The organism is Sphingomonas sp. PAMC 26605 (assembly GCF_000241485.1).
GTDB lineage: Bacteria > Pseudomonadota > Alphaproteobacteria > Sphingomonadales > Sphingomonadaceae > Sphingomonas.
Map to the genome: position 1 here is coordinate 1039435 of NZ_JH584241.1, position 111716 is coordinate 1151150.

The window sequence follows — 111716 nt, forward strand, 5'->3', positions numbered from 1 at the left end:
CCCCACCCCAACCCCTCCCCTGAAGGGGAGGGGCTTTCGGCTCCGCTCGTTACTCGGCGTGCGCCTTCAAAATCTTCCCCGGGGTACGCGGCGGCTCGCCCTTCGGCAGCGCGTCGACATGCTCCATGCCCGACGTGACCTGACCCCAGACGGTGTACTGGTTGTCGAGGAAGCGCGCATCGTCGAAGCAGATGAAGAACTGGCTGTTCGCCGAGTTCGGATCCTGCGCCCGTGCCATCGACGCGGTGCCGCGGACGTGCGGCTCCTTCGAGAATTCGGCGGGCAGGTTCGCATGGTTCTTCGAGCCGTGCATGCCGGTGCCCGTGGGATCGCCGCCCTGCGCCATGAAGCCCGGGATCACGCGGTGGAACACGACGCCGTCATAGAAGCCGGCATTGGCGAGCTCGGCAATCCGCGCGACGTGCTGCGGCGCGAGATCGCCGCGCAGCTTGATGACGACGTCGCCGCCCCCACCATTGCCGGTGTCGAGCGTCAGCGTGAGGGTTTCGGGAAGATCGGCCATCGGGACACTCCTGGATTGGGGGACGCGCCGCCCTAACGAGGTGGCGCACGGCTGGCAAATCGCCCGCCGCCGCCAAGCCCAACGAAGCGGCGTTGGCTTTGTTGCCGCACGCCGCTAGACCGCCCCCGATAACAGGCCAAGGAGGTCCATGGTGAGCGAGACCGACCTGACCGAGCCCGAGCTCGAGACCACCCAGCTCGATGAAGACGATCGCCTGAAGCCCGAATTCGTCCGCGCGGTGCTCGACGCGGTCGAGGCGGGCGACGCCGCCGCGGCGCGCGCTTTGGTCGAGCCGCTCCACCCCGCCGACATCGCCGATCTGTTCGAGCTGACGCCGCACGAGGACCGCGCCGCGCTCGCCACCGCGATCACCGACCTGCTCGACGGCGACGTCTTCGCCGAGATGAACGATTATGTCCGCGAGGATCTGATCGACGCGCTCTCGGCGACGCAGGTCGCGGACATCGCCTCCGAGCTCGATACCGACGATGCGGTCGCGATCATCGAGGACATGGAGCCCGCCGATCAGCGCGAAGTGCTCCGCGCGCTCGACCCCGACGATCGTGCCGCGATCGAAGAGGCGCTGAGCTATGACGAGGAGACCGCCGGTCGCCTGATGCAGCGCGAGCTGATCGCGGTGCCCGAGCATTGGTCGGTCGGCGACGTGCTCGACTATCTGCGCCAGCATGACGAGCTGACCACCGATTTCTGGGAGATCTTCGTCGTCGATCCCGCGCACAAGCCGGTCGGGACGGTCGCTTTGTCGTGGATTCTGCGCACGCCCCGCGGCATCGCGATCAGCGACGTGATGCAGCGCGAGCAGACGCTGATCCCGGTCGACATGGACCAGGAAGAGGTCGCTTTGCGCTTCCAGAAATACGCGCTGATCTCGGCCGCGGTGGTCGATCCGGTCGGGCGGCTGGTCGGGATGATCACCGTCGACGACGTGGTCCATATCATCTCCGAAGAGGCGGGCGAGGATATTCTCCGCCTGTCGGGCGCCGGCGACGGCGACATCAATGAGCCGATTCACCTCACTGTACGGACGCGAATCACCTGGCTCGTCGTCAATCTCGGCACCGCGATGCTCGCCGCTTCGGTCGTCGGGCTGTTCCAGGGCGAGATCGGGCGCTTCGCCCTGCTCGCGGTGCTGATGCCGATCGTTTCCGGCATGGGCGGCAACGCCGGCACGCAGACGCTCGCGGTGATGGTGCGCGCGCTCGCCACTAACCAGCTGACCAGCTCGAACACCGGCCGCATGATCTACCGCGAGTTCCGCATCGCCGCCGCCAACGGCGCGATGCTCGGTGTGTTGATCGGGCTCGGCACCTTCCTGATCTTCGGCAACGCGCACCTCGCGATCGTGATCGCGATGGCGATGGTGATCAACAATCTCATCGCCGGCCTTTCGGGGGTGCTGATCCCGGTGACGCTCGACCGGTTCGATATCGATCCCGCCGTGTCGTCGGCAGTGTTCGTGACGATGATGACCGATGTGATGGGCTTCTTCTCGTTCCTCGGCCTCGCGACGCTGTTCGGGCTCGGCAGCTAGGCCCATGTGGAATCACCTGCCGGTATCGATCGGGGTTCAGCTCGTCTGCTGGGCGCTGGGGCGCTGGCTCGCGGTGCCGACGCGCGGCGCGATCTGGCTCGGCTGCTTCGCGGGGTCGGCGGTGTGCATCATGCGCGAGATCACGCAGAATGAATATCAGTGGATCGAGCAGTTCGGCGCGGGGCGGCGGGCCAACATGCCGGGCTATGCCGGGCTCGAAGTATGGGCGTGGAACGCGCATTCGCTGTCCGAGACCGCGGTCGCCATCATCGGGTCGGTCCTTGTCGCGCTCGTCGTGAGCCATTACGCCGCCGATCGCGACGCTTGAGCCTTTCGGGGGTTGGCGGAGCGCGCGCGCTGCCCCATCTGGCGGGGGTGCCGCTTCATCTCACCAAGGTCGCGTTCGGCGCGACCAGCCTCGATCATCTCGCCGAACGCCTGCGCGACCGCGCCGCCGACGGCCCGGTCTTCCTGACGACGCGCTATCTGCCCAAGCGGCACGAGGAGATCGTCGGCGAGGCCAGCGGTGCGGGCGGCGGCTCACTCTACTGGATCATCAAGCACACGCTCGTCGCGCGCTCGCCGATCCTCGGCTTCGGCGAGGCCGAGGGCGGGCGCGTCGCGATCCATATCGACCCCGCGCTGGTACTGACCGAAGGCCGCCCGAAGCGCGCGCATCAGGGCTGGCGCTATCTCGAAGCCGCCGACGCGCCGGCCGATCTCGGCGCGGGGATGATCGCGGGCGATGCCATGCCGACCGCGCTTATCGCCAAACTGTCGGCGCTGGGGCTGATCTAGCGCGCCTCGGGCGCGGGGCTGCCGCACGTCACCGGCGCGCCGGCGGGCGCCTTGACCTTGCATTTCGGGCTGCCCGAGATCGTCACCGCGCCGAGCCCGGTGGTCACGACATCGGCGCTGTAGCGCGCATCGGCCTGCGTCGCGCCCGCGCCGTCGAGCCGCAGCAGCGCCTCGTCGGCGTGAAGCGCGCTCGCGTCGATCGAGCCCGCCCCGCTGCTGAGCAGCCGCAGCCGCGCGGTGCGGCCGCCGAGCGTCATCGCCCCCGCGCCGACGAGCGTCACCGAGACCTGGTCGGCGGCGAGTTCGGGGGCGACGATCGATCCGCTCCCCGTGACCTGCAGGTCGACGCGCGGCCCGCGCAACGGTCCACTGACGGTCAGCTTGCCGCCGCCGACCACCGCGGCGGCGTGCAGATCGATCGTCCGCACGAAGATCGTCGCGGGTTCGCTCGCGCGCGGCGCCGCCGAGTCGCGCGCGGCGGCGCGGACCGTAAGCACGCCCGCATCGACGTGCAGGTCGAGCCCGTCGGTCGCGCCGGTCACCCGCGCCGCCGGCGTACCGCGGGTCGCGAGGCGGACGTCGAACGGCCCCTCGATGCGGATGCGATCGAAATCGCCGATGAAATAGCTCCGCTCGGCCGCCTGCGCGGAGGCGAGCGTGACGAGCAAGGCGAGGGTCAGGAAACGCAGCATCGCCGCGACCATCCGCGCAACCGCGCGCCCGCGCAAGCCCGATCACCCGCCCCGTATCACCCGCCGCAGCGCACCTCGCCCGAGCCGACCTTGCTCGTCGTGCAATGCGCCGCCTTGCCGAGATCGACAGTGCCCGAGCCAACGAGCGACACGTCCGCCGCACCGTTTACATCGGCGACGACATCGCCCGACCCGACAAGCGAGACCGTCGCACCGCGCGCCCTGAGCCCGCGCGCGGCGACATTCCCCGATGCGGCGGATTCGATCGTCAGCCGCTCGACCGAGCCGGCAGCGGCGATATTGCCCGACCCGGCGATCGCCAGCTTGGCCTGCGGGACGACAAGCGCAGCGATCGACAGATTGCCCGAGCCCGCCGCGGTGCCGTCGAAACGACTCCCGTCGGTCCGGTCGATCGCCATGTTGCCCGAACCGACGATCTGCGCCGCGACGATCCGCGGCATCGTCACGAACACCTTGACGGGGTCATGTTTCCCGCTCCAGCCGTAGCCGGGGGTCTGCTTGCGGTCGATGCGCAGCGTGTTGCCCTCGCGCACGATGTCGAGCCGGTCGAGTTCGGCACGCGGCCCGGTGGCACGCACCGAAAAGCCGGTTCCGATGCGCACATCGACATCGTCCGAACCGCGCAGCGCGACAGTGGTGAAATCGGTGATCGCGAAGCTGCGCGTGGTGCTCGGACCCGATTCCTTGCCGCTCGGCGGCGACGCGTCGCTTTGAAACGAGCAGGCGGCGAGCGGAAGGACGACGAGAAGCGAAAGGGTGCGCATGACGGGGCTCCTGTGTGTTGCTCTATCAATACACCCAGGCGCAGCTCGCGCAACAAAAAAGGGGCGACCGTTGCCGGCCGCCCCCTGTTTGCACGGTTGTCGCGATCAGGATCAGACCGTAGCCTTGTCCTTGTTGTGGATCGCGGCGGCCTTGCGCAGGATTTCGAGGATCTTTTCCTGTGCGGTCGGCTCGTCGACCTGCTCCATCGCGGCGAGTTCGCGCGCGAGGCGGCTGGTCGCGCCTTCGAAGATCTGCCGCTCCGAATAGCTCTGCTCGGGCTGGTCGTCGGCGCGGAACAGGTCGCGGACCACTTCGGCGATCGACACGAGGTCGCCCGAATTGATCTTGGCTTCATATTCCTGCGCGCGGCGCGACCACATGGTGCGCTTGACGCGCGGCTTGCCGGTCAGCGTTTCGAGCGCTTCGCGCAGCGTCTTGTCGCTGGAAAGCTTGCGCATCCCGACGCTTTCCGCCTTGTTGGTGGGAACGCGCAGCGTCATGCGCTCTTTTTCGAACCGCAGGACATAGAGTTCGAGCTGCATCCCGGCGATTTCCTGCCGTTGAAGCTCGATCACACGGCCGACACCGTGCTTGGGATAAACGACATAATCGCCGACGTCGAAGGACAGCGCCTTGGCAGCCATTCCGTAAGACCTTTCTGTGGACCGGGTATCCGGTGCAACGCATCCGCGGCAGAAAAGCTGCAGAGCACGTGCGGATGTGGGTGTTGTTGTACGTCTCCGTGCCGAAAGCGCGCGCGGTGGCGCTTGCGTCCCTGTCCATTTAACAGAGTCGTAATAAAATTACCAGCTAAACGTCGTACTCGCGACGCAATTGCGGATTGCTTTCGTTCGCAATCGCGAATCGAGACGCAGTTCCGCCCCGATTCGCGACACTTCAGTCGCCGGCGCCGGGCTCGGGCGAGAAGAACTCCATCTTGCCGGGCTTGCCCTTCCACGCATCGGCGTCGGCCGGCGTCTGGTTGGCGTTGCGCGTCACGTTGGGCCACTGGCCCGAGAAGGTCGTGTTGAGCTCGAGCCACTGCTCGAGGCCCGATTCGGTATCGGGCAGGATCGCTTCCGCCGGGCATTCGGGCTCGCACACGCCGCAGTCGATGCACTCGCTGGGATTGATCACCAGCATGTTCTCGCCTTCGTAGAAGCAGTCGACCGGGCACACCTCGACGCAGTCCATGTACTTGCACTTGATGCAGGCATCGGTGACGACGTAGGTCATTAAAACACTCCCGGAGTACGAACGCTTGTGCTGCTATGCCCGAGCGCCACCGCCGTCAACGCTTGCGCGCTCCGATCGGCCATTTTCGAGCAGCTCGTCATAACAGGCGCGCCCTTCCTCGGGCGGGCCGCGCCGCTGCGGCAGCAGCGTGACGCGCAGCGCGCGGACATGCCCCGCGGGCGTGGCGAAGGCGACGACGCTGCCGACGCGGACAGAGGCGGCAGGCTTGTCGACCGCGCGACCGTCGATCCGGACGCGCCCGCTCGCCGCCATGTCGTGCGCGATGCCGCGCGTCTTGACGATCCGCGCGAACCACAGGAAGCGGTCGAGCCGCATCGTCTGCTCGGAGCCGCCCAAGCGCTACCCCGCTTGCCCCGCCAGCGCGGCGAACGCGCCCGCCATCGCGGTATCGCGCGGCGGCGGTGCAGTCCGCACCGGCGGGCGGCCGCGCCAGCTCCAGCGCAGCGCGTCGTCCGCGCTCGGCGCGGGGCGGAAACCGAAGCCGCCCATCAATTGCTCGAGCGTCGCGCGCGTCAGCCCCATCGACAAAGCGAGCGCGGGATCGAGCACGAACGGTTTGCGCCCCTGGCTGCCGCGCGCGTCGTGCGCCGCGCGCGCGATCCGTTCGATCAGGTCGATCCGCACCGCCTGCGCGCCGACCGGGCGATAGCCATGCGCGAGCGTCGCGCCGGACGCGGCGCGGTCGAGCACCGTTGCCCCTTCGCGCGGCCCCGCACTCACCGGCTGCGTATTGCGCGCCGCGAGCAGCACCCGCCGCCAGCGCGCCGCGCCGGGCTTGAGCAGGCGGGGATCGAACAGGTCGAGCGCACCGATCGTGAACCCCGCCCCGCGAAACGCCTTCCGCGCAACGGAATCGAGCCCGTCGACCGCCACTGCGATGTCGGCGCGCGCGACGATCCCGCCATGCGCGACGAGCGCCGCCGCGACGGCGCGCGACGCCGGGCTCGCCGCCGGATCACGCTGCACGCCGTCGAGCACGACCAGCCCCGGCACGCTGCGCTTGAGCTGTCCGCCGAGCCACAGCCGCAGTCGCGCGTCGATCTTGCCGCGCGCCTCGACCGACAGGCAGTCGAGCGCGCGATCGAGCAGCACCCGCGGGCGCAGCAGCGTCGGCCCGGGCGCGAGCGTCGCCACCGCGAGCTCGCCCCACAGCAAGGTCGGCACCGCGCCGACCTCGGCGGACAGCGCGAGCGCGTCATCCTCCGCTTCCGCCAGCGCAACACCACGCCGCGCCCGCTCATCGCCGAGGCGGCGCTCGGCGGCGGCGAGCAGCAGGCGCTTGTCGGTCGCGCGCGCATCGGGTGCGACGACGAAGCGGAAGCCGTCGAGCCGGCCGATCGGATGGTCCTCGACCATCACCTCGCCCTGCTCGCCGATCGTGACCGGAAGCGCGCGCGGATCGGCACCGATCTGCCGCATCAGCAGCGTCGTCCGCTTATCGACGAAGCGCTGCGTCAAGCTCAGGTGGAGCGCATCGGACAGCCGTTCCTCGACCGCCCCCGCCCGCGCGGACCAATGCGCCGGATCGGCGAGCCAGTCGGCGCGGTTGGCGATGTACGACCAGCTCCGCGCCGCCGCGATCCGCCCGGCGAGCGTCTCGACATCGCCCGCGACATTGTCGAGCCGCGCGATCTCGGCCGCGAACCAGTCGTGCGGAATGGTGCCGTTGCCCTCGCTCAGATAGCCGAACAGTCTTGCCACGAAGCGCGTATGCGGATCGACCCCGAGCTTGCGGAAATCGGGCACCCCGCACGCCGCCCACAACCGCGCGACCATCGCCGGCGAGCGACAGCGCCCGCGCACGCCGGGCTCGTCGGCCATCCGCTTCAACACCGCGAGATCGGTCGATTGCGGCGCCGCCCACAGCACGCGGTGCTCGGGCCGCTGCTCGAGGCTTTCGATCAGCGCGTCGACGCTCGAATAATCGGGCTCGCCCTGCCGCCAATAGAGCTGCTCGAGCGGCGGGAAGCGATGCTCCTCGATCGCGAACACTTCCTCGGGGGTGAACGCCCCCGGACCTTCCTCGACCAGCGCGCCGAAGGTCCCGTCGCGCTGATGCCGCCCGGCGCGCCCGGCGATCTGCGCCATTTCGGCGACGCGCAGCCGCCGCTGGCGATGGCCGTCGAACTTGTTGAGGCTGGCAAAGGCGACGTGCGCGACGTCCATGTTGAGCCCCATCCCGATCGCGTCGGTCGCGACGAGATAATCGACCTCGCCCGCCTGGAACATCGCGACCTGCGCGTTGCGCGTGCGCGGCGACAAAGCGCCCATCACCACCGCTGCGCCACCGCGCAAGCGCCGCAGCATCTCGGCGACCGCGTACACTTCCTCGGCGCTGAACGCGACGATCGCCGAGCGCTTGGGCAGCCGGCTGATCTTCTTCGCACCGGCATAGCTGAGCGTCGAGAAGCGCGGCCGGTTGATGATCTCGATTCCGGGCACGAGCGCCTTGAGCATCGGCCGCAGCGACTCCGAGCCGAGCAGCATCGTCTCCTCACGCCCGCGTGCACGCAGAATGCGGTCGGTGAAGACATGGCCGCGCTCGGGATCGGCACCCAGTTGCGCCTCGTCGAGCGCGACGAAGGCGAGGTCCTTGTCGAGCGGCATCGACTCTGCGGTGCACAGGAACCAGCGCGCGTCCTTGGGGACGATCTTCTCCTCGCCGGTGATCAGCGCGACGCGGCTCTCGCCCTTGAGCTTGACGACGCGGTCATAGACCTCGCGCGCGAGCAGCCGCAGCGGGAAGCCGATCATGCCGCTCGAATGCCCGCACATCCGCTCGACCGCGAGATGCGTCTTGCCGGTATTGGTCGGCCCCAGGACCGCCGTGACGGCGTGTTCTGCGTTACGCTGCATGACGGATGCAACATCGCGTGCCGTGGAGCGGAGTGCAACCACTAGGGAAAAATACGATCTGCAATGCGCGGATTAACCACGCTAAAGCAGGCCGCAAGAAACCGTTCCACCACCCCGTCGCAGCAGGGCAACAGTCTGGCGTAACCTCCATGTCAGGCGTGCGGGGTTAATTTGACTTTAGGCTTTTGCCACCACAGTGATTCGGCTCCATGCTGCGGGGCGGAACGAGCAGCGTGTATCCATATTTCGGGGGCGCCGATCCTTGTTCTTGCGTAACGACCTTGGGCTCGACCAGGCTGGCGGCACCACCGCAGTCTCGTTCGGTCGCGCGATCGTCCCCAACCCCGAACTCTCCCGCTTCGAGAAACTGCGCGCCGCCGCGCTGAAGGTCGATTGGGTTCCCGATCTCGGCTCGCGGATCGGCACGCTCGACTGGTGGCGTGGCGCCGCGACCTGCGCCGGCTTGTGCGCATCCGCGATCGCGATCGCCCCGCCGATCACCCGCCCGATCCCCGGCGCGGTCCCCGCCCCGCTCGACGGCGCCGAGCGCGACGAAGCGCGCGCGCAGGCGATCCTGCCGCTCGCGCTTGGCGCGAACAGCGGACGCCACATGGCGTCGAACGATCTCGTCGTCCCGCTCGCCGAAGCCCCCGAACGCCCGATCGAGGAGCGCACGGCGACCGTCGGCCAGGGCGACAGCTTCGGCGACATGCTCCAGCGCGCCGGCGTGTCCGAACGCGATGCGCAGAACGCGGTCGCCTTGATCGCCGGCGCGGTGCCGCTCGGCGAGCTCAAGCCCGGCACGCAAGTCCCGATGACGCTCGGCCGCCGCCCCGACCGCAGCGTCGCGCGCCCGCTCGAGGCGCTCGCGCTGCGCGCGCGCTTCGACGAGGAGCTCACCCTCAAGCGCGTCGGCGACCAGCTGACGCTCGTCAAACAGGCGATCGCGATCGACAATACCCCCTTGCGCATCCAGGGCCCGGTCGGCGGCAGCCTCTACCGCTCGGCGCGCGCCGCGGGCGTTCCGGTCAAGCTGGTCGAGACCTATATCAAGGCGATCGCCAGCAAATATGCGATCGGCCAGGTCGGCCGCGACGATTCGTACGATCTGGTGATCGAGCGCAAGCGCGCCGCGACCGGCGAGACGCAGCTCGGCAACCTCCTCTTCGCCGGGCTCGACCACGGCGCGACCAAGACCCAGCTCGTGCAATGGACCGACGGCACCTGGTACGAAGCGAGCGGCCAGGCCGAACGGCAGGGCATGTTCACCATGCCGGTGTCGATGGCGCGGGTGACCTCGTCGTTCGGGATGCGCTTCCACCCGCTGCTCGGCTTCACGCGGATGCACAAGGGGATCGACATCGGCACGCCGTGGGGCACCCCGGTGCACGCGCCGGCCGACGGGACGATCGTCTATGCCGGCCGCGCCGGCGGCTATGGCAATCTCATCAAGATGGCGCATGGCGGCAATATCGTCACCTGCTACGGCCATCTCAGCCGCTTCGCGACGCGCGCCGGCCAGCATGTGTCGCGCGGCGAAGTGATCGGCTATTCGGGCAATAGCGGCATGTCGACCGGCCCGCATCTCCACTGGGAGGTGATCCGCGGCGGCGTCGCGGTCAATCCGCGCGGCTTCTCCTTCTCGAGCATCGCCACGCTGTCGGGCGAGCAGTTGCGCGCCTTCAAGGCGAAGGTGGCGAGCCTGCTCGCGGTGCGCCCGGGGGCGTAAGCGCCTCCCTTTTCCCTGCGCGTTGATGCAGCGCTAGCGACCCTGCGCGCGCCAGCGCTTCAACGTGCGCGCGATGATCTCGCCCTCGCCGCCGGTCTCGCGCCACAATTGCGAGAAGAGCGGATCGGCCGACGCCGGGCGCTTCTCCTCGGCGAGCGAATCGAACGAGACGCGGATCGGGATCGCCACGCCCTCCCCGCAGATGATGCACTCGCGGTTGCGCAAGGCAGGGATCGAATCGAGGAAGCCGCGCGCGCCCTCGGGCATCGCCGCGCGGACGAACGCCTGGTCGCGATCGTTGTTGAGCCGCATCGCGATGATCGTGCCGCATTGCGACAGCACGCCCTCGGCGAGATCCGACGGCCGCTGCGTGATCAGCCCGAGCGAGACGCCGTATTTGCGGCCCTCCTTGGCGATTCGCGAGAGGATTCTCCCGACGCTCGAGCCCTGGTCGTCGCCCGCCGGAATGTAGCGATGCGCCTCCTCGCAGACGAGCAGGATCGGCCGCTGCGGCTCGCCGCGCGACCAGATCGCGAAATCGAACACCATCCGGCTGAGCACCGCGACCACCACCGACGTGATCTCGGACGGCACGCCCGACACGTCGATGATCGAGATCGGCTTGCCGTCGCCGGGCAGGCGGAAGATCCGCTCGATGAAGCCCGCCATCGTATCGGCGACGAGCATCCCTGAGAACATGAAGCCGTAGCGCGGATCGGCCTTGACCTCGTCGATCTTGGTGCGCAGCCGCAGATACGGCGCGGTGTCGCCGGCGCGGTCCATCTTGCCCATTTCGAGGCTGATCAGATTGGTCAGGTCGCTCAGCAGATACGGCACCGGCGCATCGACGGTGAGCTTGCCGATCTCCTGCCCGAGCCGGCCCTTGGCGCGCGCCATCAGCAGGCATTTGGCGAGGATGTCGGCGTCGATCTGCTGTTCCGACCCCGACGAGGTGACGAACACCTCGCAATGTTCCTCGAAGTTCATCAGCCAATACGGCATCTGCAGGTTCGATACGTCGTAGATCGCGCCATTGCCCTTGAACGCCGCGGCATATTCGCCGTGCGGATCGACCATCACGATATGCCCCTGCGGGCTGAGCTCGCAGATCCGGTGGAGGATCAAGGCGGCGCTGGTCGACTTGCCCGTGCCGGTGCTGCCGAGCAAAGCGAAATGCTTGCCGAGCATCGCATCGACATACAGCGCGGCGCGGATGTCCTTGGTCGGATAGACCGTGCCGATCTCGATATGCGCGCGGTCGTCGGCGGAATAGATCTGCCGCAGGTCGCCGGTCGAGACCGGATACACCAGGCAGCCCGGCGTCGGATAGCGCGTCACGCCGCGGCGGAACTTGTAGAGCTTGCCGGTCAGTTTCTCCTCGTCGCCCTCGCCGAGAAAATCGATCACCGCGGCGATGCGGTCCTCATGCCCGTCGACGAGCTTGAGCGAGCGCACATTGGCGATCAGCCAGCTGCCGCCGACGCGCATCTTGATCTGGCTGCCGACCGAGCCCGCGGTCGCGACGACCGGATCTGGGTCTCCCATCGTCGCGTCGAGCGCGAAGGGATCGAGCATCACCAGGCTGCTCGATCCGGCGATTTCGAATACCATGCCGATACTCTTGATCGCCGCCAGCGGGGCGGTGGGCGCAAAGACGTGTGCGCTCGACATTTCGGTCATGGTGCGGCGGGTCCCCGGTGTCAGACGACCGCCATGCATGGAAATCCGTAAATATGTTATGAGGATGCCGATCGATACGGGGCGCCCGGCGGCACTTTGCGCTTGCCGACGGGCAGCTTCGGGCAGAGGATCGCCCGACATCGGGGGGCGCGATGCAACACCGAAACATGGCGGCATGGACCGCGGGGATCCTTGCCGCGAGCGCGGCGCTCGCGCAGGACCATGTCGCGCCCAACGCCTGGGGCTATGATTTCCCGGCGCGCTACGACGCCGAGATCGCCGCGCCCGCAGTCCACCGCATCCGCTATGCCGACGATCACATCCTGCTGATGGAAGTCGCCAACCCGCCGGGTTACGCGATGCAGCTCCACGGCCATCGCTATCCCTCGATCTTCGCGCGCGTGTCGGGGACGACGCACCTCGGCGGAGGCGGGCCGGGCGACCAATATCTCGAACCGGACGGCGGCCGCAACGGCGAGCATTGGCACAGCGCGCCCCCGCCCGCGCACACGCCCGAGCTCGAATGCACCGCCGCCGATCCGCAGGCGCCGCACCGCCCGGTCAATCGCGGCGCCGTGCCGCAACATTTCTATCGAATCGAATTCCGCCGCTTCGACGAATCACCTCCACGCGACACGGGTTCGCGCGAAACGCTGCGCTACGCCGACGCCGTCGTGCGGCTCGTCGAGGTCCGCATCGCGCCCGGCCGGTCGAGCCGCCCGACCGTCACGCGCCATCCCGCGATCCTCGCGATCGATACGCAGCGCGCGTTCGACGCGCTCGACGCGGTCGCCGGGCCCGCCGCCGGGCGATCGCTGCCGCCGAGCGGGCTGACGATGCCGCGCTGCATCACCCTCGACGCCGGCGCGCGCTCGCGCTCGACAATCCGGGGAGCGCCGCGATTCATTACTATCGGCTCGAGTTCAAGCGAATCGAAGGCGCCGCGCTGAAAGACCATTGGCGCGACTGGTACCCCGCCATGACCAGGATCCGCTGATCCTCACCCCGCCGGCACCGCGCTCACCGCCGGCACGCTGTGCACCGCCGGCGCGAGGAACGGCAGCGTCACCGCATAGCCGCCCAGCGCGAGCAGCAACGCGAAGGTCACCCGCGTCCCCGCCGCGCGGCCGAATCGCACCCCGTCCATCCCGACCGCGTGGGCGATGCGCGCGAGCACGAATAGCACGCTCGCCCCCCACAGCCAGAGACTCGAGCCCGTGGTGATTTCGATCAGCGCGATCAGGATCACGATGAAGGGCGCCGCTTCGATGAAATTGGCGTGCGCGCGCATCCGGCGAATCAGCGCTTCGTTGCCGCCGTCGCCGATGCCAATCCCGGTCTGACGGCGGATCGCGCTGGTGCGCAGCGCCAGCCACACATTGAGAATCGCGGCGGCCCCGGCGCTCACCAGCGCGATCGGCAGCAAAATCGGTCCCATCGATACCCCCAAAATGTCAGCCCAGCGACCCTGGCAGGCGATGCGCAAGCTTGCAACGCCGCGCAGAATCGCTATAGGCCGCCATCTTCGCGATTTGTCTGGCATCGGTGCCGCTTGCGCGGCCAACCTCAGGCGTTGGTTGCGTAGGAGCCCCGACCGGGCGTATCGCACCTGTCAGACACGAATAAGGTTTCGCCAAAATGGCCGTCCCCAAAAGAAAAACCACGCCGTCGAAGCGCGGCATGCGTCGCAGCCACGATTCGCTGACGGTCGCCTCGTTCCAGGAATGCCCGAACTGCGGCGAACTCAAGCGCCCGCACAATCTGTGCCCGTCGTGCGGTCACTATAACGGCCGCGAGATCCTCTCGGTCGAAGGCTGATTCGACGCATCGCCCGGCCAGGTGAACCCGGCCCGTTGAACAGGGAGCGACCAGCGTGACGAACAGCTCCCGGATCGCGATCGATGCGATGGGCGGCGATGAAGGCCTGGCTGTGATGCTCGCCGGCGTTGCGCGTGCGCGCCGCCGGTTCGAGGACATGCGCTTCATCCTCGTCGGGGATGAGGCCGCGATCGCGGCTGGGCTCAAGACTCATCCCAATCTCAGCGCGCATTCCGAAATCGTCCATGCCGCCGACGTGATCGGCTCGGCCGAAAAGCCGAGCCAGGCGCTGCGCCGTGCCAAGACGACGTCGATGGGAATCGCGATCGACATGGTCAAGCAGGGCCGCGCCGCCGCGTGCGTCTCGTCGGGCAATACCGGTGCGCTGATGGCGATGTCGAAGCTGTCGCTCCGCATGATCCCCGGAATCGACCGCCCCGCGCTCGCCGGGCTGATGCCCTCGCTCGGCGACAACGACACCGTCGTGCTCGATCTCGGCGCCAATACCGAGTGCGATTCGCGCAACCTCATCCAGTTCGCGGTGATGGGCGCGGCGTACGCGCGCACCACGCTCGACCTCGCACGCCCGCGCGTCGCGCTGCTCAACATCGGCAGCGAGGACCAGAAGGGCACCGAGACGATTCGCGACGCCGCGACGGCGCTGCGCGCCGCGACGCACCTGCCGCTCGATTTCACCGGCTTCATCGAGGGCGACAAGCTCTCGCGCGGCGATGTCGACGTGATCGTCTGCGACGGCTTCTCGGGCAACATCGCGCTGAAGACCGCCGAGGGCACCGCGCGCTTCGTCGCCGATCTGCTCAAGCGCGCGTTCCGCTCCTCGACGCGCTCGAAGATCGGTTTCCTGATCTCGCGTCCGGCGACCGAATTGCTGCGCCATCATCTCGACCCGAACAACCATAATGGTGCCGTCTTTCTCGGGCTCAACGGGCTGGTGGTCAAAAGCCATGGCGGCGCCAACGAGGTCGGCGTGTGCACCGCGATCGCCGCCGCGGCGAAGATGGTACGCGACGACCTGACTCGGCGGATCGCCGAGGATTTGGGCGATTTCGAGAAAAAGGCAGCGTAATGCCCCCTATGTCAGTTCGTAGCGTCATCATCGGCACCGGCTCCGCATTGCCCGCGCGCCGCGTCTCCAATGCCGAGCTGGCCGAGACCGTCGATACCTCGGACGAATGGATCGTCGAGCGGACCGGCATCCGTTTCCGCCACATCGCCGGCCCCGACGAGACGACCGCGACGCTCGCCGCCGACGCGTGCCGTGCAGCGCTCGGCGCGGCGGGCATCTCGGCGCACGAGATCGACCTGATCGTGCTCGCCACCGCGACGCCCGACCAGACCTTCCCGTCGAGCGCGACCAAGGTGCAGGCAATGCTCGGCATCGACGATTGCGTCGCGTTCGATGTCGCGGCGGTGTGCTCGGGCTTCCTCTACGCGCTCCAGGTCGCCGACAGCATGCTGCGCAGCGGGGCTGCCAAGCGGGCGCTGGTGATCGGTGCGGAAACCTTCAGCCGGATCCTCGACTGGGAGGATCGCGCGACCTGCGTGCTGTTCGGCGATGGCGCCGGCGCGGTCGTGCTCGAGGCGCAGGACACGCACGATACCGGCAATGTCGGGCGCGGCATCCTCGCGATGCGGCTCCATGCCGATGGCCGTCACAACGACATGCTCTATGTCGATGGCGGTCCCTCGACCACGGGGACGGTCGGCAAGGTCCGCATGAAGGGCCGCGAGGTGTTCCGCCACGCCGTCGTCAATCTCGCCGCGGTGATGACCGAGACGCTCGAACGCGCCGAGCTCACCGCCGCCGACGTCGATTGGGTCGTGCCGCACCAGGCCAATGCACGCATCCTCGACGCGACCGCGCGCAAGCTCCACCTCGCCCCCGAGCGTGTTATCGTTACCGTCGATCAGCATGCCAATACTTCGGCTGCGTCGGTTCCACTCGCGCTCGATACCGCGGTCAAGGACGGCCGGATCAAGCGCGGCGACCTGATCGTGCTCGAGGCAATGGGCGGCGGCTTTACCTGGGGCGCCGCGGTCGTCCGGTTCTAATTATTGTTAAACGCCCGGACCAAAGAGCTTTTCGCACCTGCTTTGTTATGGTAGCGTAAGGTTTCCAAAAATGTTGCGGGAGCGTATCGATGGAAAGTGCGGGAACATTGACGCGTGCCGATCTGGCCGAAGCGTTGCACCATAATGTCGGTCTGTCGCGTACCGACTCGTCGAAAATGGTCGAGCGAATCCTCCACCACATGTGCAGCGCGCTCGCCAACGGCGACAACGTCAAGATTTCCGGCTTTGGCACCTTCGTCCTGCGCGACAAGGGCGAACGCGTCGGCCGCAACCCCAAGACCGGCATCGAAGTGCCGATCGCGCCGCGCCGCGTGCTGACCTTCCGCGCCAGCCAGATGATGCGCGACCGCATCGTCGAAGCGGACTGATCTAGCGGATGGCCGTGCCGCCCGCGCGCGCCGGCGACACGGCGATGGACAGGCCGACCGATCAGGCCTCCGACAAGGCCACGAACAAGGCAACCGGGGCCTATCGCACGATCGGCGAGCTCGCGCGCGACACGGGCTTGCCGCCGCATATCCTGCGCTATTGGGAAACGCGCTTCCCGCAGTTGCGCCCGCTCCAGCGTGCCGGCAACCGGCGCTACTATCGGCCCGAGGACGTCGCGCTGGTCGAGCGGATCGCCAGGATGCTCAACCAGGACGGCTATACGATCCGCGGCGTGCAACAGGCGCTCGCCGCCGGGGGGCCATCGACCGACGCGCCGCCGCGCGCGATGACGGCCGCCGTGCGCACCGTACGCGACGCGCTGGCCGCGGCGCTCGACGCCGATCGCGCGGGGTAGAGCGCGCCTACCGCTCGCGCGTCGCGGCGAAGCTGACCTTGGGATAGCGATCGGCGACATAGCTGACGTCCCACGCGGTCTTCGCGAGATAGACCGGATTGTTGTCGCGATCCTTCGCCATCGACGTGCGGTTGAGGTCCATGAACGCCTTGAGGTCGGCCGGATCCGCTGCAGACACCCAGCGCGCGGTGTCGTACGGCGCCATTTCGAGCCCCGCATCGACCTTATATTCCGCCTCGAGCCGGCTCAGCAGCACTTCGAGCTGGAGCTGACCGACCACGCCGATGATCCAGTTCGAGCCGATCTCGGGATAGAAGACCTGCGTCACGCCCTCCTCGGCCATGTCGTCGAGCGCTTTGCGCAACTGCTTGGTCTTGGTCGGATCCTTGAGCGCGACGCGCCGCAGGATTTCGGGCGCGAAGTTCGGCAGCCCGGTGAAGCGCACGTCGGCACGCTCTGACAGCGTATCCCCCACCCGCAGCGTGCCGTGGTTGGGGATGCCGATGATGTCGCCCGGAAACGCCTCGTCCGCCAGCTCGCGTTCGCGCGCGAAGAACAGGATCGGCGAGTGGATCGCGATCGGCTTGCCATGCCCCGTCGGCGTCAGCTTCATGCCGCGCTTGAAGGTGCCCGAGCACAGCCGCATGAACGCGATGCGATCGCGGTGGTTGGGGTCCATGTTCGCCTGGACCTTGAACACGAAGCCGGTGACGTCGGCGCGGTCGGGCAGCACTTCGGCGGGCTCGGCCGGCTGCGGCCGCGGGCCCGGCGCATGGCGGCCGAGCGCGTCGATCAGCTCGGCGACGCCGAATTCCTTGAGCGCGGAGCCGAAATAGACCGGCGTCTGGTCGCCGCCGCGATACGCCTCGACATCGAACGCCCCATAGCCGCCGAGCGCGAGTTCGGATTCGTCCTGGAGCAGCTTCAGGCCCGCCGGGCTGAGCGTCTCGGCGAGTTTGGGATCGTCGAGCCCGGTGAAGCTCAACGCCTTGCCCATGAACTCGCGGCTCGGCCCTTCGGGCTGGCTCAGGCTGTTGGCGTGGAGATCGTACACCCCCTCGAAATCGCTGCCCATGCCGACCGGCCAGCTCATCGGCGTGACGTCGAGCTGGAGCATCTCGGCGATCTCGTCGAGCAGGTCGAACGGCGGGCGGCCCTCGCGATCGACCTTGTTGACGAAGGTGATGATCGGCACCGAGCGCAACCGGCACACCTCGAACAGTTTGCGCGTCTGCGCCTCGATGCCGCGCGCGGCGTCGATCACCATCACCGCCGAATCGACCGCGGTCAGCGTGCGATAGGTGTCCTCCGAAAAGTCCTCGTGGCCCGGCGTGTCGAGCAGGTTGAAGGTGAGACCGCCCCGCTCGAAGGTCATCACCGACGAGGTGACCGAGATGCCGCGCTGCTGCTCGATCTTCATCCAGTCCGAGCGCGCACGGCGATTCTGGCCGCGCGCCTTCACTTCCCCCGCCAGATGGATCGCGCCGCCGAACAGCAGCAGCTTTTCGGTCAGCGTGGTCTTGCCGGCGTCGGGGTGGGAGATGATCGCGAAGGTGCGGCGGTCGGACGTGTGATTCATGCGGGGGCGATAGCGGTTTAACGCTCCAGCGTCACCTGGATCGCGCAGGTCTTCGATTCGCCGGGCGCGACCTCGAATACGCCGGGCTTGGCGGTGAAGACGCCGGTGAAGCCCTCGGGGTCGGCGATGCCGTGCCACGGCTCGATGCAGACGTACGCCGCGCCGGGCTTGGTCCAGATGCCGAGCATCGGCGTATCGGCGAAATCGACGCGCAGCTGCGGACCGGTCTCGGCGCCGTAGCGCACGCTCTGCGACCGGACGGCGTCCCAGATCAGCGCGTCCTGCTCGAACAAAGCGTCGCGCAGACGCAGCGTGCGACCGTCCTCGAGCGGCGACGGCCGCTCCTGCGCGACGATCAGCCCGCCAGGGGTGAGTTCGCGCAACGGCTCGGGCTCGTCGACGGCGAAGACGATGCGATGCTCGGCGCGGGGCTTGCCATAGGGCAGCGGCCAGGCGAACGCCGGGTGGAAGCCGAAGCTCGCCGGCAGCGTGCGATCGCTCTCGCGATTCTCGATCTCGGCGTTGATCGCCAGCGTCGCGCCCTCGATCGAATAAGTCAGCCGCAGCGCGAACTTGCGTGGGTACACGGCAAGCGTCTCAGCGCTGTCTTCCAGCAGGAACACCGCGCGTGCGGCGCTATGCTCAACCACCGCAAAGCTGCTGCGACGCGCGAAGCCGTGCTTGCCCATCGTATAGTGCGCGCCATCCAGGCGCAGCGTGTCGCCATTGAGCCCGCCGACGATCGGGAACAGGATCGGCGCATGCCCCGTCCAGAACGCCGGGTCGGCATTCGTCATCAGCTCGCGCCCCTCGGCATCGCGGAGATGCGTGAGCTCGGCGCCGTAGGGGTTGATCGCGGCCGTCAGCTCGGGCGAGCCGATTTCGATCAGGGCAGCTTCCGTCATCACATATCCTCAATCAAGCACGCACCACATCCCCCACGCCGTCACCCCGGCCTTGTGCCGGGGCCCACCGCGCCGCGAACGAAGCAGGGCGTTCGCACGACGGTGGGCCCCGGCACAAGGCCGGGGTGACGGTTGGGGTCAGCCGCGCAGGCTCGCCCCAAGCTTGGCAGCCGCGGCAACCACCTTGTCGGCGATCGCCTTCAGATCAGCTTCGGCAAAGCTCTTTTCGCCCGGCTGGAGCGTCACTTCGACACCGAGGCTCTTATGCCCCAGCTCGACCCCCGCGCCGGTAAAGACGTCGAACAGGCGCGCCGCGACGATGTTCGCCTTGTCGGCGCCCTTGACCGCACGCACCAGTGTTTCGGCGGCGAGCGCCTCGGGCACCAGAAACGCGAAGTCGCGCCGCACCGCCTGCAACGCCGGCGGCGCATACGCCGCGCGCGCGAAGCCGGTCGAGCGCTTGGCGGGGAGCGCATCAAGATACAGCTCGACCGCCGCGACCGGGCCATCGAGATCGAACGCGCGCAGCGTCAGCGGATGGACCATGCCGAAGGTGGCGAGCACCGTCTTCGGCCCGAGCCGCAGCGTGCCCGACTGCCCCGGATGCCACGCCTCGCCGGCATCCCCCATCACCTGCAAATTCTCGACCGGCGCGCCGATCGCGGCGAGCAGGGCGAGCGCCTCGGCCTTGGCGTCGAACGCATCGAACGGCTTCGCCTTGCCCTCCTGCCAGCCGCGCGCGCGGTTCTCGCCGGCGAGCACGACGCCGAGCGTCGGATGCTCGCCACCGCTGAGGTAGCGGCGCCCGATCTCGAACAGCCGCACGCCCGCCGCGCCGCGCTTCATGTTGCGCTCGGCCGCCGAGAACAGGCCGGGCAGCAGCGACGGCCGCATGACCTTCAGCTCCTCGCTGATCGGGTTGGCGAGCGTCCACGCGCCGCCACCGATCGCCGCCGCCTGCGCGTCCGACAGGAAGCTCCAGGTCAGCGTCTCGTTGAGCCCACGCGCGGCGGCGGCGCGGCGCGCGCGGCTTTCGAGGCGCTGCTCGGGGGTAGCGGTCGGCTTGGCGACGCCCGCCGCGCGCGGGAGCGGGACGGGGGCGACCGAATCGATGCCCTCGATGCGGATGATTTCCTCGACCAGATCGGCCGGGCCGTCGACGTCGCGGCGCGCCGGCGGCGGCAACACGGTCCAGTCGCTCTCGACGGTGAAGCCGAGCGCGGTCAGGATCGCACGCTGGCGATCTTCCGCCACCGCTAGACCACCGAGCGTCTCCGCGAGCGCCGGATCATAGGCGATCCGCTTGCGCTCGAGCGGCGGCGTGCCCGAATAGGTCGGCGCGCTGGCGCTGCCGCCGCACAGGTCGAGTACCAACCGCGTCGCGATCGCCAGCCCCTCCTCGAGGAACGCCGGATCGACGCCGCGCTCGAAGCGCGAGCGTGCGTCCGAGGTCAGCATCAGCGCCTGGCCGGTGCGCGCGATGCTTTCCGGGTCGAAATAGGCGCATTCGATGATGACGTCGGTGGTCTCGGGCGAAACGCCCGAATCCTCGCCGCCCATGATGCCGCCGATGTCGTGGACGTGCGCCGCGTCGGCGATCACTGTCATCGTCTCGGCAAGCGTATAGGTCTTGCCGTTGAGCGCGACGACCTGTTCGCCCGCGGTCGCCCTGCGCGCGACGAGGCCGCCCGAAAGCTTGGCGCGATCATAGACGTGCAAGGGCCGCCCGAGATCGAACATCACGTAATTGGTGATGTCGACCAGCGTCGAGATCGGACGCTGGCCGATCGCGGTGAGGCGGCGGCGCATCCATTCGGGCGCCTCGCCGTTGGTCAGGCCGCTCACCCCCTGCGCGAAGAAGGCCGGGCAGCCCGCCGCATCGTCGGTGCGCACGTCGGGGCCCTCGCCTGCGCCCTCGACCGGCGCAAAGGCGAGCGGCTTGGCGGTGCCGAGCCCTGCGACGACCAGATCGAGCGCGATCCCGCGCACGCTCATGCAGTCGGGCCGGTTGGGGAGCACGTTGATGTCGATCACCGGATCGTTCAGCCCGGCATAATCGGGATAGGCCATGCCGATCGGCGCATCGGCGGGCAGCTCGATGATGCCGTCATGGTCCTCGCCGAGCTCGAGCTCGCGCGTCGAGCACATCATGCCGTTCGATTCCACCCCGCGGATCGCCGCGACCTTGAGCACCATCCCGTTCGACGGCACCGTCGCGCCGGGCGCGCCGAACACGCCGACGAGCCCCGCGCGCGCATTGGGCGCGCCGCAGACGACCTGGAGCGGGCCGTCGCCGGCATCGACCGAGAGCACCTGCAATTTGTCCGCCTGCGGATGCGGCGCGGCGCTGAGCACCTTCGCCACCCTGAACGCGGCGAGGCTGGCGCCGGGGTTCTCGACGCCTTCGACCTCGAGGCCGATGCGGGTCAGCGTCTCAACGATCTCGTCGAGCGAGGCGTCGGTGTCGATATGCTGCTTGAGCCAGTCGAGCGTGGTCTTCATTTCACACCGTCCGTCACCCCAGCGAAAGCTGGGGTCTTTGTGGGGCTGGGCGCGCGCGCGCCAATCTGGAGACCCCAGCTTGCGCTGGGGTGACGATGGTGGGTGGGGCGGCGCGATACGAGGATCATGCCCCCACTCCCTGGCTGAGCGTCGGCACGTCGAGTGCCGAGAAGCCGTAATGCTTCAACCAGCGCGCATCGCCTTCGAAGAATGGCCGCAGATCGTCCATTCCGTACTTGAGCATCGCGAGCCGATCGACCCCGACCCCGAAGGCGAAGCCCTGCCATTCCTTGGGGTCGAGCCCGCACGCCTCGATCACCTTGGGATGGACCATCCCGCTGCCGAGCAGCTCCATCCACCCTTCCGACCCACCGAGCGTGCGGCGGCCCTTGACCGTGGTGTAGCCGACATCGACCTCCGCCGACGGTTCGGTGAAGGGGAAGTAGCTCGGGCGCAGGCGGAGCACGATGTCGTCGCGCTCGAAGAACGCCTTGAGGAAGGTCTCGAGCGTCCATTTGAGATGACCGAGCGTGATGCCCTTGTCGATCACCAGCCCCTCGATCTGGTGGAACATCGGCGTGTGCGTCGCGTCCCAGTCCGAGCGATAGACGCGGCCCGGCGCGATGATGCGGATCGGCGGCTCCTGCGCCATCATCGTGCGGATCTGGACGGGCGAGGTATGCGTGCGCAAAACAAACATCTCCCTCTCCCCTTCAGGGGAGAGGGAGAAGAAGGCGACACGTAGAAGGTGTCGTGCATCGCACGCGCGGGATGGCTCTCGGGCATGTTGAGCGCGGTGAAATTGTGCCACTGATCCTCGATCTCGGGACCGGTCGCGACCGCGAAGCCGAGGTCGGCGAAGATCTCGGCGAGTTCGTCCATCACCTGGCTGACCGGATGCACCGATCCTTGCGGCGCGGCCTCGGCGGGGAGCGTCATGTCGAGCGTCTCGCTGGCGAGCCGCGCGTCGAGCTCGGCGCGGTCGAGCGCGGCCTTGCGCGTCGCGATCGCGGTAGTGACCGCCTCGCGTAAGCCCTGGATCCGCGGCCCCTGCACCTGCCGCTCGTCGGGCGACATGCCACCCAGGGTCTTGAGCAGCGCGGTCACGCTCCCCGCCTTGCCGAGCAGGGCGACGCGCTGCGTCTCCAGGCTATCGAGCGTTTCCGCTGCGGTGATCGCGCCGAGCGCATCTTCGCGCAGCTGGTCAAGGTCCGTGGTCATCGTCTTCCCGTCCAATTCGCCGTAGCCGATAACGAAAAGGGCGCGGGTGGCCTAGACCACCCGCGCCCCAAATCGCGTTTGCCTGCAGGTCGCCTTAGGCGGCCTGGGGCAGAGCCGCCTTTGCCTGCGCGATGATGACGCTAAACGCGGCAGCCTCGTGCATCGCCAGATCGGCGAGGACTTTGCGGTCGAGTTCGACGCCGGCGAGCTTCAGGCCGTGCATGAACACGCCGTAAGTGAGGCCCTCGACGCGGACAGCTGCGTTGATGCGCTGGATCCAGAGCGCGCGGAAGTTGCGCTTCTTAACCTTGCGATCGCGGTAAGCGTACTGGCCGGCCTTCTCGACGGCCTGACGGGCGATACGGATCGTGTTCTTGCGACGGCCATAATAGCCCTTCGCCAGATTGAGGATCCGCTTGTGCTTTGCGTGGGTGGTTACACCCCGTTTTACGCGTGCCATTCTCTAATTCCTTCCGCTCAGCCGAGACCGTAAGGCGCCCACGCCTTGACGGTTGCCGTATCGGCCTTGGACAGCAGCTTGGTGCCGCGGTTCTGACGGATGTACTTGCTGTTGTGGCTCATCAGTCGGTGACGCTTGCCGGCGACGCCATGCTTGAGCAGGCCGGTTGCGGTGAGCTTGAAGCGCTTCTTGACGCCGCTCTTCGTCTTGAGTTTGGGCATTTTCGTCCTTTCCAAATATGCGACGATCTATGAACGGCCACGGCAGCCCATACCGGCCGGGCAGTTCTTCTTACGCGCAGGAGGAGGGGCGCTTAAGCGAGAGTCGCGCGAAACGCAAGGCGGCAATGCGCGGGCGCTGTCCTACATGCGGCGAATCTGCTAGGGTGGCATCCGCTCTTTGAAATGGTCGAGAACCGAAGTGCCGCGCGGCCTGCCGGGCGCAGACGTCTGCCCAACACCCGTCACCCCAGCGAAAGCTGGCGTCTCACGCCGCGAGCGCGCTGCCCGCGGCGCGAGATCCCAGCTTGCACTGGGAGGACGAAGGGCCGCCGTTCGCGCATTGGCACACAATCAGAAACGATCGCGCAGGTCGAATTCCGTCCGGGGGTCAATCGAGTCAACCACCGCACGGTTCGTCGCAACCTCAATGCCCGCGGCAGGCGAGCGACTCGAGAATCTCCTCGATCCGCGCCGGATCGCCCGCCGCGACGACCTCGCCGACCGAATCGGCGGTGAGCGGGTCGCCCTGCCAGTCGCACATCCGCCCGCCCGCGCCCTCGACCACGGGCACCAAGGCGGCAAAATCGTGGAGCTTCAACTGCGCCTCGACCACCACGTCGAGCCAGCCACTCGCGACGCAGCCGTAATTATAGCAATCGCCGCCGAGCACGGTGCTCATCACCGCACCGTCGAGATGCTCGAACGCGTGGAGCTGCGAATCGTCGAAATGCGCCGGCGAGGTCGTCGCGAGCAACGCCTTGCCGAGATCGGCACAGCGCCGCGTCGCCGCGGGCTTGCCGTTGAACAAGGTCGGCTTGCCCATCACGCCCGTCCAGCGCTCGCGCAGGATCGGCTGGTCGATCACCCCCATCATCGGCCAGCCCTCGATCACCAAGGCGATCAGCGTCCCGAAGATCGGCCGCCCGGAGATGAACGCGCGCGTCCCGTCGATCGGATCGAGCACCCAGGCGCGCCCGCTCGTGCCTTCCTTGACGCCATATTCCTCGCCGATGATCGCGTCCGCCGGGTAGGCGCGCTCGATCAGGCTGCGCATCGCGGCTTCCGCAGCGCGATCGGCCAGCGTCACGGGCGAAGCGTCGTCCTTCGCCTCGAGCCCGTGCTCGGCACGGTAATAGGGTCGGATCGCGGCGCCCGCGGCATCGGCGAGGGCGGCGGCTAGGGCGAGGTCGGTGTCGGTAACGCGCATTGCCTCTGCCTAGAGCGACTGGCATGCTTTCGCCAGCCCGACCCGCGGGGGAACGCGCCGGGTTTGGGTTCGCCGTTGGTTTGGGGGAAATCCTGATGTCTCGTCCTTTGCTGCTGGTAGCAGGCGCAGCGGTCGCGTGCGCCAGCCCGGCGGCGGCACAAGTGCGACCGCTGGTCGACCCGCCGGCCTCGGCCGACGCAGCGCGCGCCGGCGTCGTCGTGTTCCTGCTCAACGAAGGGGCAAGCGCAACGCCGGCACAGGGTCCCGCCGAAATCGAAACGGTCGCGCGCGACGGGACCAGGCTGCGGCTGGTCGCGCTTCCTGCCGCCGCGTCGAGCGTCGCTGCCGGCGGCTTCGCCCGCGTCCGCTACCGGCTCGCCGACGCTGCGCCCGTCGCGCTCGCGGCGACGCCGCCCGACGCGGCACCGCCCCGAGCGCCGGCCGCGGCGATCGGCGAGAGCGTGGTCACCACCTCGCGCGGCGGATCGGGCGCGTTCCTCGACCGGCTGCACCCGTATGCGCCGATCTACGGCGTGTTCGGCGCCGGCGACTCGGGCGCAAAACTCCAGGTCAGCTTCGATTTCCGCGTGCTCGGCCGCGACGACGGGCCGCGGCTCGACGTCGCGTACACGCATACGATGTTCTGGGCGGTCGACCGGGCCTCGACCCCGGTCCGCGCGCAAGGCTACAGCCCCGAGGTGTTCGTCGATGTGCCGGTTTCGCCCTCGCTGCTGATCGGCGGTGGGTTTCGCGAAGATTCGAACGGCGGTGGCGTTACCAACTCGATCGACGTCAATCGTCTGTATCTGCGCGCGCACAAGACGTTCGATCTGGGCGACCGCTGGCGGCTGGCGCTGGCTCCGATGGTATGGGGCTATTTCGGCGATCAGGGGCTCGCGCCCGATCTCGACCGCTATTGGGGCTATACCTCGCTCGGCATGACGCTTGGCCAGCGCGACGGGTGGAAGCTCGCGGTCACCGGGCGCGGCAATCCCGGCACCGGCAAAGGGAGCGCCGAAGCTTTCCTCTCCTATCCGCTGGTGCGGATCGACGATCGCCTGCCGCGTCTCTATCTCTTCAGCCAATTCTTCACCGGCTATGGCGAGACGCTGGTCGAGTATAACCGCAACGTTAGCCATGCGCGCTTCGGCATCGCGCTGACCCGGTGAGCGCCTCGCGGGGTCGCCGACCCGGTCACCCAATTTTAGCAGTTCGCGGGTAAGCGGACGAAACGGCCGGCTCATCCGGCACACGATGCTGGGGGGATTCGACGGCGATGGGTCTAGCGAGGAGCACACGGCTCGTGACCGCCGATGACCGGGCCGGGCAGATCTTCGATTGCGTCCGCGCCTTTCTGACGCTGCACCGGCTGAGCGCGGATCCGATCCATTACGCCTTCGCGTACGAGGTGGTGTGCAATCCGACCGGGGGTCTCGCGCAATCGGTTGCGACGATGACCGAGGGCGGCATCCGCCTGTCGGCGCGCGATATCGTGACGCTCGGCGGGGGCACGCCAGGGGCACCGGCAGACCAGGCCCAATCCGACGGGCTGGTTGCGCAGACGCAGATGCAGGTCGAGGGCTTCACCGACATGGTCCGCTCGATCCGCGCCGAGACCGCCGATTTCGGCCGCGATCTGGCGGCGAGCGCGACCGCGATGCGCGCCGGCACGGGCGGCGGCGAAGTGGCACGGTTGACCGCGGTGATGCTCGATCGCGTTCGCTCGGCCGAGGCGCGCCTCCACGCCGCGACCTCGGAGGCCGACCAGCTGCGCGCCAAGCTCGAGGAGGCTCGCGGTGATGCGCGCCGCGACCCGCTGACCGGCCTGCCCAATCGCCGCGCGTTCGAAGAGGCGTTCGCCGAGCAGAGCGCCCGCGGAACGCGGCTGTGTCTCGCCGTGTGCGACGTCGATCGCTTCAAGCGCGTCAACGACCAGTTCGGCCATTCGGTCGGCGACCGGGTACTCAAGGCGATCGCCGAGGCGTTGAGCGCGGCGTGCGACGGGCATTTCGTCGCGCGCTACGGCGGCGAGGAATTCGTCATTCTGTTCTCGAACGTCGATCTGTCGCACGCGCATCTGACGCTCGAATCGGCGCGATGCACGGTCGATGCCAAACGCTATCGGCTGCGCGAGACCGACATGCCGCTCGGCGCGGTGACCTTCTCCGCGGGCCTCGCGTCGGCCGAGCCGGGCGAGACGCTGGGCGCTACGTTCGGCCGCGCCGACAAATTGCTGTACGCGGCGAAAGATAGCGGACGGAACCAGGTCCGGTGTCCGTAGCAATTTGCACTGATCCTTGGCGAAAATTCCCATTCTGCGCCATGTCCTCAACCGGGCAATCACTATTTTACGCCGTAAAACAACTGCTTAATCAAATGGCACGACGCATGCAACGCTCCTGGCATAGACGCTTCGGATGGTCCGGAGCGCTAGATGACACAGGGAATGCATCATGACCGTCCGTTTCGAATCGCTTCAGCGCGTCGCCGTTTCGCTCGTCGCTGCGCTCATGCTTACCGTCGTTCTGGCTTCGACCGCCGTTTCGCTCGCCCCGATCGCCTGATCGGGAGCGGGCGGCTCGCCCCAACAACCGGAAGATCCTGACTGAAAAGGTCCGACACGGCGGCGGGGCGAGCGGATCGCCCGGCGCCTGGTCGCTTCGAACCCGACATTGACACCGACGCCCCCCCAACAGCGGAGTGCTCGCTGCGCGAACCGCAGAAGTGGGCGGCGGTGCAGCTTCGCAAATGGTATCCCTTCACCGCCACCCTACCCCCCCCGCTCGAACCGACGCCTCATACGACAGCGGGACGCGCGCGGGCTTCGGCTCGCCTACGATCGGGGCGACCCCGCGCCGCGCGTTGAGCGCCACAAGCCTCGAGGGTATCGGCGCTCGCCGCGGGGATCGACCGCAGCACCTCGCGACCGACACGAAGACGGCGGGTCTACAGACGCTCGATCCAATCATCGCGACGCGAGCGGTCTCGGCGAGCGATCCGCTCGGCATCAACACCGCCGGCACCGCGGTTGTTGCGGATCACCGATACGGCCTGGCTGCGGCTGAGGACGCCCGACCGTCCCGACCGGGCTCATCACGAGGCTCCGCGGTCGTATTGATCGACTTGTAGGGGGTGCCGGGCGCGAAGGGGGGCACGCCCGGCACAGACTGAACGGACCGCCGCTACAATGGTTGCCTCGGTCTAAAGTTTGGGGGTGCGCGCGCGAGATCCGGCCGCGCCTGCGAATTGATGCGGCTCCCGCCGCGCTTTGGCGCTAGGATGAAGCGGGGCCTTTCGCCCCGGTCAGGAACCGTGATGGCGAAGAGCCAGAAGAAATCGAACAAGGAAGTGCGCAAGCCCAAGGCCGAGAAGGCGCCCAAGGCCAATGCCTCGAACCCGACCAGCAAGGGTCAGCCGGTCCCGATGGTCACGATCAAGAGCTGAGCATGAGCGACACCGACAGTTATGTCTATGACGAGGCCAGCGGCGAATGGGTCGCCGCCGCCGACGCCCCGGCCGCCGCGGCCGACGCTGCCGTCGTCGTGCGCGACTCGGTCGGCAACGTGCTCGCCGATGGCGACCAGGTCACGCTGATCAAGGACCTGACGGTCAAGGGCGCGGGGCAGACGCTCAAGCGCGGGACGCTGATCAAGGCGATCCGGCTGACCGGCGACGCGCAGGAAATCGATTGCCGGTACGACGGCATCAAGGGTCTCGTGCTGCGCGCCGAGTTCGTCCGCAAGCGCTGACGGTTCGAGGCATGCAGCCGTTGCCATCGCCATGGCGCGACGCCTTGGCGGATGAGGTCGCGCAGCCGTATATGCAGGCGCTCGATGCGTTTCTCGCTGCCGAACACGTGGCCGGAACGACGATCTTCCCCCCGCGCGCGGACTGGTTTCGCGCGCTCGAGCTGACGCCGCCCGACGCGGTGCGCGTCGTCATCCTCGGGCAGGACCCCTATCACGGTCCGGGCCAAGCGCATGGATTGAGCTTCTCGGTGCAGGACGGCGTGCGGATCCCGCCGAGCTTGCGCAACGTCTACAAGGAGCTCGAGACCGATCTCGGCATCGCACCGGCGCGGCACGGCCTGCTCGAACATTGGGCGAAGCAAGGCGTGCTGCTGCTCAACGCGGTGTTGACGGTGCGGATGGGGGCAGCCGCGTCGCACCAGAAGCGCGGGTGGGAACGCTTCACCGACGCCGTGATCCGAGTCGTGGCCGAATCGCCCGAACCGACCGTCTTCCTGCTGTGGGGGGCGCACGCGCAGAAGAAGGCGGCGTTCGTCGAGGACGTGACGCAAGGCGGCCGGCATCTCGTGCTGAAGGCGGCGCATCCCTCGCCGCTGTCGGCCTATAACGGGTTCTTCGGCAGCCGCCCCTTCTCCGCCGCAAATGCTTTCCTCGTGGCGCATGGCCGCGGCGCGATCGACTGGGCCTTGCCGCCGCGCGCCTAGCCGCGCTGCCGCGCCGCCATCCGCGCAACGCCGAGCATCGCCGCATCCGACAGCACGGTGCCGGCATTGGACGGCGCCATCGTCGCGCGCTCGGCGCGGCGGACGCGGTCGACCGCGTCGCTGATCTTGGCCGCCGACCAGATTCGCAGCGCGGCCGCGGTCGTCGCGCGTTCGCGGAAGAAGACGCGCTCGATCACGCTGTTGATGTTCGCGCCATTGTCGATCTCGGCGCGCAGTTCGGCAAGGCTCATCAGACGGCGGACGAGCTGGCGCAGCAACGGGATCGGCGAGACCCCCGCAACCGCAAGGCGCGCGAGCTCGTCGCCGAGCACGACCGGGCCACCGCCGATCGCCGCATCGATCGCGCGCGACATTTCCGAATCGCCGAGATCCGCCCCGATCGCATCGAGCGCGGCATCGTCGAGCTCGCGCGGCCGCTCGGGCGCGGCGTCGAGATAGAGCGCGATCTTCTCGAGCTCGCGCGTCATCACCGCGCGGTCACCCGCCGCGGCGAGCGCGATCCGCGCGGCGGTGCCGCCCATCGTGCGCAGGCCCTGCTCGCGTGCGATGCTCGTCGCGATCTTGTCGGCCTCGCCGCCTTCGGGAACGTAGAACACGCACGACATCGCGCGCGGATCGCTCGTCGCGAGCTTGACCAGCGCCGAGGTCGCCTTGGCATTGGGCGCGAGCAGCACCACCGGATTGCCGGCGCGCTCGGCCGACAGCAGCAAGGTCGCCGCCGCAACGCTTTCCTCGCCCGCACCCGCGACGCGGATATGGCGCGCGGTGCCGAACAGCGACATCGACGCCGCCTCGTCGGCGAGTCGCCCGGGATTGGCCTTGAGCAATGCCGGCTCGAGGTCGACGCGCTCGGCATCGGGCCCGAGCGCGCGTGCGACACGCGCGGCTATGTCGCGTGCGCCCGCCTCATCGGGGCCGTAGAGCACGTAAAGCCGGATGTCGGGATTGCCGCTCTCGATCGCGCGCGTCAGCTGGTTGAGATTGGCTTTCACGACGCCCGCCCGCGGGGCATGTCAGCGCGGCTCGGGCGCGGTACGCTGGACATAGGTGGCGACGCGCGCGACGATCTGGTCGGCGACGATCTGCGACAGCCGCTCGAGCGCGGTGTCCTCGGCGGCAATCGTCGCATATTCCGAATTGACCGCGTCGATGCCCGCGTCCGACCCGGCGGTGGCGTCGAGCAGCACCGACCCGTTCGACAGGTCGACCAGCTGATAGCGCGCGCGCAACGTCCGGCGCTCGCGCGAGATGGAGTTGTCGCGATTGACGCCGAGCCCGGTGATCTGGTCGTCGAGCTTGATCTCGAGCCGGTAGCGCGGCGTCGCCTGCGCGTGGAGCCGGTCGCGCAGCGCGTTGCCCATCATCCAGCCCGATTTGCCTTCGATCGGCCCGACTTCGATCTGCGTCAGCCCGCTGGCGACGGTGCCCGAACCGCCGCCCGAATAGAGCGGATGCAGGCCGCAGCCCGCCAGCGCGAGCGCGGAGAACGGCACGAGCAAGGCAAGCCGCCGCATCATGCGACGATGTTCACGAGACGATCGGGCACGACGATGACCTTCCGGGGGGCTTTGCCTTCGAGGATGCGGACGATCTTGTCCGAGGCGAGCGCTGCGGCCTCGACCGCATCGCTCGGATGGCCCTTGGGCATGGTGAGCGTGTCGCGCAGCTTGCCGTTGACCTGCACCGCGATGGTGACCTCGTCCTCGACCAGCAGCGCGGCATCGACCGCGGGCCAGGGCGCGTCGGCGATCAGGCCTTCGTTCCCCGCCGCGGCCCAGGCCTCTTCGGCAAGGTGCGGCGCCATCGGCGCGACGAGCCGCATCAGCGTGGCGATCGCGGTGTCGCGCGAGGCCGAGGGCTCGGCGCGTTCGATCGCGGCGGTCAGCTCGTACAATTTGGCGACCGCCTTGTTGAAGCTCAAAGCCTCGATATCGAGCGCGATGCCGGCGATGCTCTGGTGGAGCTTGCGGTCGAGCGCGGCGTTCTTCGCACCGCCTTCGCCTGCACGCTCGCCGTCGAACAGCCGCCACAGCCGCTGGATGAAGCGCCACGAGCCTTCGATCCCGCTCTCGCTCCACGGCAGATCGCGCTCGGGCGGCGAATCAGACAGCATGAACCAGCGCGTCGCGTCGGCGCCGTACTGATCGACGATGCCGGTCGGGTCGACTGTGTTCTTCTTCGACTTCGACATCTTCTCGACGCGGCCGACGGTGACCGCTTCGCCGGTCGCCTTCTCGGTCCAGCCGTCGCCGCTGCGGACGATATCGTCGAGCGAGAGCCAGAGCGGCTTGGTGATGCTGTCGACGCCGTCGCTGCCGAGCTCGGTGACCTGGCGGCTATAGGTCTCGTGCGTGACCATGCCTTGCGTGAACAGGCCGGCGAAGGGCTCGGCCACGTCGAGCAGCCCGATATGCTTCAGCGCACGCGTCCAGAAGCGCGCGTAGAGCAGGTGCAGGATCGCATGCTCGACGCCGCCGATATATTGCGCCACCGGCAGCCACTTTTCCGCGACGGCGCGGTCGAACGGCTTGTCCTTCGGCTGGCTGGCGAAGCGGATGAAATACCACGACGAATCGACGAAGGTGTCGAGCGTATCGGTCTCGCGCCGTGCCTGCCCGCCACACGACGGGCACGCGACATGCTTCCACGTCGGATGCCGATCGAGCGGGTTGCCGGGGATGTCGAACGACACGTCCTCGGGCAGCACGACGGGGAGCTGGTCCTTGGGCACCGGCACCGCGCCGCACGCGTCGCAATGGATGATCGGGATCGGCGTGCCCCAATAGCGCTGGCGGCTGACGCCCCAATCGCGCAGGCGGAACACGGTCGAGCCCGTGCCCCAGCCCTCGCCTTCGGCACGCTGGATGACCGCGCGCTTGGCGTCCTCGACGTCCATGCCGTCGAGGAAGTGCGAGTTGACGAGCGTGCCGGGGCCGGTCGCGGCCTCAGTGCCTTCGAACACGGGGTCCGTCACGTCACCGTCAGAGACGACGCGGCGCACCGGCAGATCGTATTTCCGCGCGAAATCGAGATCGCGCTGGTCGTGCGCGGGAACGCCGAACACCGCGCCAGTGCCGTATTCCATCAGCACGAAGTTCGCGATGTAGACCGGCAGCTGCCAGTTCGGATCGAACGGATGCGACGCGGTGATGCCGGTGTCGAAGCCGAGCTTCTCCTGCGTATCGAGCTCGGCCGCGGTGGTGCCGCCGCGCTTGCACAGCGCTATGAACTCGGCCGCGGCGGGGTTCGTGGCGGCGAGTGCCTGCGCGATCGGGTGATCGGCGGCGACAGCCACGAAGCTGGCACCGAAGATCGTGTCGGGGCGGGTGGTGAACACCTCGACCGACGCAATCCCCCTCCCGCTTGCGGGAGGGGTTAGGGGTGGGCTCGCGCTATCCGCGTCAGCTTCCGTTGAAAGCGCGCGCCCACCCCCGGCCCAGTTCGGGGTCGGATGTGCCCCCGGCACATCCTCGACAGCGCGGGGCGCTGTCGACCCCGAACTCGCGAGCGGGAGGGGAGCAGAAGAAGAAGACAGCGAGAACCGGAACGTCAGCCCGCGGCTGCGCCCGATCCAATTCTCCTGCATCAATTTGACCTTGTCGGGCCAATGCTCGAGCCCATCCAGGCCCTCGAGCAATTCATCGGCAAAGTCGGTGATCTTGAGGAACCATTGCGACAGCTTGCGCCGCTCGACCAGCGCGCCCGAGCGCCAGCCGCGCCCGTCGATGACCTGCTCGTTGGCGAGCACGGTCATGTCGACCGGATCCCAATTGACCGAGCTTTCCTTGCGATAGACCAGGCCCGCCGCGAACAAATCGAGGAACAGCGCCTGCTCGTGCCCGTAATAGTCGGGCTCGCAGGTCGCGAGCTCGCGGCTCCAGTCGAGCGCGAAGCCCAGCCGCTTGAGCTGCGCCTTCATCGTCGCGATATTGTCGCGCGTCCAGCCGCCGGGGTGGACATGCTTTTCCATCGCGGCATTCTCGGCGGGCATGCCGAAGGCGTCCCACCCCATCGGGTGGAGCACTTCCATCCCCGTCATCCGCCGATAGCGCGCGAGCACGTCGCCCATCGTGTAATTGCGGACATGGCCCATATGGATCTTCCCCGACGGATAGGGGAACATCTCGAGCACATAAGAGCGCGGCTTGGTCGAGTGATCGTCAGCGGCAAAGGTGGCGCGGTCGTCCCAAACCTTCTGCCAAGCCGCGTCCGCCTTCAGCGCATTGAAGCGTGACGCCATAAGAGTGCTGCCTCAGCCCGCGACGGCGGCGCGACGCAGATCACGCGCCTTGGTCAGGATGATGTCCTCGAGCTTCTGGACGGTCGCCGCCTGGACCGGCGCCGCGACCCATTGCCCGCCCTGGTTGACCTGGCGAAGCGCCGCGACGCGCAGGCCGTCGGCGCGCAGATCCTGGTCGAGGATCGTCACCGTCACCTTGACGCGTTCCGAAGGCGCTGCCGGGTTGATGTACCAGTCGGTGACGATCACGCCGCCGTTCGAATCGGTCTGCAGCAGCGGCATGAAGCTCAGCGTGTCGAGGCTCGCGCGCCACAGATAGGCGTTGACGCCGATCGTGGTGACCTTCGATGCAGCGAGATCGGGATTGGCGATACGCGCGCCCTTGTGCGCGCAGGCGCCGAGCGACAGCGTTGCGGCAAGCGCACAGGAGAGCACGACAAGGGTGCGGGGCGCGGTGCCTGGGCGGCGGATCATCGGCGGTTCCTGAGCAAACGGGGACTTGAGAGTGGCGGTATCTATAGAATGTTGCACGTTCGCCGCAAGCAACACCTCGGGCCTCCCGTCGGCAGGGATCCAAGCCGCCTCAGCGCCGTTTAGCCTCGCCTGTCGCCAAGGTGTGTCCTTCGTGACACTCTTCGAGGAAATTGCGCCGTTACAGTGGCACGACGGAATTGAATCGTGATAGGCGCGTTGTCAGATAAGGGGTGCCGAAGCGGCACGCAGAGGGGTTGCACGTGTTGTCTGCTCGTTGGTTGTCCGGGATTGCTGTGGGGTCGCTTGTCGCCCTCGGCTTCGCCGTGGCCCCGGCACTTGGCGCGAGCGATACGCCGACGGCACGCTTCGCCGCCAAGCGCCCCGTATTCGTGCGGGGCATCGGCTCGTTCACCCCGGCATCGGCCGACCCTCGGCTCGCTGCGATCTTCGCGCGCGGCGGTCTCGATACCAGCGGCTTCCGCTTCACGCCGTCCGACGCGCGCGGCGACGCTGCGCATCCGGTGACGGTGGCGATTCGCGCCCGCTCGGCGCGCGGCATCGCCGTGGTCGATCGCACCGCGCCGCTTCCGGCCTCGACCACCAGCCTGACGCCGATCGCCTACAATCTCGGTGTTGCGGTCGGCTGGAAGCGCTTCGCCGTATCGGGCGACGTCTCGAAGGTCGATCTCGCCGGCCTGCCCGGCGGTCGCGAGGCGGCCGATCTCGGCGTCAGCTATACCGGCAACCGCTTCACCGGCCGCGTGAAAGCCGCGACCGACCGTCCGCTCGCGGGTGCGCCCAAGCTGATCGAGGATGCACCGGCCTATTCGATCGACGTCGGCGGCTCGTACGCGCTGACGCGGCGGATCGATGTCACCGCGGGCGTGCGCTACAAGGCCGAGCGCGAACGGCTGATCGAACAGCCCGCCGCCGATGCGACGCGCCGCGACAGCCAGGCCGTCTATGTCGGGACCGCGTTCCGCTTCTGATGCGGTTCAGGGCGTAAGCCCATCGATCGCTGCCCAGCCGACAAAGCCCAGCGCCTTGATTCGCATGAACCGCCTCCGCGTCATCCCGCCGAGCGCGATCGCAGGAAGCCGCGCCGCGCGCGCGATCGCAGCAGCGCGCAGCGGGCCAAGCGCGCGCGCGCCGATATGCGTCCGCGTCGGATAGACCGGCGAGACCAGAACCAGCGCCGCCCCGGCACGACGCGCGGCGATCGCCTCGCGAATCGTATGCGCCGGGTGCAGGAGGCGGCGTTGCGCGGCGCCTCCGCCCTCGATCAAGACCAGCCCGCGCGATCGCGCCATCCGAGCGATGCGCGCGTACAGCGCCGCGCGCTCGGGTGGCGGGGTTCCGAAATGCCGGAATACGACCCCGCTACCGCGGGGAAGACCTGCCAGTGCGGGCCATAAGGCGGCACCCATGCGTTCGTCGGTCATCAGCCACAGCGTCGGGACCGGGAACCTACGGCTATTGGGGTGACGCGGGGGCATAGTCCCGCCTATAGCGCCGCCAATGTCCAGCGACGACCCTCTCCCACCCGCCGCCGCGCTCGCCGCGGTCCAAGCCAAGATCGCCCACGCCGCCGCGCTCGCCGACCGCAAGGCCGGGTCGGTGACGCTGATCGCGGTTTCGAAGACCAAGCCCGCCGAGGCGATCGCGCCGCTGCTCGCTGCCGGCCAGCGCGCGTTCGGCGAGAATCGCGTCCAGGAAGCGCAAGGCAAATGGCCAGCGCTGCGCGAGACCTACCCCGATGTGGCGCTGCATCTCGTCGGTCAGCTGCAATCGAACAAGGCCGACGATGCGGTCACGCTGTTCGACGTGATCCATTCGGTCGACCGCCTTTCGCTCGTCACCGCGCTCGGCCGCGCGATAGACAAGCACGGCCGGCGGCCCGACTGCTTCCTTCAGGTCGATATCGGCGACGAGCCACAAAAGGGCGGTTGCCCGATCGCCGACTTGCCCGCGCTGCTCGCCGGGGCACGCGCGGCAGCGCTGCCGGTTATCGGGCTGATGGCCGTCCCCCCGGTCGAGACCGAGGCCGCCCCCTATTTCGCGCTGCTCGCCAAGCTCGCCCGCGACAACGGGCTCGACGCGCTCAGCATGGGCATGTCGAGCGATTACGAAACCGCCGTGATGCTCGGCGCGACGCATATCCGCGTCGGCACCGCTCTGTTTGGAAGCCGTTCATGACCTTCGACGCGATCATCTTCGATTTCGACGGCGTACTGATCGAGAGCGAGGCCGTCGGCAATCGCCAGATCGCCGCTTATCTGACGAGCATCGGCCATCCCACCACACCGGCCGATTCGTTCGCCAACTTCATGGGCCTGTCAGGCGCGTCGTTCATCGGCGCGGTCGAGGATTGGATCGGGCGCCCGCTGCCCGACGATTTCCATACCGCGCGTCGCACCGAGGATGACCGCGTCATGCGCGAGGGCATCGATGCGGTCGAAGGCGCGGTCGCGTTCGTACTCGACCTGCCCGTCGGCCTGCCCAAGGCGATCGCCTCGTCGAGCTCGACCGCGTGGATCGCGCGGCATCTCGAGCATATCGGCCTGCGCGAGGCATTCGGCGACCGCTTGTTCTCGGGCAAGGAGCATGTCGTCAACGGCAAGCCAGCACCCGATATCTATCTCCATGCCGCCGCCGCGCTCGGGGTCGATATCGCGCGCTGCGTGATCGTCGAGGATTCGCCCGTCGGCGCGACCGGTGCGGTGGCATCGGGCGCGCACGTCATCGGCTTCGTCGGCGCGACGCATTGCGGGCCCGACCATGCCGACAAGCTGCGCGCGATCGGTGTGCACGACGTCGCCGAAGACTTCGCGACCGTCCGGCGCCTGCTCGGCTAGAATTGATGCCCGGTGCGGTCGCGCTTGGTCGCGAGATAGCGCTCGTTGTGCGGGTTGGCGGGGAGGATGTGCGGCACGCGCTCGACCACGCCGATCCCGGCCGCCTCGAGCTGCGCGACCTTCTGCGGATTGTTGGTGAGCAACCGGACCGAGGTCTGGCCGAGCAGCTCGAGCATCCGCGCGGCAACCGCGAAATTGCGTGAATCGACGGCGAAGCCGAGCCGCGTGTTGGCGTCGACCGTGTCGAACCCCTTGTCCTGCAGCGCATAGGCGCGCAGCTTGTTGATCAGCCCGATCCCGCGCCCTTCCTGACGCAGGTAGAGCACGATCCCCCACCCGCTCACCGCAATCGCGTCGATTGCGGCATGGAGCTGCGGGCCGCAGTCGCATTTGAGGCTGCCGAGCATGTCGCCGGTCAGGCATTCGCTGTGCAGCCGCACCAGCGGCGGTCCGCCGTCGGGGGTACCGATCAGCAGCGCGATATGCTCGCCCGGCATCTCGGGGGTGCGGAACGCAACGATCTCGGCATTCTCGGCGCCGACCACCGGGAGATGCGCCCGCGTCGCGATCGTCAGCCGCGCGGCATCTTCATGCGCGTCGATATCGCCCGGCGTCAGCACAAGCGCGGCGTCGCCGTCGGCTATCGCGAAGAAAGCGGGAAGCACACCACCGATCCGTGCCAGACGCAGCGCTGCCGCGCCCGCGTCGCACGCGTCGAGGTGGATCGCACGGAACGGCCCCTTGAGCGGCGTGTCGAGATCGAATTGCGGATCGGCCAGCGCGGTCGCCATCGCAAAGTCGATCCACGGCACGCGCTCGACCAGAACCGGCGCATCGGGCGCCGCCGCTTCGAGCTGGTTGGTGAGCTTGAGCGTCGCCGATCGCCCTGCCGAGAGCAGCAGCGGCGCGCGGGCCTCCGGATCGAACGCAGCGAGCCGCGCCAGGTCGGCGGTCTCGATCGGCAACAGCGCGAGCGTGCCGTCGGCTCCGGCGATCGCGACTGGCCAGCCGCGGCGCAGCGCGTCGATCGCGAGCGCGGTCTTGTGTGCATCGCCACAGATCGGGTGGCTCATATCGCGAATTCAGTCATGATCGGCACATGGTCGGAGGGTTTGAGCCAGCTGCGGCATTCCTCATAGACATGGTGCCGCGTCGCCTTGGCCGCAACGTCGGCGGTCGCCCACATATGGTCGAGCCGCCGGCCGCGATCGTTGACCGTCCAATCGACCGACCGATAGCTCCACCAGGTGTGCAACCGCGCCGGCGCCGGGAAGAAATGCCGCCCGAGATCGACCCAGCTGTTCGACGCCTTGAGCCGGTCCATCGCCGCGACCTCGATCGGTGTATGGCTGACGGTCTTGAGCAGCTGCTTGTGGCTCCACACGTCCGATTCGAGCGGGGCGATGTTGAGGTCGCCGACGAGCAGCGTCGGCACATTCAGCCCCTGCGACCACTGCGTCATGCGCTCGAGGAAATCGAGCTTCTGGCCGAACTTCGGATTCGCCTCGCGGTCGGGCACGTCGCCACCCGCCGGCACATAGACATTCTCGATCCGCATCCCCGATTCGAGCCGCACGCCGACATGGCGCGCCTCCTGATTGGCCTGCCAGTCGAAGCGGTCATCCGCGACCAGCGGGACTTTCGACAGGATCGCGACGCCGTGGTGCATCTTCTGCCCGTGCAGCACGATGTGGCGATACCCGAGCGCGCGGAATGCCGCGGTCGGGAAGTCGTGATCGACGACCTTGGTTTCCTGCAGACAGAGGATGTCGGGTGCCATCTCGCGCAAGAATTTCTCGACGATGTCGAGGCGGAAGCGGACCGAATTGATGTTCCACGATACGATCTTGAGCGGTGTCGTCATGCGAGCGCTGTAACCATCGCGGCCGTCCCACGCCACCCGTCGCTACCGGACCCCGGTACCGGACATGGAAAGGCCCTCGCTCCGGGGGCATGGAGCGAGGGCCGACCTAGCGTTCGTCACGCAGGCGGGAAGCAAGGGTCCGGGCAACAGGGGGAAAAATCCCGGTAGCACCTCACATCCGCGATTTGAGTGTTAGGCCTGCAAACCTGTCGCCAATATGAACCGATCCTAGCCCAGGTTATTTTCTGCCCGATGCGGGCGTCGGATCGCGCCATTGGAACGCCGAGTTGCTGACGGGCGCGTTGAACCGCTGGTTCGACAGGCGAATCGTGGTGCGATTGTTCTGCGAATCGAGCGCGACCCAGCCTTGCAACATCAACCCGCCCGGTGCGGTCGCATTGCGCACGAACACCAGGCTGATCCGGCCGTATTCGGGATGCTTGGGGTCGGCGGCGTCGACCGCGACGGTCTCGGGGTTGCCCGTCGGCACGACGCTGGCGATCCCGCGCATGTCGCGCGACGGGTCGAGCAGAATCCCGAGCGGCGAGCCGCCGATCGGCCAGCGCTGCTTCTGCCCAACCGAGTAATCGAGGAACCACAGCGACTTGCCATCGCCGACGATGAGGATCGGCACGCCCTTTTCATATTGGAAGCGGATCTTGCCGGGCTTCTTGAGCGTCAGCACGCCGGTCAGCACTTTTCCCGCGCGATCGGTCTGGGTGAACGACGCGGTCATGCTCTCGACCGATTGCAGGTGCTTCTGCACCAGCGACAGGTCGGCGACGGGCGCGGCCGACACCAGGGCCGGCGCGGCGAGCGCGGCAAGAAGCGATGGGTAACGAAGGGACACGAATAATCTCCTGACGCGGCCGCTTAAGCCCGCAGCGGCTTGAACCCGCTCTGAACCAAAGGCCTTACACCGGGTTCCCGTCGCGGTCGCGCAACACTTCGCGGCGCCCGACATGATCGGGGCGGCCGACGATACCGTCCTTCTCCATCCGCTCGATCAGCCGCGCCGCGCTGTTATAGCCGACACGCAGCTGGCGCTGGAGCCACGAGGTCGAGGCTTTCTGGCTTTCGACGACGAGCTGGATGGCGGTGCGATATTGCTGGTCTTCGGCGGTATCCTCGCCGGTCGGCGCGCCGTCCATCGCGAAGCCGTCCTCGGGCTCCTCGGTGATCGCCTGGTTGTAATCGGGCTGCCCCTGTGCGCGCCAGTGATCGGTGACGGCGCGGACCTCGTCGTCCGACACGAACGGACCGTGGACGCGGACGATGCCCTTGCCGCCGGGCATGTAGAGCATGTCGCCCTTGCCGAGCAGCTGCTCGGCGCCCTGCTCGCCCAGAATCGTGCGCGAATCGATCTTCGACGTGACGTGGAAGCTGATTCGCGTCGGCAGGTTCGCCTTGATCACGCCGGTGATGACGTCGACCGACGGGCGCTGCGTCGCCATGATCAGATGGATGCCCGCCGCGCGTGCCTTCTGCGCCAAACGCTGGATGAGGAATTCGACTTCCTTGCCAGCGGTCATCATCAGATCGGCGAGCTCGTCGATGATCACGACGATCTGCGGCAGCACCTGATAGTCGAGCGTCTCTTCCTCATAGATCGGCGCGCCAGTACCGGGCTCGTACCCCGTCTGCACCTTGCGCCCGAGCGGCTGGCCCTTGGCCTTGGCCGCGCGCACCTTGTCGTTGAAGCTCGCCAGCGAGCGCACGCCGAGCGAGGACATCTGGCGATAGCGATCCTCCATCTGCTCGACGGTCCATTTCAGCGCGCGTACCGCCTTCGACGGATCGGTCACCACCGGCGCGTAGAGATGCGGGATGTCCTCGTACATGCTCAGTTCGAGCATCTTGGGATCGATCATGATCATCCGGCACTCTTCGGGCTTGAGCCGGTAGAGCAAAGACAGGATCATGCAGTTGAGCCCGACCGACTTGCCCGACCCGGTCGTCCCCGCGACGAGCAGATGCGGCATCGGCGCGAGATCGGCGATCACCGGGTCCCCCGCGATATTCTTGCCGAGCACCAGCGACAGCGAACCCGGCTGGTCGTCGAGCGAATCGATCAGTTCGCGCAAGCCCACCGTCTCGCGCTTGGCGTTGGGCAGCTCGATGCCGATCACGGTGCGCCCCGGGATCGTCGCAACGCGCGCCGACACGGCCGACATGTTGCGCGCGATATCGTCGGCGAGCTGGATCACGCGGCTTGCCTTGATGCCGGGAGCCGGCTCGAGTTCGTACATCGTCACGACCGGGCCGGGCCGCACGTTGATGATCGATCCCTTGACGTGGAAGTCGCTCAGCACCGTCTCGAGGAGGCGCGCATTGCGGTCGAGCGCGACCTTGTCGACCGGGCCGCCGACTGCCGGGGGCGCGGGGTTGAGCAGGTCGAGCGAGGGCAGGTTCGAGGCATCGCCGAAATCCATCGAGGTCTGTTTCGCGCGCGGTTTGGCGATCGTCACCGGGGTCATCGCGCGATCGGCGATCACCGGGCCGGGGCGGACGTCGGGGCTGGCGAGCGCGCGCGGCATCGAAAGCTTGCGCGGGCTCGGCTCGGGCGGAAGCACGTCATCCTCCATGTCGACGATATCGCGGTCGCGGCGCTGGTCGCTCAGCCGCTTGGGTTCGCGCGCGATGCGCGGCGCGCGGTCGCTGACGTCGATCGTGAAGCTATAGCCCCAGGCCGCGAGGCCAGCGAGCCCGAGGCCGGCGGCGATTCCGCGCGTCGTCCACAATTGTGCGTTCGCGTCTGGAAGCAAGCCGATCAGTGCGCGCACCGCGTCGCCAAGGCCGAGCCCGAGCGCACCGCCATAGCCCGCCGCCAGCGAAGGCACCGCCGCGCTCCAGATCAACGCGAACGCCGTCCCGATCAGCGCGATGCCGCCGAGCGACGCCCCGAGCATCAGCCGCCAGCGGCCGACCGGCACCGCACGCCACAGCCGCAGCGCAATCAGCGACACCGTCGGCAGGAGCGCCACGACCCCCGGCCCGAGCAGCCAGAACGCCGCATCGGCGACGAGCGCGCCGGGCCGACCGAGCCAGTTGCGCGCCGCAGCGCCCGAAGCGGTGTTGAGCGACGGGTCGCTGGCATGATAGCTCGCGACCGCGACGACGAACAATGCGACCAGCACGACAAGCGCGATCGCGGTGATCAGCGCGCCGCTGCGCACCGCGCCGGCCTTGACGGTCTCACGCCATAAGGGTGGCTGCGCGCGGCTCGCCATGATCTGTGTCCCGATGTTCGCTGTCTGTGCCGAGATTCATCGCGCGCGGCGGGTTCGACGTCAAGGCTTTGCGCATAGGCCTTCGAGGCTATGCGGGCTGGCGAGCGGCCGGACGAGGCGCTACAGCAGACGGCATGGACACAGCAGACGTCATCATCCTCGGCGGCGGACTCGTCGGCAGCGCGCTCGCCGTGGCGCTCGACACGCATGGGCTCAGCGCGATCGTCATCGACATTGCCGATCCGGCGGTGATTCTTGCCGCAGGCTTCGACGGCCGCGCCTCGGCGATCGCCGGCGCGCCGTGGCGGATGCTGCAGGCGATCGGCGTCGCCGACCGGCTGACCGAATTCGCCTGCCCGATCCAGGGGATCCGCGTCAGCGACGGGCTGGAGCCCGGCGCGCTCGATTTCGAGCCCGAGCCGGGCGACGGTGCGCTCGGCCATATGGTCGAGAATCGCAAGCTGCGCGCGGCGCTGTTCGAGGCGGCGTCGGCCGCGCGCAATGTCGACGTGCGGATGCAAACGCGCGCGGTGTCAGTCGAGCGCGGCGCGGCCGGTGTCACGCTCACGCTCGATTCGGGTGCGGTGATCAAGGCGCCGCTGCTGATCGCTGCCGAGGGCCGAAACTCGCCGACGCGCGAGGCGGCGGGGCTGCGCGTCGCGCGCTGGAGCTATGACAATGCCGCGATCGTTACGTCGCTGCACCACGAATACAGCCACGAGAACATCGCGTTCGAGATCTTCTACCCCGACGGCCCGTTCGCGATCCTGCCGCTCAACGACGACGAACAGGGGCATCGCTCGTGCATCGTCTGGTCGGTGACGCACGACCAGGCGCCCGGGATGATGAAACTGTCCGATCGCGGCTGGCTCGCCGAGGCCGACAAGCGCATCGGCGGCTTCCTTGGCAAGCTCGGGCCGCTCGGCGCGCGGATGAGCTATCCGCTCGGCTTCCACCATGCCGCCAGGATCGTGTCGGACCGGCTCGCGTTGGTCGGCGACGCGGCGCACGGCATCCATCCGATCGCGGGCCAGGGCGTCAATGTCGGCTTCCGCGACGTGGCGACGCTGGTCGAGGTGCTGGTCGACGGCAAGCGCACCGGGCTCGACCTCGGCGACCCGCAACTGCTCGCGCGCTACGACCGCTGGCGCAGCCTCGACACCTTCATGGTGGCGGCGGCGACCGACGGCCTGACGCGGCTGTTCGGCATTCCCGGCAAGACCGCCAATGCGGTGCGGCGGATGGGGCTGTCGACGGTGCAGCGCGTGCCGCCGCTCAAACGCCGCTTTATCGCCGAGGCGCGCGGCGAGAGCGGGGATGTGCCGAAACTGTTGCAGGGGATAACGGTTTAGGCTCGCGACGGCAGCGCTCGCGTCAGCGTCGATTGGGTTCGCGCAGAGGCGCGGAGGACGCAGAGGCGAGTGTTGCGAGGTACGCGCCCGACTCGCATAGCGCTTCCCCGGCGACGGCCGGGGCCCAGTCGAGATGGCCGCGCGGATCGAACGCACCGGGAGACCAGGAAGTGTTGCGCTCCTGGGCCCTGGGCCCCGGCCTTCGCCGGGGAAGCGCTTCCAAAAGTGCGATAGGGGTGTTGCCCAAGAGGCTAGGCGCAACCGCTCTGCGTCCTCCGCGCCTCTGCGCGAACCGATCTACCGCAGAACCGCCTGGCGCGCCCGATCAGTCGCGCACCTGCCGCGGATCTGCGGGAGGCGCACTCGCCGCCGCCGCGATCCGCTCGGCCTCGCTGCCGATTCGCCGCTGCGTATCGATCTGCACCACCGCCGCCGCCTTTTTCGGGTCGAACAGCGTCGCAAAGAACATCCCGATCATCATCGCGGCACCGCCGACGCGCCCCTTGCGCTTCGCTTTGTCCGCGCGCGGCGTCATTGCAGCGTGACCGAATCCTCGCCGTCGTGGCGACCGAAGAATTGCATCAGCTGGATGATCAGCTCGGCGCGATCCTCGATTCGCGGCGCTTCGAGCAGCGCCTGCTTCGCCGCGACGTCGAACGGCGCGATCTGCGCGATGCCGTTGACCAAGGCCTCGTCGTCGAGCCGGGTCACCGCGTCCCAATCGACCGCATAGCCTTGCGCATCGGCAAAGGCGCGCGATTCGCTCTCGAGCGCAGACCGCCGCGACAGTGACAGGATCTCGGGCTCGCTCGGTCCGGGAATCAGTTCCGCCTCGACCTGACGGAAGGCAGTGGTGACATCGAGCTCGCGCACGATCCGGAACAGCGAAAGCCCCTCGAGGATCAGATTGTAGCGCCCGTCCTCGCTCGCCTCGAACTCCGAAATCTTGCCGACACAGCCGACCTCGAACAACGGCGGCCGCTCGGGCCGCACCGGCACGTTGGGCCGCGGCTGGACCATGCCGATTCGGCGATCGCGCGCCATCGCGTCCGAGATCATCGCCCGATAGCGCGGCTCGAAGATATGCAGCGGCAGATGCATGCCCGGGAACAGCAACGCCCCCGGCAAGGGGAAGATCGAGAGCCGCGTGACCGTCATCCGAACAGGATCGCCGAGAGCTTGCGCCGTTGCGCCGAAACCCACGGATCCTCGAGCCCGACCACCTCGAAGATCTTGAGCAATTGCGCGCGCGCCGCGCCGTCGTTCCACGTGCGATCGGCGGCGATCATCGCGAGCAGCGTGTCGGCCGCGGCATCGCGGTCGCCCGCCGCCATCTGCCCGCCGGCGAGTTCGAAGCGTTTCTCGTGATTCTCGGGGTTCGCAGCGACTTCGGCGGCAAGTCCGGCCAGATCGTCGACCGGCTGGACTTCGCGCGCGAGCGCCAGCGCGGTCCGCGCGCGTTCGATCTCGGGGAGCTTGGCGATCTCTTCGGGAAGCGCGGCAATCGCCGCCTCGGCCTCGTCGGTCTGCCCGGCGGCGACCAAAGCGCGCACCATGCCCGAGAGCACCGCAGGATGCTCGGGCGCCATTTCACTCAATTGCGCGAACACGCTCACCGCACGTTCGGCATCGCCCTCGACGAGGACCTGCTCGCCCATCGCGATCAGCGGCTCGAGCTCGGCCTCGAATCCGGCGGCTTCGCTCTCGATCGGCAATTGCTTGAGCAACTGGTCGAGCATCGTGCGCAATTGCGTCTCGGTGCGTGCGGGGGTCAGGTCGGCGACGAGCTGGCCCTGGAACATCGCATAGACCGTCGGGATCGACTTGATCTGGAACTGCGCGGCGATGAACTGATTCTTGTCGGTGTCGATCTTGGCGAGCAGCACGCCCTTGTCGGCATAGGCTGCCGCGACCCTTTCGAGCAGCGGCGTCAGCGCCTTGCACGGACCGCACCATTCGGCCCAGAAATCGATCACGACGAGCTTGGTCATCGACGGCTCGACGACGTCGCGGCGGAAGCTCTCGACGGCCTCGCGTTCGGCGGCGCTCATTCCCAGGGTGGCCAAGTGGTGCTCCAATCTTCTGTGCTGTGCGTCTTATGTGGGCGCTCAGCCTGCGAAGCCAACCCTTTTCTGAACGATCTGCACGCGACCCGCGATAAGGGGTTGCCGAGGGCGAAGGTCGCTGTTAGAGCCCGCCACCTTACCCGCCCAGTCAGCCACTGACCGGGCCGTAAACGCCAGAGCGGGCGTAGCTCAGGGGTAGAGCACAACCTTGCCAAGGTTGGGGTCGAGGGTTCGAATCCCTTCGCCCGCTCCAGTTTTCCTAAGGGAAAACAGTGCGTAGGCCATGGTGCCGAGCGCCGATTGATTCGATGATTTCACGGTGATGCCGGGGCGCGATCGCGACGATCGGCGTCGCTCATTCCAGCGGAACGAAACGGAGCGGCAGCCCGTCCTTCGGCCGCGGGATCGGCCAGGCTTGCCACGTCTCACCCGCCCCCGCATCGAGCTCGATACGATAGCGGCTGAGCAGATGCGCGATCAGGATCCGCACCTGCATCGTCGCGAAATGCAGCCCCAGGCACATATGCGCGCCCCCGCCGAACGGCACCCAGGCATATTTATGCCGCGCGCGCACCGCATCGGGGGTAAAGCGAAACGGATCGAAGCGCTGCGGATCGGGCCACAATTCGGGCATGGTGTGGGTGTAGGCAACGCTGACGCTCACCGTCGTCCCCGCCGGAATGTGAAAACCGCCGAAATCGAACGGCTTGATCGCGCGACGCGGCAGCGATGGCACCGGCGGGATCAGCCGCAGCGCTTCCTTGAACGCCATGTCGGTCAGCACCAGCCGGTCGAGCTGCCCGGGCGGCAGCCCACCCGTGTCGTTGCGCCCGAGATCGGCGATCTCAGCGCGCAACTTCTCCTGCCATTCGGGATTGCGGCCGAGCAGCATGACGAGGCTCGTCGCCGACGAGGTGATCGTGTCGTGCGCGGCCATCATCAGGAAGTTCATGTGATCGGCGATCGCATCGGCGGCGAGCGGTTTTCCATCGTCGTCGGTCGCGCGGCAGAATTGCGAGAAGAAGTCCTGGCCGCCAGCCGCGCGCCGCGCCGGAATCTCGCGCTCGAACAGATCAATTAGATAGGCGCGCGCGCGGACCCCTTTGCGCATCTGCGAGCCTGGTAGCGGCACACGGATCGGCGTGATTGAAGCCTGCACCTCATCGACAAACGCCTGGTTGATCCGCGTCGCCTCGGGCCCGAGCGGCATGCCAAGAAAGCTCTCGGCAGCGAGATCGAGCGTCAGTTGCTTGATCGCGTCGTAGAAGCGTATCGGCCGGTTGCCCCAGCCCGCGACGGCGCGCGCGATACCGGCGTCGAGCGTCTCGGCATAATGCCGCATCGGCTCGGGCTTGAACGCGACCGCCATCACGCGGCGGTCGGCGCGGTGCTTGTCGAAATCCATCAGCATCAATCCGCGCGGAAACAGCAGGTTGAGCAACGGCCCCCAGCCCTGCTCGGACGAGAAGATCCGGTCGCGATCGAACAGCACGAGCTCGTTGGCCTCGGGGCCGATCAAGCTGACCGTCGGACCGCCAAACGCATTGTTGCGGAACACCGGGCCATAGCTGTCGATCATGTGGCGCCCGAAGCGCACCGGATCCTTGAGCATGCGGAAGGTGTTGCCGACGAAGGGCAATCCGTCCTCCCCCGGAATGGCGCGGATGGCGCTTTGCTTCTGACGCGGCAGCCAATGCGGATTGGCCTTGAAGGTGTGGGCGTACGCCATCGTCGCGCTCCTGCTTACTGACATCGGTATAAGTAAGGAGTCGAGCGCTGGGAAGAGCTTAGCGCGGCGTCTCCTGGCCGAGCGAGTCGAGCCAGCTTGTGACCATGCTGGTGCGGCTGCTCGAGACCGCGCCGGCCAGTACCACTGCGACGACGCAGATCGGCATCAGCATGTCTAAATCGATCAGCGCCACCAGCAGCAGCACGAGCGTCACGCCGATGCTCAGCAGACCGAGCGCGGCGATGCGGCGTTCGCCCGGGGGCAACAGCGCGATGACGCGCGGACCTTTGCGGTCCCAATTCGGCGACGTCGTCAGCAACCGGCGCCCGTCCGCGTCGCGCACGCGGAACAAGGCGGCGACCAGCGGCGCGCCGAGGGCGTCGCCCGGGGCGATCGGGTCGGCGCGCCGTTGAAGCGGCGCGGCCGGCGGCTGTTCGGCCCATGTGTCGATCGTGTGGAGCCGCCCGCCGCGTTCGACGATCTTGTAGCGCGGCGGCGGAGGCTTGCTCATCCGCCGCGCCGCGCCCGCCACTGCTGGGCACTCTGCCCCTGCGCATAGCGCTTGCCGGCAAAGGCCGCCGCGACGCCCCAGCCGACCTCGGTGCCGGGCCAGCCTTCGGGCTGCCACGGGCCGATCCGCCCGACCCACGCACCTGTCTTTCGCTCGATCACCGAGAACATCGAGAAGCCGCGCGTCATTCACGCACCGGCGCGCACCGAAGAGTCGCGCCAGGCGACCGCACGCGGCATCGCGCCACCGAGGTGCGCCATCGTCTCGCGATCCGCGGCGAAGGCGGCATAGGCTTCGAAATCCGCCGGCTCGGGGAGCCTTAGGATCAACCGCTCGGTGAACAGGATCGGCCCGCTCACCATCAGCGTCAGCCGAAGCGCGCTTTCAGCACCATCATCGCGAGTGCCGCCTTGGCCGCCTCGCCGCCCTTGTCCTTTTCCGACTTGCGCGCGCGCGTCAGCGCTTGAGCCTCGTCCTCGGTCGTGAGGATGCCGTTGCCGATCGCCAGGCCGTCCATCGACAGCGCCATCAGCCCGCGTGCGCTCTCGCCCGCGACGATCTCGAAATGATAGGTCTCGCCGCGGATCACCACGCCGAGCGCGACGAAACCGTCATACAGGCCACTTTCCGCCGCGAGCGCGACCGCACCGGGAATCTCGAGCGCACCCGGAACGGTGATCGTCTCATGCTTATGGCCCGCGGCCTCAATCGCGGCGCGCGCGCCTTCTAGCAGCAGGTCGTTGAGATGGTCGTAAAAACGCGCTTCGACGATGAGCAATTTGGCCATTATTCGCCCCCGGTACCGGAAATGGGTCGCTCGTCGACGATCGACAGGCCATAGCCCTCGAGCCCGACCAAAGCGTGATGCGTATTGGTGAGCAGAATCATTTCCTCGACGCCGAGCTCGGCGAGGATCTGCGCGCCGACGCCGTAATCGCGCAATTCCTCGACCTCGGGCGCGCCCGCGCCCTTGCCCTCGCCGCGCAGCTTGATGAAGCGCGTCACCGAATCCTTCATCGGGCGGTTTATCACCACGATGACGCCGGCGCCTTCGGCAGCGATCGCTTCCATCGCGCCCGACAGCAGGCCGGAACGCTCGGATTGCTCGCCGAACATGTCGACGAAATAGGAGGCTGTGTGCATCCGGACCAGGGTCGGCTTGGTCGGGTCGATCCGCCCCTTGACCAGCGCGATCGTCTCGTCGCCGGTCGCCTTGTTGTGAAAGGTCATCGCCTTCCATTGGCCGCCCCATTTCGAGTCGAACGGCATCTCGGCCCGCTTCTCGACGAGATGGTCGTGGCGGCGGCGATACGCGATCAGGTCGCGGATCGTGCCGATCTTGAGATTGTGGAGCTGCGCGAACGAGACGAGATCGTCGAGCCGGCTCATAGTGCCGTCCTCGTTCATGATCTCGCAGATCACGCCCGACGGGTTGAGTCCGGCGAGCCGCGAGACGTCGACCGCAGCCTCGGTATGGCCAGCGCGGACCAGCACGCCGCCATCGCGCGCGACGAGCGGGAAGACATGGCCAGGCGTGACGATCTCTTCCTTGCCCTTCGACGAATCGATCGCGACCGCGATGGTGCGCGCCCGGTCGGCGGCGGAAATCCCGGTGGTGACGCCGTCGCGCGCCTCGATCGAGGTGGTGAAGGCCGTTTCGTGCCGTGTGCCGTTGTGGCGGCTCATCAGCCCGAGCCCGAGCTCCTCGACCCGCTTCTTGGTCATCGCGAGGCAGATCAGCCCGCGGCCGTGCTTGGCCATGAAGTTGATCTTCTCCGGCGTCGCCATCTGCGCGGGGATGACCAGATCGCCCTCATTCTCGCGATCCTCGTCATCGACCAGGATGAACATCCGGCCGTTCTTGGCCTCGTCGATCAACTCCTCGGGCGAGGACAGGAACCCATGGCGCAGCCGCGCGACTTCAGGCTTTGGCACGATAATGCTCCATGCGTTGCAGATAGCGGGCGAGGACGTCGATCTCGATATTGACGCTGCTGCCCATGCGCAGGTCACCGAGCGTCGTCATCGCCCGGGTGTGGGGAATGACGTTAACCGCGAAACGGGTGGTGCCGTCATCATGGTCGTCGATCGCGTTGACGGTCAGGGATACACCGTCGACGGTGATCGAGCCCTTGGACGCGACGAACGGTGCGAGCGCGGCGGGTAATTCGATCGTGATTTTGTGCGAATCGCCCTCGGGCTCGATCGAAGCGACGGTGGCGACGCCATCGACATGCCCCGTGACGATATGGCCGCCCAGCTCCTCGCCGAGTTTCAGCGCGCGTTCGAGATTGAGCCGGCGACCGGCGGTCCATTGCTCGGCGGGCGTGCGCGAAACGGTCTCGCCCGAAACATCGGCAGCGAACCAGCCTGACGCCTTGTCGATGACGGTGAGGCACACGCCCGAACAAGCGATCGACGCGCCGAGATCGACGCTCACCATGTCATATCCGGTGGTCACGAAGATGCGCCGGTCGCCACGCCCCTCGATCCGGTCGATCGTGCCGATGTCGGTAATGATGCCGGTGAACATGGCGCTACTCCCTGACGCGCTCGTAAACCTCGAGCCGGTCGCTGCCAAGGGTGCGCGCATCGGTCATCGCCCAGCGGCCGTGCGCGTCGGTAAGATCAGCGAGGCCGATGTCGGGCAAGGTGCGGCCGTCACCGACGAGAATCGGCGCGCGATAGAGCAATAGACGATCGACCAGATCGGTGGCGAGGAAGGCCGCCGCGGTGGTCGGGCCGCCTTCGACCAGCAGATGATTGACCGCCTCGAGCCCGGCAATGTCTTCGGGCGACGCGATATTTTCCCAATCCCCGGCGGCGGCACCCGCGGGATGCACAAAGTCGGGCGTGCGCGACAAGATCACGCGGCGCGGCGAGCGTTGTCCGAGCCCGGGCAAGCGCACGTCCAGCGTCGGATCGTCGCAGTCGATGGTCGCACGGCCGACCAGGATCGCTTCGTGGCGGCTGCGCTCGAGATGCGCGTGCGCCCGCGCCGCGGGGCCGGTGATCCACTGGCTCGCCCCCGATCCCAACGCGGTCGCACCATCGAGCGACATCGCCAGCTTGAGCGTCACCGCCGGGCGTCCCCGGCGCTGTCGGAGGAGGAACCCGGCCATTGCCGAGCGCGCGGCATCAGCACCGGTGCCAAGCTCGACCTCGATCCCCGCCGCCCGCAGCCGAGCGACGCCTGCCCCATTGGTGCGCAGATCGGGATCCCCAAGCGCGATCACGACCCGCGCGACACCTGCCAGCTCGAGCAGGTCGCTGCACGCGGGGCCCCGCGTCGATATGTGCGCGCACGGCTCGAGCGTGACATAGACGGTCGCGCCGCGCGCTTTTTCTCCCGCTTGGGCGAGCGCCATCGCCTCGGCATGGGGGCGCCCGCCGGGCTGGGTCCAGCCCCGGCCGACCACCGCGCCATCGGCGACGATCACGCAGCCGACATTGGGGTTGGGCGCGGTCCGCCCGCGTCCGCGCTCGCCGAGCGCGAGCGCCGCGCCCATCCAGCGCGAATCGTCCGACATCCTGGCCATGCCTAGATTCCGTAGGCCTTGAGCCCGTCATTGACCTTCTTAAACTGCGCGCGCCGCTCGGCCTCGAGTCGCTTGAGTTCGTTGGCCTGGCGGGTCTGTTCGACCCCGTCGATCTTCTGCTGCGCGACGATCTCGGCATCGGTGCGGTCGGCGCGCCATTGCTGCACATAGATGATGTCGCGGTGATACGGCTTGGGCGGGATCTTCGATTCGTAGATCACGCCCATGATCATCACATAGGTCAGCGCGAGCGCGACGCCCATGAAGCCCAATTGGTGCGGCCGCCGGGTCACGATGTAAGTGCGCATATCGCGCCAGGCGCGCAGCGGGGATATGTAGCGCAGAAAATTCATGAGACCGAGATAGGCGCGACAGGGAAGCGATGCCAGCCCTGCCGCGCCTGCCCTCGCCCGCTATTCTTCGTCGAGCACGAAGCGGACCGCCATCGTCTGCCACGCCTCGATCGCCACGCCGTCGCGCGTGCCGGGCACGAAGCGCCATTTCTCAAGTGCGCGCTTGCGCGTCGCCTCGAAGAAGGCGGGGCTCGACGCGCTGACCTGCTCGACCTGCTTCACGCGCCCGTCGGTGCCGATCAGCACGCGCACCACGACGCGTCCCGCGCGCCCGGCGAGGCGCTCGTCGCTCGGATAGGTCGGCTGGAACGCGCCGAGATAGCGCGAGTCGAGCTTTGGAATGGTGATGACCGGCGCGGGCGGTTTGACGATCATGCCCACATCACCCGTGCCGCCGGCGAACGGTTGAACCGGCGGCGGATCAACGTGTGTGGCGATCGGGCCGCTCGGGATGCCCGGCAATACGGGTTTGGTCAGGTCGAGCGACTCGGGCGGCGGCTTCACCGGCTGCGCGGCGTGCTGGATCTGCGGGACGGGCTTTGGTTCGGGCTTGGGCGGGGGTGGCGGATCGAGCGGGATGTTGGTCGCGGTGATCGTCGGCACGATATCGCGAACGAAATGCGGCGCGGTCAGCGAAAGCCCGAACAGCAACACGCCGCACGCACCGAGCGCAAAGGCGACTCCGCCGGGGTTAAAACCCTGGCGGCTGGCATAACGATCTGCATGCATCGTCCCGTCTCCATCTTTGCCGTCCGATTCTGCGCCGGACATGGAGAGGATGTTACATCATACCATTATGTTGGCAAGAGACATTGTATCCTGCCGCTTCAAGCCGGAGAAAGGCGGGCGATCGTGCGCTCGCGCCCGATGAGCGGGAGGAGCGCCTTCATGTCGGGACCATGGTCGCGCCCGGTCAGCGCACGGCGCAAGGGCAAGAACAGCGCCTTGCCGCTGCGTCCGGTCTCGGCCTTCAGCGCGCCGGCCAGCGCGTGCCACGGGTCCGCTGCCCAGTCGAGCGACTCCGCAGTCCGCGCGGCGGCAGCGAGGAAGTCGGCATCGGCGGGGTCGCGATCGGCGACGATCGGGCCCTCGATCACGCCCCACCAGTCGGCCGCTTCGGCGATCGTCTGGAGATTGGGCCGCACCGCCGCCCATTCCGCCGCGCCCATCCCGGCGGGAAGCCGGCCGGCGACGTGCGCGAAATCGAGCTGGTGGACGATCTTGGCGTTCAATCCCGCAAGCTCGGCCTCGTCGAAACGCGCCGGCGCGCGACCGAATTTGGCGAAATCGAAGCTCTCGATCAGCGTCGCGGTCTCGACCAGCGGTTCGACCGGCAAACTCGTCCCGATCCGTGCGAGCAAGGCGCGCACCGCCTCGGGTTCGATCCCGACCTCGCGGAAATGCGCGACACCGAGCGAGCCGAGCCGCTTCGACAATTTGCCTTCCGAGCCGACCAGCAGCGCTTCATGTGCGAACGCGGGCGGCGCGACGCCCATCGCGTCGAACATCTGCAACTGCAGCGCGGTGTTCGAGACATGGTCCTCGCCACGCACGACATGCGTGATGCCCATCTCCATATCGTCGATCGCCGAGGGCAGCATGTAGAGCCACGATCCGTCGGCGCGGCGGATCACCGGGTCGCTCATCGTCGCGGCATCGAATCTCTGCGGACCGCGGATCAGATCGTCCCACACGATCGGCGCGGCATGATCGAGCTTGAAGCGCCAGTGCGGCTTGACGCCGGCCGCCTCGAAGCTCGCCCGCTCGGCGTCGCTCAGCGCGAGCGCAGCACGATCATAGACCGGCGGGAGCCCACGCCCGGCGGCAATCTTGCGCTTGAGATCGAGCTCCTGCGCGGTCTCATACGCCGGGTAGACACGGCCGGCTTCGCGCAACGCCGCAAAACGCGCATCATAGAGCGCGAAGCGCGCCGACTGCCGTTCCTCACCCGCAATCGTCAGCCCGAGCCAGGCGAGGTCGGCACGGATCGCCTCGACGAAGCGCTCATCGCTGCGCTCGGCATCGGTATCGTCGATCCGCAGCCAGAATTCGCCACCTTGCGCTTCCGCCCACAGCCAATTGTGGAGTGCGGTGCGGATGTTGCCGACGTGCAGCATGCCGGTCGGCGAAGGGGCGAAGCGAGTGCGGATCGTCATGCGACGAGCGGTAGAGGACGCCGCGCCCTTTCGACAAGCCCGCGCATACTCCCGCGCTTTGCGGCACGCCCCGCGGCGTCGCACGGCACGCGGTCCCTTTCCCCCGGCGGAGGACGCTCCTAAGGAGGCTGCAAATCGGCAAGCACAAGGGGCGGCCCATATGAAACTTCTCACCGGCAATTCGAACCTGCCGCTCGCGCGCGATGTCGCCGCCTATCTTCAGCTGCCGCTGACCGACGCGCAGGTCCGCCGCTTCGCCGACGAGGAGATCTTCGTCGAGATCCAGGAGAATGTCCGCGGCGAGGACGTCTTCGTGCTGCAGTCGACCGGCTATCCGGCGAACGACAATCTGATGGAGCTGCTGATCTGCATCGACGCGCTGAAACGCGCTTCGGCGCGGCGGATCACCGCCGTGATCCCCTATTTCGGCTATGCCCGGCAAGACCGCAAGCCGGGGCCGCGGACGCCGATCTCGGCCAAGCTCGTCGCCAATCTGATCACCGTCGCCGGCGCCGACCGCGTCCTCTCGGTCGATCTCCACGCCGGGCAGATCCAGGGCTTCTTCGACATTCCAACCGACAATCTGTTCGCCGCGCCGGTGATGTCGGCCGACATTCTTACGCGCTACGGCAACCGCAATCTGATGGTCGTCTCGCCCGACGTCGGCGGCGTGGTGCGCGCGCGCGCGCTCGCCAAGCGGCTCAATAACGCGCCGCTCGCGATCGTCGACAAGCGCCGCGAGCGCGCGGGCGAGTCGGAGGTGATGAACATCATCGGCGAGGTCGAAGGGCGCTTCTGCATCCTGATCGACGACATCGTCGATTCGGGCGGCACGCTGTGCAACGCTGCCGCCGCGCTCCGGCAGGCGGGCGCCGCAGGCGTTGCGGCATACATCACGCACGGCGTGCTGTCGGGCGGCGCGGTAGCGCGCGTCGAAAGCTCGGCGCTCGAGGAACTGGTGATAACCGATTCGCTCGGCAGCCACGATATCGTCGCCTCGGCCAATAAGATCCGCCATCTGACGATCGCGCCACTGCTCGCAGAGGCGATTCGCCGGATCGCCGACGAATCGTCGGTTTCGTCGTTGTTCGACTGACGCTTGGTTGATTGACAACGATTCAAGTCGTCTATAGATAGGAGCAAGCGCGTGGGCTATTAATCGCACGCGCTTCTAGCTAAGGGTCCCTGCGGGGGCCCTTTTTCGTATCGGTGACATATGCTGCAAATGGCTGTCTTCGTCGATGCGGGGTATCTTTATGCCCAAGGCTCTGTGCTCCTCGCTGGCAGCAAGCAGGCACGCACAAAGATACGACTTAACGTCGCAGCGTTACTCGCAGACTTGGTATCCTTGGCAAAAGCGGCAGAGCCTAACGCCCGGCTTCTGCGAATCTACTGGTATGACGGTGTCGCTCGAGGCGGCATTCTCAGTCACGAACAAAAGGCGGTTTCCGAGTCGGAGAACGTCAAATGCAGATTTGGAACGATCAATGGCAGAGGAGAGCAAAAAGGCGTCGACTCACTAATTGTTACCGACTTAATCGAGCTTGCGCGGACGCAAGCGATCTCAGATGCTCTGATCGTTTCGGGCGATGAAGATATTCGCGTTGGCGTCCAGGTAGCCCAGACATATGGCATTCGCGTCCACCTTTTAGGCCTGCATCCCGCACGAAGTTCGCAATCACCCGATCTAATTGCGGAATCTGACACCTTGCAGGAATGGGGTCAAGACACGGTCGAGAAGTGGTTGACCATTGTACCCGATCGCACGCCGGAAAACCCGGTCGTCGCTGGGGCAGCGGATTCGATCGATGCTACGATCGACCAGTATATGAGCGACGTCGAGCCACCCGAAGCCAACGGTATTCTCCAGTACATGGACGACAATCGCAATCAGTTGCCAGCTGATTTCGACCGACCCGCGCTTGCTCGTGCTCGCACAAGCCTGGGACGCGACCTTGATCCCGAACAGCGGAAGGAATTCCGCGCAAAGTTACGCGAGGCTGTCAGGCAGAAGGCTGCGACTGCGCCGTAGGCGCGCGCACCCCGGCGCGCTTGCGCCGCTTGAGTTCGGCTTTCAGATCCTCGGGCTTGGGCGCAACCAGGAAGCCGAAGCTGACCGTCCCATCCTTGGTCTCGACCACATGATGCAACCGGTGCGCCTGGATGATCCGCTTCATATAGGCCGACTTGGGCAGATAGCGCGTCGGGATCCGGCGGTGGACGATGATGTCGTGAAAGCCGAAATAGATCGCGCCATAGGCGGCAATACCCGCGCCGATCCAGGTGAAGCCCTGCCACCAACCGAGCTGGACGCCGAACACCAGCATCGTGATCGACGGCAGTGCGAAGATCACCGCATACAGGTCGTTGAGCTCCCAATTTCCGGTGCGCGGGCGGTGGTGGCTCTCGTGCAGGAACCAGCCGAAGCCGTGCATCACCCAGCGGTGCGCAGCATAAGCGAACAGCTCCATCCCCGCGACGGTGGCAAGAAAGAGCAACAAACCCGAGATCAGCGACATGCGTGCGATATAGCGTGCCACGGCCGTGATAGCGAGTGTTCGCAACTGCGAAGGGGTGGATTCGCGCCCCCGTGTGTGCTTAAGCCCCCCGCAAACCCGACCCTTGGAAAGGCACGCGCTCATGAACATCCACGAATATCAGGCCAAGGAACTCCTGGCGAAATTCGGCGTGCCCGTTCCCGCGGGCTTCGCGGCAATGTCGGTCGAGGAAGCAGTTGCAGCATCGGAAAAGCTCCCCGGGCCGCTCTATGTCGTCAAGGCGCAGATCCACGCCGGCGGCCGCGGCAAGGGCAAGTTCAAGGAACTCGGCCCCGACGCCAAGGGCGGTGTCCGCCTCGCCAAGACCGCTGACGAAGTCCGGGCCGCCGCAACCGACATGCTCGGCAACACGCTGGTGACGATCCAGACCGGCGACGCCGGCAAGCAGGTCAACCGCCTCTACGTCACCGACGGCGTCGACATCGCCAAGGAATTCTACCTGGCGCTGCTCGTCAACCGCGCCACCGGCCGCGTGTCGATGGTCGCCTCGACCGAGGGCGGCATGGACATCGAGACCGTCGCGCACGACACACCCGAGAAGATCCACAGCATCGACATCGACCAGGCGACCGGCTTCCAGCCGCATCACGGCCGTTCGGTTGCCGCAGCGCTCGAGCTCAAGGGCGATCTCGCCAAGCAGGCGTCGTTCGTCGCATCGAAGCTGTACGATGCCTTCATGGGCACCGATGCCGAGCAGATCGAAATCAACCCGCTCGCGGTGACCGATGACGGCAAGCTGATGGTGCTCGACGCCAAGGTCGGCTTCGATAACAACGCGCTGTTCCGCCACAAGGATCTGATGGACCTGCGCGACGAGACCGAGGAAGATCCCTCCGAGCTCGAAGCCTCGAAGTACGACCTGGCGTACATCAAGCTCGACGGCGACATCGGCTGCATGGTCAACGGCGCCGGCCTCGCCATGGCGACGATGGACATCATCAAGCTCAACGGCATGTTCCCGGCCAACTTCCTCGACGTCGGCGGCGGCGCGAACAAGGAGAAGGTGACGGCCGCGTTCAAGCTGATCCTCGCCGATCCGAACGTGAAGGGCATCCTGGTTAACATCTTCGGCGGCATCATGAAGTGCGACATCATCGCCGAGGGCATCGTCGCCGCGGCGAAGGAAGTGAACCTCTCGGTGCCGCTCGTCGTCCGCCTCGAGGGCACCAATGTCGAGGCCGGCAAGGCGATCCTCGCCAATTCGGGCCTCGCGATCGTCCCCGCCAACGATCTCGGCGACGCCGCCAAGAAGATCGTCGCCGAGGTGCAGAAGGCGGCCTGACCGCCCGACGCTACGCTTTGGCGCCAAAGCAGGGGCCCGGACGGAAACGCCCGGGCCCTTTTGCGTTTGGTCCTGTATTCGAGTCGCGCGCGGTGCCGCTACGGCAACCGCGGATGACATACCGGACTTGCGAAAACCGCGCAAAACCGCCATTTGACCACCAGATGCTGCCGAGCAAGAAACTGTCCTGGAAGGAATCCCGATGAGAGTGCTGGTGCCGGTCAAGCGTGTGCTTGATTACAATGTGAAGCCCCGCGTGAAGGCGGACGGAAGCGGGGTCGACCTCGCCAACGTCAAGATGAGCATGAACCCGTTCGACGAGATCGCGGTCGAAGAAGCGATCCGCTTGAAGGACAAGGGCGTCACCGAAATCGTGGTCGTCTCGATCGGCGAGCAGAAGGCGCAGGAAACGCTGCGCACCGCGCTCGCGATGGGCGCCGACCGCGCGATACTGATCGTCTCGGAGACCAAGGTCGAGCCGCTCGGCGTCGCCAAGCTGCTCGCCAAGATCGTCGAGGAGGAAAAGCCCGACCTCGTCATCCTCGGCAAGCAGGCGATCGACGACGACAACAACCAGACCGGCCAGATGCTGGCGGGGCTGCTCGGCGTCGGTCAGGCGACCTTCGCCTCGAAGGTCGAGCTCGCCACCGACAGCGTCACCGTGACGCGCGAAGTCGATGGCGGCTCGGAGACCGAGACGCTCAAATTGCCCGCGATCATTACCGTCGACCTGCGCCTCAACGAGCCGCGCTACGCCTCACTGCCCAACATCATGAAGGCCAAGTCGAAGCCGATGGCGCAGAAGACCGCCGCTGATTACGGCGTCGATGTCAGCCCGCGCCACACCACGCTGAAAGTGGTCGAGCCGGGCAAGCGTTCGGCCGGCGTCAAGGTCGCCGATGTCGACGAACTGGTGATGAAGCTCTCAGCCATGGGGATCAGCAAGTGAAGACGCTCGTCTGGGTCGAACATGATGGTACGTCCGTGAAGGACGCAACCCTCTCCACCGTCACCGCGGCTTCGAAGCTCGGTGAAGTCCACCTCCTCGTCGCCGGCCAAGGCGTCGGCGCGGTCGCCGAAGCCGCGACCAAGCTCGCCGGCGTCGGCAAGGTCCATGTCGCCGACGATGCGGCCTATGCGCATGCATTGGCCGAAAACGTCGCGCCGCTGGTCGTCAAGCTGATGGAGACGCACGACGCCTTCCTCGTGCCCGCGACGACCAACGGCAAGAACATCGCGCCGCGCGTCGCCGCCCTGCTCGACGTGATGCAGATTTCGGACATCCTGTCGGTCGAGGGTGAAGATACCTTCACGCGTCCGATCTACGCCGGCAATGCGATCGCCACCGTCCAGACCAAGGATGCCAAGAAGGTGATCTCGGTCCGCGGCACCGCGTTCGACAAGGTCGCCACCGAAGGCGGTTCGGGCACGATCGAAGCCGTCGACACCACCGGCGATACCGGCCTCTCCACCTATGTCGGCTCGGAAATCGCCGCTTCGGAACGCCCCGAACTGACCTCGGCCAAGATCATCGTCTCGGGCGGTCGGGCGCTCGGCTCGGCCGAGAAGTTCCACGAACTGATCGACCCGCTCGCCGACAAGCTCGGCGCGGGCGTCGGCGCATCGCGCGCCGCCGTCGATGCGGGTTATGCGCCGAACGACTATCAGGTCGGTCAGACCGGCAAGATCGTCGCACCCGCCGTCTATGTCGCAGTCGGTATCTCGGGCGCGATCCAGCATCTCGCCGGGATGAAGGACTCGAAGGTCATCATCGCGATCAACAAGGACGAGGACGCGCCGATCTTCCAGGTCGCTGATCTCGGCCTGGTCGGCGATCTGTTCAAGCTCGTGCCCGAACTGACCGAAAAGCTCTGAGTCCCGGAACGGGCGAGCAACCAGTCGTCAGCCTCGGTTGATCAGAAAGAAGGGGCGGCGCGACGCGGTCGCGGCGCCCCTTTCGTTTGCGCCTCGAAAGCTCAGTTCGCCAATTCGAGCCGGTTCCGCCCCGCATCCTTTGCGCGGTACAATGCCTCGTCGGCGTGGCGCAGCACGTGCTGGCGCGATCGTCCAGCGCCGATCGGTGCCAGCCCCCCGCTGAAGGTAAAGCGTACGTCCTCACCGAAACCCGTCGCAACCGACAGGTCGGCGATCTCGCGCCGCAACCGCTCGCAAATCGCCTGTGCCTCGAACAAATCGGCGTTCCAGATGATCAGGGCGAACTCCTCGCCCCCCAGCCGTGCGAGGACATCCTCGGGACGCAGCGAGCGCCGCGCGACGTCGGCGAAGGCGCAGAGCACCCGGTCGCCGGCGGCGTGGCCATGCGCATCGTTGACGCGCTTGAAGAAATCGAGATCGAGCACCGCGCACACCCCGATGCCGCGCCCCGCCGCGACATCGGCAAGGCGCTGATCGAGCATAAGGTCGAATGCGCGGCGGTTGACGATCCCGGTCAACGGGTCGGTCTGCGCTGCGTGCACCAGCTCGGCCTGCAGGCTCTTGTGCCGCGAGATGTCGCGAACCACGCTCACCGCGCCGACGACGGCGCCGTCCTCGTCGATGATCCCGCGGGTATGGCTCTCGCACCACAAGCGTGCGCCGTCGACCTTCACCCCGCGATATTCGACGATGAAGGTCCTGGTCGGCTCGGCCATCGCCTGGCGATGGATCTGGGCAACGCTCGCACGGTCCTCGGGAAGGATCAGCAATTGCGCCTCGCGTCCGACCAGGCTCGCCGGATCATAGCCGCCGAGCGCCGCGATCGAGGGCGACGCATAGTCGATCCGGCCATCGACCGTCAGCGTCAGGATCACGTCGGTCGAGCCGTCGGCGATCAGCCGATAGCGCGCTTCGCTGGCGCGCAGTGCCACCATCAGCCGCTTGCGCTGCGCGAGCTCGGCCGAGATCAGCAGCGTCATGACGACCGCGGTCGCCAGATAGAGTTGCAGGAACAGCGCGCGCTCGTGCGTCGTACCGGCAATCAGATGGACTGGTCCGCCGCCGCCGATCGTAAAGGCCCCGCCGATCACGGCGACGATCGCGATCGCGATCGCGCCGCCGATCCGGTCGAAGCGGAACGCGGCGATCGTCAAAGGCAGCAGCGGCAGGAACAGCAGCGGGAAGCGCGCCTGGCCGAAGACGAACCGCGAGACCGCGATCGTCAGCAGGATCAGCGCCGCGCCTTCGAGCTTGCGCGCCCGGCGCAGCTTGGCGATGCCCGCGAACATGTCCCCGCTCCGCGCGAGCAGAGCGATCGGCGCGACCGTAATCGTCCCGAGCGCATGGCCGAGATACCAGCTCAGCCAATTGATGGTGAAGCCGGTGTGCGTCACCAGCGAGATCGTCGCGGCGCCGCCAAGCCCCGACAGCGCCGGAGCGATGATCGCCGCCGCGACGATGAACAGCATCACGCCGCGCAACGATCCGAGGTCGGCCCCCGTCCCGCTCCAGCGCTGCAGGAGCCACGCCGCGACGATTGCCTCCGCGACGATGAACAGCGTCAGCAGCGGCGCCCCCGCGAGGCCGATCCCGAACAGCGCGGTGGCGAGGATCCCGCCGACGAGCGCAGCAGCCGCTGGCAATGCCCAATAGCGCTGGGGCCGCAGGACGATTTCGGCGAGGAGCAGGGGGGTCGCAAACCACAGACACGCCGCGCCTCCGCCGAAACGCGTGAAGCGAATCGCGACGGCGGAGGCACCGAAATAGAGCAAGCCGAACAGGCATGCGCGGAGGGCCGACCGGACAGGAGCAGATACACGCTCATTTAACATAGATCAGTCCATACCCAATGTCGGGTTAACAAGACACCGGCAATCTCGCTCAAAATCCTTCGAGCAGGCTGGCAACGTTCGCGCCGAGCGTTTCGATCGCATAGCCCCCTTCCATTGCAACAACACACGGCCAGCCGCAGGCGGCGATATCGCGCGCGAGCCCGCTATAATCGGCGGTGGTCAACTTGAAATGCGAGATCGGGTCGCCCTCCCACGTATCCGCACCGAAGCTCAGGACAAGCAGGTCGGGCGCGAAGCGCTCGATCGCATCGAGCGCGCGGGCTTGCGCCCGTCGGAACGGATCGAGCATCGTACCGTGCGGCAGCGGCAGGTTGAGCGTGGTTCCGCGCCCCGCCCCCTCGCCGACTTCATCGGCATGCCCCCAATAAAACGGATAGTCGCGCACCGGATCGGCATGGACGCTGGCGTAGAATACGTCGCCGCGCTCCCAGAAGATGTCCTGCGTGCCGTTGCCGTGATGATAGTCGATGTCGAGGATCGCAACGCGCCGCGCGCCCGCGTCGCGCGCCGCCTGTGCGGCGATCGCGGCGGTGTTGAGGTAGCAATAGCCACCATAATAATCCGCGCCGGCATGATGGCCGGGCGGGCGACACAGCGCGAAGGCGGCGCGGTCTCCGCCCAGCACGGCGTGCGTCGCGGCAAGCACGCTCTGCGCGCTCCAATAGGCGGCCTCCCACGTCTGCGCGGTAAGCGGGGTCGAGGCGTCGAAGCTGTAGCGCCCGATCTGCCCGTCGATCCGCTCGAGCCGCAACGGCCTGCGCCCGACCACCGGCCAGACATAGCCGATCGCGTCGCCCGGCCGGCCCGCTGCACTCCAGCGGGCCGGCGCCTCGCGCAGGAAAGCAAGATAGTCGGCGCTGTGGACTGCCGCGATCGCCGCCATGCCGTGATCGATCGGGACTTCGGCGCCGCCGATCGCCGCGACGATGTGCTGCGCGCGCGCCGGGGTTTCGGCATAAGCCGTGAAACCGCCGTTGTGCAGCTCGCGCGCCGGCGCGTGCGCAAGCTGGGCGGGGGAGAAGAATTTACGCATGCGGCCTCCGTGCTGGGCAATAGCGCAGGACAAGATAGCCCGCGATCGCCGAAACGATCGACCCTGCCAGCACCCCGATCTTGACCTGGTCCTGCACAGACGGGCTGCCAGGAAAGCCGAGCCCGCCGATGAACAGACTCATCGTGAAGCCGACCCCCGCGATCAGCGCCACGCCATAGAGCTGGATCCAGCGCATCCCCTTGGGCCGCCGCGCGATCCCGAGCCGCTCCGCCAGCGCGACGCCGCCCATGATTCCCGCCTGCTTGCCGAGGAACAGCCCGCCGGCGATGCCGAGCACGAGCGGATTGCCAAGCGTGGCGAGGCTCGCACCGCCAAGCGACACGCCGGCATTGGCGAGCGCGAACAGCGGCACGATACCGAACGCGACCCACGGGCTGAGCGCATGTTCGAGCCGGTGGAGCGGCGAGTGCACGTCGTCGGGCGCGCCGGGCGAGCGCGTGATCGGGATCGTCGTCGCGGCCAGCACCCCGGCGATCGTGGCATGCACGCCCGACAGCAAGACCAGCCACCACAGGGCTGCAAAGCCGATCAGATACGGCCACAACACCCACACCCGGCGCTGCTTCAGCGTGAACATCAGCAGCAATACGCCGAACGCGCCACCGAGCGCGATCCAGTCGATGCCGTGGCTGTAGACGAGCGCGATAATAGCGACTGCGCCGCAATCGTCGACGATCGCGACCGTCGTCAGGAACAGTTTCAGCGCGGGTGGCACGCGGCTGCCGAGCAAGGCGAGCACGCCGATCGCGAAGGCGATGTCGGTCGCCGCCGGGATCGCCCAGCCCGGGCGCAAGTCCGCGGCGCCACCGGTGATGGCAAGATAGACCATCGCCGGCGCCGCCATCCCTGCCGCGGCGGCGATGATCGGCAAGCGCCGCCGCGCGGGGCTCGCCAATTGCCCGTCGATCAGTTCGCGCTTGATCTCGAGCCCGACGAGCAGGAAGAAGATCGCCATCAGACCGTCGTTGATCCACAGATCGACCGTCATAGCGCCGATTGCCGGCGCGAGCGTCGGACCCGTCGCGTAATGGAGCAGCGCGAAATAGGAGCCGGCGAGCGGCGAATTGGCAAGGATCAGCGCGAGCGCCGCGGCCGCCATCAAGACGATCCCGCCTGCGGCTTCTTGGCGCAGGAAAGTACGGAGCGCCGACCGCACGCGGCGGAACGGCGCAGACGGGCTGCGCTCGATCATAGCCCTACCCTATCGCCGCGCGACACAAAGACCAGCATGATCGGCGCGCCGACCTCCGATGGCCGCAAGGTCGCCTAGCGCGCCAGCGCCTCGGCGATCAGCTTGCGCGAGTTCTCGACCCCGTAGAGCGCGATGAAGCTCCCCATCCGCGGCCCCTGGCTCGATCCGAGCAGCGTCTCGTATTGCGCCTTGAACCAGTCGCGCAGATTTTCGAAGCCGCCGGTCTTGCCGATCTCGTAGACGATGTTCTGGATGTCCTCGGCACTCGCGCCTTCGGGCAAGGCCGCGAGTTCGGCGTCGAGCCGCGCCAGCGCCGCCGCCTCGACCGCGTCGGGCCCACGCTTGACGAGCGTCGGCGCGACGAAATCGCGGCCATAGGCCAGCGCATAGTCGATCAGCCGGTCGAGCTCGGGATAGGCTTCGGGCGTCGCCTCGGGCAGGTAATTGGCGAGATAGCCCCACACTTGCGGCTTGGTCGCCTCGCCCATCACGCTGACGAGGTTGAGCAGCAGCCCGAAGGTCACCGGCAGCGTCGCGCTCGGCACCTTGCCGTCATGGATGTGATGGACCGGATTGCCGAGCCGCTCCTTGATCTCCTGCGTCGGCCAGGCGGCGCGGAACTGCCAGTAATCGTCGACCGCGCGCGGGATCACCCCCATGTGGAGCGACTTGGCCTTTTTGGGCTCGCGATAGATGTAGAAAGCGAGGCTCTCCTGCGGGCCATAGGTCAGCCATTCCTCGATCCCCAGGCCATTGCCCTTCGACTTGGAGATTTTCTCGCCCTTCTCGTCGAGGAACATTTCGTAATTGAACCCCTCGGGCGGCCGCCCGCCGAGCACGCGCGCGATCTTCGAGCTCTGCGTGACCGAGTCGATCAGGTCCTTGCCCGCCATCTCATAATCGACGCCGAGTGCGACCCAGCGCATCGCCCAATCGACCTTCCATTGCAGCTTGGCCTGCCCGCCGAGGATCGATTGTTCGATCCGCTCGCCTTCATCGTCGAAGGCGATCATCCCGGCCTCGGCGTCGAGCACTTCGACCGGCACCTGCAGCACGATCCCGCTCTTCGGGCTGATCGGCAGCACCGGCGAATAGGTCGCCTGGCGCTCTTTCCGCAGCGTCGGCAGCATCACGTCCATGATGCCCCGATAGTGCCGCAGCACGCCCTTCAGCGCGTCGTCGAACACGCCGCCGGTGTAGTAATCGGTCGACGAGACGAACTCGTAATCGAAGCCGTAATCGTCGAGGAATTGCCGCAGCATCGCATTGTTGTGTGCAGCGAAGCTCTCGTGCGTGCCGAACGGATCGGGGATGCGCGTCAGCGGCTTGCCGAGATGTTCGGCGAGCATCGCCTTGTTGGGGACGTTGTCGGGCACCTTGCGCAAGCCGTCCATATCGTCGCTGAACGCGATCAGCCGCGTCGGCGTGTCGGAAAGCGCGTGAAAGGCGTGGCGCACCATCGAGGTGCGCAGCACTTCGTTGAAGGTGCCGATGTGCGGCAGCCCCGAGGGGCCATAGCCCGTCTCGAACAGCACCGGCGCGCCCTTGCCCTGCGGATAGCGCTTGAGCAGCTTGCGCGCCTCTTCATACGGCCAGGCTTTGGAGTCGAAGGCGGCGGTGCGGAGGTCATCGGTCATGCACAGCGACTAGCGCCACACGACGCCCACGTCATCCCCGTCGCATGGCCGCGTCCGGGCGCGCGCTATTCTCGGCAAATGCCGCGATGCCGCCATTCCTGGGATCCTACGGATAATTCTCCACAATCGATTCCCCCTATAGAGATAAGGATCATTATCTCTCGTTAGTAGAGTAATGACTCGACAATTTGCCCGTTACTCTGCAGCTTACCGCAAATAACGCGATCATTTTCCTACTGCCAAGGAATACGAAATGACGCCATACGACGCTCTGAACGCGATCCTGTTGTACGGCGTACTTGGTTTAGTCGGCCAGGGCACCCGTGCCGTCGTCGGACTTAAGAACAACAGGGCGTCGGGCACGACCACCCCGTCAGCGCAATCCGTATTCAGCTTCGCCTATTTTGGCATCAGCCTGATGATCGGCTTTATTGCCGGCGTCCTATACGGTCTTTCAACCAGTTTTTCCGCAGCGGCGACGCTTGACCCAAAGACGCTCATCACGATCGCCGGTTTTGGCTATCTCGGGGCCGATTTTGTCGAGAATGCCGCATCGATTTTCATTCCGGCCGCCCCACCCGCGCCGACCGCTGCGCCGGCCCCGATACCCGCACCGGCACCATCACCATCGCCATCCCTTGCGTCGGCCGCACTCCCCATCTCGGCGGTCGAATCGAAGGTCGCCGCGCTCCCTTCGCCAGCCGCTCACCTCACCGCGGCGCTCGGAATCGTTCTGCCGCACGTCAAGACGTCCGTCTGGAGCCCGGCGCTAATCGCGGCTTTCGCTCGGTATGACCTGTCGAACGCAAGGCGCATAGCGGCGGCGATCGGGCAGTTCGCGGTAGAAGCCGGCGCGGGCTTCCAGGAGGTGGTGGAAAATCTCAACTACACCCACGCCGAACGGCTTCACGCCGTTTTCCCGCATGCGTTTCCGAGCATCGCCGATGCCGAGCCTTATGTCGGGCATCCCGAAAAAATCGGCAACCGCGTCTATGCCAACCGGCTCGGCAATGGCGACGTGGCGTCGGGCGACGGCTTTCGGTTCCGCGGCCGCGGTCTCATCCAGCTGACCGGGCGCGACGAATATGCCGAGTTCGGATCGACCCTCGGCAAGACCGCAGACGAGGCATCCGCCTATTGCGAAACGGCCGAAGGCGCGGCGATGTCGGGCTGCTGGTATCTCGCGTCGCGCGGCTGCCTGCCGCTGGCCGACACATGGCAGCTCTCGACGATCACCAAGAAGGTCAACGGTACCGCGATGCTCGGCAATGCAGAACGCATCGCCTATGCCGAAGCGATGCGGAAGGCGCTCGGCGGATAAACGACCGCCATCCGAGGCGTGCGGAGGTTGCCATTTCGTTCTCTTCCGGCGATATACCGCCAGTGCCCACGCTTCCCTATCCCGCGCTCCATGCGAGCCACAGCGGCATCTGGATCGCCGATGCCGAGGGCACGCGGCCGATCGGGCGCGGCGAGGCGATCCGCATTGCCGCCGATACCCCCGTCATCCTGCTCAACGCCGCCTTGATCGGCCAGCGGCTCGGCTATGCCGACCTGTCGGGGCTCGATCTGCTCGAATTGTTCGCCTTCCTCTGCCCGGCGCGCTTCATGGTGCCGACGCCGCGCGGGCTCGCGCGCGTCGCCGGGCTCGAAGCGCCGAGCGAAGACGGCCAGATCGCCGCCTTCCTGCGCGACGCGGCCGAAGCTTTGCTCGGTATGACCGCCCCCGGTGGTGACTGGCCCGAGCGCGAGGGCGCCTGGACCGCGGCGCAATCCTTGTTCAAGCTCCGCTGGACCTGGGCGCCGATCCTCGCGCAGCGGCTCAAGACCCCCGACGTCGCCGAACGCTGGCTGTTTTCGAAACTCGGCGAATGGTCGGAGGGCGCGCCGCGCCCGCAGCCGCGCACGGTGACGCTCGACGTTGATGAGACTCAGGCCCGCCTCGCTCGCCTCACCGGCAGCGCCGCCGAGCAACGCTCGGGGCAACGCGCCTATGCTCAAGCAGCGCGCGAGGCGTTCGGCCCCCGCATGGCGCAGGGCGCGCCCAACATGGTGCTCGCCGAAGCCGGCACCGGGATCGGCAAGACGCTCGGCTATCTCGCACCCGCCTCGCTCTGGGCCGAGAAGGCCGATGGCGCGGTGTGGGTATCGACCTTCACCAAGGCGCTGCAGCGCCAATTGGGGCATGAAAGCGCACGCCTCTTCCCCGACGCCGCGACGCGCCGCGCCAAAGTCGTCACGCGCAAGGGTCGCGAGAATTACCTCTGCCTCCTCAATCTCGAGGATGCGCTGCAGGGCGGGTTCGCCGGCCGCGCCGCGATCCTCGCGCAGCTCGTCGCGCGCTGGGCGGCGTATAGCGCCGATGGCGACATGGTCGGCGGCGACCTCCCCGGCTGGCTCCCCACGCTGTTCCGCCGCAACGGCGCGACCGCGCTGACCGACCGGCGCGGCGAATGCGTCTATGCCGGCTGCCCACATTACCGGAAGTGCTTCATCGAAAAGGCCGCGCGCGCGAGTGCCGACGCCGATCTCGTCATCGCCAACCATGCTTTGGTGATGGTCAACGCCGCGCGCGGCCGCGAATCGACGACGCGCCCGACGCGCTACGTGTTCGACGAAGGCCATCACCTGTTCGATGCCGCCGACGCGATGTTTTCGACCGCGCTCACCGGTGCCGAGACGATCGAGCTGCGCCGCTGGGTGCTCGGCCCCGAATCGGGCGGGCGCGGGCGGCGGCGGGGTCTCGCCGCGCGTCTCTCCGACGTGGCGAGCTATGACGAAGGCGGCGCCCGCGCGATCGCCGATGCGGTGGCGGCGGCGCAGGGTCTCGCGAGCGACGGCTGGCTCCAGCGGATCGGCGAAGGCGCGCCGTTCGGACCGATCGAGACGTTGCTCGCCGCGGTGCGCGGCCTCACCTACGCCCGCGCCGAAGCGGAAGGCGACGCGGGCTACGCGCTCGAAACCGAACTTGCCGAGCCCGACCCCGGCCTGATCGAAGCGGCTGGCCCCGCCGCACACGCGCTCGATTCGCTCGTCCGCCCCTTGGTCGCGCTCGGCCGCCGGCTCGAGGCGGTGCTCGACGAAGGCCCCGACTGGATGGACGGCCCCGCACGCGCGCGCATCGAAGGTGCGGTCGCCTCACTCGGCTGGCGCGCCGAGACGGTCGCGGCGTGGCTGTCGCTGCTCGCACGGATCGGCCGGCCGGCCTCGCCCGATTTCGTCGACTGGCTCGCGGTCGACCGCGTCGAGGGGCGCGAATACGACATCGGCCTCCACCGCCACTGGCTCGACCCGACGCGCCCCTTCGCCGAGACCGTGCTCAAGCAGGCGCACGGCGTGCTCGTCACCTCGGCGACCTTGCGCGGCGGTGGCGACTGGGACGTCGCCGAGGCGCGCACCGGCGCCAACCATCTGCTGCGCGGCGCGAGCCGGTTCGAGGCGATCTCGCCGTTCAATTATGCCGACCAGGCCGAGGTGCTGATCGTCACCGACGTCAAGCGCGGCGACATGGGCGCGCTCGCCAATGCCTATGCCAAGCTCGGCGTGGCGAGCGGCGGCGGGATGCTCGGCCTGTTCACCGCGATCCGCCGGCTGCGCGGCGTCCATGCCCGCATCGCCGACCGGCTCGCGCGGGAGGGCCTGCCGCTCTATGCGCAGCATGTCGATCCGATCGACACCGGCACTTTGGTCGACATCTTCCGCGACGATCCCGCCGCCTCGCTGCTCGGCACCGACGCTTTGCGCGACGGGGTGGACGTGCCCGGCCGCTCGCTCCGCCTCGTCGTGCTCGAGGGCGTGCCCTGGCCCAAGCCGACCGTGCTGCACGCCGCGCGGCGCCTCGCCGGTGGCGGCAGCAGCTATGACGACCGGATCGTCCGCGCCCGGCTCGCCCAGGCATTCGGGCGGCTGATCCGTCGCGCCGACGATCATGGGCTGTTCGTCCTGCTCTCCGCAGCGATGCCGTCGCGGCTGCTCACCGCTTTCCCTCCGGGGGTAAAGATCACGCGCTGCACGCTCGACGAGGCGGTCGCGCGTGCGGGAGCGCTTCCCTCTGGCGTCCAAACGGGGCATGAGGCGCGCGAACCCGCCTGACGGAGATCCGCATGACCGCCGGCACCAAGACGCTGACGCTGCTCCGCCACGCCAAATCGGGCTGGGACGACCCCGCCTTGCGCGATTACGATCGCGGCCTCAACGCCAAGGGCAAGCGCGCCGCCGCGCTGATCGGCGGGCATCTGCGCAGCGTCCCGGAGGCATTCGACCATGTCGTGGCATCACCCGCGGTGCGCGTCGCCGAAACGCTCGAACAGGTCGAGAGCGGCTATGGCCGGACGCTCGCACCGCAATGGGACCGGCGAATCTATCTCGCTTCGGCGGTGACCTTGCTCGACATCGTTCACGAGACGCCGGCCGACACTACGCATCTATTGCTCGTCGGGCACAATCCCGGTCTCGAGGACCTCGCGATGCTGCTCGTGCCCAATTCGGACGAGCCGCTGCGCGTCGCGCTCGAGGCAAAATATCCGACCGCGACGATCGCCGAGCTCAGCTTCGATGGTGCATGGGCCGACCTCGCGGCGGGCGGCGCACGGCTGACGCGCTTCGTCCGCCCGCGCGATCTCGATCCAGCGCTCGGCCCCGACGAAGACTGAGCCTCACACCTTCCCGAACAGGCCCTTCAGTCCCGCCAGGGCGCCGGCGGGTTTGGCTTCTTCCTCGCTGATCACGCCGGCCTCGCGCAAGGCGGCCGCGGCATTGGGCCCACGCGGAAAGGGATCGAGCGCGAGCGCCATCGTCTCCGCCGCCGCTTCGCCGAGATCGATCGCCGCGCCGTCATACGGCATCGTGTCGAGCGCATCGAGATCGAGTTCGATTTCTTCCTCGGCCGCACTTTCCGCTTCGGTGACGAAGCGCAAGGCGACGTCTTCCGCTACCGTCTGCGGCAAGGGTTCGTCGGTCACCGAGCAGGCTTGGACGACCGCCGCGCTGACGGCACCCCGCGCGACGACGCCCGCGGCATCGCGCTTGACCCGGAACGTCGCCTCGAGCCGATCGACCGAGATCAGCCCGAAGCGTGTCGCGAGCGCCGCGCGTTCGGCTTCGCTCGCGACGATCGCGACGCTGCGCTCGCCCTCGCCGATCGTGTCGATCCGCTCGAGCCGCGAGAATTCGGGGGTACTCACGCTACGTCTCCTGCAATCACCGAATCGGTCGACCGCGCCGCCAGCGTATCGCGCAGCGCGAACAAGGCGGCCTGGGTATGTGCGACCGCAGCGTCTTCCGGCACGCCGCTGCGATAGAGGTTGCGCGCCATCGCACTACGCAGATCGTTCACGGCCAGCCCATCGCGATACGCGCCGAGCCGCCCGCCGAGCATCCCCATCATCTTGCCGATATGCTTGCCGACGCCGATGTCGCCGATGCCGCTCTCGCGCAATTGTCCGTCCATGTCGGTGACGAAGCGCTCGGTCAGTCGCGCGCTCGCTAGCCCCGCGTCGGGCACATCCTCGAGCCGCAGCAGGACGAGCGACAGCACGGCGGCGACCATGTCGAAGCGCCCGTCGAGCGTATCGGGAACGCCGCCCGCTTCATACCAATGCGGCGCGCGCGCAATCGCGATCACGCGGTCGTAGAGCAGTGCCGCGGTGTCGTCGGGTGCGTGTCCCAGCAGCTTCGAAAACCAGCCCAAAAGTGTCGTGTCCCTTCGCGCCCTTGTTTGGCCGCCTTTCCCGGCATATTGAGGCTTCGTGTCCGCGGGTGCAATGCGTCGTGGCCAGCTTTGGTGCCTTGGAGAGTGTCGATGAGCCTTAAGTCCGTCCGCCAGTTGACGGCTGCCGCCCTCCTCGCATCGTGCGTGTTCGGGGCGAGCGCCTGCGTGCCGCTCAAGTCGCACCAGGGCTATGTCATCGACGCCGATCTGGTGAACTCGGTCCAGACCGGGACCGACACGCGCCAGTCGGTGCTCGCGACGCTCGGCAAGCCGACCTTCACCTCCGAATTCAACCAGGGCGACTGGTATTACGTATCGCGCGAGACGCGCAATTACGCCTATAACAACCCGCATGTCCGCGATCAGACGACGCTGCGGATCAGCTTCGACGACAAGGGCAATGTCAGCGCGGTGCGCCGCTCGGGCGTCGAGCAGGTCGCGTCGATCAGCCCGTCGGGCAAGACCACGCCGACGCTCGGCAAGAAGCGCAGCTTCTTCGATGAGCTGTTCGGCAATATCGGCACGGTCGGCGCGGTCGGCGGCGGCGGGCAGCCCGGCCAGAGCAACACCGGTGGTGGTCGCGATACGCCGTGACGGCGGCGCAATCCTGACGGATTGCTGACGAACGCATTCGCATTGCGTTCAGTGGCGGGGTGCGAAATCCTCTTCATGGCCTGGCCGCTCTCTGGCCGGCTGGAGATGGAGGATACAGTGCGTAAGCTGATTTTGACCGCTGTGATGGCGGCGACCTTGGTTCCCGTCGCTGCAAGCGCGCAATCGAACGACGAGCTGCGGCGCGACCGGCGCGACATCCGCCAGGAGCAGCGCGACCTGCAGGATGCGCGGATGCGTGGCGACCGGCGCGACATTCGCGACCAGCGTGAGGACGTCCGCGACGCCCGCCAGGAATATCGCGAGGATCTGCGCGATCGCGACCGCGCCTGGGGCCGCGACGACTGGCGCGGCTGGCGTGACCGCAACCCGAACGTCTATGCCCGCGGCGGCTGGAACGCGCCGTTCCGCTACACCGTCTTCCGCCCCGGCCTGCGCATCGCGCCGACCTATTATGGCGGCCGCTACATCATCGCCGATCCGTGGCGCTATCACCTGCGTCGCCCGGCATTCGGCCAGCAATGGGTGCGGCATTATGACGACGTGATCCTCGTCGACACCCGGCGCGGCTATGTCGTCGACGTGGTCCGCGGCTTCTACCGCTAATCCTGTTCGTCACGGGCGCGACCGTCCCCCGCACGGGGGGCGGTCGTCGTTCAGCGAATCGTGAAGCGCACTTCATCGACCACGCGTCCTGCGACGTCCGTCAGGCGGAGGCGGTGGACTCCCGGCGGAGCGATGATCTCGGGCTGCGAATCGGCAGCCCCGAGTTCGGTCTTGTCGAGCCACAGCCGGTGCGCGACGACCGCGCCCGACACATCGACCGACAGCCTTTGCCGATCGGACGGGATGTCGGGATCGATCGCATAGACGCTGCCCGACACCGGATTGGTAATGCGCGGGCGACGCGATTCGGCGGGGGCGACGGCGATCTGCGTCTGGCCCGTTCCGGACAGGAAATATTCGGTGCGCGGCTGTTCGATCGCGTTCGCGAAGGTGATCGCGCGCGCTTCGATTCCCGGCGGGCGCGGGGGCGGGCTGCCGCGTGTGTCGGCGTTGAGCGCGAGCATGATGTCGCGCCACACGGGCGCCGCGCCGCTGACACCCGAGACGGCACGCATCGAATCGCCCTCGAGATTGCCGACCCAAACCGCGACCGTGTATTTGTGCGTGAAGCCGATGCACCAATTGTCGCGCAACGCCTTGCTCGTCCCCGTCTTCACCGCCGCCCAGAAGGGCAAATGCAGCGCCGAATCGAGCCCGAACGTCACCGCGCGGGCATTCGAATCGGCCATCATGTCGGCGACGAGCCACGCCGCCTGCGGGGTCGTGATCGCATGCGGCGACTCGCGCGATGCATCCATCGTAAGGCGCAGCGGCGACCAGCGGCCGGCTTGCTCCAGGCTGCGATAGGCGGCTGCCTGTTCGAGCAGCGTGACTTCGGCCGAGCCAAGCGCGAGCGAGAAGCCGTAATAATCGCCATCCTCGACCAGTCCGCGATACCCCGTGTCCCACAGCCGATCGCGAAACGCATCGACCCCGACGAGCAGCAGCGTGCGCACCGCGGGCACGTTGAGCGACCCTGCCAGCGCCGCGCGTGCCGACACCGGCCCCTTGAAGCCGCGATCGTAATTCTGCGGGACGTACAGCCCCGAGGCGGTGTCGAGCTGGACCGGCGAATCGTCGAGGATCGAGGCCGGGGTGAGATACCCCTTCTCGATCGCCTGCGCGTAAAGGAAGGGTTTCAGCGTCGATCCCGCCTGTCGATAGCTGTTCGCGCCATCGACCGCGGGCGCGGTCGAGGCGCCGCCGATCCCGCCGACATAGGCGAGCACGTCGCCGGTCGCGTTGTCGATCACCACAACCGCGCCGTCGCGCGCGCGGGCTGCGCCAAGGCCCTGCAGCTGGCGTTTGAGCGCGACGATCGCGAGGCTCTGGATGCGGCGGTCGAGCGTGGTGATGACCTTGAGTCCGGGCTTGGCCAGCAAGCGATCGGAGAGATGCGGCGCGAGGCCGGGATCGAGCTGCAGGCTGCGCGCCGGGCCGAGCATCGACGCCGCCTCGCCTGCAAAACGTGCGCAATCGGGCTCGTGGCTGACGGCGCAGGCGCGCCGCGCGACGCTCGCGGGGGCAGCCTGCGGATCGGGGAGGAGCGCGGCGAGCAACAGCGCATCGTCGCGTGCCAGCGCGTCAGGGGTCTTGCCGAACAGCCCGAGCGCCGCCGCGCCGATCCCCTGCGCCTCGCCGCGGAAACCCGCGAGGTTGAGATAGGCCTCGAGGATCTCGTCCTTCGACCAATGCGATTCGAGCGCCCAGGCGGCGCGCATCTGGCGGAGCTTGTCCCAGAGGTGGCGCTGGCCCGGCACGGCGAGATCGGGCGCGAGGAAGCCGGCGACCTGCATCGACAGCGTGCTCGCGCCGCGCTCGCGCGTCCCCTGCGCGCGGTCGCGCGCGACGCCGAGCAAGGCGAGCCAATCGACCCCGCCATGATGGAAGAAGCGGCGATCCTCGACGCCGACGATCGTCTCGCGTGTGACCGGCGAGACATGGTCGAGCGGCGTCCAGGCGAGTCGTCGCGCCGCGAAATCGACGCGTGCGCTGTCGATCAGCACGCCGTTACGATCGTAGAGCCAGGCCTCGGACGGGTGCCACGCAGCGCGGACCTGCGCATAGCCGGGCAGCGGCGGGGGGAGCGTGGCGTAATCGATCGCGACAAAGGCGACGAGCGCCAGCGCTAGCGCCGAAACCGTCATCCCCTGACGGGTACGCAGCATTCTCCAGAGCGCCACGGCTCTTCCGCGGATGCTGGAGTCCCACGCATCGAAGCGCCGCGCCCAGTCTCCCGGCCTCCCGCGTACACGCGCGGCCAGTTCGAGCAGAGACTTCCTCAGCCGTTCCACCCGCTTATCGCTGCACCACCGTCACAGGTGCCAGCGGCAGCTGCGCGCGGATCGCGGGCGAATACATCGCCTCGACTCGGCTCGGCGGCAGGTTGAAGCGCCCTGCCCCGTTCAACCGCAGCATGTACGACGCGCTGAACGCCCCACGCGGCACCCAGCCGTAATAGGCACGCCACGCATCGTTGCGCTTCTCGACATAGGCCGGAACCACCCCCACCTGCACGTCCCACAGCTTGCCATCGGCATCGCGCGCCTGGAACTTGCTCCCAGGCCCGGCCTGCGCCTGCCCCGCCAAGATCTGCGACTGCCCGCCGAGATCGCCGATGATCGTCGCGCCCGCCGGGATCGGATCGTTGATCACCACCCAGTTGCGCTCGGCATTCGCCTTGACGGTGATCGTCACCTTGACGACGTCGCCGCGCGTCAGCACGCCCTTGGTGTGCGCCTGCACCACCTCGACGTTGCGCTGCATCTCATAGCCAGCGAACAGCGGCCTGGTCAGCGGCACCGCGGCCGAGATCGAGACGTTCGCCCACGGCCCGGCACCACCGCTCGATTGCGACAGCTTGAGCGGGGTGAGCACAGCCGGCAGCTGGAAGGTCGCCGTCCGCGCGGTGGTGGCGAGCGGCCAGGCCTTGCTGATCGTCTGCGCGTCCAGGCCCAGGGTCGTATTCCCGACGATCGCGCTCGCCGGATAGAGCGACGCGAACTTGCGCGCCGCGATCGTGCCCCAGGCGTTGGCGGTGGTGGTGTCCCAGCGGCCATGCGACTGGCGCAGCGCGACGCCGACCATCATCTTGGCCGCCTCGTCCTGCCAGCCGGGCCGGCCCAGCGTCGCGATCACCGTCTTGATCGAGGCTTCGTCGCCCGACGACATCAGCCACCATGGCTGGTTGCTGCTGTCCGACAGGTCGAGCCGCGTGCCCTCATAGACGAGGCGGGTGCGCAACTGCGCCTCGCCCGCCGCCTTCAGTGCATTCGCGTTGGCGAGCCCCTGCACATGGTCGAGCGCGACGAGATAATCGGCGAGCAGGGCGGTCGGCATCTCCTTCGGGATCATGCTCAACTGCCCGAGCATCGCCGGCGTCGCTGCGCCTGCACGCGCGAGCGCGTTGAAGGCGTAGACGCGCTGGAGCCGGACATCGCCATATTCCTCGTGGCGCAAGCGCCCGTCTAGCACGGCCTTCAGCCCCTCGATCATCTTCGCGCGCGGGCCCTCGGGAATCGGCAGGCCGGCTTCCGACGTCATCGCCAGCACATACGCGGTGAGCGCTTCGGAGCCCGTCAGACTGCCCGACGGCCAGTAGCGCAGCAGCCCGTCATCGGCCTGATACGCCGGGATATCGCTCGCGAGCCTTTGCCACAGTGCCGCATCGCCGAGCGCCACCGCGCGCGACAGCTGCTGTTCGAAGCAATTGTACGGATAGCGCGCCATGAAATCGCGCACCCCGGCGAGCGGCGGCGCGAGCGTGTCGTCGAGCCGGATATCGACCGTCCCGCGGCCCGCAATCGCCCCCATCGGCGGCTGGATCGGGATCGTCGTGTCGCTGCCGACGCGCGCGAGCGTCCCGGCCCACACTTCGAGCGGGTAGAGCGGCGTCACCGCCTGGTTGACGGTAATCTGGTCGACCGCCTTGCCGTCTGCCGACTTGGCGCTGACGTGCCAGCGCAGCGAGTCGAGATTGGCGGGCGCGGTCAAATTCCACGCGACCGGCATCGCGCCGCCCGCCGGGATCGTCACCGTCAGCGGCTTGCCCTGTGCGATCGCAGGCATGAGGTCGACGCTCGCGGTCACCGTCATCGGCTTGTCCGAGCCGTTGCGCAGCGTGAAGCTCGACGCATAGAAATCGCCGCTCCGCACCACCGGCGCGATGCCGGCGAAGATCGACAGATCCTGCGCGGTGCGCACGCTCGCCATGCCGGTGCCGTAGAGCTGCGACCCGTCGGTCGCGATCGCCACCAATTTGAACGAGGAGAGCGCGTCGGACAGCGTCACCGGGATCCGCGCATGGCCATTCTGGTCGAGCGCGACGCGGCCCTTCCACAGGATCACCGGCTGGAAATTCTCGCGGTTGAGCCCCGACGAATCGCCGCCGCCACCGCCGCCGGCCTCGACCGCCTTCTTGCCGTAATGGCGTTTTCCCACGACCTGCGTCTGCGCGGTCGAGGTGAGCACCGCGAGCGGGCGCTCGCCCATCACCGCGGTGAGCACGTCCCAGCTATCGTTGGGCGCGAGCTGGAGCAGCGCCTCGTCGACCGCCGCAAAGGCGACGTCGGCGGTACGCACCGGTTTGCCATCGGGGCCGTTCACCTGAACGTCGACCTGCGCGACGTCGCGCGCGGCGTAGCGTGCTTTATCGGCCTTGACCGCGACCTGGAGCTGATGCGCTTCCCAGCCGACCTTCACCTTGGCGATGCCGATGCGGTAGCTAGGCTTGGCGAGATCGACCAGCGCGGTCGGCTCCTGCCCCTCGGGCGGATCGCTCGACAGCCCGACCGAACGCGCGAGGCCGTGGAGCCAGCTCCAGATCCCGCTTTCGGTGCGGCCGCGCACGACCATTACCGAGACGAACACGTCGGGCGCGTACGAGCCCGGCATCTTCACCTCGACCACCGGGTCCGCCCCGCTGAGCTCGGTGACGTAGCTCGCAAGCACGCCCTCGCGCTCGACCGTGACGAGCGCGGTCGCCTGGCGGAACGGCATGCGCACTTGGAAGCGCGCGGTCTCGCCCGCTTTGTAGGCGAGCTTTTCGGGGACGACGTCCATGCGGTCGCCATTGTCGCCGCCGAACCACCAATCGTCCTTGCCGGCGAGCCACACGCTCTGCGTCGCGCGCGCCTCGTTGCCGGCGGCGTCCTTGGTCGTCGCGACCGCATAGACTTCACCCGAGATGCCGGGATCGAGCTTGCACGTCGCCAGCCCCTGTGCGTCGGTCGTCGCGCTGCAGGTCTGGCTGAGCTTCTCGGTCTTCATGCGGTTGTCATAGGCATAGAAGCCACCGATCAGCCGGCGCCGCGCGGTGAGGATCTGGCGGCTGTAGAGCGCGACCGAGATCGCCTGGTTGGCGAGCGGCTTGCCTGCGGTGTCGAGCGCGACGAAGCGCAGCCGCAGATCGTCCTGCTTCATCAGCCAGCCGTCGGTCTTGACGCCAAGCTGCACCGCGCTCGGGAAGATCGGGATGCGCTTCGAGGCGGTCAGCACTTCGCCATTGGCGTCCTGATAGTCCATCTCGACAAGCATGTCGGTGACGCCGTCGAGCGTCTGCGGGATCGACACCGTCTGCTTGCCCGTCCCGTCGCCGCCGAGCGTCGAGGGAAGCGTCTGCGTCGGCGGGAGCGTCGCCTGCTCTTCCTCGCCGTCGCCGTTGAGCGGCTTGGTGCCCTCGACGATCGCCTTGCCGCCGAAGCTGTAGCTTTCGTAGCCGTCGGGCGTGCCCTCATGCGCGAAATAGCCGATTCGCATATCGACCGGCAGGTTCGATGCGCCGCCGCCCGAGAGGTAGCCGACGAACAGGTCGAGCGCGAGGCTGATCGGGCGGATCGCGGCGTCCTTCGGGCCGGTCACCGTCGCGCGCATCGTGGGCAACTTGTACTCGTCGACCTTGAACGACTGGCCGGTTTCGATCGTGCGGTTGTCCGCGATCACCGACAGGTCGTACTCGCCCATCGGCGCGCCCGCGGGGGCGGTCCATTCGCTCTCGCCGATGCCGTTCGCGTCGATCGTCAGCGGCAAGTCGAACTGCGTGTCGGATCCGCGATGCTGCAGCCGCAACGTCCCCGTCACGCCCGGCGCAAAGCCGAAGCCGTTCGCCACCGAGGTGCGCAGGATGTGCTTCATATGGACCGTCTCGCCCTGCCGGACGAGCGCGCGGTCGAACACGGTATGGAGAAACTCGCCGCGGGCCGAATAGCCATAGGGCAGGTCGAAATCGTAGGGGCGGATGCCCTGGCCCCAATCGGTCAGCGTGAAGCTGAAATCGTCGCCCGCGCGGGCGGAGACCATCAGCGGGCTCGACCCGCCGTTGCATGAGCCGCCATAGGCTTCGGGCTCGGGCAGCCCCGGCGGCACGTTGAGCCCGCCATTCCTGTCGGTGATGCCGCGTGCGAGCAATTTGCCGGTGCAGCTGTCGGTGACATGCACCTCGGCATTGGCGACGGGCTTGCCGGTGTCGAGTGCGGTGACCCAGGCGAGGCTCGCCGCGCGGCCCCATTTGAAGTGGACGCTCATGTTGGTGACGAGCGCGGCGGTCACGACGTAGCGCGGGGCTTTGCGCCCGAGCAGCGCCTGGCCAAGCACCGGGCTGGCCAGTTCGACGACGTAGAAACCGGGCTTGCCGCCGCCGAGCGGCAGGCCGACGACTTCGAAATCCTTGCCCTTGCCGGGCAGGCCGATCTGCATCGGCGCGCCTTCGCCGGCGAGGATCGACTTGGACCCGGTGTCGTTGATCCGCACCTTCTCCTTGCCGCGCGTTTCCTCGTGACTGGCCTCGTCATCGGCATGGCCGACGGTGCGCAGCCACTGCGCGATCTTGCCGTCGGAGCCATCGACGCGCAGCGCCTGCCCGCCGATCGTGACGTTGGTGCCCTGGAGCGCGGGCTCGACGTTGCGCACGGTGACGGGCAGCACGCCGCCCTGCTTCGATTCGAGAATGCCGAACGACGCGGCGAATTTGACGAGCGGCGGGGCGGCATCGAAGCGCACGGCGAGCGGGAAGCGCTCGGCATTCGACAGCGGGCGGCCGCTTTCGTCCTTGACGCCCGACGGGAGCACGACCTTGCCGGTCTGCGCCTGCGGCAGCGGGCTCTTGAAGCCGACCGAAGTGATCGTCGCCTTGGTCTTGGCATCGCCCCGCTCGGTGTCCGAGCTCGAATCGAACAGCGTCGGCGTCAGCACTTTACCGTCGGCGGTCTCGATGCGGACCTGCTTGGCAAGCTCGCTCGGCACCGGCGCGGAGAAACGCACCCAGGCTTTCTCGACCGGGTTGCAGCCAGCGGCGGCGTTGACGCGCGAACATTCGAAGCGCGCGGTGAAGGGTTTGCGCACGGTGTAATCGAACCGCTGGTCGGTGCCCGCGGTCTTGCCGCCAGCGCCCGCGATGTTGGCGCCCCAGACAAGCGCAACGTCGGCGCCGGGCGGCAGCGGACGGCGGCACTTCAGCGCGGTGACGCCGGCATAGGCCTTGGCGCGATCGGCCGGAGCCGGGATCGCGGCGGGCAAGCCACCGCTTTCGAGGAAGCTGCGGACCCTCCAATTATCGGTGCCCATTTCACCGAGCAGCTTGCCGGGCAAGTCGGCGGGCAGCACGTCGACCGGGATCTTCTCGCCGATCCCCTTGACCGCGCAATAGGCGTTGGCGGCGACCGAGGCTGGCGTCGCGGGCAGGTTCGCCGCGACGAGGAAGGTCTGGTCCTCCTCGATCTCGTCCGAATCGCTGCCGGGCAGGATTGCGCGGGCGACCGGGCCGCCGGCATCGACGGTGAACTCGCTCTGCCCCGTCGCGGCATAGCCCGAGACGCTTTTCAGACCCTTGCGCAGCGCGAACTTGCACGTCGTGCCGCCAGGCAGGCCGCTCGCGAAATCATAGACGAAGGTCTGCGGATCGACCCAGCGTCCCTGCCCACCGACCGCGCAGGTCACCTCGAACGGCGAGGCCGCGCGCGGATCGCCGAGCGGCACCATCGGCTGATTGAAGCGCGCCGTGAAGCGCTCGATCGCACCGTCGCCGATGCCAGGGGTTGCGAGGATCACCTGCGGGCTCGCATCGCCAAAGGCCGCAATCGGGGCGAAGACAAGCGCAAGCAACGCGACTCGAAAACCCAGTTTCATCGAACTCTTCCCCCCGAGCCGCGTCCGAAGCGCTTATAGTGCGACGAATCGTGTCCGTATAGCGACGAACTGCTTCCGATCGACCGCTTGCACAATAGCCGAACCTGCTGGAAAATCACGCCGAACGACTCGCGGGGGCCCGTTTCGGGTTGGGTCGTCAGGGGGACCGGGCGTGGGGGCGGGATGGGTCATCGCTGCGGTCGACGCAGTCGCGCGCGAAACCATGGTGTTCGCGGCGATCGGCTTCCTCATCGGCGGATGCGACGAACTGGCGATCGACCTGACCTGGCTTTGGGTCACGCTGCGGCGCGAACGGCAGCGTGTGCCGCGCACGCTCGACGCCTATCGGCATCGGCCAATGCGACCCATCGCGGTATTCGTCGCGGCGTGGGACGAGTCGGCCGTGATCGGCGCGATGCTGCGCAGTGCGCTCGCCCGCTTCGACCATGACGATTATCGCCTCTATGTCGGCACCTATCCCAATGATCGCGCGACGATCGACGCGGTCGCCGCGGTCGCCGTGGGCGATTGCCGCGTGCGGCTCGTCATCGGGCCCTCCGACGGACCGACGACCAAGGCCGGGTGTCTCAATGCAGTGTGGCGCGCGCTCGCACGCGACGAAGCGCGCGATGGGATCACCGTCGCCGCGGTGGTGCTGCACGATGCCGAGGATTTCGTCCATCCGGGTGAATTGCGTGTCTTCGATGCGCTGATCGGACGCTATGCCGTGGTCCAGCTCCCGGTGCTGCCGCTGGTCGATCGCGGTGCGCCGCTGGTATCTGGACATTATGCCGACGAATTTGCCGACGCGCACAGCCGGCAGATGATCGTGCGGCAGGCGCTTGGCGCCGGGCTGCCGCTCGCCGGAGTCGGGTGCGCGATCGAACGCGCCATGCTCGGGCGGATCGCCACGGCGCGCGGCGGGGAACCGTTCGACGCCGGCTCGATCGTCGAGGATTACGAGCTCGGCCTCCACATTGCGATGCTCGGCGGGCGCGGCGTGCTGGCGCGGGTGCGCGAACGGGTCGGCGGCGATCTGGTCGCGGTGCGCGCCTATTTCCCGGCGACGGTGCCGACTGCGGTGCGGCAGAAGGCGCGCTGGATGACCGGGATCGCGCTCGCCGGCTGGGACCGGATCGGCTGGAGCCGCACGCTCGACTGGCGCGATCATTGGATGCGGATGCGCGACCGGCGCGCGCCGCTCGCCGTGCTGGTGCTGTTCGTCGCCTATAGCGCGCTGGTCGCCTGGGGCGCTTCTTTACTGGTGCATGCGCTTGCCGGGCGGGCGGCTGCGCCGCCGTCCGACGCGACGGTGCGGCTGCTGCGCGTGAATGGCGTGCTGCTCGCCTGGCGGTTGACGTGTCGCGCCGCCGCCACGGGAGCGGCGTATGGCTGGCGCGAAGCGCTGTGGTCGCTGCCGCGCGCACTGGTCAGCAATTACGTCGCATTGTTGGCCGGGCGCCGCGCGATGACGGCGTATGTCCGCTCGCTGCGCGGCGCGGCCTTGCAATGGGACAAGACGCGCCATGTTTTTCCCGGCGCTCGCGATTCCGCCCCCGAGCCCGAACGATGAGCATCGCGGGGCGCGGAAGGCCCTTGCGGTTCCTGTTCGTTATCGCCGTCGTCTGGGTCACCTTGCGGGTCGCGATGCTGTGGCCCGCGCCGAAGGCGGCGGCAGACGGACAGGCGATCACGCCCGCTCTGGCACGGTCTGGAGCGAGCGACGCCGTGGCAAAGGCCGGGGAGCCGCCACGGCCGACTGCGGTGAGGCCGCGACCGTCGCCGCCGCCATCCCTCCTGCCCCCCACCGCGCGCCCACCGGTACGCGTGCCGAGTACCCTCGCGCGGCGACCCAAGCGCGCTTTCATCCATCGCGTGGCCGTGTCGCTGCCACCCGAAGCGGCACCCCGCGTCGACGCGGCCTTCGCGGAGCACGGCGCCGCGCCAAATCCGGTAGCGGTACCGGCGAACCAAGCCCCCGTCGCGCGATCGGCGATGGTCGTTCCGGCGCTGCCACCCCCGATACCGGCGGCGTCGCGCTGGTCGGGCAGCGCCTGGATGGTGGCACGCGGCGGAGCGGCGCTCGCCCCAGGCGCGCTCGGTGGACAGCTCGGCGGATCCCAGGCCGGCGCGCGCTTGGTCTACGCGCTCGATCCCGGGCGGCGGCTCGCGCTCGTCGGTCGTGTGACGACGCCGCTCGGTGGCGGGCTGCGCGAGGCGTCGCTCGGGATCGAATGGCAGCCGACTCGGCTCCCGCTACGGCTTGTCGCCGAACAGCGCCTCGCTTTATCCGACGGACAGGGCGGTCCCGGGGTCGGCGTCATCGGCGGTTTCGGGCCAATCGCGATCGGACACCGGCTGCGCGCGGAATGCTATGCGCAGCTGGGCGTCATCCGCCGTGCGGCGACCGAACCCTATGTCGATGGCGCGACGCGGATCACACATCCGGTCGCGCGCCTCGGCCAGGTGCACGTCGACCTCGGCGCGGGCGTGTGGGGTGGCGCGCAGCGCGGCGCCACGCGGCTCGATCTCGGGCCATCGCTCGGCCTTGCAATTCCCCTCGGCAAACAATCGGTGCGGTTCGCGCTCGACTGGCGCGAGCGCCTTGCGGGGAATGCCTATCCGGGATCGGGTCCCGCGCTGACAGTTGGCAGCGATTTCTGAAACGCCGTGCTTTGCGCACGCTCCCTGAGCGGCTAACGCTGGCGGGCAATGGACATCTACCTGCCCATCGCCAATCTTTCGGTCAACGCGCTCGTGATCGTGCTGCTCGGCGGCGGCGTCGGGCTGTTGTCGGGGATGTTCGGCGTGGGCGGCGGCTTCCTCACCACGCCGCTGCTGATCGTCTATGGCATTCCACCGACGGTCGCGGCCGCTTCTGCGGCAAGTCAGGTGACGGGCGCGAGCGTGTCGGGGGTGTTCGCGCACGTTCGGCGCAAGGGCGTCGATTTCAAGATGGGCGGTTTCCTCGTCGCGGGCGGTCTGGTCGGCGCGGTGTTCGGCGGCTGGATCTTCCGCCTGCTCCAGGCGAGCGGGCAGATCGATACGGTGATCGCGATCGTCTATGTCCTGCTGCTCGGCTCGATCGGCGGTATGATGGCGACCGAATCGTGGGGTGCGATCCGCCGGCTGCGCAGCGGCGAGGCGCCCAAGCCGCGCAAGCGCCGCCACCATCCGCTGGTCGCGTCGCTGCCGATGCGGACGCGCTTCTATCGCTCGGGGCTTTACATCTCGCCCTTCGCCCCGCTGCTGCTCGGCTTCGGCGTGGGCATCCTGACGATCCTGCTCGGTGTCGGCGGCGGATTCATCCTGGTGCCGGCGATGCTCTATCTGCTCGGCATGACGACGCAAGTGGTGGTCGGCACGTCGCTGTTCCAGACGCTGTTCGTCACCGCGATGGCGACGATGGTGCATGCGACGACGACCAAGGCAGTCGACATCGTGCTCGCCGCCTTGCTGCTGCTCGGCTCGGTCGCCGGCGCGCAGATCGGCGCGCGCTTCGCGGCGCGGGTGAAGCCCGAATATCTGCGGCTCGCGCTCGCGGTGATCGTTTTGCTCGTTGCGGGGCGGATCGCGCTCGGGCTCGGCTGGCGCCCCGACGAGATCTATTCGGTCGAGCTTTCGTGAGGCGCGGCTGGCTCGCGGTCGCCGCCGCGCCGCTGCTGATGGCGCAATCGGCACCGCGACCCGCGGCCAAACCGGTGCTCGTCCCCGACGTGTCGCAGCGCGACATCGAGATCCAGTACAGCTTTACCGGCGCGAACCTGCTGCTGTTCGGCGCGATCCTGTATCCGGGCGGGCGGCTGCCCGACGACGACAAGCCGACCGACATCGTGGTCGTGGTCAAGGGGCCGGTCCAGTCGATCCTGGTGCGCGAGAAGCAGAAGCTCGGCGGGCTGATCTGGGTCAATGCCAGCCGGCTGCGCTATCGCTCGGCGCCGAGCTTCTATGCGATTGCCTCGTCGAAGCCGATCGCGCGGATGCTCGATGCGCGGACCCGCGCGATCTACGAGCTCGGCCTGTCGAGCCTGCAGCTGTCGCCCGCTTCGAGCGCGCCGCTGACCGAGCAGGACCGCTTCGCGCGCGGGCTGGTCGAATTGAAGACGCGCACCGGCCTCTATCTTGAAGCGCCGGGCGCGGTGGAGATCACCGACGGCGTACTTTATCGCGCGCGTGTCACGATCCCGGCGCGCGTGCCGGTCGGGCGCTTTACCGCAGAGACCTTCCTGATCCGCGACGGGCGCGTGCTAGCGGCGGCGACGCGCGATATCGAAATCCGCAAATCGGGCTTCGAGCGCTTCGTCGCGCGCTCGGCGGAGCGGCGATCGGTACTGTATGGGCTGGTCGCGGTGGCGCTGTCGGTGCTGTTCGGCTGGGGCGCCGGAGTCATCGCGCGCCGCTTCTGAGTCTGCGCGAAAGCGGCAACCGCCGCCCCGATCGCATCGGGGCGGCGGCGTGCGTCAGCTTCAGGCGTCCGCGGTTTGGAGCGCCGGATAGTCGATATAGCCCTCGGCGCCCTGGCTGTACCACGTCTTGGGGTTGTCCGCGGCGAGCGGCGCCCCGGTGCGCAGCCGCTCGGGCAGGTCGGGATTGCCGATGAAAGTGCGGCCGAACGCGATCGCATCGGCAACGCCCGAATCGATTGCCGCCTGCGCCTCTTCGACGCTGCGATAGTCCGAATTGAGCACCAACGGGTTGGAGAAGACCTCGCGGATCTCGGGCGACAGCTTGGGCACGTCGGTGCGCCCGAAGGTGCCGTCGGGGCCGGGCTCGCGCAGTTCGAGAAAGGCGATGCCGATCTCGTCGAGCGCCTTGGCCGCAGCGACGAACAGCGCCTTGGGGTTACTGTCGTCGACGCCTTGCGAATCGCCATTGGGCGACAGGCGGATCGAGGTGCGGTCGGCACCCGCGACGCTCGCCACGCGCTCGGTCACTTCGCGCATCAGGCGGATGCGATTCTCGATCGAGCCACCATAGATGTCGTCGCGAAAGTTAGCATTGTCGCGCAGAAACTGGTCGATCAGATAACCATTCGCACCGTGGATCTGGACGCCGTCGAAACCGGCGCGGAGCGCGTTCTTGGTCGCGAGCTCATAATCAGCGAGCAGACGCGGAATTTCGTCGAGTTCGAGCGGGCGCGCGGTTTCGAAATCCTGCTTGCCCTCGTATGTATGCGCCTGGCCTGCGGTCGCGGTTGCCGACGACGACACCGGCTGGCCGCCGATTACCGAGGAATGCACCTGACGGCCCATATGCCACATCTGAACGACGATCCGGCCGCCCGCGGCATGGACCGAATCGGTGACGGGCTTCCAATGCTCGATCTGCTCGTCGGTCCACAGGCCCGGTGCGAACGGCCAGCCGAGACCTTCGCGGCTAATCCCGGTCGCTTCCGAGATGATCAGGCCCGCGCTCGCGCGCTGCGTATAATATTCGGCCATCATCTCGGTCGGCACATGCGCCTTGGTAGCGCGGCCGCGCGTCAGCGGCGCCATCAGGATGCGATTCGGGGCGTGGATCGCGCCGAGCTGGATGGGATCGAACAGACTTGGCATGCAGAGTCCTTTTGCTGAGACGCGCCACAGATAGGAAGCTAGGGGGCGGCATGCACGTGGCCCCGCCAAAAAGAAAAACTGTCGCCGACGAAACGACGCTTCTACCGCTGCTCGCGCTGATCGTCGCGAATGCCGCGCTCGCCTTCGGGCCGTGGTTCGTGCGACTCGCCGATACCGGGCCGATCGCCTCGGCGTTCTGGCGGATCACGCTCGCCGCGCCGATCCTGGCCGGAGCGGCCTTGGCGACGGGTTGGCGGCCACGCGAAGTGCCGCGCGCGCTATGGGGGATGATCGCGCTGGGCGGGCTGTGTTTCGCCGCCGATCTCGGCAGCTGGCACCTCGGCATTCTGCGCACCACGCTCGCCAATGCGACGCTGTTCGGCAATTCGGCGACGTTGATGTTCCCGCTCTACGGCTTCCTCGTCGCGCGCGCCTGGCCGACGCGGCTGCAGGGCGTAGCGCTTGGGCTCGCGACGATCGGCGCGGGGCTGTTGATGGGGCGGTCGTACCAGCTCGACCCGCGCCATCTCGCGGGCGATCTGCTCTGCCTGACCGCCGGCATCCTCTATACCGGCTATTTCATCCTGATGGCGCGCGCCCGCGCGACGATGGCGCCGCTCCCCGCGCTCGCGCTGTCGACGCTCGCCAGCGTGCTGCCGTTGCTCGCCTTCGCGGTGGTGATGGGCGAGAAGATCCTGCCGACCGACTGGAGCCCGCTGATCGGCCTTGCCCTGGTCAGCCAGATCATCGGCCAGGGCATGATGATCTATGCGCTCGGCCGCTTGCCGCCGCTGACGGTGGGGCTTGGTCTGCTGACGCAGCCGGTGGTCGCCGGGACGATCGGCTGGATCGTCTATGGCGAGCGACTGGGCGTGGCCGATCTGGTCGGCGCGGTGCTCGTTGCGATCGCGCTCGTACTGGTCAGTCGGCGTCCACGCGCCTAGATAGCAGGCATGACAGACTCGCTCGCCCCCGCAGCTTCGCTCGCCGACGCGACGCTCGACGAAATCCGTGCCGCACTCGCCCCCGCCATCGCGAGCAATGCGGGCTTCGACGGTTGGGGCGACGCGGCGCGCGACATGGCGGCCGATGGCGCTGGCGTCGATCGCGACGTCGCGCGGCTCGCCTTTCCGGGCGGCGCGGTCGACATGATTGCGGCGTGGTTCGCGCATATCGACGCCGACATGCTGGTTCGCGTTTCGCCCGAACACCTCGGCAGGATGAAGATCCGCGAGAAGATCACCGCGCTGGTCGAAGCGCGGCTCGCCGAAACGGCGCCCGACCGCGAAGCGCTGCGCCGCGCGCTCGCCATCCTTGCGCTGCCGCAGAATGCCGTGCGCGGGGTCAAGCTCGGCTGGCACGCGGCGGATGTGATGTGGCGCGCCGCCGGCGATACCGCGACCGACTATAATCACTATACCAAGCGCGCGATCCTCGCCGGCGTCTATGCCGCGACCGTCACGGTCTTTCTCGACGACCAGAGCGATGGGTATGCCGACACGCGCGCCTTCCTCGCGCGGCGGATCGAGGGGATCCTGCGGTTCGAGACCGCCAAGGCCAAGCTCGTCACCAAGTCCGAGCTTCGCCCGAGCCTGTCGCGGTTCATCGGCCGGCTGCGCTACCCCGCGGTCTGATTGCGAGTGCGTCGCAATTAAAGCTGGCGTTGCCCCGTTGTTATTGATAATCGCTCGCAGATGGATATCTTGCGCAGCATGAAGCCTTCATCCTCTGAGTCGTTCAGCCTCGAATCGCTGCCGCAGCGCCGCCAGGCAACGGTCGCGGCGATCGACTGGACGCATCTGTCGACGCCCGAGGCGCGCCGTCTGCGCGAACTCGGCTTCGACGAAGGCGTCGGGGTCGAAGTGCTTCATCGCGCAAGCCTCGGCAAAGGGCCGATCGCGTGCCGCATCGGCCGCATGACCGTCGCGCTTCGCCGGGCGGTTGCCGGCGCGATCCTCGTCTCGCCCGTCACGCAGTAACATGACCGCTGCGCCGCTGGTGGCGCTGGTCGGCAATCCCAATGCCGGCAAGAGCGCGCTGTTCAACGCGCTGACCGGCGCCCGGCAGAAGGTCGGCAATTATCCCGGCGTCACGGTCGAGCGCCATTCGGGCAAATTGACGCTCCCCGACGGGCGGATCGTCGATCTCGTCGATCTTCCCGGCGCCTATAGCCTCGACCCGTCGAGCCCCGACGAGCGCGTAACGCGCGACTTCGTCACCGGCACGCAGGCGGGCGAGCGGTTGCCCGACGCGCTGGTGGTCGTGGTCGACGCGTCGAACCTCGACAACCATCTTCGCTTCACGCTCCAGCTGATCGCGCTCGGACTGCCGGTGGTGGTCGCGCTCAACATGTTCGATCTCGCCGAGCGCGACGGGCTGACGCTCGATCCGTTGAAGCTCGCGGCCGAACTCGGCGTTCCGGTCGTACCGACCGTCGCGGTGCGGCGGCGGGGGCTCGACGAATTGAAGATCCTGCTCGGCGGGATCGTCGATGCGGACGCCGCGATCCGGCTGCGCCCGAGCAACCATGCGATCGGCGAGGACATCGTCACGCTGCAGCGCCGCGCGCGGAAGATCGCGCAAGCGGCGACGGTCGAGGAAGCCCCGGCGCGGCGCTGGGGCAATGCGCTCGATGCGGTCGCGCTGCATCCGGTGTTCGGGCTGGTGCTGCTGTTCGCCATCCTGTTCGTGATGTTCCAGGCGGTGTTCTTCGCAGGCGCCGCGCCGGCCGACGCGATCGCCGGCGTGTTCGATTGGATCGCCGGGCTGGTCAAGCAGGCGATGCCCGATTCGGTGCTGCGCTCGCTGATCACCGACGGGATCATCGCCGGCGTCGGGGCAGTGGTGAAGTTCCTGCCGCAGATCCTGATCATGTTCTTCTTCATCCTCGTGCTCGAGGCGAGCGGCTACATGGTCCGCGCCGCTTTCCTGATGGACCGGATGATGGCGAGCGTCGGGCTGTCGGGGCGTGCCTTCATCCCGCTCCTGTCGAGCTTCGCCTGCGCGGTGCCCGGCATCATGTCGACGCGGACGATCGAGGACGAGAAGGACCGGCTGACCACGATCCTCGTCGCGCCGCTGATGACCTGCTCGGCGCGGCTCCCCGTCTATACGCTGGTGATCGGCGCGCTGATCCCCGACACCAAGGTACTGCCGTTCGTCGGGCTGCAAGGGCTGGTGATGCTCGGGCTCTACATCATGGGCGTGGTCGGCGCGTTCGTCGTCGCCTTCGTGCTGCGCCGGACGGTGACCAAGGGCGCCTCGTCGGGCTTCATGATGGAGATGCCGAAATATCAGCTGCCGCGGCTGCGCGATCTCGCGATCGGGCTGTGGAGCCGTGCGGAGATCTTCCTCAAGCGTGCCGGCACGACGATCGCCTTCACCACGATCGTGCTGTGGGCGTTGCTGAGCTTCCCCAAGCCGCCCGAGGGCAGCCCGGTGTCGCCGGTCAATTATTCGGTCGCCGGACGGATCGCCAACGGGATCGAACCCGCCTTCCGCCCGATCGGTTTCAATCGCGACATCGTGCTCGCGTTGATCCCGGCGATGGCGGCGCGCGAGGTCGCGGTGGCAGCACTCGGTACCGTCTATGCGATCGACACCGCCGGCGACGCAGATGAATCCAAAATGGCGCAAACGCTCCACACACGCTGGAGTTTGCCCACCGCGCTCGCTTTCCTGATGTGGTTCGTGTTCGCGCCGCAGTGCATTTCGACGATCGCGGTGACCCGGCGCGAGACCAACGGATGGAAGTGGCCCGCCTTCATGGTTGGCTATTTGTTCGCGCTCGCTTACATCGCTGCAGGAGCGGTCTATTGGGCCGCGATCGGATTCGGGCTCTAGCGGGCCCCACAGCAGCGGGATTAGGGATATGGCGGGCGGCAGCGTCAACAAGGTGATCATCATCGGGAATCTCGGGCGCGATCCCGAGAGCAAGTCGTTCCAGAATGGCGGCAAGGTGGTCAACCTGCGGATCGCCACGTCGGAGACGTGGAAGGACAAGAACACCGGCGAGCGCAAGGAACAGACCGAATGGCATTCGGTCGCGATCTTCAACGAAGCGCTGGGCGGCGTCGCCGAACGCTATCTGCGCAAGGGGTCGAAAGTCTATATCGAGGGCGCGCTGAAAACGCGCAAATGGCAGGACGCCAGCGGCAACGACAAATATTCGACCGAGATCGTGCTGCAGGGCTTCAACGGCGTGCTGACGATGCTCGACGGTGCGCCCGGTGCGGGTGGCGGCGGCGGTGGCGGCGGCGGTCCGCGCGACGATTTCGGCGGGAATGACGATTTCGGTGGCGGCGGCGGTGGCGGCTATGGCGGCGGCCAGCGCAGCGGTGGTGGCGCGGCGCGTGGCGGCGCCCCGGCCGGCGGCGGCGGCCAGCGCGGCGGATTCGCCGATGATCTCGACGATGATGTGCCGTTCTGAACCCGCGGCGCCGTACCGCGTTAACGCTTGGATATGACAGAGACTCCCGCACCGCCCGCTGAGGCTCGCCCCGGCTGGCGGATCGACGAAGGCGCGCGCGCCGACGCGATCGCGGAACACGATATCGAAACGCTGCGCGACGACGCAGCGCTGCGCCGGATCACGGATTTCGCCGCGGCGCTGTGCGGCGTGCCCGTCAGCCTGGTCAGTATCGTCGAGGCCGAGCGGCAGACCTTCCTGTCGCGCACCGGGCTCGATCTGTCGGAAACGCCGCGCGAAACCTCGTTCTGCGCGCATGCCATGCTCGAGGACACCATCATGGTCGTTCCCGACGCGACGCGCGATCCGCGCTTCGCCGACAATCCGCTCGTCACCGAGGGGCTCGGCATCCGCTTCTACGCCGGTGTGCCGCTGGTGCGCGAGGACGGCATCCCGCTCGGGTCGCTGTGCGTGATCGATACCGTCCCGCGCGCGGGGCTCACCCCGCTGCAGCGCCAGGGCCTTGCGGTGCTCGCCGCCGACGTGCTGCGGCGACTGGGCGACAGCCGCTCGGCGGCCGCCTCGCGCGCCGCGATCGGCGACAGCGAAGGCCGTTTCCGCACGCTCGCGGACACGATGCCGCAAATGGTCTGGTCAACCCAGCCCGACGGCTTCCACGATTATTACAATGCGCGCTGGTACGAATTTACCGGCGTTCCGGCGGGATCGACCGATGGCGAGGGGTGGAACGGCGTGTTCCATCCCGAGGACCAGGAGCGCGCCTGGGCGGTGTGGCAGCGCTCGCTTGCCACCGGCGAGCCATATCAGATCGAATATCGCCTGCGCCGCTACGATGGCGAATACCGCTGGACGCTCGGCCGCGCCCTGCCGATCTACGACGCCAATGGCGCGATCGTCCGCTGGTTCGGCACCTGCACCGACATTCACGAGGGCAAGCTCGTACGCGAAGAGCGCGAAGTCGTCGCGCAAGAGCTGAGCCACCGCATCAAGAATATTTTCGCGGTGATTTCCGGCCTGATCGGCTTTTCCGCACGCGCGCATCCGGGCTTTGCCAATGTCGCCGACGATTTACGCGCGCGGGTCATCGCGCTTGGACGCGCCCATGATTTCGTCCGGCCGCACAGCGCGCAATCGCGCCCGGCGGCCGAACAAACGAGCCTCCAAGGGCTGCTTACCGAACTGTTCGAGCCCTATCAGTCGCGCATCGCGCCGCGCATCTTGGTGACCGGCGACGACATCGTGATCGATGACCGGTCGGCGACGCCGCTCGCGTTGCTATTCCATGAGCTTGCGACCAATGCGACCAAATATGGCGCGTTGTACAATGATGACGGCACGATCCGGGTGCACAGCCGCCGCGCTGGCGACCGCGTGATAATCGAATGGCGCGAAAGCGGCGGCCCGATCGTTGCGCCGCCAGAAAAGACGGGTTTTGGATCGCAGTTGATTGAACTGAGCGCCGTTCGTCAACTCGCTGGCACTGTAGCGCAGCGCTGGGAAAGCACTGGGCTCGAGGTCGAAATCATGCTTCCCGAACGTTCGCTCAGCCGGGTTTGACGATCATCCCAGCAGCGCCGGTCCCCATCGGGAAAGATCAGGCGAGCGGTACGAAATCCACATGCTCGACTGTTTCGGACCCAACCGTGGCGGCTGCCGCCGCGGCGAGAATCGCATCGGCGCGGAACGGCTTGCGGACATAGCCGACCGCGCCGCTCGGATGCGCGATCTGTCCCGGGTTGGCGGTCACGAAGATCACCTTGACGCCATAATCGCGCGCAAGCGTTCGCGCCAGGTCGGGACCGGTCGCGCCGTCGCGCAAATTGATGTCGACCAACGCAAAGCTGCAATCGGCAGCCGCGTCGAGCGCGCCGGTGCGATCCGCCGCGATCGCTTTGACGGCGTACCCTGCATCCATCAGGATCCGCTCGAGGTCGAGTGCAACGAAAATCTCGTCTTCGACAATGAGGGCGGTAGCGGACATGAACAGGGTAACCTTCAGGGTGACGAAACCTACGAACCCCGCGTCCAACGCTTTAGTTCCTGATTTAAGTTGTCTTCCTCAGGAGAAACACAGCGTGCTCGGCCAGCACATTGGCCGCTGCGGTGATCGTGCGCTGATCCCCCGACAGGAACCAGGCACCCTCGACGATGATCCCGCGCTCGCGCACGAAGCTGCGGAAATCGTCAATCGTGACATGGTGAATGTTGGGCGTGTCGTACCAGCGCTCGGGCAGCAGCCGCGTCACCGGCATCCGCCCGCCGAGCAACAGCGACAGCCGCACGCGCCAATGCGCGAAATTCGGGAACGACACGAACGCCTGGCGGCCGACACGGAGCAGATGGTCGAGCACGACGTCGGGACGTTTGGCGGTCTGCAGCGTCTGGCTGAGGATCGCATAATCGAAACTCGCCTGCGGATAATCGGCGAGATCCAGATCGGCATCGCCCTGGATCACTGACAGCCCACGCGACACCGCCGCGGCGACATTGCCCGAATCGAGCTCGAGCCCGCGCGCATCGACCCGCTTGGTGTCGCGGAGCGCCGCCATCAGCGCGCCATCGCCGCAGCCGACGTCGAGGATCCGGCTGCCGGGCGCGACATGCTCGGCGATGATCGCGAGATCGGGGCGCAGCGCGGTCATGCGCGCCGCGCCGCGGCGAAGGTCGCGCGATCGGTGATCGCGCGGGCAAAGCCGATCTGGGTGCCGCCCCTGTAGGCACCGAGGCAGTGCGAACCGCCGAGCGCGCGCTCGACCAGGGGGCGGGCGATACCGGGCGAGCAATAGCTCGAAGCGAGCCAGGCGTGGATTCGCGGCCCGTCGAACAGGGCTGGGTCGGCGGACAGCGTGATCATTCGCCCGCCCTCAGGAAGCCGTTGACGACACGGTTCATCTCGGGCGCGTCGAGCAGGAAGGCGTCGTGCCCGAACGGGCTCGACAGCTCGACGAAGCTGACGGGCGCCCCGGCGGCGTTGAGCGCATGGACGATCGCGCGCGATTCGGCGGTGGGATACAGCCAGTCGGTATCGAAGCTGACGAGGCAGAAGCGCGCCCTGGCCGCGCGGAAGGCCGTGGCGAGCTGCCCGCCATGTTCCCCCGCGAGATCGAAATAATCCATCGCGCGCGTGATATAGAGGTAGGAATTGGCGTCGAAGCGATCGACGAAGCTGATCCCCTGGTGGCGCAGATAGCTTTCGATCTGGAAATCGGCGTCGAAGCCGAAGCTGATCGCGCCATCGGGCCGGTCGGGGCGCGCCTGAAGTCGGCGGCCGAATTTTTCGGTCAGCCCCGCCTCCGACAGATAGGTGATATGCGCCGCCATCCGCGCGACCGCGAGCCCCGCCGCAGGCGGATCGCCGGCTTCGTAATAGGCGCCGCCGCGCCATTTCGGGTCGGCCATCACCGCCTGGCGCCCGACTTCGTGGAAGGCGATGTTCTGCGCGGTATGACGCGCGGTCGAGGCGATCACCACCGCGGCGCGGACACGCTCGGGGAAGGTCGCGGGCCAGCTCAGCGCCTGCATCCCGCCCATTGAGCCGCCGACGACGGCTTGCAGCGTCTCGATGCCGAGATGATCGAGCAGCATCGCCTGCGCACGCACCATGTCGCGGATCGTGATGACGGGGAACGCCATTCCCCAGGGCGCGCCGGTCGCCGGATTGACCGTCGCCGGGCCCGACGAGCCCATGCAACTCCCCAGCACATTGGCGCAGACGATGAAGTGCCGCGCCGGATCGATCGGCTTGCCCGGCCCGACCATCCGCACCCACCAGCCGGGCTTGCCCGTCACCGGATGCGCCGAGGCGACATGCTGGTCACCGGTCAGCGCGTGGCACAGCAGGATCGCGTTGCTGGCGTCGGCGTTGAGGCTGCCATAGGTCTCGTAGGCGATCTCGACCGGCGAGAGCAGCACGCCGCCATCGAGCCGGAGCGGCCCGGGCAGGCTGACATGGCGGGCTAGCCCGAAACGCGGATCGTCGCTCATTTGCCTGCGGTTAGGCCTGCGCAGGGCTCAACTCAAGCGGCGCGCATGCGCGCGCCCGGCGATGATCGTCTGCGCCGCCAGCCGCCCGGTCTGCGCGCTGCCGTTCATGTAACCGGGATAGGCGTCGGAGAGATGTTCGCCAGCGAAGAGTACAGGGCCCGACGCGACCGGCGCCTTCGCCATGCCGTCGACTTCGGTCCAGATCAGCCGGCCGAAGCGCGTCAGCTGCCCGGGGCGGAAATTGACATAGGCCCCCATCGACATGGGGTCACGATGCCAGTTGCTGCGCCGCGCGAACGCGCTCGTCGCGGCAGTGATGCCCGGCAGGCCCGCTTCGGCCTGCGCTGCAAAGCGCTTGGCGAGCGCCGCGGGTTCGGGCGTATCGGCCGCGGCGACTTCGGCGCCGCCGAGGAACCAGGTCCACACGTCGCCGCTAGCACCACGCCCGCGCACGCTGCCGTCCCAGCCACTCGCGACGCCACCGCGCGGATTGGTCTGCCAGATCTCGCCGCCGCGGCCCATCACCTTGTCCCACGGCCGCGCGCTCATCCCGGCCTGGACCTTCATGTTCACGCCGAGCCCGACCTCGGCGATGAAGCGCGTCCACAGCGGCGGCAGCGGGATGCGGAAATCGATCTTCCGCGTGACCGAAGCGGGCGTCGTGACGATGACGTTGGCGGCATCGACGGTCTTGCCGTCCGAAAAAACCAGCCGCACGCCGGGCCCGAACGGATCGACCCGCGTCACGCGACGGTTGGTGGTGATCCGCCCGGTGAGCCGCGCCGCCATCGCTGCGATCAGCGCGCTGCTGCCGCCCTCGATCAGATAGCGTTCGTCGCTGCGGCTGAGCACGTCGATCCGCCGCCCCGAGATCGACGGCAGGTTGAAGATCAGCTCGATCGCCGAGGCCTGGCCCGGCTCGACGCCATATTCGGTGCGCGCGGTCGCCTCCATCAGGCGGCGCACCCATGGATCGGGCATCAGCGCGGCGTGCTTGTCGAGATAGGAGGTGAAGCTCATCGCATCGAGCTCGAGCGCGACCTTGGCGTAATTCTGGTCGAGCCGGACCGAATCGGCATCGATCTGCCCGGCGATTCCGCGCAAGGCGGCCGCGAGCTTGCCCTCGGGCACTTCCTTGCCGTCGCTCAGGATGACGGTGCGATGCGGCGCGCCCTTGCGGTCGAGCAGCGCAAGTCCGAATTCGCGCGTGAGGGTGTGCATGTCGGCATGGTCGGTGTTGACGAGCTGCCCGCCCGCCTCGACCGTCGGCTTGCCGGGTTCGTGCGCGGTGTACATCCGCCCGCCGAGCCGCGTACGCGCCTCATAGAGCTGCGCGTCGATCCCGGCCTGCGTCAGGTGCCACAACGCCGTCAGCCCGGCGATCCCGCCGCCGATGATCGCCACCGGGCCACCACCCGGCGCCGCAAAGGCGGGCCGCGGCAGTGCCGCCGCGACTCCGCTCGCGCCCAGCGCCAGCAACACCGCGCGGCGCGTCTGTCCGGTATCGCCTGGCACCGGCGGAGCGATGCCCGCTTCGCTCAGGTTCGCCTGTCGCGCGTCTTCCAGCGCATGCCAGACCGTTTCGCCACCCCGCATTCCCGTCTCCCACTTGGGCTTTCCTAGCAGGGACGCGCGACAACGCCAGAGGCGCAAACCTTGCCATGACGCCAGCGATCCGCCATGCGGCGCGCCATGCTGCCTTTCGCCCGCGTCACCATCATCGGGATCGGCCTGATCGGATCCTCGATCGCGCGCGCCACGCGCGCCGCGATGCCGAGCGTCGCGCTGACCGGCTACGACGCCGATCCCGACGTGCGCGCGACCGCCGAGCGGCTCGACATGTTCGACGATGTCGCGAGCAGCAGCGGGGCGGCGGTGATCGACGCCGACCTCGTCATCCTGTGCGTGCCCGTCGGCGCGATGGAAGCCGCCGCGAGCGATTTCGCCGCCGATCTTCCTCCCGAAGCCGTGGTCAGCGATGTCGGGAGCTGCAAGGCTGAAGTCGTCCGGGCGCTGACAGCAGCGCTGCCCGACGCGACGATCGTGCCCGCGCACCCCGTCGCCGGAACCGAGCGCAGCGGCCCCGAAGCGGGCTTCGCGACGCTGTTCCACAAGCGCTGGTGCATCCTGACGCCGCCCGAGGGCACCGACACGCTCGCGGTCGAGCGCGTCGCCGAATTCTGGCGGCGCCTCGGCGCCGAGATCGAGACGATGGCGCCCGACCATCACGACCGCGTGCTCGCGATCACCAGCCATCTGCCGCATCTCATCGCCTATACGATCGTCGGCACCGCGTCGGACATGGAAGAGGTCACGCAGTCCGAAGTGATCAAATATTCGGCGGGCGGCTTCCGCGATTTCACGCGCATCGCCGCGTCGGACCCGACGATGTGGCGCGACGTGTTCCTCGCCAATCGCGAGGCGGTGCTCGATATGCTCCAGCGTTTCTCGGAGGATCTTTCGGCGCTCCAGCGCGCGATCCGCTGGGGCAAGGGCGACGAGCTGTTCGAGCTGTTCACCAAGACGCGCGCGGTGCGGCGCGGGATCATCGAACAGGGGCAGGACGACCCGGCGCCGGATTTCGGGCGGACGCACGAATAGCCATTCGGAATACCCCCGCCGTCACCCTCGCGAAAGCGAGGGTCCCGCTTCTTCTACTCAGCGCGGGCCAGGCAGCGGGATCCCCGCTTACGCGGGGATGACGGGCGATTTTCGTTAGCCGCGCGGCGTATCCAGCGCGTTGATCGCAGCATGCACCCGCCGCTCGGCTTCTTCGCGCGGCAGCCCCGGCGGGATCGGATCGCCGAAACGGAAGGTCACCGTGCCCGGCACCTTGGGCCCATGCTTCGGCCACACCAGCCCGCTGTCGATCGCCACCGGCACCACGGGAATCTTGAGCATCTGATACAGGCCGGCGAACCCCGCGCGCAGCTCGGGCTGCTCGCCCGGCGAAACGCGCGTGCCCTCAGGGAAGATCAGGATCGAGCGCTTCGCCGCCAAGGCGGCGCGCGCATCGCGCAGCATTCGCCGCAAAGCGCCAGCCGACGCCTCGCGATCGACGACGATGACGCCATAGCGCTTCGCCGCCCAGCCCCACACCGGAATGTCGGTCAGCTCCTGCTTCATCACGATCGCGGGGTTGCGCAGCATCCGCCCGAGCTCGAGCGTCTCGTACATCGACTGGTGCTTGGCGGCGTAGAGCACCGGCGCGCCGCCGAACGCCATGTCGCCGAAGCGCCCGCCCTCGATCCGCTGATCGATCCCGAGGATATGGCGCGTCGTCCAGCCGTGCCAGCGCGTCCAGAAATGCGTGTGCGCGACGAGTGCGGGCCAGCCGATCAGCGCCGAGATCGGCGTGGTCAGCACGATCGGCACCGATCCGCCGTAGAACAGCAGCTTGAACAGCAGGTTGCGCAGCGCGGTCATTTGGCGGTCCCGATCAGCAACGCCGCGCGCCGCACCAGCAATTTGTTATATTCGCCGATCAGCACGGCATAGCGCGGGCTGCTCTGCACCCCGTCGCCGATCACGCTGGCATCGCCGTCGAGCGCATTGACCAATTCGAGCTTGGCGCGCGCGAGATGCCAGTCCGACGTCACCAGCCGGACCGATTTGTACCGGTGGTCGCGCACCCAATCGGCGGTCTCGTCGGCGTTCGAGCGCGTATCGACCGCCTCATGACCGAGATCGATGCAGCAATGGAACAGCGCCGGGCTGACGCGATATTCGTGCGCCAGTTCGCCCGGCGTCACCTCGGGCGCGACGCCGCTGATCAGCATGCGCTGCCCGGCATGCGCCTTGAGCAAGGCAAGCCCGCGGTCGATCCGCCCGGCCCCGCCGGTCAGCACGACGATCGCGTCGGTCCTCGGGCCGTCGAGCGGCGCGGGGATCGTCTTGAGGAAGATCGCGAAGCCGATCCCGTAGAGCAGCGCCAGCACGGCGAGGATGCGAAGGATCATAGATATTTGCCGAGCGTGCCGAGCACCGCCTGGCGCGCGGCGAAGGTCGCGAGCAGCGCGAAGGCGATCGGCAAGCCAGCGAGCAGGATCCAGTCGCGCGCGCCGAGCGTCAGCCCGGCAAGCAGGTCCGAGCCGAGCGCCGAGAGCTGCCATCCGATCACGCCGACCATTGCAAACGCGCATACGGTGCCGAGCAACCCGCCGAGCAACGTGTCGAGCGCGATCCGCCGCTGGAACAGCCGTGCGACCTGGACGTCGGTCGACCCCAGCATGTGGAGCACTTCGATCGTCGCGCGATGCGTCTCGAGCCCTGCGCGCGCCGCGAGGATCACCACCGCCGCGGTCGCCGCCGCCATCAACAGGACGAGCCCGCCGGCAAGCCAGGTGACCATCGCCATGAAGTCGCGCACCGGCGACATCCAGCTCTCGTGCCGGTCGATCCGCGCCGACGGCGCGACGCGACGCACCGCAGCGGTGACGCGCGCAACCGCGCCCGCGCCGGCCCCGCCCAGATCGACATCGATCATCGCCGGAATCGGCAGGTCGGGATCGGCCGCGTCGCTGCCGAGCCATGGCCGCAACAGCGTCGCGAGCTTGGCATGGTCGACCGCAGTCGCGCGCGTGACGTCTGGCATCGTCCTGAGCGCCGCGAGCGCCCGCGCCGCCTGGTCGAGCCGCTGGGTTTCGACCGGTTCGACGATCTGCACCGTCAACCGCCCCGCCAATTGGCGATCGAGCAGCGTCGCGGCCCCCAGCGTGCCAAGACCAAGCGCTGCGGCCAGGACGGTAAGAAACAGCATGATCGCCATCACCCACGTCATCGCGCGCGTGCCGCGGCTTTCGTCGAGCAGCCGCCGGTCGGCGGTCGAGGCGAGCAGCGCCAGATTCATTCGCCGTTCGCCGGCGGCGGGAAGCGCAGCGAGCCGGTCGGATCGAGCAGGCGGCCCTTGTCGAGCCGCATCATGTGCGCGTTCTGGATCCGCCCGAGCAGGTGGAAATCGTGCGTCGCCACCACCACCGTCGTCCCGAGCCGGTTGAGCGAATCGAACAGGTGGAGCAGCCGCTCGGCCATGTCGGGATCGACGTTGCCGGTCGGCTCGTCGGCGACGAGCATTTCGGGCCGGCCGATCACCGCGCGCGCGATCGCGACGCGCTGCTGCTCGCCGCCCGACAGCGTCAGCGGCTTGGCATCGACCCGGTCGCTGAGGCCCACCCAGTCGAGCATTTCGCGCACCGGCGCCGCGACGTCGCTTTCGGGCACGCCCGAGACGCGCAACGGCAGCGCGATATTGTCGAATGCCGAGAGATGCGGAACGAGCCGGAAATCCTGGAACACCACGCCGATCCGCCGGCGAAAGCCCGGGAGGCGCGCACGCGGCAGCGTCACCGCATCCTCGCCGAACAGCCGGATATTGCCGCGCGTCGGGCGCTGCGCGAGATAGAGCAGCCGCAGCAGCGAGGTCTTGCCCGCCCCCGACGCGCCGGTCAGGAAATAGAACGCGCCGCTCGACAGGGTGAAGCTGACATCGGTCAACGTCTCCTCGCTGGTGCCGTAGCGCAGCCCCACATTCTCGAACTGGACGATATTCGCCATGTGGCGGGTGTTGCTCGCTTCTGATCTATGCCCCTGTGCTGCATCGCACGATCCGCCACGCTGCGACAAGCGCGGACGCATCGCGGCCCTTGCGGGTCTCTGCGCAAAGGCGTAGATTTCGAGACACGTTGCCAGCGGGCGGCAACGGGGCCAAAGCCGTATCATGATCCTCGAATGTACCGAGTGCCACACGCGTTACCTCGTACCCGACAGCGCGATCGGGCCCGATGGACGCACTGTGCGCTGCGCCAGCTGCAAGCATAGCTGGTTCCAGGAGGGCGTCACCGCCGACGAGACGCTCGATCGCGACGACGCTTCGGCGACCGAGGCCGCGGTATCGCCGCCCATTCCCGACGCGCCGCCCCCGGTCGAGCATGCCGCGCCCACCGAGGCTGCAGCGCCGAGCCAATCCGGCTATGACGCCTTCGCGCACGCGCCGCCGTTCCGCGCGCGCCGCAATCCGGCCAAGCGCTGGACGATCGCCGCACTCGCCGCTGGCGTCGTGATGATCGCGGCCTTCGGCGGGATCGTCTATTCGGGTGCCCCAGGCCTCGCGAGCGACCTGTTCCAGCGCAATGCCGGCACCCCGCTCAAGATCGTCAGCAAGCCGATCGACCAGCACGTCTTCAACGGCAACGAGATCTTCGCGGTGAGCGGCACCGTGCTCAACCCGACCGATTCGCCGCAGCCCGTCCCCGACATCCGCGCCGACCTGCGCGATGCGCAACGCCGGATCGTGTTCAGCTGGATGATCCGGCCCGAGGCCAATACGCTCGCGCCGCGCGGCAAGCTCGACTTCAACAGCGCCAAGCTCGACGTTCCGGTCAACGCCAAGGAATTGGTGCTCAGCTTTTCCGGCGAGCCGCCGCGCTGACCCACAGGAAGCGGCCCCCGTGCAGCAGCGTCGCAGTGACCATCCCCGCGCCCGCCGCATAGATCAGCCCGACCGGCCCCATGCCCGCACCGACCAACAGCCACGCCGTCCCGCCGGTGATGATGAAATAGGCAAGAATGCTGTTGAACCCTGCGAAGATCTGGTCGCCAAGCGAGCGCAGCGCATAGACGAAGACGAGCTGCACCCCGTCGAACAGAATGAAGGGCGTCCATACCGGTAGCAGCGCGAGCGCGACGCCGTGGACTCCCGGTGCGGCCGGGAAGGCGGCGACGATCGGTCCGCGCGCGACGAACAACGCCAGCGCCAGCAGCCCGGTCAGCGCCGCGGTCAGCCCGGTCGCGATGAAGGTGCGCTGCCGCGCTGCGCCCGGAACACCCGCGCCGACGACCTCCTCGCCCACCGCATTGCCCACGCGTACGCCCGCCGCCGACGCGAGCCCCGCCGCCGCGCCGAAGGTGAGGTTATGGAGCGAAAAGACGATCTGGAAACCGTGCGCGGTGACCGCGCCGAAATCGGTCGACAGCGCGATCAGGACCGAGAAGCCCGCGAGCTCGAGCCCAGAGGCGATCGCCGGGATCACCCCGAAGCGCGCGAGCGCCACCGCCTCTGGCACCGCACGCGCCCACGAGGCGGGGCCGACGCGGCGAATCCCGCGCGCTGCGGCCGACTCGATCGTCCACGCCATTGCCAGCATCGCGACCGCGCCGATCAGCGACACGATCGCGGTCGCCGTCGCTGCGCCCACCGCACCCAGCATCGGCAGCCCGGCATGCCCCCCTGACAGCGCCCAGGCGAGCAGCGCGTTGAGCGGGACGGTCGCAAGGTTGACCACCATCACCCGCCGCGGTCGCGCGAGCCCTTCCAGAAAGAAGCTCGCCGCGATCAGGATCATCTGCGCGGGATAAGCGAGCGCCATCACCCGCACCACCGCTGCCGCCGGCGCGACGAGCGGCGGGGCGACGCCGATCGCGGCGAGCAGCGGCGCGGCGAACAGCCCGAATCCGATCGCGCCGACCGTCCCGAGCACCGCCGCGAGCAGCAACGCCGCGCGAAAGGTGTCGCCGGTCCGCAGCGGCTCCCCCGCCCCCTCGGCGCGCGACACCGCCACCAATATCCCCGACAGCCACGCCAGGCCCGCGACGATGGTGACGAAGGTCAGCGCGCGACTCGCCCCGAACGCCGCGACCTGATCGGTCCCGGTCAACCCGACGACGATAATGTCGGTGACGCTCAGCAGCGTCCAGTTGAGGCTGGTCAGCATCACCGGCCAGGCGAGCGCGAGGATGCGGCGCGTTTCCGCGAGGATGGAGCTGTGCCGCGCGTTCATGCCAAGGCTGGTACGGCGATTGATCGGTGCGCGATAGGCGTTGCGCTCCCCGAAAGGCTTTGCTAGTGGCGCTCGCCTACCAGCTGCCGGGCTCGCCCGGTGATGTTACGTGCGGCCGTGGCGGAACTGGTAGACGCGCAACGTTGAGGTCGTTGTGGGCGAAAGCCCGTGGAAGTTCGAGTCTTCTCGGCCGCACCACTTTTCATCTGGAATTCGCTGCCACGCACGGGACACCGTGCCGTGGCGGTCGATCCGCGTGCGGCGCGGTCGCGGTTTCTGTGTCCCCTTGCGGATCGTAGCGGCTGGCGTAGCGTTGTCTTTCGAAACCGGATGTACCGCCGGTCTGTGAAAGTCCCGCTTGCCTAGCACCGCCCATATCGCCGCGATCGGCACCGCCGTTCCGGATCATGACATCCATGACGCCTTCATCGCATGGGCGCGCACGCGTTTGCCCGATGCGCGCGCCGCCCGCGTGTTCGATCGCATGGCGGCGCGCGCCGCGATCGGGCATCGCTGGTCGGTACTGCCGATCGGCGACGACGGCGGGTCGCCGGTCGATCCCGGCGGGTTCTACGCGCGCGATCTGCTCCCCGGCACGGCCGAGCGGATGCAGCTCTACGCGCGATTCGCGCCCGCTTTGAGCCTCGCCGCGATCGACGCGTTGCGCGCGCAGGTCGCGCTCGACGGGATCACCCACCTCGTCGTCGCGAGCTGCACCGGCTTCGTCGCGCCCGGAATCGACCAGATCGTCGCCGCGCGGCTCGGGCTCGATCCCTCGGTCGAGCGGCTGCTCGTCGGCTTCATGGGCTGCTATGCCGCGGTCGCTGCGGTGCGCAGCGCGCGCCATATCGTCCGTTCCGACCCGCAAGCGCGCGTGCTCGTCCTGTGCGTCGAACTCTCGACGCTGCATCTGCAGGATACGCCCGCGCTCGAGCCGTTGCTCGCGATGCTGCAATTCGGCGATGGCGCGGCGGCGGCGCTGATCACCGCGGAGCCGGCCGGCCTTGCGCTCGGCCAGCCCTTCGCGACGACGCTCCCCGATTCGGCCGAGCTGATTCGCTGGGACATCACCGATCAGGGCTTTGCGATGCACCTGTCGGGCGAGGTCCCGGCGCGGATCGCGGCGGGCTTGAGCGATCCGGTGTTCGCCGCCGCCGCTACGGGCGGCCGCGCGCCGACCGAAATCGACGGCTGGGCGGTCCATGCCGGGGGGCGCTCGATCCTCGACGCGGTCGAGACCAGCTTTGCCTTGCCCGGCGATGCGTTGACGGCATCGCGCGGCGTGCTCGCCGAGAACGGCAACATGTCGTCGGCGACGTTGATGTTCGTGCTCGCCCGCCTGCTCGCTGGGCCACCGGTTCGCGAGGGTGTCGCGCTGGCGTTCGGCCCCGGCCTCGCTGCCGAGGGCTTCGGCTTCCGGAGCGCCGCGTGATGCTCGAACAGCGCGCCATCGCCGAAGAGTTGATGGACGCCGACGATCTCGCGCCCGAGACCTATGCCGCGGTCGTCGGCGATCTCGCCAAGGTCAATGGCGTGACGCTGGCGGCGCGGCCGACGCTCGATTTCCTGCGCCGGGGGACGGTGGGCATGCGGCGCTTCAAGCTGCTCGACGTCGGCTTCGGCGACGGGGATATGCTGCGGCGAATCGCGCGTTGGGCAGCGCGGCGCGGGATCGACACCGAGCTCGTCGGGGTCGATCTCAACCCGCGCAGCGAGCGCGCCGCCGCCGCGCACACGCCCGCCGATCTGCCGATCCGCTATGTCACCGGCGATTATGCCGATCTCGCCGGGCAAGGCTGGGATTTCGTCGTGTCGAGCCTCGTCGCGCACCATATGGAGCATGGCCAGCTGATCGCCTTCCTGCGCTTCATGGCACGCGAGAGCGCGCGCGGCTGGCTGGTCAACGATCTCCACCGCCACGGCTTCGCCTATCGCGGCTTCCCGCTGCTCGCGACGCTCGCGCGCTGGCATCCGATCGTCCGGCACGACGGCACGCTGTCGATCGCGCGCTCGTATCGCCCGAACGAATGGGCCCCGATCCTCGCCGAAGCCGGCGTTTCCGGTCGCGTCTATCGCGCCTTCCCGTTTCGGTTATGCGTCGAACAGCTGCGCTGATCCTCGGCGGCGGGCCGGCGGGAGCGAGCGCCGCGATCGTGCTCGCGCGCGCCGGCGCGCCGCACCTGCTGGTCGAGCGGAGCCGCGAGACGGGCGATGCGATCTGCGGCGGCTTCCTCAGCTGGCGCACGCTCGAATCGCTCGGGCGGCTCGGCGTCGCGCCCGCCGCGCTCGGCCCGGCGCGGGTGACCATGGTGCGCGTTCTCGCGGGCGAGCGCACCGTCGAGACTCGCCTGCCGCGCCCCGCGCACGGCGTGTCGCGGCGTCTGCTCGACACCGTCCTGCTCGAGCATGCCGTCGCGGCGGGCGCGGCGGTCGAGCGCGGCGTGACGGTGCGGGCGATCGACGGCCTTACCGCACGACTCGACGATGGCGCGGATCTCGCGGCCGACACGCTGTTCCTCGCCAGCGGCAAGCATGACGTGCGCGGTGCGGCGCGCCCCGCCGACGCGCGCGGCAGCGATCCCGTGCTCGGCCTGCGCGTCCGCATCGCCGCGGCGCCGGGACTCGATGCGCTGATCGGCGAGTCGATCGAGCTGCATCTGTTCGATCGCGGCTATGTCGGGATCGTCCGGCAGGAGGACGGCAGCGCCAATTGCTGCCTCGCGGTCCACCGCTCGGCGTTGCTCGAAGCCGGCAGCCCCGCCGCCTTGCTCGACCAGCTCGGGCGCGACCATCCGCGCCTCGGCGAGCGCTTCGCCTATCGCCGCGGCGGCGAGTCGATCGATGCGATCGCCAACGTGCCCTATGGCTGGCGCGCTTTGCACGGCGCGCCCGGGCTGTTCCGGCTCGGCGACCAGGCTGGCGTCATCCCGTCGCTCGCCGGCGAAGGCATGGGGATCGCGATCGCCAGTGGCATTCGCGCAGGCCATGCCTATCTAGGAGGCGGTGCAGCGGCGGCGCCCGGCTTTCAGCAGGGGTTCGCACGTGCGACCGCCCGACCGATTCGCCTTGCCGGACTGGTCCGCGATGCCGCCGAGCGCCCGATCCTCACCGGGTTCGCGCTTCCGCTGTTGCGGCAGGTGCCGGGGCTGATCGAGATTATCGCATCCTTGACCCGGATCGGCCATTCCCGGCTTGACCGGACGCCTCGCTAATTGGAAAATCTCCGCATGGATCACATCACCCTGTCCGAATCCGAGTGGCGCAAGAAATTGAGCCCCGAGGCCTATCACGTGCTGCGCGAAGCCGGCACCGAACGCGCGTTTACAGGGCGTTACGACAACAACAAGGCCGATGGCATCTATCGCTGCGGCGGCTGCGCGCTGCCCTTGTTCGATTCGGCCGACAAATATGATTCGGGGTCGGGCTGGCCGAGCTTCACCCAGCCGATCTCGCCCGAGCGCGTCGTCGAGCATAGCGACGTCAGCCACGGTATGGTGCGCACCGAAGCGCGCTGCGCGCGCTGCGACGGGCATCTCGGCCATGTCTTTCCCGATGGTCCGCCGCCGACCGGCCTGCGCTATTGCATGAACTCGCTCAGCCTCGACTTTCGCGGTCGGGAGAGCGCGGGCAGCGACGAGACGAAGGACTGACCTAGCCGGCAACGGCTTGTCGGCGTGTCCCGCAAAGCCTAACGCTACGCTGCTTCATGGCCCGCTCCCCCGCTTCCCCGCCCCGCCCCAAACGCGCGCCCGCCTGGCGGCGCTGGAGCGTCTTCGTCGTTCAGCTCGGCGCAGGGCTGGCGGTGCTCGCCGCGATCGTGCTCGCGATCACCGTCTATGTCTCGGAAGGCCAGCTGCCGAGCTTCGATGCGCTGAAATCATCGCCCAATGGCCAGATGATCCGCGTCCACGCCGCCGACGGCACGGTGATCGTCTCGATGGGGCCGAGCTATGGCGAATGGCTTCCCTATGACCGCATCCCCAAGGTGATGCGCGACGCGATGATCTCGGTCGAGGATCGGCGCTTCCGCTCGCATATCGGGGTCGATCCGATCGGGATGGTGCGCTCGGTCCAGGTGCGCTTCGAACGCGGGCATTGGACGCAGGGCGGCTCGACCATCACGCAGCAGCTCGCGCGCAACATCTTCCTCAATTCGAACAAGAAGTTCGGGCGGAAGATCCGGGAGGGCATCATCGCGCTCGCGCTCGAGCGCAAGTTCAGCAAGGACGAGGTGCTCGAGCTCTACCTCAACAAGGTCTATTTCGGCGGCGGCGCATACGGGATCGATGCCGCCGCGCGGAAATTCTTCGGCCACGGCGCCGACCATCTCAGCCTGACCGAGGCGGCGGTGATCGCGGGCCTCGTCAAGGCGCCGTCCAATTATTCGCCGACCGCCGATATCGAGGCTGCGCGCGGACGCGCTGGCGTCGTGCTCAAGCTCATGCAGGAAACCGGCGCGATCACGCCGTCCGAGGCGGACGAGGCGCAGATCGACAAGGTCGCCTTCGTGCCCGAAGCGCGGCAAAACAGCGTGCGCTACTTCACCGACTGGGCATTGCCGCAGCTCGAGATGTTGATCGACGAGACGCAGCGTCCGCTCGACGTGTGGACGACGCTCGACCTCAACATGCAACGCGCCGCCGATACCGCGGTCCAGCAGAATGCGCCGCGCGGCGCGCAGGGTGCGCTCGTCGCGATCGATCGTGATGGGGCGGTGCGGGCGATGGTCGGCGGAACCGACTATGTAACGTCGATCTACAATCGCGCGACGCAGGCGGTGCGGCAGCCGGGGTCGGCGTTCAAGCTGTTCGTCTATCTCGCCGCGCTTGAGGCGGGGCACAAGCCCGAGGATTCGATCGTCGACGAACCGGTGACGATCGACGGGTGGAGCCCGCGCAACGACTCGCGCCACAATAGCGGTGCCGTCAGCCTGCGCACTGCTTTCGCCTATTCGCTCAACACCGTCGCGGCCAAGCTCGGCCAGGAAGTCGGCTTCGCGACCGTCGCCGACATGGGGCGGCGCTTCGGCATCACGACCAAGGTCAACACGCATCCCTCGATGGTGCTCGGCACCTCCGAAGTGCGGCTCCTCGACATGACGCGCGCCTTTGCCAGCGTCGGCAACAAGGGTGTCGCGGTCACGCCGTACGGCATCACCAAGGTGACCGCATCGGGCGAGACGATCTACGCGCAATCGGTCGACACCAGCCATGTGCTCGTCGCGCCCTATGTCGCCGCCGAGATGACCGATCTGCTTCAGACGACGGTCAATACCGGCACTGGCAAGGCCGCGCAGATCGGTCGACCGGTCGCGGGCAAGACCGGCACGACCACGTCGAACAAGGATGGCTGGTTCCTTGGCTTCTCGAGCGGACTCACCACCGGCGTGTGGATGGGCCGCGACGACGCCAAGCCGATCGCCGGGCTCCACGGCGGCACCGCGCCGGCCAAGGCGTTCGCGGCGTTCATGCGCGTTGCGGTCGCGCGGCGCCCGGTCGAACAGTTCGACACCAAGGTCACGCTCCCCGAATTCCAGCTCGAACCCGATCAGGAATCCTATTTCGGCGAGGCCGATAACGGTCTGTTCGTCGACGAGAATGGCAATCCGGTCGATTCGGCGCGCACCCCTTCTGCCGGCCAGCAGGTCGATGCCGACGGCAACCCGATCGCACCGCGGACCACCGATCCGCGCGTCGCACGCGGTGCTGAGGATCAGCCGACCCAGGAGCGGCCCGACGACACGCAGCGGCTAGACCAAAGTTGGCTCGATCATGTGCTCGGCCGCGACGGTCAGCGTCCTGCGCCCAATCCGACCCGGCCCCCGCGCGATCGGTCGGCGATCCCGCCGCCCGAGCAGCGCTCTGACGACCGTCAGGACTCGCGCCCGACCCAGTGAAGCGCCGCGCCGTTGGCGCGCAGCCAGCGGCGCGAGTCGTCGGGATCGCGTTCGTCGAGCAGTTCGAGCACGCGGTAGAAGCGCGCGCTGTGATCCATATGGAGCCGGTGCGCGACTTCGTGCGCAACGGTCGAGCGCCGGACGAAATCGGGCATCAGGATCAGCCGCCAGCTGTAGCGGATCGTGCCCGAAGAGGCGCAGCTTCCCCACCGCGTCCTCGGATCGCCGACCGCGACCTTGGCCACGGTAACACCCGCGCGTGCGGCGAAGTCGGCGGTTTCGGCGCTGAGCACGCGTAAAGCTTCGCGTTTGAGCCACCTCGTTACACGTCGCGACACGCCGTCGCGCGTTCCGCCGCAGACCAGATCGGCACCGACGCGCTTGACCGTACGCGGCGCGTTCGGCTCCCAGACGATCGTTAGCGTGCCGTCGCCGAACGGAATCGTGCCGCCGGGCGCGAACGGCCGTGCTTGCGGGAGTTGCGCGCGTTGCTCGGCAATCCACCCGGCCTTGTCCTCCGCCCAGGCGAGCGCCTTCTTGAGCGGCGCGCGTGGTGGCAGGACGAGGCGGACGCGCCCGGTCGCGCTATCGACCGACAATCGCGCGCGCCGTGCGCGCGCGTTGCGGACGACCTCGATCCCGACGCTCACAATTCGCGGTCGACCAGATGACATTCGAGCTCGCCTGCATCGTCCTCGGAGATCGTCCAGCCGCGCACCGATTGTCCCGCGCGGTGGACCGCGTCGCGATCCCCCGAGACGAGATAATGCCACTCGGGCAGCGGCTCGTCGGCCGCGCGCAGGCGATACGCGCAGGTTGCGGGGAGCCAGTCGATCGTCCGGACATTGTCGCGGCTCAACCGCACGCACTCGCTGACATAGGCGTGACGATGCTTGTAGTTCGAACATTGCGCGGTTGCGCGGTCGAGCAGCCGGCACGAGACGTTGGTTGGCAACAGCTCGCCCGTTTCCTCGTCCTCGAGCTTGTGGACGCAGCATTTGCCGCAGCCGTCGCACAACGCCTCCCACTGGCCGCGGTCGAGCGTGTCGATCGGCTCCTCCCAGAACTTGCCGCTCATCGCACCCACCGCTCGAGCTCGTCCGCGACCGCGCGCGGCGTCTTATCGGCAGGCAACAACACGACAGGCTTCCCCGTCGGGTCCACCAGCACCGCAAAGCGGCTATGCGAGACGAGATACCCGCCCTCGGCATTGGGTTTCCCAAGTTCGACCGTAACGCCGTAGGCCTTGGTTACGGGGGCGAGCATCTCGGGCGTTCCGGTCAGGCCGATCATCCGCGGATGGAACGCCGCGACATACGGCTTGAGCACCGCGGGTGTATCGCGCTTCGGATCGACCGAGACGAAGATCGGCACGACGCGCGCCGCGCGTTTGACGTCATCGGCTTCGAACAGGCGAAGGCCGGCGCCGATCGTCTGGAGGTCGGTCGGGCAGACGTCCGGGCAAAACGTGTACCCGAAATACATGATCCGATAGCGACCGGCGAAATCGCGATCGGTCCGCGTCTTCCCGTCCTGGTCGGTCAGGCGGAAAGGACCGCCGATCCTGACGCCGTCGAGCGGAGCGGTGGTCGAGGGTGCCGATCCGCTGCACCCGACCGCCGGGACGGTAAGCAACAGCGCGCCGAGCGTGCGGGCAATCTGGTTCATGGCGCCGCCAGCCATGATCTGTTAGGCCGACCGGCGCAAGCTCTTGAGCTTCTTCTGATCGTGTCGCTCGCCCTAGCCAGGACCTTTTCGATGACCCTCCGCCTCCCCTCGCTCGCCCGTTCCCTGATTATCAGCGGCGTGCTTGCGCTCGCTGTGACGCCCGCGATGGCGCAGATCGGTCAATCGGCCGGGTATAAATTTCTGCAGTCGATCAAGGATGCCAAGAATGACGAGGTCATCGCCGCGCTAGAAAAGCCTGGCGTGACTTTGGTCAACACGCGCGACAGCAGCACCGGCGAAGGGGCGCTTCACATCGTCGTACGTCGCGGCGACATGGCCTATCTCTCGTATCTATTGTCCAAGAGCGCCGACGCCAATCTTCGCGACAACAAAGGCGAAACGGCAATGCTGCTGGCGACCCGGCTCGGCCGCAAGGAAATGGTCGACGTGCTCGCCAAGGGCGGCGGCAACGTCAACCTTGCCAACGCCAGCGGCGAGACCCCGTTGATCATTGCGGTGCAGCGGCGCGACCAAGCGCTGGTGCGCGATCTGCTCGACCTCGGCGCCGATCCCGATCAGGCGGACCACCTGCAGGGCTTTTCCGCACGCGAATATGCGCAACAGGACAAGCGCTCGCCAAGCATTGCGCAAATGATCGACGCCACGCCGAAGAAGGTCCAAAGGGCGGTCTCCGGTCCCAAACTCTGATTGCTCCACGTGGAACAATCTCGCGAATGGCCTATTAGATCGTCGCGGCCTCCGGATCGGCCATCGTGATAAGGCGCCGCGCCGCCCGGCGGCCAAACGCCAACGTGACGCGTTTGCGCGTCGCCGCTGCCAAGGCAGCGGTATGTGCTTCGCGGACAACCACAGCGTCGTACCGATCCGCGACGATGATTCCGGTCCGCTCCGGAAGAAGGGCGGCACCCGACAGCGGTGTTAGATCAAACCCCGCAGGGACCGCCCAATAATAGCGGTCGCAACACTCCAGATATTCGGTCCATTTACCGTCACCGAGCAAATCGGCGCGCGACACCTTGATCTCGACGATGACGATCTGACCGCGCGCGTCGATCGCCATCAGGTCGGCGCGCCGATTGCCGTCGAGCGGCACTTCCCCCATCGCGGTCAGATCATGCCGGAGCAACATGCGGGTCGTGCCACGCGCGACGTCGGCGGCACGAAGCGGCCAGCCCGGCGCCGCAGCGCAAGCCCCATCGAGATCAGGAGTTGGAAGACCATCGGCGATCGGGTTGGGTGCGCATACCATTACCCGCCTTTAGAACATCTCATGAACACGTCCAAGGGGACGCATTCCGTTTACCGATAGAAAAGGTGATTGCCGATCGCGGCAACCTGAACGCGGTGCCAGCCGGGGGCGCTGCGACGCGCGTGGAAATACATCGCGTCCGAGGCCGGGCTGTCCCATGCATCGGCGAGCGCGACGCGGGCAACCGCGACCGCGGTGCGATATTGCTTGTTGGGGGCAATCGCGGGAACATGGCCGCCGCGGACGAAGGAGAATTGACCCGGCTGGGTCACGACCGAGCACACGCCCTTGGGAAAACGGCCTGACTTGGAGCGGTTGAGGATCACTTCGGCGACGGCGAGCTGTCCGCTCAGCGGTTCGCCCTTGGCTTCGAAATAGATCGCGCCGGCCATGCATTGCAGTTCGTCGTTCATAGCGTCGGGGCCAGGCTGTGCGGCAACGGCTGCGTCGAGCGTGCCATAAGCGACGGTATCGCCAGGCTGTTCGGCATCGGATTGGGTCGACGGGTTGGTCTGCGGATCGGTCGACTCGGTCGTCGCGATCGCTGGCATCATCTGTGGCGTCTGCGGAACCGAAAGCGGCGACGGCACGTTGATAGCCCGATTGATTTCCTGGGCGAAGCCAGGCGTGCCGAAGCCGATGAGCGCAGCGACGGTAAAGGTCAGCGTCACGATGGATGCGACGCGATTCGAAAACGACATGAAGACGACTAAAATGCGGTTGGTGCACGAAGAGGGTCGACACAATGTCGCCCTTCCGGACAGCCCCCCGACTGCGTAACCATCCCGGATCGCACCCGGCACGGCACAACGCCCTGACTAAGGGGTGTGGCTATCGGTGGGATGCGCCACGCGGTCAATCACCGAGGATTGTTTCTGCGGCGAATCGTTCCGCCGATGGGATATCCAGTTCGATCACCCATAGATCCGGGTCGCGCTCGCGGCGACGGCGCCAATAGGCATCTCGCGATAGCGAGTCGGCCGGACCGGCTGGCCCAACAGCAACCAAGGATGGTTTGCCACCCGGGTCGAGCGCGCGTTCGAGCATCCGGGACGGGCCGACACTGTCGTTC

The 111716-nt window shown here is 67.7% G+C and carries 110 protein-coding genes, 2 tRNA genes and 2 pseudogenes (1 of these 114 running past the window's edge); 49 read left to right on the forward strand and 65 right to left on the reverse strand.

The window, feature by feature from the left end:
- Positions 1-49: 49 nt before the first annotated feature.
- The gene (locus tag RH90_RS04685; RefSeq protein WP_010184190.1) at positions 50-523 is read right to left on the reverse strand and encodes a peptidylprolyl isomerase; all 474 of its coding nucleotides are present in this window, start codon (positions 521-523) and stop codon (positions 50-52) included.
- Positions 524-671: 148 nt separating this feature from the next.
- Between RH90_RS04685 and mgtE the strand changes: the two genes are divergently transcribed.
- From mgtE to RH90_RS04700, 3 genes are read left to right on the forward strand one after another with little or no spacing between them, the layout of a single operon-like run.
- Complete coding sequence (gene mgtE / locus RH90_RS04690) at positions 672-2075, forward strand: magnesium transporter (RefSeq protein ID WP_010184191.1); 1404 nt, start codon at positions 672-674, stop codon at positions 2073-2075.
- Between the two features lie 4 nt (positions 2076-2079).
- A complete protein-coding gene (locus RH90_RS04695) occupies positions 2080-2403 on the forward strand; it encodes a hypothetical protein (RefSeq protein WP_010184192.1) in 324 nt (107 codons plus the stop codon).
- Positions 2400-2873 (forward strand): DUF1489 family protein, encoded by a 474-nt coding sequence (locus tag RH90_RS04700; RefSeq protein ID WP_010184193.1) that lies wholly within the window; start codon positions 2400-2402, stop codon positions 2871-2873. The genes RH90_RS04695 and RH90_RS04700 overlap by 4 nt, the downstream gene beginning before the upstream one ends.
- Here the strand turns inward: RH90_RS04700 and RH90_RS04705 are convergent.
- From RH90_RS04705 to RH90_RS04730, 6 genes are all read right to left on the reverse strand, one after another.
- On the reverse strand, positions 2870-3601 hold the full coding sequence (locus RH90_RS04705; RefSeq protein WP_010184194.1) for a GIN domain-containing protein: 732 nt from the start codon (positions 3599-3601) through the stop codon (positions 2870-2872). The two genes, RH90_RS04700 and RH90_RS04705, sit on opposite strands and share 4 nt — an antisense overlap.
- 20 nt (positions 3602-3621) lie before the next feature.
- On the reverse strand, positions 3622-4350 hold the full coding sequence (locus RH90_RS04710) for a head GIN domain-containing protein (RefSeq protein WP_010184196.1): 729 nt from the start codon (positions 4348-4350) through the stop codon (positions 3622-3624).
- 111 nt (positions 4351-4461) lie between these two features.
- Positions 4462-4995 (reverse strand): CarD family transcriptional regulator, encoded by a 534-nt coding sequence (locus RH90_RS04715; RefSeq protein ID WP_010184199.1) that lies wholly within the window; start codon positions 4993-4995, stop codon positions 4462-4464.
- A gap of 253 nt (positions 4996-5248) precedes the next feature.
- Positions 5249-5587, reverse strand: a complete 339-nt coding sequence (gene fdxA, locus RH90_RS04720) for a ferredoxin FdxA (RefSeq protein ID WP_010184201.1) — start codon at positions 5585-5587, stop codon at positions 5249-5251.
- A gap of 33 nt (positions 5588-5620) precedes the next feature.
- Positions 5621-5944 carry a S4 domain-containing protein gene (locus RH90_RS04725; protein ID WP_010184202.1) on the reverse strand — a complete coding sequence of 108 codons (324 nt, stop codon included), beginning with the start codon at positions 5942-5944 and terminating at the stop codon, positions 5621-5623.
- A 3-nt stretch (positions 5945-5947) separates the two neighbouring features.
- Positions 5948-8464, reverse strand: a complete 2517-nt coding sequence (locus RH90_RS04730) for a helicase-related protein (protein ID WP_010184203.1) — start codon at positions 8462-8464, stop codon at positions 5948-5950.
- Between the two features lie 262 nt (positions 8465-8726).
- Between RH90_RS04730 and RH90_RS04735 the strand changes: the two genes are divergently transcribed.
- Positions 8727-10193 (forward strand): M23 family metallopeptidase, encoded by a 1467-nt coding sequence (locus tag RH90_RS04735; protein WP_010184204.1) that lies wholly within the window; start codon positions 8727-8729, stop codon positions 10191-10193.
- A 33-nt stretch (positions 10194-10226) separates the two neighbouring features.
- Here the strand turns inward: RH90_RS04735 and RH90_RS04740 are convergent, their stop codons facing one another.
- Positions 10227-11873: an ATP-binding protein gene (locus RH90_RS04740; protein WP_010184205.1), complete on the reverse strand. Its 1647-nt coding sequence runs from the start codon at positions 11871-11873 to the stop codon at positions 10227-10229.
- A gap of 152 nt (positions 11874-12025) precedes the next feature.
- On the opposite strand from RH90_RS04740, the gene RH90_RS04745 reads away from it, so the two are divergent.
- Positions 12026-12823, forward strand: a complete 798-nt coding sequence (locus RH90_RS04745; protein ID WP_157134517.1) for a hypothetical protein — start codon at positions 12026-12028, stop codon at positions 12821-12823.
- A 50-nt stretch (positions 12824-12873) separates the two neighbouring features.
- Here the strand turns inward: RH90_RS04745 and RH90_RS04750 are convergent, their stop codons facing one another.
- Positions 12874-13311 (reverse strand): MAPEG family protein, encoded by a 438-nt coding sequence (locus tag RH90_RS04750; RefSeq protein ID WP_010184207.1) that lies wholly within the window; start codon positions 13309-13311, stop codon positions 12874-12876.
- Positions 13312-13511: 200 nt separating this feature from the next.
- On the opposite strand from RH90_RS04750, the gene rpmF reads away from it, so the two are divergent.
- From rpmF to RH90_RS04775, 5 genes are all read left to right on the forward strand, one after another.
- Entirely contained in the window at positions 13512-13691 is a 180-nt protein-coding gene (gene rpmF, locus RH90_RS04755; protein ID WP_010184208.1) for a 50S ribosomal protein L32, read from the forward strand.
- A gap of 55 nt (positions 13692-13746) precedes the next feature.
- A complete protein-coding gene (gene plsX / locus RH90_RS04760) occupies positions 13747-14778 on the forward strand; it encodes a phosphate acyltransferase PlsX (protein WP_010184210.1) in 1032 nt (343 codons plus the stop codon).
- Positions 14779-14786: 8 nt separating this feature from the next.
- Positions 14787-15764: a beta-ketoacyl-ACP synthase III gene (locus RH90_RS04765; RefSeq protein ID WP_010184211.1), complete on the forward strand. Its 978-nt coding sequence runs from the start codon at positions 14787-14789 to the stop codon at positions 15762-15764.
- 89 nt (positions 15765-15853) lie between these two features.
- Positions 15854-16153 (forward strand): integration host factor subunit alpha, encoded by a 300-nt coding sequence (locus tag RH90_RS04770; RefSeq protein WP_029625038.1) that lies wholly within the window; start codon positions 15854-15856, stop codon positions 16151-16153.
- Between the two features lie 8 nt (positions 16154-16161).
- On the forward strand, positions 16162-16569 hold the full coding sequence (locus tag RH90_RS04775; RefSeq protein ID WP_010184213.1) for a MerR family transcriptional regulator: 408 nt from the start codon (positions 16162-16164) through the stop codon (positions 16567-16569).
- A 7-nt stretch (positions 16570-16576) separates the two neighbouring features.
- On the opposite strand, the gene RH90_RS04780 is transcribed toward RH90_RS04775, so the two are convergent.
- The 7 genes and pseudogenes from RH90_RS04780 to hisN all read right to left on the reverse strand — a co-directional run bounded on the left by RH90_RS04780 (position 16577) and on the right by hisN (position 24664).
- Entirely contained in the window at positions 16577-18148 is a 1572-nt protein-coding gene (locus RH90_RS04780) for a peptide chain release factor 3 (protein ID WP_010184214.1), read from the reverse strand.
- A 17-nt stretch (positions 18149-18165) separates the two neighbouring features.
- On the reverse strand, positions 18166-19053 hold the full coding sequence (locus RH90_RS04785) for an aldose 1-epimerase family protein (RefSeq protein ID WP_010184215.1): 888 nt from the start codon (positions 19051-19053) through the stop codon (positions 18166-18168).
- Between the two features lie 138 nt (positions 19054-19191).
- Positions 19192-21555 carry a phenylalanine--tRNA ligase subunit beta gene (gene pheT, locus RH90_RS04790; RefSeq protein ID WP_010184216.1) on the reverse strand — a complete coding sequence of 788 codons (2364 nt, stop codon included), beginning with the start codon at positions 21553-21555 and terminating at the stop codon, positions 19192-19194.
- Positions 21556-21679: 124 nt separating this feature from the next.
- Positions 21680-22776, reverse strand: a pseudogene (gene pheS / locus RH90_RS04795) (phenylalanine--tRNA ligase subunit alpha).
- A gap of 94 nt (positions 22777-22870) precedes the next feature.
- A complete protein-coding gene (gene rplT, locus RH90_RS04800; protein ID WP_010184217.1) occupies positions 22871-23236 on the reverse strand; it encodes a 50S ribosomal protein L20 in 366 nt (121 codons plus the stop codon).
- 17 nt (positions 23237-23253) lie between these two features.
- Entirely contained in the window at positions 23254-23457 is a 204-nt protein-coding gene (gene rpmI, locus RH90_RS04805) for a 50S ribosomal protein L35 (protein ID WP_010184218.1), read from the reverse strand.
- A 424-nt stretch (positions 23458-23881) separates the two neighbouring features.
- Positions 23882-24664, reverse strand: a complete 783-nt coding sequence (hisN, locus tag RH90_RS04810) for a histidinol-phosphatase (protein WP_010184220.1) — start codon at positions 24662-24664, stop codon at positions 23882-23884.
- A gap of 95 nt (positions 24665-24759) precedes the next feature.
- Here hisN and RH90_RS04815 point away from each other — a divergent pair, with 95 nt between their 5' ends.
- The 5 genes from RH90_RS04815 to ung all read left to right on the forward strand — a co-directional run bounded on the left by RH90_RS04815 (position 24760) and on the right by ung (position 29117).
- A complete protein-coding gene (locus RH90_RS04815; RefSeq protein WP_086011197.1) occupies positions 24760-25833 on the forward strand; it encodes a phospholipase A in 1074 nt (357 codons plus the stop codon).
- A 107-nt stretch (positions 25834-25940) separates the two neighbouring features.
- A complete protein-coding gene (locus tag RH90_RS04820; RefSeq protein WP_029625039.1) occupies positions 25941-26945 on the forward strand; it encodes a GGDEF domain-containing protein in 1005 nt (334 codons plus the stop codon).
- A 1034-nt stretch (positions 26946-27979) separates the two neighbouring features.
- Entirely contained in the window at positions 27980-28108 is a 129-nt protein-coding gene (locus RH90_RS24585) for a hypothetical protein (protein ID WP_268249508.1), read from the forward strand.
- Positions 28109-28110: 2 nt separating this feature from the next.
- Positions 28111-28413, forward strand: a complete 303-nt coding sequence (locus tag RH90_RS04830; protein WP_010184223.1) for an alkylphosphonate utilization protein — start codon at positions 28111-28113, stop codon at positions 28411-28413.
- Between the two features lie 11 nt (positions 28414-28424).
- Positions 28425-29117: a uracil-DNA glycosylase gene (gene ung, locus RH90_RS04835; protein WP_010184224.1), complete on the forward strand. Its 693-nt coding sequence runs from the start codon at positions 28425-28427 to the stop codon at positions 29115-29117.
- On the opposite strand, the gene RH90_RS04840 is transcribed toward ung, so the two are convergent.
- The 4 genes from RH90_RS04840 to RH90_RS04855 are packed head-to-tail and all read right to left on the reverse strand — an operon-like array spanning position 29114 to position 33852.
- The gene (locus tag RH90_RS04840; protein ID WP_010184226.1) at positions 29114-30130 is read right to left on the reverse strand and encodes a hypothetical protein; all 1017 of its coding nucleotides are present in this window, start codon (positions 30128-30130) and stop codon (positions 29114-29116) included. The two genes, ung and RH90_RS04840, sit on opposite strands and share 4 nt — an antisense overlap.
- Positions 30131-30151: 21 nt before the next feature.
- Positions 30152-30655, reverse strand: coding sequence for an LPS assembly lipoprotein LptE (gene lptE, locus RH90_RS04845; RefSeq protein WP_010184227.1), 504 nt, complete (start codon positions 30653-30655; stop codon positions 30152-30154).
- Positions 30652-33378 (reverse strand): leucine--tRNA ligase, encoded by a 2727-nt coding sequence (gene leuS, locus RH90_RS04850; RefSeq protein ID WP_010184228.1) that lies wholly within the window; start codon positions 33376-33378, stop codon positions 30652-30654. The genes lptE and leuS overlap by 4 nt, the downstream gene beginning before the upstream one ends.
- A 12-nt stretch (positions 33379-33390) precedes the next feature.
- Entirely contained in the window at positions 33391-33852 is a 462-nt protein-coding gene (locus tag RH90_RS04855) for a DUF3576 domain-containing protein (RefSeq protein ID WP_010184230.1), read from the reverse strand.
- Positions 33853-34175: 323 nt separating this feature from the next.
- Between RH90_RS04855 and RH90_RS04860 the strand changes: the two genes are divergently transcribed.
- Positions 34176-34841, forward strand: coding sequence for a hypothetical protein (locus RH90_RS04860; RefSeq protein ID WP_232280300.1), 666 nt, complete (start codon positions 34176-34178; stop codon positions 34839-34841).
- A gap of 6 nt (positions 34842-34847) precedes the next feature.
- Here the strand turns inward: RH90_RS04860 and RH90_RS04865 are convergent, their stop codons facing one another.
- Positions 34848-35294: a thiamine phosphate synthase gene (locus RH90_RS04865; RefSeq protein WP_232280301.1), complete on the reverse strand. Its 447-nt coding sequence runs from the start codon at positions 35292-35294 to the stop codon at positions 34848-34850.
- A gap of 76 nt (positions 35295-35370) precedes the next feature.
- On the opposite strand from RH90_RS04865, the gene RH90_RS04870 reads away from it, so the two are divergent.
- Together RH90_RS04870 and RH90_RS04875 are read left to right on the forward strand one after the other, a co-directional pair.
- Positions 35371-36048 (forward strand): YggS family pyridoxal phosphate-dependent enzyme, encoded by a 678-nt coding sequence (locus RH90_RS04870; protein ID WP_010184234.1) that lies wholly within the window; start codon positions 35371-35373, stop codon positions 36046-36048.
- Positions 36045-36707 (forward strand): HAD family hydrolase, encoded by a 663-nt coding sequence (locus tag RH90_RS04875; protein WP_010184235.1) that lies wholly within the window; start codon positions 36045-36047, stop codon positions 36705-36707. The genes RH90_RS04870 and RH90_RS04875 overlap by 4 nt, the downstream gene beginning before the upstream one ends.
- Here RH90_RS04875 and ribA read toward each other — a convergent pair.
- The 4 genes from ribA to RH90_RS04895 form a co-directional block, all read right to left on the reverse strand.
- Positions 36704-37780 carry a GTP cyclohydrolase II gene (gene ribA / locus RH90_RS04880; protein ID WP_010184237.1) on the reverse strand — a complete coding sequence of 359 codons (1077 nt, stop codon included), beginning with the start codon at positions 37778-37780 and terminating at the stop codon, positions 36704-36706. The genes RH90_RS04875 and ribA overlap by 4 nt on opposite strands.
- Entirely contained in the window at positions 37777-38571 is a 795-nt protein-coding gene (locus RH90_RS04885; RefSeq protein ID WP_010184238.1) for an exodeoxyribonuclease III, read from the reverse strand. Before RH90_RS04885 ends, ribA begins: the two co-directional genes overlap by 4 nt.
- A 238-nt stretch (positions 38572-38809) precedes the next feature.
- Positions 38810-39421, reverse strand: coding sequence for a LolA family protein (locus RH90_RS04890; RefSeq protein ID WP_010184240.1), 612 nt, complete (start codon positions 39419-39421; stop codon positions 38810-38812).
- Positions 39422-39485: 64 nt separating this feature from the next.
- On the reverse strand, positions 39486-41801 hold the full coding sequence (locus RH90_RS04895; protein WP_010184241.1) for an FtsK/SpoIIIE family DNA translocase: 2316 nt from the start codon (positions 41799-41801) through the stop codon (positions 39486-39488).
- A 134-nt stretch (positions 41802-41935) separates the two neighbouring features.
- On the opposite strand from RH90_RS04895, the gene RH90_RS04900 reads away from it, so the two are divergent.
- A complete protein-coding gene (locus tag RH90_RS04900) occupies positions 41936-43153 on the forward strand; it encodes a UbiH/UbiF/VisC/COQ6 family ubiquinone biosynthesis hydroxylase (protein ID WP_010184242.1) in 1218 nt (405 codons plus the stop codon).
- A gap of 325 nt (positions 43154-43478) precedes the next feature.
- On the opposite strand, the gene RH90_RS04905 is transcribed toward RH90_RS04900, so the two are convergent.
- From RH90_RS04905 to RH90_RS04915, 3 genes are read right to left on the reverse strand one after another with little or no spacing between them, the layout of a single operon-like run.
- On the reverse strand, positions 43479-43688 hold the full coding sequence (locus RH90_RS04905) for a hypothetical protein (protein WP_010184243.1): 210 nt from the start codon (positions 43686-43688) through the stop codon (positions 43479-43481).
- Positions 43685-44311: an LON peptidase substrate-binding domain-containing protein gene (locus RH90_RS04910; RefSeq protein WP_010184244.1), complete on the reverse strand. Its 627-nt coding sequence runs from the start codon at positions 44309-44311 to the stop codon at positions 43685-43687. The genes RH90_RS04905 and RH90_RS04910 overlap by 4 nt, the downstream gene beginning before the upstream one ends.
- A complete protein-coding gene (locus RH90_RS04915; protein ID WP_010184245.1) occupies positions 44308-45204 on the reverse strand; it encodes a tetratricopeptide repeat protein in 897 nt (298 codons plus the stop codon). The genes RH90_RS04910 and RH90_RS04915 overlap by 4 nt, the downstream gene beginning before the upstream one ends.
- Before the next feature lie 193 nt (positions 45205-45397).
- On the opposite strand from RH90_RS04915, the gene RH90_RS04920 reads away from it, so the two are divergent.
- Positions 45398-45472 (forward strand) — tRNA-Gly (locus tag RH90_RS04920).
- 102 nt (positions 45473-45574) lie between these two features.
- Here the strand turns inward: RH90_RS04920 and RH90_RS04925 are convergent.
- The 11 genes from RH90_RS04925 to RH90_RS04970 form a co-directional block, all read right to left on the reverse strand.
- Entirely contained in the window at positions 45575-46948 is a 1374-nt protein-coding gene (locus RH90_RS04925; protein WP_010184246.1) for a cytochrome P450, read from the reverse strand.
- 58 nt (positions 46949-47006) lie between these two features.
- A complete protein-coding gene (locus RH90_RS04930; RefSeq protein WP_157134518.1) occupies positions 47007-47459 on the reverse strand; it encodes a hypothetical protein in 453 nt (150 codons plus the stop codon).
- The gene (locus RH90_RS21980) at positions 47456-47647 is read right to left on the reverse strand and encodes a GNAT family N-acetyltransferase (protein ID WP_010184248.1); all 192 of its coding nucleotides are present in this window, start codon (positions 47645-47647) and stop codon (positions 47456-47458) included. The genes RH90_RS04930 and RH90_RS21980 overlap by 4 nt, the downstream gene beginning before the upstream one ends.
- Positions 47648-47821, reverse strand: a complete 174-nt coding sequence (locus RH90_RS23335; RefSeq protein ID WP_010184249.1) for a GNAT family N-acetyltransferase — start codon at positions 47819-47821, stop codon at positions 47648-47650.
- 5 nt (positions 47822-47826) lie between these two features.
- Complete coding sequence (ribH, locus tag RH90_RS04940) at positions 47827-48246, reverse strand: 6,7-dimethyl-8-ribityllumazine synthase (RefSeq protein WP_010184250.1); 420 nt, start codon at positions 48244-48246, stop codon at positions 47827-47829.
- A complete protein-coding gene (gene ribB, locus RH90_RS04945) occupies positions 48246-49394 on the reverse strand; it encodes a 3,4-dihydroxy-2-butanone-4-phosphate synthase (protein ID WP_010184251.1) in 1149 nt (382 codons plus the stop codon). Before ribB ends, ribH begins: the two co-directional genes overlap by 1 nt.
- Positions 49381-49992, reverse strand: coding sequence for a riboflavin synthase (locus RH90_RS04950; RefSeq protein WP_010184252.1), 612 nt, complete (start codon positions 49990-49992; stop codon positions 49381-49383). Before RH90_RS04950 ends, ribB begins: the two co-directional genes overlap by 14 nt.
- Positions 49993-49996: 4 nt before the next feature.
- A complete protein-coding gene (ribD, locus tag RH90_RS04955) occupies positions 49997-50989 on the reverse strand; it encodes a bifunctional diaminohydroxyphosphoribosylaminopyrimidine deaminase/5-amino-6-(5-phosphoribosylamino)uracil reductase RibD (protein ID WP_010184253.1) in 993 nt (330 codons plus the stop codon).
- An 11-nt stretch (positions 50990-51000) separates the two neighbouring features.
- On the reverse strand, positions 51001-51306 hold the full coding sequence (locus RH90_RS04960; protein WP_232280302.1) for a hypothetical protein: 306 nt from the start codon (positions 51304-51306) through the stop codon (positions 51001-51003).
- 105 nt (positions 51307-51411) lie between these two features.
- On the reverse strand, positions 51412-52080 hold the full coding sequence (locus RH90_RS04965; RefSeq protein ID WP_010184255.1) for an energy transducer TonB: 669 nt from the start codon (positions 52078-52080) through the stop codon (positions 51412-51414).
- 98 nt (positions 52081-52178) lie between these two features.
- Positions 52179-53507 carry a glutamate--tRNA ligase gene (locus RH90_RS04970; protein WP_010184256.1) on the reverse strand — a complete coding sequence of 443 codons (1329 nt, stop codon included), beginning with the start codon at positions 53505-53507 and terminating at the stop codon, positions 52179-52181.
- Positions 53508-53667: 160 nt separating this feature from the next.
- On the opposite strand from RH90_RS04970, the gene RH90_RS04975 reads away from it, so the two are divergent.
- A complete protein-coding gene (locus RH90_RS04975) occupies positions 53668-54603 on the forward strand; it encodes a ribose-phosphate pyrophosphokinase (protein WP_010184257.1) in 936 nt (311 codons plus the stop codon).
- A gap of 129 nt (positions 54604-54732) precedes the next feature.
- Positions 54733-55539 carry an NYN domain-containing protein gene (locus RH90_RS04980; protein WP_157134519.1) on the forward strand — a complete coding sequence of 269 codons (807 nt, stop codon included), beginning with the start codon at positions 54733-54735 and terminating at the stop codon, positions 55537-55539.
- On the opposite strand, the gene RH90_RS04985 is transcribed toward RH90_RS04980, so the two are convergent.
- Entirely contained in the window at positions 55511-56026 is a 516-nt protein-coding gene (locus RH90_RS04985) for a sterol desaturase family protein (protein ID WP_029625044.1), read from the reverse strand. The two genes, RH90_RS04980 and RH90_RS04985, sit on opposite strands and share 29 nt — an antisense overlap.
- Positions 56027-56147: 121 nt before the next feature.
- Between RH90_RS04985 and sucC the strand changes: the two genes are divergently transcribed.
- The 3 genes from sucC to RH90_RS05000 all read left to right on the forward strand — a co-directional run bounded on the left by sucC (position 56148) and on the right by RH90_RS05000 (position 59222).
- Positions 56148-57347 carry an ADP-forming succinate--CoA ligase subunit beta gene (sucC, locus tag RH90_RS04990; protein WP_010184260.1) on the forward strand — a complete coding sequence of 400 codons (1200 nt, stop codon included), beginning with the start codon at positions 56148-56150 and terminating at the stop codon, positions 57345-57347.
- 202 nt (positions 57348-57549) lie between these two features.
- A complete protein-coding gene (locus RH90_RS04995; protein ID WP_010184261.1) occupies positions 57550-58296 on the forward strand; it encodes an electron transfer flavoprotein subunit beta/FixA family protein in 747 nt (248 codons plus the stop codon).
- Positions 58293-59222 (forward strand): electron transfer flavoprotein subunit alpha/FixB family protein, encoded by a 930-nt coding sequence (locus tag RH90_RS05000; RefSeq protein WP_010184262.1) that lies wholly within the window; start codon positions 58293-58295, stop codon positions 59220-59222. The genes RH90_RS04995 and RH90_RS05000 overlap by 4 nt, the downstream gene beginning before the upstream one ends.
- A 101-nt stretch (positions 59223-59323) precedes the next feature.
- On the opposite strand, the gene RH90_RS05005 is transcribed toward RH90_RS05000, so the two are convergent.
- The 4 genes from RH90_RS05005 to RH90_RS05020 form a co-directional block, all read right to left on the reverse strand.
- On the reverse strand, positions 59324-61114 hold the full coding sequence (locus RH90_RS05005; RefSeq protein WP_029625045.1) for a sensor domain-containing diguanylate cyclase: 1791 nt from the start codon (positions 61112-61114) through the stop codon (positions 59324-59326).
- 49 nt (positions 61115-61163) lie between these two features.
- Positions 61164-62168, reverse strand: a complete 1005-nt coding sequence (locus RH90_RS05010; RefSeq protein ID WP_010184264.1) for a histone deacetylase family protein — start codon at positions 62166-62168, stop codon at positions 61164-61166.
- Positions 62161-63381 carry a Na+/H+ antiporter NhaA gene (gene nhaA / locus RH90_RS05015; protein ID WP_010184265.1) on the reverse strand — a complete coding sequence of 407 codons (1221 nt, stop codon included), beginning with the start codon at positions 63379-63381 and terminating at the stop codon, positions 62161-62163. Before nhaA ends, RH90_RS05010 begins: the two co-directional genes overlap by 8 nt.
- A gap of 74 nt (positions 63382-63455) precedes the next feature.
- On the reverse strand, positions 63456-65018 hold the full coding sequence (locus tag RH90_RS05020) for a lysine--tRNA ligase (protein WP_010184266.1): 1563 nt from the start codon (positions 65016-65018) through the stop codon (positions 63456-63458).
- A gap of 253 nt (positions 65019-65271) precedes the next feature.
- Between RH90_RS05020 and RH90_RS21985 the strand changes: the two genes are divergently transcribed.
- From RH90_RS21985 to RH90_RS05035, 3 genes are all read left to right on the forward strand, one after another.
- Positions 65272-66339: a glycoside hydrolase family 19 protein gene (locus RH90_RS21985; protein WP_010184267.1), complete on the forward strand. Its 1068-nt coding sequence runs from the start codon at positions 65272-65274 to the stop codon at positions 66337-66339.
- Between the two features lie 62 nt (positions 66340-66401).
- On the forward strand, positions 66402-69110 hold the full coding sequence (locus tag RH90_RS05030) for an ATP-dependent DNA helicase (protein ID WP_010184268.1): 2709 nt from the start codon (positions 66402-66404) through the stop codon (positions 69108-69110).
- Between the two features lie 11 nt (positions 69111-69121).
- Positions 69122-69670: a SixA phosphatase family protein gene (locus RH90_RS05035; protein ID WP_010184269.1), complete on the forward strand. Its 549-nt coding sequence runs from the start codon at positions 69122-69124 to the stop codon at positions 69668-69670.
- A gap of 3 nt (positions 69671-69673) precedes the next feature.
- Here the strand turns inward: RH90_RS05035 and RH90_RS05040 are convergent, their stop codons facing one another.
- Positions 69674-70201 (reverse strand): YceD family protein, encoded by a 528-nt coding sequence (locus RH90_RS05040; RefSeq protein WP_010184270.1) that lies wholly within the window; start codon positions 70199-70201, stop codon positions 69674-69676.
- Positions 70198-70707 (reverse strand): ubiquinol-cytochrome C chaperone family protein, encoded by a 510-nt coding sequence (locus tag RH90_RS05045; RefSeq protein ID WP_010184271.1) that lies wholly within the window; start codon positions 70705-70707, stop codon positions 70198-70200. Before RH90_RS05045 ends, RH90_RS05040 begins: the two co-directional genes overlap by 4 nt.
- Before the next feature lie 111 nt (positions 70708-70818).
- Between RH90_RS05045 and RH90_RS05050 the strand changes: the two genes are divergently transcribed.
- Both RH90_RS05050 and RH90_RS05055 read left to right on the forward strand, forming a co-directional pair.
- Positions 70819-71322 (forward strand): outer membrane protein assembly factor BamE, encoded by a 504-nt coding sequence (locus RH90_RS05050; RefSeq protein ID WP_010184272.1) that lies wholly within the window; start codon positions 70819-70821, stop codon positions 71320-71322.
- 117 nt (positions 71323-71439) lie between these two features.
- A complete protein-coding gene (locus RH90_RS05055; RefSeq protein WP_029625050.1) occupies positions 71440-71946 on the forward strand; it encodes an RcnB family protein in 507 nt (168 codons plus the stop codon).
- Between the two features lie 50 nt (positions 71947-71996).
- Here RH90_RS05055 and pbpC read toward each other — a convergent pair whose 3' ends face one another.
- Together pbpC and RH90_RS05065 are read right to left on the reverse strand one after the other, a co-directional pair.
- Complete coding sequence (gene pbpC, locus RH90_RS05060; protein WP_198283386.1) at positions 71997-74114, reverse strand: penicillin-binding protein 1C; 2118 nt, start codon at positions 74112-74114, stop codon at positions 71997-71999.
- A gap of 130 nt (positions 74115-74244) precedes the next feature.
- Positions 74245-80067, reverse strand: a complete 5823-nt coding sequence (locus RH90_RS05065; protein WP_010184275.1) for an alpha-2-macroglobulin family protein — start codon at positions 80065-80067, stop codon at positions 74245-74247.
- Between the two features lie 172 nt (positions 80068-80239).
- Here RH90_RS05065 and RH90_RS05070 point away from each other — a divergent pair, with 172 nt between their 5' ends.
- The 4 genes from RH90_RS05070 to RH90_RS05085 all read left to right on the forward strand — a co-directional run bounded on the left by RH90_RS05070 (position 80240) and on the right by RH90_RS05085 (position 84473).
- Positions 80240-81640 carry a glycosyl transferase family protein gene (locus RH90_RS05070; RefSeq protein ID WP_010184276.1) on the forward strand — a complete coding sequence of 467 codons (1401 nt, stop codon included), beginning with the start codon at positions 80240-80242 and terminating at the stop codon, positions 81638-81640.
- A 308-nt stretch (positions 81641-81948) separates the two neighbouring features.
- Positions 81949-82731, forward strand: coding sequence for a hypothetical protein (locus RH90_RS05075; RefSeq protein ID WP_232280303.1), 783 nt, complete (start codon positions 81949-81951; stop codon positions 82729-82731).
- 48 nt (positions 82732-82779) lie between these two features.
- Positions 82780-83694: a sulfite exporter TauE/SafE family protein gene (locus RH90_RS05080; protein ID WP_010184278.1), complete on the forward strand. Its 915-nt coding sequence runs from the start codon at positions 82780-82782 to the stop codon at positions 83692-83694.
- Positions 83691-84473 (forward strand): TIGR02186 family protein, encoded by a 783-nt coding sequence (locus RH90_RS05085; protein ID WP_010184280.1) that lies wholly within the window; start codon positions 83691-83693, stop codon positions 84471-84473. Before RH90_RS05080 ends, RH90_RS05085 begins: the two co-directional genes overlap by 4 nt.
- A 60-nt stretch (positions 84474-84533) precedes the next feature.
- Here RH90_RS05085 and RH90_RS05090 read toward each other — a convergent pair whose 3' ends face one another.
- Positions 84534-85622, reverse strand: a complete 1089-nt coding sequence (locus tag RH90_RS05090; RefSeq protein ID WP_010184282.1) for an alkene reductase — start codon at positions 85620-85622, stop codon at positions 84534-84536.
- 50 nt (positions 85623-85672) lie between these two features.
- Here RH90_RS05090 and RH90_RS05095 point away from each other — a divergent pair, with 50 nt between their 5' ends.
- The 6 genes from RH90_RS05095 (at position 85673) to RH90_RS05120 (ending at position 91608) form a co-directional block, all read left to right on the forward strand.
- On the forward strand, positions 85673-86566 hold the full coding sequence (locus RH90_RS05095) for a DMT family transporter (RefSeq protein ID WP_010184283.1): 894 nt from the start codon (positions 85673-85675) through the stop codon (positions 86564-86566).
- A gap of 9 nt (positions 86567-86575) precedes the next feature.
- Positions 86576-87256 carry a COQ9 family protein gene (locus RH90_RS05100; protein ID WP_010184284.1) on the forward strand — a complete coding sequence of 227 codons (681 nt, stop codon included), beginning with the start codon at positions 86576-86578 and terminating at the stop codon, positions 87254-87256.
- Positions 87257-87334: 78 nt separating this feature from the next.
- Positions 87335-87601 carry a FeoA family protein gene (locus RH90_RS05105; protein ID WP_086011216.1) on the forward strand — a complete coding sequence of 89 codons (267 nt, stop codon included), beginning with the start codon at positions 87335-87337 and terminating at the stop codon, positions 87599-87601.
- Position 87602: 1 nt separating this feature from the next.
- The gene (feoB, locus tag RH90_RS05110) at positions 87603-89465 is read left to right on the forward strand and encodes a ferrous iron transporter B (RefSeq protein WP_010184286.1); all 1863 of its coding nucleotides are present in this window, start codon (positions 87603-87605) and stop codon (positions 89463-89465) included.
- 28 nt (positions 89466-89493) lie between these two features.
- Entirely contained in the window at positions 89494-90051 is a 558-nt protein-coding gene (gene ssb / locus RH90_RS05115) for a single-stranded DNA-binding protein (RefSeq protein WP_010184287.1), read from the forward strand.
- A gap of 33 nt (positions 90052-90084) precedes the next feature.
- Positions 90085-91608 carry a PAS domain-containing protein gene (locus RH90_RS05120; protein ID WP_010184288.1) on the forward strand — a complete coding sequence of 508 codons (1524 nt, stop codon included), beginning with the start codon at positions 90085-90087 and terminating at the stop codon, positions 91606-91608.
- A 37-nt stretch (positions 91609-91645) separates the two neighbouring features.
- Here the strand turns inward: RH90_RS05120 and RH90_RS05125 are convergent, their stop codons facing one another.
- The 5 genes and pseudogenes from RH90_RS05125 to RH90_RS05145 all read right to left on the reverse strand — a co-directional run bounded on the left by RH90_RS05125 (position 91646) and on the right by RH90_RS05145 (position 95631).
- Positions 91646-92032, reverse strand: a complete 387-nt coding sequence (locus RH90_RS05125) for a response regulator (protein ID WP_037493132.1) — start codon at positions 92030-92032, stop codon at positions 91646-91648.
- 64 nt (positions 92033-92096) lie between these two features.
- The gene (metW, locus tag RH90_RS05130) at positions 92097-92693 is read right to left on the reverse strand and encodes a methionine biosynthesis protein MetW (RefSeq protein ID WP_010184290.1); all 597 of its coding nucleotides are present in this window, start codon (positions 92691-92693) and stop codon (positions 92097-92099) included.
- Between the two features lie 14 nt (positions 92694-92707).
- A pseudogene (locus tag RH90_RS05135) lies at positions 92708-92905 on the reverse strand (GNAT family N-acetyltransferase); the annotation flags it as partial.
- Positions 92902-94035 carry a homoserine O-acetyltransferase MetX gene (gene metX, locus RH90_RS05140; protein WP_010184292.1) on the reverse strand — a complete coding sequence of 378 codons (1134 nt, stop codon included), beginning with the start codon at positions 94033-94035 and terminating at the stop codon, positions 92902-92904. The pseudogene RH90_RS05135 and the gene metX, both read right to left, overlap by 4 nt.
- 27 nt (positions 94036-94062) lie before the next feature.
- Positions 94063-95631, reverse strand: coding sequence for an NAD(P)/FAD-dependent oxidoreductase (locus tag RH90_RS05145; RefSeq protein ID WP_010184293.1), 1569 nt, complete (start codon positions 95629-95631; stop codon positions 94063-94065).
- 96 nt (positions 95632-95727) lie between these two features.
- On the opposite strand from RH90_RS05145, the gene RH90_RS05150 reads away from it, so the two are divergent.
- Entirely contained in the window at positions 95728-96636 is a 909-nt protein-coding gene (locus RH90_RS05150) for a prephenate/arogenate dehydrogenase family protein (protein ID WP_029625054.1), read from the forward strand.
- Positions 96637-96750: 114 nt separating this feature from the next.
- Here RH90_RS05150 and RH90_RS05155 read toward each other — a convergent pair whose 3' ends face one another.
- Genes RH90_RS05155 through ftsE form a run of 4 tightly spaced genes read right to left on the reverse strand, consistent with a single transcriptional unit; the run spans position 96751 to position 99588 of the window.
- Complete coding sequence (locus RH90_RS05155) at positions 96751-97461, reverse strand: lysophospholipid acyltransferase family protein (RefSeq protein WP_010184296.1); 711 nt, start codon at positions 97459-97461, stop codon at positions 96751-96753.
- On the reverse strand, positions 97458-97994 hold the full coding sequence (locus tag RH90_RS05160) for a YdcF family protein (RefSeq protein ID WP_010184298.1): 537 nt from the start codon (positions 97992-97994) through the stop codon (positions 97458-97460). The genes RH90_RS05155 and RH90_RS05160 overlap by 4 nt, the downstream gene beginning before the upstream one ends.
- Entirely contained in the window at positions 97991-98884 is an 894-nt protein-coding gene (locus tag RH90_RS05165; protein ID WP_010184300.1) for a cell division protein FtsX, read from the reverse strand. The genes RH90_RS05160 and RH90_RS05165 overlap by 4 nt, the downstream gene beginning before the upstream one ends.
- Positions 98881-99588: a cell division ATP-binding protein FtsE gene (gene ftsE, locus RH90_RS05170; protein WP_010184301.1), complete on the reverse strand. Its 708-nt coding sequence runs from the start codon at positions 99586-99588 to the stop codon at positions 98881-98883. Before ftsE ends, RH90_RS05165 begins: the two co-directional genes overlap by 4 nt.
- A gap of 163 nt (positions 99589-99751) precedes the next feature.
- On the opposite strand from ftsE, the gene RH90_RS05175 reads away from it, so the two are divergent.
- A complete protein-coding gene (locus RH90_RS05175) occupies positions 99752-100462 on the forward strand; it encodes an MJ0042-type zinc finger domain-containing protein (protein WP_010184303.1) in 711 nt (236 codons plus the stop codon).
- Here the strand turns inward: RH90_RS05175 and RH90_RS05180 are convergent.
- On the reverse strand, positions 100434-101810 hold the full coding sequence (locus tag RH90_RS05180) for an MATE family efflux transporter (protein ID WP_010184304.1): 1377 nt from the start codon (positions 101808-101810) through the stop codon (positions 100434-100436). The two genes, RH90_RS05175 and RH90_RS05180, sit on opposite strands and share 29 nt — an antisense overlap.
- Positions 101811-101921: 111 nt before the next feature.
- On the opposite strand from RH90_RS05180, the gene RH90_RS05185 reads away from it, so the two are divergent.
- From RH90_RS05185 to RH90_RS05210, 6 genes are all read left to right on the forward strand, one after another.
- Positions 101922-102008: transfer RNA gene (locus RH90_RS05185), tRNA-Leu, on the forward strand.
- Between the two features lie 160 nt (positions 102009-102168).
- Complete coding sequence (locus RH90_RS05190) at positions 102169-103242, forward strand: type III polyketide synthase (protein ID WP_010184306.1); 1074 nt, start codon at positions 102169-102171, stop codon at positions 103240-103242.
- Positions 103239-103925, forward strand: a complete 687-nt coding sequence (locus RH90_RS05195) for a methyltransferase domain-containing protein (protein ID WP_029625055.1) — start codon at positions 103239-103241, stop codon at positions 103923-103925. Before RH90_RS05190 ends, RH90_RS05195 begins: the two co-directional genes overlap by 4 nt.
- Entirely contained in the window at positions 103904-105022 is a 1119-nt protein-coding gene (locus RH90_RS05200; protein ID WP_010184308.1) for an NAD(P)/FAD-dependent oxidoreductase, read from the forward strand. The genes RH90_RS05195 and RH90_RS05200 overlap by 22 nt, the downstream gene beginning before the upstream one ends.
- 15 nt (positions 105023-105037) lie before the next feature.
- A complete protein-coding gene (gene msrB, locus RH90_RS05205; protein WP_010184309.1) occupies positions 105038-105460 on the forward strand; it encodes a peptide-methionine (R)-S-oxide reductase MsrB in 423 nt (140 codons plus the stop codon).
- Positions 105461-105516: 56 nt separating this feature from the next.
- Positions 105517-107706, forward strand: coding sequence for a transglycosylase domain-containing protein (locus RH90_RS05210; RefSeq protein ID WP_010184310.1), 2190 nt, complete (start codon positions 105517-105519; stop codon positions 107704-107706).
- Here the strand turns inward: RH90_RS05210 and RH90_RS05215 are convergent.
- Genes RH90_RS05215 through RH90_RS05225 form a run of 3 tightly spaced genes read right to left on the reverse strand, consistent with a single transcriptional unit; the run spans position 107682 to position 109374 of the window.
- Positions 107682-108356, reverse strand: coding sequence for a M48 family metallopeptidase (locus RH90_RS05215; RefSeq protein ID WP_010184311.1), 675 nt, complete (start codon positions 108354-108356; stop codon positions 107682-107684). The two genes, RH90_RS05210 and RH90_RS05215, sit on opposite strands and share 25 nt — an antisense overlap.
- The gene (locus RH90_RS05220; RefSeq protein ID WP_037492651.1) at positions 108353-108784 is read right to left on the reverse strand and encodes a YcgN family cysteine cluster protein; all 432 of its coding nucleotides are present in this window, start codon (positions 108782-108784) and stop codon (positions 108353-108355) included. The genes RH90_RS05215 and RH90_RS05220 overlap by 4 nt, the downstream gene beginning before the upstream one ends.
- A complete protein-coding gene (locus RH90_RS05225) occupies positions 108781-109374 on the reverse strand; it encodes an SCO family protein (RefSeq protein ID WP_037493134.1) in 594 nt (197 codons plus the stop codon). The genes RH90_RS05220 and RH90_RS05225 overlap by 4 nt, the downstream gene beginning before the upstream one ends.
- A 90-nt stretch (positions 109375-109464) precedes the next feature.
- On the opposite strand from RH90_RS05225, the gene RH90_RS05230 reads away from it, so the two are divergent.
- Complete coding sequence (locus RH90_RS05230) at positions 109465-110082, forward strand: ankyrin repeat domain-containing protein (protein ID WP_010184316.1); 618 nt, start codon at positions 109465-109467, stop codon at positions 110080-110082.
- A 34-nt stretch (positions 110083-110116) separates the two neighbouring features.
- On the opposite strand, the gene RH90_RS05235 is transcribed toward RH90_RS05230, so the two are convergent.
- The 3 genes from RH90_RS05235 to RH90_RS05245 all read right to left on the reverse strand — a co-directional run.
- Positions 110117-110644: an MmcB family DNA repair protein gene (locus RH90_RS05235; protein WP_010184317.1), complete on the reverse strand. Its 528-nt coding sequence runs from the start codon at positions 110642-110644 to the stop codon at positions 110117-110119.
- Between the two features lie 50 nt (positions 110645-110694).
- Positions 110695-111345 (reverse strand): cell wall hydrolase, encoded by a 651-nt coding sequence (locus RH90_RS05240; RefSeq protein WP_010184318.1) that lies wholly within the window; start codon positions 111343-111345, stop codon positions 110695-110697.
- A gap of 154 nt (positions 111346-111499) precedes the next feature.
- Positions 111500-111716 carry the 3' portion of a DUF1491 family protein gene (locus RH90_RS05245; RefSeq protein WP_010184319.1) on the reverse strand. 125 nt of this gene lie beyond the right edge of the window, so the window shows 217 of its 342 coding nt (coding positions 126-342); its start codon lies off the right edge, out of view — the gene reads right to left on this strand; its stop codon occupies positions 111500-111502.

Excerpts from the sequence above, each read along its gene's own strand:
- RH90_RS04975 (WP_010184257.1), top strand. The coding sequence starts at position 53,668 with ATGAAACTTCTCACCGGCAATTCGAACCTGCCGCTCGCGCGCGATGTC.
- ung (WP_010184224.1), top strand. The coding sequence starts at position 28,425 with ATGCAGCCGTTGCCATCGCCATGGCGCGACGCCTTGGCGGATGAGGTC.
- RH90_RS05160 (WP_010184298.1), bottom strand. The coding sequence starts at position 97,994 with ATGATCCTTCGCATCCTCGCCGTGCTGGCGCTGCTCTACGGGATCGGC.
- RH90_RS04750 (WP_010184207.1), bottom strand. The coding sequence starts at position 13,311 with ATGGGACCGATTTTGCTGCCGATCGCGCTGGTGAGCGCCGGGGCCGCC.
- metX (WP_010184292.1), bottom strand. The coding sequence starts at position 94,035 with ATGAGCGACGATCCGCGTTTCGGGCTAGCCCGCCATGTCAGCCTGCCC.
- ribA (WP_010184237.1), bottom strand. The coding sequence starts at position 37,780 with ATGAGCCACCCGATCTGTGGCGATGCACACAAGACCGCGCTCGCGATC.
- RH90_RS04745 (WP_157134517.1), top strand. The coding sequence starts at position 12,026 with ATGCAACACCGAAACATGGCGGCATGGACCGCGGGGATCCTTGCCGCG.
- RH90_RS05100 (WP_010184284.1), top strand. The coding sequence starts at position 86,576 with ATGACAGACTCGCTCGCCCCCGCAGCTTCGCTCGCCGACGCGACGCTC.
- rplT (WP_010184217.1), bottom strand. The coding sequence starts at position 23,236 with ATGGCACGCGTAAAACGGGGTGTAACCACCCACGCAAAGCACAAGCGG.
- ribD (WP_010184253.1), bottom strand. The coding sequence starts at position 50,989 with ATGTCGGACGATTCGCGCTGGATGGGCGCGGCGCTCGCGCTCGGCGAG.
- RH90_RS04715 (WP_010184199.1), bottom strand. The coding sequence starts at position 4,995 with ATGGCTGCCAAGGCGCTGTCCTTCGACGTCGGCGATTATGTCGTTTAT.
- RH90_RS05240 (WP_010184318.1), bottom strand. The coding sequence starts at position 111,345 with ATGTCGTTTTCGAATCGCGTCGCATCCATCGTGACGCTGACCTTTACC.
- RH90_RS04930 (WP_157134518.1), bottom strand. The coding sequence starts at position 47,459 with ATGAGCAAGCCTCCGCCGCCGCGCTACAAGATCGTCGAACGCGGCGGG.
- RH90_RS05165 (WP_010184300.1), bottom strand. The coding sequence starts at position 98,884 with ATGAATCTGGCGCTGCTCGCCTCGACCGCCGACCGGCGGCTGCTCGAC.
- RH90_RS04875 (WP_010184235.1), top strand. The coding sequence starts at position 36,045 with ATGACCTTCGACGCGATCATCTTCGATTTCGACGGCGTACTGATCGAG.
- RH90_RS05210 (WP_010184310.1), top strand. The coding sequence starts at position 105,517 with ATGGCCCGCTCCCCCGCTTCCCCGCCCCGCCCCAAACGCGCGCCCGCC.
- RH90_RS04855 (WP_010184230.1), bottom strand. The coding sequence starts at position 33,852 with ATGATCCGCCGCCCAGGCACCGCGCCCCGCACCCTTGTCGTGCTCTCC.
- RH90_RS04730 (WP_010184203.1), bottom strand. The coding sequence starts at position 8,464 with ATGCAGCGTAACGCAGAACACGCCGTCACGGCGGTCCTGGGGCCGACC.
- RH90_RS05120 (WP_010184288.1), top strand. The coding sequence starts at position 90,085 with ATGACAGAGACTCCCGCACCGCCCGCTGAGGCTCGCCCCGGCTGGCGG.
- RH90_RS04885 (WP_010184238.1), bottom strand. The coding sequence starts at position 38,571 with ATGACGACACCGCTCAAGATCGTATCGTGGAACATCAATTCGGTCCGC.
- RH90_RS04695 (WP_010184192.1), top strand. The coding sequence starts at position 2,080 with ATGTGGAATCACCTGCCGGTATCGATCGGGGTTCAGCTCGTCTGCTGG.
- lptE (WP_010184227.1), bottom strand. The coding sequence starts at position 30,655 with ATGATGCGGCGGCTTGCCTTGCTCGTGCCGTTCTCCGCGCTCGCGCTG.
- RH90_RS05035 (WP_010184269.1), top strand. The coding sequence starts at position 69,122 with ATGACCGCCGGCACCAAGACGCTGACGCTGCTCCGCCACGCCAAATCG.
- RH90_RS04910 (WP_010184244.1), bottom strand. The coding sequence starts at position 44,311 with ATGACGGTCACGCGGCTCTCGATCTTCCCCTTGCCGGGGGCGTTGCTG.
- RH90_RS04980 (WP_157134519.1), top strand. The coding sequence starts at position 54,733 with ATGGCTGTCTTCGTCGATGCGGGGTATCTTTATGCCCAAGGCTCTGTG.
- RH90_RS04710 (WP_010184196.1), bottom strand. The coding sequence starts at position 4,350 with ATGCGCACCCTTTCGCTTCTCGTCGTCCTTCCGCTCGCCGCCTGCTCG.
- RH90_RS05090 (WP_010184282.1), bottom strand. The coding sequence starts at position 85,622 with ATGCCAAGTCTGTTCGATCCCATCCAGCTCGGCGCGATCCACGCCCCG.
- metW (WP_010184290.1), bottom strand. The coding sequence starts at position 92,693 with ATGACCGCGCTGCGCCCCGATCTCGCGATCATCGCCGAGCATGTCGCG.
- RH90_RS05050 (WP_010184272.1), top strand. The coding sequence starts at position 70,819 with ATGAGCCTTAAGTCCGTCCGCCAGTTGACGGCTGCCGCCCTCCTCGCA.
- RH90_RS21985 (WP_010184267.1), top strand. The coding sequence starts at position 65,272 with ATGACGCCATACGACGCTCTGAACGCGATCCTGTTGTACGGCGTACTT.
- RH90_RS04900 (WP_010184242.1), top strand. The coding sequence starts at position 41,936 with ATGGACACAGCAGACGTCATCATCCTCGGCGGCGGACTCGTCGGCAGC.
- pheT (WP_010184216.1), bottom strand. The coding sequence starts at position 21,555 with ATGAAGACCACGCTCGACTGGCTCAAGCAGCATATCGACACCGACGCC.
- RH90_RS05200 (WP_010184308.1), top strand. The coding sequence starts at position 103,904 with ATGCGTCGAACAGCTGCGCTGATCCTCGGCGGCGGGCCGGCGGGAGCG.
- RH90_RS05225 (WP_037493134.1), bottom strand. The coding sequence starts at position 109,374 with ATGAACCAGATTGCCCGCACGCTCGGCGCGCTGTTGCTTACCGTCCCG.
- hisN (WP_010184220.1), bottom strand. The coding sequence starts at position 24,664 with ATGCGCGTTACCGACACCGACCTCGCCCTAGCCGCCGCCCTCGCCGAT.
- RH90_RS05220 (WP_037492651.1), bottom strand. The coding sequence starts at position 108,784 with ATGAGCGGCAAGTTCTGGGAGGAGCCGATCGACACGCTCGACCGCGGC.
- RH90_RS24585 (WP_268249508.1), top strand. The coding sequence starts at position 27,980 with ATGGCGAAGAGCCAGAAGAAATCGAACAAGGAAGTGCGCAAGCCCAAG.
- RH90_RS04950 (WP_010184252.1), bottom strand. The coding sequence starts at position 49,992 with ATGTTCACCGGCATCATTACCGACATCGGCACGATCGACCGGATCGAG.
- RH90_RS04820 (WP_029625039.1), top strand. The coding sequence starts at position 25,941 with ATGGGTCTAGCGAGGAGCACACGGCTCGTGACCGCCGATGACCGGGCC.
- RH90_RS05080 (WP_010184278.1), top strand. The coding sequence starts at position 82,780 with ATGGACATCTACCTGCCCATCGCCAATCTTTCGGTCAACGCGCTCGTG.
- RH90_RS04830 (WP_010184223.1), top strand. The coding sequence starts at position 28,111 with ATGAGCGACACCGACAGTTATGTCTATGACGAGGCCAGCGGCGAATGG.
- nhaA (WP_010184265.1), bottom strand. The coding sequence starts at position 63,381 with ATGATCGAGCGCAGCCCGTCTGCGCCGTTCCGCCGCGTGCGGTCGGCG.
- RH90_RS04780 (WP_010184214.1), bottom strand. The coding sequence starts at position 18,148 with ATGAATCACACGTCCGACCGCCGCACCTTCGCGATCATCTCCCACCCC.
- ftsE (WP_010184301.1), bottom strand. The coding sequence starts at position 99,588 with ATGGCGAATATCGTCCAGTTCGAGAATGTGGGGCTGCGCTACGGCACC.
- sucC (WP_010184260.1), top strand. The coding sequence starts at position 56,148 with ATGAACATCCACGAATATCAGGCCAAGGAACTCCTGGCGAAATTCGGC.
- RH90_RS05145 (WP_010184293.1), bottom strand. The coding sequence starts at position 95,631 with ATGCGGGGTGGCGAAACGGTCTGGCATGCGCTGGAAGACGCGCGACAG.
- mgtE (WP_010184191.1), top strand. The coding sequence starts at position 672 with ATGGTGAGCGAGACCGACCTGACCGAGCCCGAGCTCGAGACCACCCAG.
- RH90_RS04985 (WP_029625044.1), bottom strand. The coding sequence starts at position 56,026 with ATGTCGCTGATCTCGGGTTTGTTGCTCTTTCTTGCCACCGTCGCGGGG.
- pbpC (WP_198283386.1), bottom strand. The coding sequence starts at position 74,114 with ATGCTGCGTACCCGTCAGGGGATGACGGTTTCGGCGCTAGCGCTGGCG.
- feoB (WP_010184286.1), top strand. The coding sequence starts at position 87,603 with ATGACCGCTGCGCCGCTGGTGGCGCTGGTCGGCAATCCCAATGCCGGC.
- rpmI (WP_010184218.1), bottom strand. The coding sequence starts at position 23,457 with ATGCCCAAACTCAAGACGAAGAGCGGCGTCAAGAAGCGCTTCAAGCTC.
- RH90_RS04770 (WP_029625038.1), top strand. The coding sequence starts at position 15,854 with ATGGAAAGTGCGGGAACATTGACGCGTGCCGATCTGGCCGAAGCGTTG.
- RH90_RS05125 (WP_037493132.1), bottom strand. The coding sequence starts at position 92,032 with ATGTCCGCTACCGCCCTCATTGTCGAAGACGAGATTTTCGTTGCACTC.
- RH90_RS05095 (WP_010184283.1), top strand. The coding sequence starts at position 85,673 with ATGCACGTGGCCCCGCCAAAAAGAAAAACTGTCGCCGACGAAACGACG.
- RH90_RS21980 (WP_010184248.1), bottom strand. The coding sequence starts at position 47,647 with ATGACGCGCGGCTTCTCGATGTTCTCGGTGATCGAGCGAAAGACAGGT.
- RH90_RS04965 (WP_010184255.1), bottom strand. The coding sequence starts at position 52,080 with ATGCATGCAGATCGTTATGCCAGCCGCCAGGGTTTTAACCCCGGCGGA.
- rpmF (WP_010184208.1), top strand. The coding sequence starts at position 13,512 with ATGGCCGTCCCCAAAAGAAAAACCACGCCGTCGAAGCGCGGCATGCGT.
- RH90_RS05020 (WP_010184266.1), bottom strand. The coding sequence starts at position 65,018 with ATGACCGATGACCTCCGCACCGCCGCCTTCGACTCCAAAGCCTGGCCG.
- RH90_RS05175 (WP_010184303.1), top strand. The coding sequence starts at position 99,752 with ATGATCCTCGAATGTACCGAGTGCCACACGCGTTACCTCGTACCCGAC.
- RH90_RS04775 (WP_010184213.1), top strand. The coding sequence starts at position 16,162 with ATGGCCGTGCCGCCCGCGCGCGCCGGCGACACGGCGATGGACAGGCCG.
- msrB (WP_010184309.1), top strand. The coding sequence starts at position 105,038 with ATGGATCACATCACCCTGTCCGAATCCGAGTGGCGCAAGAAATTGAGC.
- RH90_RS05180 (WP_010184304.1), bottom strand. The coding sequence starts at position 101,810 with ATGAACGCGCGGCACAGCTCCATCCTCGCGGAAACGCGCCGCATCCTC.
- RH90_RS23335 (WP_010184249.1), bottom strand. The coding sequence starts at position 47,821 with ATGGTGAGCGGGCCGATCCTGTTCACCGAGCGGTTGATCCTAAGGCTC.
- RH90_RS04925 (WP_010184246.1), bottom strand. The coding sequence starts at position 46,948 with ATGGCGTACGCCCACACCTTCAAGGCCAATCCGCATTGGCTGCCGCGT.
- RH90_RS05230 (WP_010184316.1), top strand. The coding sequence starts at position 109,465 with ATGACCCTCCGCCTCCCCTCGCTCGCCCGTTCCCTGATTATCAGCGGC.
- RH90_RS05065 (WP_010184275.1), bottom strand. The coding sequence starts at position 80,067 with ATGAAACTGGGTTTTCGAGTCGCGTTGCTTGCGCTTGTCTTCGCCCCG.
- ribH (WP_010184250.1), bottom strand. The coding sequence starts at position 48,246 with ATGGCCAAATTGCTCATCGTCGAAGCGCGTTTTTACGACCATCTCAAC.
- RH90_RS04785 (WP_010184215.1), bottom strand. The coding sequence starts at position 19,053 with ATGACGGAAGCTGCCCTGATCGAAATCGGCTCGCCCGAGCTGACGGCC.
- RH90_RS05235 (WP_010184317.1), bottom strand. The coding sequence starts at position 110,644 with ATGGTATGCGCACCCAACCCGATCGCCGATGGTCTTCCAACTCCTGAT.
- RH90_RS04960 (WP_232280302.1), bottom strand. The coding sequence starts at position 51,306 with ATGCGCACTTACATCGTGACCCGGCGGCCGCACCAATTGGGCTTCATG.
- RH90_RS05150 (WP_029625054.1), top strand. The coding sequence starts at position 95,728 with ATGCTGCCTTTCGCCCGCGTCACCATCATCGGGATCGGCCTGATCGGA.
- RH90_RS05155 (WP_010184296.1), bottom strand. The coding sequence starts at position 97,461 with ATGACCGCGCTGCGCAACCTGCTGTTCAAGCTGCTGTTCTACGGCGGA.
- RH90_RS04765 (WP_010184211.1), top strand. The coding sequence starts at position 14,787 with ATGTCAGTTCGTAGCGTCATCATCGGCACCGGCTCCGCATTGCCCGCG.
- RH90_RS05005 (WP_029625045.1), bottom strand. The coding sequence starts at position 61,114 with ATGTTAAATGAGCGTGTATCTGCTCCTGTCCGGTCGGCCCTCCGCGCA.
- fdxA (WP_010184201.1), bottom strand. The coding sequence starts at position 5,587 with ATGACCTACGTCGTCACCGATGCCTGCATCAAGTGCAAGTACATGGAC.
- RH90_RS04915 (WP_010184245.1), bottom strand. The coding sequence starts at position 45,204 with ATGAGCGCCGCCGAACGCGAGGCCGTCGAGAGCTTCCGCCGCGACGTC.
- RH90_RS05010 (WP_010184264.1), bottom strand. The coding sequence starts at position 62,168 with ATGCGTAAATTCTTCTCCCCCGCCCAGCTTGCGCACGCGCCGGCGCGC.
- RH90_RS04895 (WP_010184241.1), bottom strand. The coding sequence starts at position 41,801 with ATGGCGAGCCGCGCGCAGCCACCCTTATGGCGTGAGACCGTCAAGGCC.
- RH90_RS04905 (WP_010184243.1), bottom strand. The coding sequence starts at position 43,688 with ATGACGCCGCGCGCGGACAAAGCGAAGCGCAAGGGGCGCGTCGGCGGT.
- RH90_RS04740 (WP_010184205.1), bottom strand. The coding sequence starts at position 11,873 with ATGACCGAAATGTCGAGCGCACACGTCTTTGCGCCCACCGCCCCGCTG.
- RH90_RS04995 (WP_010184261.1), top strand. The coding sequence starts at position 57,550 with ATGAGAGTGCTGGTGCCGGTCAAGCGTGTGCTTGATTACAATGTGAAG.
- RH90_RS05105 (WP_086011216.1), top strand. The coding sequence starts at position 87,335 with ATGAAGCCTTCATCCTCTGAGTCGTTCAGCCTCGAATCGCTGCCGCAG.
- RH90_RS04870 (WP_010184234.1), top strand. The coding sequence starts at position 35,371 with ATGTCCAGCGACGACCCTCTCCCACCCGCCGCCGCGCTCGCCGCGGTC.
- RH90_RS04685 (WP_010184190.1), bottom strand. The coding sequence starts at position 523 with ATGGCCGATCTTCCCGAAACCCTCACGCTGACGCTCGACACCGGCAAT.
- RH90_RS04815 (WP_086011197.1), top strand. The coding sequence starts at position 24,760 with ATGTCTCGTCCTTTGCTGCTGGTAGCAGGCGCAGCGGTCGCGTGCGCC.
- ssb (WP_010184287.1), top strand. The coding sequence starts at position 89,494 with ATGGCGGGCGGCAGCGTCAACAAGGTGATCATCATCGGGAATCTCGGG.
- RH90_RS04865 (WP_232280301.1), bottom strand. The coding sequence starts at position 35,294 with ATGACCGACGAACGCATGGGTGCCGCCTTATGGCCCGCACTGGCAGGT.
- leuS (WP_010184228.1), bottom strand. The coding sequence starts at position 33,378 with ATGGCGTCACGCTTCAATGCGCTGAAGGCGGACGCGGCTTGGCAGAAG.
- RH90_RS04970 (WP_010184256.1), bottom strand. The coding sequence starts at position 53,507 with ATGACGATCCGCACTCGCTTCGCCCCTTCGCCGACCGGCATGCTGCAC.